Genomic DNA, 115,343 nt, shown 5'->3' with positions numbered 1-115,343 from the left:
AGCGCCTCAGTTTTCTCGCCTACGCCGAGGAATTTGATTGGCTTACCGGTGATGTGACGAATGGAGAGCGCCGCACCGCCGCGGGCATCACCGTCCACTTTGGTCAGCACCACGCCGGTTAACGGCAGGGCTTCGTTAAACGCTTTCGCGGTATTCGCCGCATCCTGACCGGTCATGGCGTCAACAACGAACAGGGTCTCTACCGGGTTGATAGAGGCATGCACCTGCTTGATCTCGTCCATCATCGCTTCGTCAACGTGCAGACGACCGGCGGTATCCACCAGCAGCACGTCGTAGAACTTCAGCTTCGCCTCTTTCAGCGCCGCGTTAACGATGTCGACAGGCTTCTGGGCCACGTCTGACGGGAAGAAATCCACGCCGACCTGCTCGGCCAGGGTTTCCAGCTGCTTGATCGCCGCCGGGCGATAGACGTCCGCAGACACCACCAGCACTTTCTTCTTGTGCTTTTCACGCAGGAATTTACCCAGCTTACCGACGCTGGTTGTTTTACCCGCACCCTGCAGGCCAGCCATCAGCACTACGGCCGGAGGCTGAGCCGCCAGGTTAAGCACCTGGTTCTCTTCGCCCATCGCCGAAACCAGTTCGTTACGAACGATTTTGACGAACTCCTGACCCGGGGTCAGGCTCTTGTTAACTTCATGACCAACCGCCTTCTCTTTTACGCGGTTGATAAAATCACGAACAACCGGCAACGCCACGTCTGCTTCCAGCAGCGCCATGCGCACTTCGCGCAGCGTTTCCTTGATGTTCTCTTCAGTAAGGCGTCCGCGGCCGCTGATGTTGCGCAGCGTGCGCGACAAACGATCGGTTAAATTATCAAACATTGTCTCTCGCCTGGGTAGAAACGTTGGGCCGCCATGAGCGACACATACACAGAATTTTGCCGGAGTATAACATGAAGGCGCCTTTGTTGTTATGCAACGGTTGGAGCAGGCGTCACGTAACGTTATACTGCTTCTCTTTCTTATTAAGACAACTGTCGATGCCTATATGCCTGTTTTCGCACTGATCGCCCTTGTTGCCTACTCTGTCAGCCTCGCGCTGATCGTTCCCGGACTGCTGCAAAAAAACAGCGGCTGGCGGCGCATGGCTATTCTTTCCGCGGTGATCGCACTGATTAGCCACGCGTTTGCGCTGGAATCACGCATCATCCCCGGCGACGGCAGCGTGCAAAACCTGAGCGTCCTCAACGTCGGCTCGCTGGTCAGCCTGATGATCTGCACGGTGATGACCATCGTGGCCTCAAAAAATCGCGGCTGGCTGCTGCTGCCGATTGTGTACGCCTTCGCGCTGATCAATCTGGCCTTAGCCACCTTTATGCCCAATGAATTCATTACGCATCTGGAGGCCACCCCGGGGATGCTGGTGCATATCGGCCTGTCGCTCTTTGCCTACGCGACGCTGATCATCGCCGCGCTTTACGCCATGCAGCTCGCCTGGATTGACTACCAGTTGAAAAACAAAAAGCTGGCGTTTAACCATGAGATGCCGCCGCTGATGGTCATTGAGCGTAAGATGTTCCACATCACCCAGGTGGGCGTGGTGCTGCTGACGCTCACGCTCTGCACCGGCCTGTTTTACATGAAGAACCTGTTCAGCGTGGAGAATATCGATAAAGCGGTGCTCTCTATCATCGCGTGGTTTGTCTATATTGTCCTGTTGTGGGGCCACTATCATGAAGGCTGGCGCGGTCGCCGCGTGGTCTGGTTCAACGTCGCGGGTGCGGGCATTCTCACCCTTGCCTATTTTGGCAGCCGCTTCATACAGCAATTTGCTGGCTAAGAAACAAAGGAGTTCCCCCTGGAACACATCTCTACCACCACGCTGATCGTTACGCTGATCGTCATGGTGGTCATCTCCGCCTATTTCTCCGGCTCGGAAACCGGCATGATGACCTTAAACCGCTACCGGTTACGTCATCGTGCTAAACAGGGTAACCGTGCCGCACGTCGCGTTGAAAAACTGCTCCGCAAACCGGATCGCCTGATAAGCCTGGTGCTCATCGGCAACAACCTCGTCAACATACTGGCCTCTGCCCTTGGTACCATCGTCGGGATGCGCCTGTACGGCAATGCCGGGGTCGCGATTGCCACCGGCGTGCTGACGTTCGTGGTGCTGGTGTTTGCCGAAGTGCTGCCGAAAACCATCGCTGCGCTTTACCCTGAGAAGGTCGCCTACCCGAGCAGCTTCCTGCTGGCGCCGCTGCAGATCCTGATGATGCCGCTGGTCTGGTTGCTGAACATGGTGACGCGCCTGCTGATGCGGATGGTGGGAATCAAAGCCGACGTCACCATCAGCAGCGCGCTCAGCAAAGACGAGCTTCGTACCATCGTGAACGAATCCCGCTCCCAGATCTCCCGACGTAATCAGGACATGCTCCTGTCGGTGCTGGATCTGGAAAAGGTAAGCGTGAACGACATCATGGTGCCGCGTAACGAAATCGTGGGTATCGACATCAATGACGACTGGAAAGCCATCGTCCGCCAGCTGACGCACTCCCCGCACGGGCGCATTGTGCTGTACCGCGACTCGCTGGATGACGCCATCAGCATGCTGCGCGTGCGCGAAGCGTACCGTCTGATGACCGAGAAAAAAGAGTTCACCAAAGAGGTGATGCTGCGCGCCGCTGACGAGATTTACTACGTGCCGGAAGGCACCCCGCTCAGCACGCAGCTGGTGAAATTCCAGCGCAACAAGAAGAAAGTCGGCCTGGTGGTTAACGAGTACGGCGATATTCAGGGGCTGGTGACGGTCGAAGATATTCTGGAAGAGATTGTCGGGGACTTTACTACCTCAATGTCTCCTTCCCTCGCGGAAGAGGTCACCCCGCAAAACGACGGTTCGGTGCTGATTGACGGTAGCGCGAACATTCGCGAACTCAACAAAGCGTTTAACTGGCATTTGCCGGAAGATGAGGCTCGCACGATTAACGGGATGATTCTGGAAGCGCTGGAAGAGATCCCGGCGGCGGGCACGCGGGTGCGCATTGAGCAGTACGATATTGATATCCTGGACGTGCAGGACAATATGATTAAGCAGGTTAAAGTCCTGCCCGTGAAACCGCTGCGCGAAAGTATCGCGGAGTAAGGCTGTAGACCGGGTGAGGCGAACGCCGCCACCCGGTACTACGAATGTGGCAAATTACGCTTTCGCTTTCGCCACGGTCACCATCGCAGCGCGAATGGTACGGCCGTTCAGGGTGTAACCTTTCTGCATCACGCCCAGCACTTTACCGGCTTCCACCTCTTCAGACTCCACCATCGCAATCGCCTGATGAACGTTTGGATCCAGCGGAACGTTGGTATCGGCAATCACTTCCACGCCAAACTTGCGCACCACGTCGAGCATAGACTTCAGCGTCAGTTCGATACCTTCGATCATCGCCGCGTTGTCAGGATTTGCTTTGTCAGCCACTTCCAGCGCGCGATCGAGGCTATCAATCACCGGCAGAAGTTCGTTGACGAACTTCTCCAGCGCAAATTTATGCGCCTTCTCAACGTCCTGCTCGGTACGACGACGCAGGTTTTCCATTTCCGCCTTGATGCGCAGAACACCGTCGCGTTCGCGATTCTGTGCTTCTACCAGTTGAGCTTCCAGATTCGCAATTTTTTCATCGCGCGGGTCCACCTGCTCAGCAGATGCGTCTGGCTCTACAGCCTCAACTTCATCATGCTGTTCCGTGATAATTTCTTCAGGGGCTTGCCCCTCAGGCGTTTTCTGTTCTTTACTACTCATGAATTTCTCCGCGTTTTTCTGCATTCATCTCGCTAACTTCGCTTATTATGGGGATCAGTTTCCGGGATTCAAGGGAACAAGACAGATTGTCATCATTCATCAGGCACAAGGACCTCCAGAAAATGAATAATCATTTCAGGTGTATTGGGATCGTCGGGCATCCGCGTCATCCTACCGCATTGACGACACATGAAATGTTGTATCGCTGGTTGTGTAGCAAAGGCTATGAAGTGATGGTTGAGCAGCAGATTGCGCAGGAGCTGCAGCTGAAGAGCGTCAAAACCGGCACGCTGGCGGAAATAGGCCAACAGGCCGACCTCGCCGTGGTGGTGGGCGGCGACGGCAACATGCTCGGCGCGGCCCGCACGCTGGCGCGCTATGACATCAAGGTCATCGGCATCAACCGTGGCAACCTCGGCTTTTTAACCGACCTCGACCCGGACAATGCGCAGCAGCAGCTGGCCGACGTGCTGGAAGGTCACTATATCAGTGAAAAACGCTTTTTACTGGAAGCGCAGGTGTGCCAGCAGGACTGCCAGAAACGCATCAGCACCGCGATCAACGAGGTGGTGCTTCACCCCGGTAAAGTGGCGCACATGATCGAGTTCGAAGTCTATATCGACGAAATCTTTGCCTTCTCCCAGCGTTCTGACGGGCTGATTATCTCCACTCCAACCGGCTCAACCGCCTACTCGCTTTCGGCCGGCGGCCCGATCCTGACGCCTTCTCTGGACGCCATTACCCTGGTGCCGATGTTCCCGCACACGCTCTCTGCCCGCCCGCTGGTCATCAACGGCGACAGTACGATACGCCTGCGGTTCTCGCACCGCCGTAACGACCTGGAGATCAGCTGCGACAGCCAGATAGCGCTGCCGATCCAGGAAGGTGAAGATGTCCTGATTCGCCGGTGTGATTACCATCTGAACCTTATTCACCCGAAAGATTACAGCTATTTCAACACATTAAGCTCGAAGCTTGGCTGGTCAAAAAAATTGTTCTGATTTTGCATCCAGGACTTTACTGTATATAAAACCAGTTTATACTGCATGAAAACACAGTTATGGTTTTTCATACAGGAAAACAATTATGCTGGCACAACTGACCATCAGCAACTTTGCCATTGTTCGTGAGCTTGAGATCGATTTCCACAGCGGCATGACGGCGATCACCGGGGAAACCGGTGCAGGTAAATCCATTGCCATTGATGCCCTCGGCTTGTGCCTTGGCGGCCGTGCAGAGGGCGATATGGTGCGCATGGGCGCAAACCGTGCCGACCTGTGCGCCCGCTTCTCCCTGAAAGACACCCCTGCAGCCCAGCGCTGGCTGGAACAGAACCAGCTCGAAGATGGACGTGAGTGTTTACTTCGCCGCGTGATCAGCAGCGACGGTCGTTCACGTGGCTTCATCAACGGCACGGCGGTCCCGCTCTCCCAGCTGCGCGAACTCGGCCAGCTGCTTATTCAGATCCACGGTCAGCATGCTCATCAGCAACTCGTCAAACCAGAACAGCAGAAAGCGCTGCTTGATGGTTATGCGGGTGAGTATGCGCTTACTCAGCTTATGGCGGAGCACTATCGCCAGTGGCATCAAAGCTGCCGCGAGCTCGCCCAGCACCAGCAGCAGAGCCAGGAGCGCGCCGCACGCGCGGAGCTGCTGGAATACCAGCTTAAAGAGCTGAACGAATTTAACCCGCAGGCGGGTGAGTTTGAGCAAATCGACGAAGAGTACAAACGCCTGGCGAACAGCGGCCACCTGCTCTCAACCAGCCAGAATGCGCTCAACCTGCTGGCGGATGGCGAAGACGTGAACCTCCAGAGCCAGCTGTATAACGTTCGTCAGCTGATTACCGAGCTGGTCGGCATGGACAGCAAACTCTCTGGCGTTCTGGATATGCTGGAAGAAGCGGCCATTCAGATCTCCGAAGCCGGCGACGAGCTGCGCCACTACTGCGAACGTCTCGATCTCGACCCAAACCGTCTGTTTGAGCTGGAACAGCGCATCTCCCGTCAGATTTCGCTGGCGCGCAAGCACCACGTTACGCCGGAAGAGCTGCCGGGCTACTATCAGTCTCTGCTGGAAGAACAGCAGCAGCTTGACGATCAGGCTGACTCGCTGGAAACCCTCTCTCTGGCGGTGAACCTGCACCATGAACAGGCGCTGGCGACAGCGCAAAAGCTGCATGAAATCCGTCAGCATTACGCCCTGGAGTTAAGCCAGCACATCACCGACAGCATGCATACGCTGGCGATGCCGCACGGCGTATTCACTATTGATGTTCGCTTTGAAGAAAACCACCTCACGGCAGAAGGTGCAGACCGCATAGAATTCCGCGTCACCACCAACCCGGGTCAGCCACTTCAGGCGATTTCTAAAGTGGCATCCGGCGGTGAGCTGTCGCGCATTGCGCTGGCGATTCAGGTGATTACCGCGCGTAAAATGGAAACCCCGGCGCTGATTTTCGATGAAGTGGATGTGGGGATCAGCGGACCAACGGCGGCGGTGGTAGGTAAACTGCTGCGCCAGCTAGGCGAATCAACGCAGGTAATGTGTGTAACCCACCTGCCGCAGGTCGCGGGCTGTGGCCATCATCACTTTATCGTCAGCAAAGAAACCGACGGTGAAATGACCGAAACGCACATGAAGCCGCTGGATAAACGCGCGCGTCTACAGGAGCTGGCACGCCTGCTCGGCGGCAGCGAAGTCACGCGTAATACACTCGCGAACGCGAAAGAACTGCTGGCGGCATAAACTTTTTCGGGATCTCAGGGTCATACAGAACAACAAAAACGCCGCCAGACCGGTTTCAAAGTGGGGCAAGGTCTATTATCATCGGCATATTACATATGAGCCGCGTTCTGCTCGGGCCCGAAAAGGAATCAAATCACTATGCGTTGTAAAATGCTGACCGCTGCCGCAGCGGTTCTTCTGATGTTGACCGCAGGCTGTTCCACTCTGGAGAAAGTGGTTTACCGTCCTGACATCAACCAGGGGAACTACCTTACCCCTAACGATGTGTCCAAAATCCGTGTGGGGATGACACAACAGCAGGTCGCTTATGCACTGGGAACCCCGATGATGTCCGATCCGTTCGGCACTAACACCTGGTTCTATGTATTCCGTCAGAAGCCGGGCCATGAAGATGCGACCCAGCAGACCCTGACGCTGACCTTCAGCAGCGCCGGTGTGTTGACCAACATCGACAACAAGCCTGCCCTGACCAAATAATCAGGCGCCAGGAATGCAAAAAGGTGCTCATTGAGCACCTTTTTTGTTTTGTGTTGATCCCCTCGCCCCTTTGGGGAGAGGGTCAGGGTGAGGGGAAAGAAACCGCTACTTACCAGATTTCTCTGCACGCTGGCGACGCAGCTCTTTCGGGTCAGCAATCAGCGGACGATAAATCTCCACCCGGTCGCCCTCTTTCAGCACATCACCCAGCTTCACCGGACGGCTGTAAATCCCGACCTTATTTTTCGCCAGGTCAATATCGCTTCGGAGCTCAAGGATACCGGAAGCACGGATAGCCGCCTCAACGGTCGCGCCCTCTTCCAGCGTTACACGCTGCAGGTACTGCTTCTCCGGCAACGCATACACCACTTCTACAGCTATCTTATGCGACACTGTAAACCTCTTTGGCGCGGGTGGTGAACGCCTGAACCATGTTCGAGGCCAGCTCTTTAAAGATGCGCCCAAACGCCAGCTCAATCAGCTTATTGGTGAATTCAAAGTCCAGCTGGAACTCAATGCGACAGGCGTCTGCGCTCAGCGGCGTAAACTTCCAGCCCCCCATCAGGGTTTTAAACGGACCATCCACCAGATGCATCAAAATACTCTGATTGCTGGTCAGCGTATTGCGGGTGGTGAACGTCTTGCTGATCCCCGCTTTGGAGACATCCACCGCCGCGGTCATCTGCGTCGGGCCGGACTCCAGAACGCGGCTCCCGGTGCATCCCGGAATAAATTCTGGATAAGACTGAACATCGTTCACTAACTGATACATTTGTTCCGCGCTGTAAGGCACAAGCGCAGTACGGCTAATCTGAGGCATAGCATTTCCCATGGTCACACAACGGACAAATAATAACATTTATCACCTGTTAAAAAAACGCTAAGCCTCATCTCGTGCTAAGATAGCGCGTTAGACCTCACAGGACGCAATGAGGTGACTTTTTGAAATCAGATTACCGACGGCTTTACGACACTTATGACGAAGAAAAAAGCACATAAACCAGGCTCGGCGACCATTGCGCTCAACAAGCGTGCTCGCCACGAGTATTTCATTGAAGAAGAATTCGAAGCTGGCCTTGCGTTGCAGGGCTGGGAAGTAAAATCGCTGCGCGCCGGGAAAGCCAACATCGGCGATAGTTACGTGATCCTGAAAGATGGCGAAGCCTTTCTGTTCGGCGCGAACTTTACGCCGCTGACCGTCGCCTCTTCACACTACGTGTGTGACCCAACGCGCACCCGCAAGCTGCTGCTGAACAAGCGTGAGCTGGAATCCCTCTACGGACGCATTAACCGTGAAGGTTTCACCGTGGTCGCCCTGTCGCTGTACTGGAAAAACGCCTGGTGCAAAGTGAAAGTTGGCGTCGCGAAGGGTAAAAAACAGCACGACAAACGTACTGACCTGAAAGAGCGCGAGTGGCAGCTGGACAAAGCGCGCATTATGAAAAACGCAGGACGTTGATTCTGCACACTTATTGTACTATTCAATAAGTTAGGTTCCGGGCTGGTATCCAGGAAGTGAAATCTGGTATACTCAGTTCAACACTATTGGGGCTGATTCTGGATTCGACGGGATTTGCGAAACCCAAGGTGCATGCCGAGGGGCGGTTTGCCTCGTTAAAAGCCGCAAAAAAATAGTCGCAAACGACGAAAACTACGCTTTAGCAGCTTAATAACCTGCTCTGAGCCCTCTCTCCCTAGCTTCCGCTCTTAAGACGGGGATCAAAGAGAGGTCAAACCCAAAAGAGATCGCGTGGAAGCCCTGCCTGGGGTTGAAGCGTTAAAACTAATCAGGCTAGTTCGTTAGTGGCGTGTCTGTCCGCAGCTGGCGTGCGAATGTAAAGACAAACTAAGCATGTAGTACCGAGGATGTAGAAATTTCGGACGCGGGTTCAACTCCCGCCAGCTCCACCAAATAAAACAAGGGGTTACGTGAAAGCGTAACCCCTTTTTAATGTCTATTGTCCACTTTGCGTCCACTCATATTCACTAATGTTGCGAGGGATAGGGAATGCTTCCGGCCGATTTCTTGATCAAGCTTGCCAACCTACTGACATCATCAAAGATGGCAGTAAGAGTCAGCTTTATGATTATGGGTGCTATCATCTCTATGATGATTTTCTTCCCATATTTGCAGGGTCGCCTACCTCAGCCAACGAAAGCTGCTAGCGATTTCACATCTGAGTTATGCCTTTTACTAGCTATGGTGCTCGGAGCATGCATGGGCGTAGTGATTTTAGCCATGATTAGTTGGTGCTTAAATTTAGCTCATAAATGCTTCACAGCAGCGGTAACTTGGAAAAATAAAAAAAGCATGGTTAAGCGCCAAGAACTGGCACGACAATTTGAAGATCAAGCGTTTATGAATGAGTTCAAAACTGTTTATCCTCAACTTGATCAGGCTAGTCGGTTGGTTTTGCACTCATTAAATCGAAAACAAGAGAGTTATTATGTGAGAGCTGATGGAATTCATTATTTAACATCTAAACGTTGGATAATCCCCAAAAGTGACCTTCCAAACAATTACTTTATCTACGAAATCGATAGCAGGATATCCGTGGCACTTAAAGAGATTGAAATGGAAAAAACTCACAATAATTCAATGCATTTTATCGAGTCAGAAAAGAAGGGCTGCAAAGCTGTATTGGCCTACTTTCTTTCCAGCCCCAACCCCCAACAACCATACCCAATTAACAAGCGTGATTTCCTTCAAGCTCGCTTAGATTACAATTGCTGCTTCAATGTTCAGTCAGCCAACGGGCAGCCTACCCTTTCTTTTTTACCTGGGTATCACAGTTTTTTTGAAGCACATTTTCAAATGCAGATGCCGTCAAAGATAATTCTCACTCTGACTGATGAAGGTGAGCCGATTCATTAATTTTTCGGCTCAATCATTTAGCTAAATAAATTTTAGACTTCCGGCAGAGCGTATTGCCCGAACTGTTGGAGTGTTCGATCGCGTCAACCAGTACAAGCTGTACCGTCTTGTATGTCTTGTATGCTTCGCCGCACTGCTTGTAGCATGGCTCGTAGAATTTGATAGCGGCGTGCCAATCTTCGGCAGATACTTATATGGTTTTTTTGTTGCCTGCTATTTTACCCTCTCAATATCAATGAGTTACCCTGTACATTACTTGCCAGTGGCGGCAAAGTGGCGACAGAGAAAGCTCATCTACTATGGAAGGCTACAACAATGGCATTGCATCGAAAATCCTAGTTCGATTCTTTCGACCTCTACGTTCCTCAGGATTAAAGCGGGCATTAATAGATGGTTTTGTAGACGTTGAAATTTCGGATGCTAACTCATCAACCGTCGCCAGCCATATTAAATAAAAGAAGGGGTTACGTTTTAACGTAACCCCTTCTTTTATTTAAAGCCCACTTCGTACCCACATAGCTCAATAGTAAAGAATTGCTGCAACAAAACTTGAAACAGTGCCGCCAAGACAAGTTTTGTTGAGTATTCTTCGCATACTGAGTCTCTATTTAAATTTTATGGTCACAACTACTTTCGTACTTTTAGCCTCAGTGGGCGTAGGCGTAGCTATGGCCAAAGTAGGAGTAAAGGGCATATTGTACGGTAATGGCATGGCACCATTTCCCTGTTCACGCTCTCGCCTTATCATCCAATTTTCAGCTAACCAACAGAAATTACTATAAAATTTTATATTAACACTGCGTCGTGCAGCTAGATATGGCTCAAATTCCTTAGCCAGAAAGATCACTGTAGATCCAAAAACTTTGTACAAAAACAGCTCATCGTACAATCCGTTCCGGATTGCATTCGCGCATCTTTCCCATTCGTTAAAAACTGTCATCAAAGCACGGGCTTCTTTTGTTTGCCGAACCTCATCACGCCCCCACATTTCTAGCGGGATTATTTTTCTGAGCTTAAGAATATTCAGCATTGTCTGCCAAGCACTCTCAACCTTATCACTACGCTTGTATGATGATTCGAAATCCAGAGAGTTTTTCTCGCGGGATGTCTGCCGCTGCGTTCTTATGCTAATGATGGCAATCGCTGCTGCTATTAGTGCGGCAATGATAGTGCTGTAGAAGGTTGGATTGTCCTTCCATAGTCTCTTCAGAGTTCTAAGGACAACATCCAGAATCTCGTGATCCATTTCGCTTAGTCCATACGCAAAAGAGGTGGGCATAAGCCCACCTCCGAGAATCTATAAAATGAGTAACTATTTATTTAGAGCTGAAAACACCCCAATCTTCTTCACGATAGATTTTTTTCATAGTTCATACCTCTTAAGTTGGCTCATCTTCTGGTTTACAACCTTGGACGTACTTTATACACATCGAATCAAAAAACCACAAGCATGTTCATTGGATTTCAGTTCTAACATGGTAAGCACAGTAACAATTAAGTAACGTGTTCAACCTCTTATGTGGTACCTACATAATAGCAAAGCAAGGTCAGATAGTATAACTTACTCATGTAAAATCACGTAAACCATTAACTTTCAATGATATACAAGCATCTTCAGTATACAGTGAGATCAATAAAACTGAAAAACACTGAAATTCTTTTCAATCTTTTCAGTTCTGGTTTTCCGCAAGGCCGCCAGCACTGGCGCGTTCTGGCGGCGCGGTTTGAAGAAAACTAAAACTGAAAAATTTTTATGATCCAAAAACCGCAGGCGGGTGCGGTGTAGTGCGATTTTGGTCTGCGAAAGATTTTTTTGGCCGTGCTGTGACGCGCCAGCGCCCCGCTGTGGACACGATCTGTTTTAAGGGTGGCTCTGAGTGTGCGAAAAGGCTGAACGCGCCAGAGCGCAGCTGACAGCGCGTAGCGATAGCCGCTTAAGAGGTAAGAAAAGAGATATCCCCGCCTGGGGATGAAGGGCATAAAAAAACCCGCTTTCGCGGGTTATGTTCTGGACAGGTTTACTTGCCAATCACCGGGGAGTATTTGCCGTTCAGCGTGTCCGCTTTCGTTCCGGTGTTCCGGATGGCTCCCGCGTTGGTCGGTGTCCCTGTATTGCTGTGCGTGTGGCTTGCCGTTTGCTCTGCCAGCTCCTTAACCACGTCGAGCGTGTCCAGCATCAGCTGTGCCACGTTGATAGTTCCAGAGCCAATCCACACCACCGGGGCAATAATCTGCTGTTGCACGGCCGCCACGCTTTTACGTATCTTGCCAATTTTCTCGATCAGGTCTTTACCCGTTGTGACTGTCTGGTTCCCGGCTATGTCTGTTTCATCATTTCCGCCGATACTCGCCACGCGGTTATTGACCGCCTGGCTGTAATCCCCCGTACACACCTGCTGAATGGCTCCGGCCAGCAATGTGGATGTGCCCAGCACGGTAATTTTATCCGTGGCCTTAACTGTCGTTTCTCTGCTAACCAGCTCGCGCTGTTCTGTATCGGCCTTAACCACCCGCGCCATTGAGGTTTCACTGATCGTCTGGTCTGTCTGCCTCACCCAGTCCCCCGCCTGGGTGACGCGCTGCGACACTTCCGCGCGCTGCTGTTGCAGCTGTTCGCCAGGCTGGATATCCGGGAGGCTGGTTCCGTCCGGCACGGTCTGCCGCACAAAAGGCTTATCCGGCCGTCCGCCAGTAAAAGCGATTTCGACCAGCGTTCCTTCAGGCGGAAACTGGAACATCCCCGAATCATTACCCGCCATAGGAACCGGTAGCGGAACGGCCGAATAAACAGGCGTGTCTTTTTCCGGGTTGCCGTCCGCGTCCAGCAGCTGCACGTCAACCGCATAGCGGGGACGGAACGGATCGGAGAAATTGCCGCTTTTCACTGCCTCAACGGGATTCATCACACGGCCAAACTTTGGCAAATGCATCCCGGATGCCAGCTCCGGATAATGGCTTTCAATCTGGCGCTGAACGGGTGTTTTTTGCAGTGGCTTACCCGTCGCACGGTTGCGGGGTGTCCAGGTGACAGCCATCGTGTCATTTTGCAGGTGGACTTTTGTCACCCGTTCCCCGTTCAGCTCCACGCCGGGCCGCAGACTCTGCACCAGGGGAAGCGTCATTGAATTCCCCCCGGCCGCCCCCTGATTAAATTCATGCGGGATCTCAATCGAGCGACCAGCAAACAGGGCTTTTTCCGCACCGCCAACATATACCGCGCCGTCCGGCAGCTGATACCAGACGTAATCCGTAATGCCGAAAGCCTTTCCGAGATTATCCAGCAGCTGATACCCCGTCCCGCTGTGGGTGAAATGTGGGATCGGACGGTCTGAATAATCTGCATCCGGCACGCTGAAGGTCAGGCCGCTATGCTCTGTAAGCCAGCTGGCCACATCACGCAGTGTGGGGTGCTGAAACGAACATGGCCAGAGGCGTTCAAATACGCCGACCAGCTCACGAACAAAGAGTCGCTGAAAGCCGTTTTCAGCAGGTTGCGAGCGTTCCACGTACCCGGTAAACCAGCGCAACACCAGATCGGTGTAACCCACATCGAGACGCACCAGCTTCCCCGTATAGTCCTGCGTTGTTCCGGCCGTAATAAACCCCCGGCCGCAGCTGTTCAGCTCCAGCACCAGGCTGGCATCAGCCAGGTGAATTTCATCCGTTGAAAGATATAAACGTTTAATCGGTTTCATGTTTATGCCAGTGCGTCATTTACGGGCTTGAGTACGTTGCTTTCAAACCACGTCAGTTTTTCTTCATCCTCGCCAGCGGCCTGGCCACCGTTCTGGCCTCCGCTGCTTCCCGCCGTTTGCTTCACGGCTTTGGTTTTGCCGCTTGCCCTGGCCTCGCGTTTTTCCTGCACGCTGACATGTTCGGTCAGGGTGAACGTAACCAGCCAGGACATGCGCCCGTCCTGCGGCGGCGCGTCCAGTGTTCCGGTAAAAATCGCCTCACGGAAATTCACCGCCCGCGCCGCCTCATGTGCAACGCGGTATTTCTGGCGCTGGCCGCTGGCCTCCGTCGCGCTGGCCAGCTCAAAGATACGGCGCAGGATCTCCGGATTTTTATACGGAATTTCGCCGGACACGCGCAGCTCCTTGCCTTTGATGCCCTGCTCGGATTTCGTGGTTGCACTCGTCTGGCCGGACTGGTCTTTGTCCTGGAATTGCTGCGATACGGTCACGCGCATGTTCTTCAGCAGAATGGCTTCACCGTTAAGCGCCAGTGTCGGGTTCGAGGTCATGTATCATTCCTTTTATGCCGTCGAGATTGTCGCCAACCAGCATCATGGCGGCGGTGTACACAGAGGACTGAAGTGGAATCCCTTTTACCAGCTCCAGAAGCGTGGACGGCAGATCGCCGCTGGCAGTAAACACCCATGCCCTGGCGCTTTTTCCCTGCAAATCCGCTAATCCGCTGGCAATGCCAGAAATCAGGCTTTCGCGCTGCTGTTTAAAATCCCCCATCAGCTTTTTTACGCCCGTCAAATCCGCGACGGCTGCGGCCTCCTGCTGGGCTTTCTTCACCGCTGCGGCCGCCAGAGCAGTGCGGCTTGTAGGCACAGAAAGCGGGATCGCCGCGGGCAAACTCTGACTGTATTTCGCCGGAATTTGCATCTTTTCCGCAGCCAGCTGCGCGGCTGACTGCGCCAGCCTCCGCACCTGGGTAAATGCCGGGCTGGGGAATACATCCACAAGTTTGTTCAGGCTGGCCATAAAGCTGTCATGCGTCTGGCCAGAAACCATCATGATCACGATATCCGCCGCCCCGCCCGTTCCGGCCAGCTTGTCAGCCAGGTAGTTGATCGCGTTTACCGGGCTGAGATACGCGCCGTTTTCTGTCTGCTGACCAACTCCGTACACCCAGGGATGCACCGGGATAACGGAACAATTCAGCGCCCCTACTGAATCACTGAAAGCAATTCGCGCTTCACGCCACATTGTCAGGCACCTCTGGCCACTCAATTTCCGGCGCTTTGCTGGTATCTACACGGTTAAGCAGCACCCTATACTTTTGCCACTTTGTTAAAAAAATGGATTCCTCTTCAGTGGCAATCCCCAGAACGGAAGCATCTTCCAGCGGGGCAATAATGGCCGTTGCGGCACTCATTAAATTCTGTTTTCTAAATTCAGCCTGGGCGACATAATCAACGGGGACAGGAATGATTTTTTTCCCGTCGAACATCCATTCACCATTCTCATTAAGCCCTTCCGGCACATATTTCTTTCCGATTTCGGCTACAGATTTATCTACTGGCCACAGCATAGAAACATCGTAAGAAAACCGTGTAATCACCCCGTTTTCATCAAACTCAAACTTTAATTTATCCGCATTAAATAAAGCCTGTGACTCATACCAGTCTTTACCATCTTCAGAAACCAAATTCGCAATACTGAAACCTTCAATGACTTCAGTACCAGCCAGACGAAATTTTTTGATAATCATAAATTCCCTTTATGCCGTGATTGTTTTCCAGGTGCCGTTTACGTTTATTTGTAAGGCGCGGGTGTACCACACCGAATAACGCACGTCCCCATTACTGCCCGTTCGGCCAGTGATAAAACTGCCAACCGGGGAATCAACATCGCTAGCTCCGCCAGTTGATCCAATGCTCCCTCTGGCGCTCACCCTGACCCCGATCACCGTAGCGGTTTTTAGCGGGTAGCGTCCGTCTGACTCCGCTTTGGTATATGCCTGACCTGCGGGGGTGTAACTGCCTTTAGGCTGGAAACGTCCGTCAGACTCTGCTTTGGTGTAAGCCTGTCCTGCCGGGGTATAACTCCCTTTTGGCTGGAAACGCCCGTCACTTTCGGCTTTTGTGTATGCGCCCGTTTTCGGCATGTACCCGGCATCGGACTGGGTTTTGGTGTAATAGCGTCCATCGAAGTTTGAATAATTTCCCGGAGTAATTTGCCCTGGAGCGCTAAAGTTGCCGTTAACATCCCATTTATAGTTAACATCACCGTTGGCGCTCCCCTTCATATGTAAGTGCCACGAAAGCACATTGTCAGCCACGAGGGAACCCATCGAAAAAGCCCATGCGTTTTTCCCGGTAATGGTCGCCTGCTGTTTAATCACCGGATGGTATTCACTCGCTCCGGTTGTCGAATATGAATTAAAAAATGGGGCTTTCGTAGAATACTGATTAGCCCAGCCAAATATACCGCTGTAACCCGCCGTAATTTCTTTTGAGGCATAAATCGTGTTACCTACAGTCAACGGCGTTTCTGATTGCAGCGCACCAGTTTCAAGACTTACACGTAATGGCCGCAAGGCGTTATAGGCTCCGTAAGCATCCCCTTTATTAGTCAGCATCAAATAAAGGTTACTGCCGTCATTACGCCAGAACGTACCGTAATCACCATATGCAATGCGGAACCCATTTGCGGACGCCGCCTGGACTTCGGCATTAACTTTTAATGTCCCGGTCATGGTGTCACCGCTTTTATTCACGGCATTAATATCAGCCGGAGACGGTTTGTTTAACGTGTCATACTGTTTAGCCCACCCTGACCACGCCCCGCTGTACATCGTGCGAATATATGACCGCGAATTGTTGTAAACACGGTAAACCTGCGTAATTCCCGCGTGTTTATAAACCTCTAAAGACCCGGCAACAGCCTCCGGATAATTTTTGCCAGTTTGTGCCTGGGCATTCGCGGGCTGATAATACAAACCGGGTGTCGTATAGGTATTCAGATCAGCAGCGTCGCCAATCCCGACAGCCTGACCGTTAAAAATATCCTGCGCCGTGATGTTGATATCTGTACTCAGTGCCCGTCCATTTATCTTACGGCCTGACGGTACGCGCCCGTTTGCATTATCATTTGCAGCCTTTACCGCTTTTGGTGTGGCTGCTAATGATTCTGAAACGCTGTCCAGGGCGCTGCTGAGCTGCGTGAACCCTTTGGCCGCCGTTGTTGCATCCGGGTGATTGCGTGACTGTTCATGTTTTTTCAGCGCATCACTGGCGGACTGATCGTTTAGTGAGCCTTTCGGGCGCAAATCGGTGATATTGCCGCTGGCATCAATACTGGCCACTGCAAACACATAGTGCTGCACACCATTTTGAACGTAATCTGCCAGTGTAGCCGCCACGGTGATTTTGCTGGCCACGCCCCAGGCACTCGTCAGCGTTCCCGTCCATGCAACATCCAGCCAGACTTTTACGGGTGTGGTTGCCACCGTAATGTTCTGGTTAGCAGCCAGCTGCGCGCGCAAGCCGCGCACATATCCCGCCCCGGCCGTCACAAAATATTGCGAACCACTTTTTGCGACAAGGTAGCCATTACCCAGGAAAGCCGCTGCGCCGTACAGGTCTATATTTTCCAGGCGCTGACGTTCATCCATTGCGGCCATACGGGCGGTGAAGTCAATCTGCCAGGTTTCCGCTGGCGTGTTGATTCCGGTTTCAGCCTGTGCCCCGTTGTACTCCATCAAAAACGAACGGGTGAGCACGTTACCCTGCTGGCCATCTTTCGTTTTCAGCTTCTGCTGTATCACGTGCGCCGAACTGCTGCGCCATTCCAGCCGTATATTTATCCAGTAAATCCCGCCCACGGTTATTAAGGTGCATAAAACTCCCTCGCATTTACGCGATTATTTAACTTGTTTTTACTTTTTTGCTTTTATGTAAATTACAGGAAATTGAATTTCCCGGATTTGGACGGAACCTGACGCTGCTTGCGCTGACCGCCTTTACTACCCAGATCGTTAAAGCGGTTAACGATTTCTTTTGCGTTGGAACGCAATTCTGCAAACTCTTCCGTGTCTACAACTTCTGCAATGGTATCAACATCACCCTGCATTTCCTGTAGCGTATTTTCAATCGTGGCCAGGCGGCCTTCAATTTCATTCACCGCATTTGCAAGAGCCTGTAATTTATCGTCTCCCTGCGGCGCTTCCTCTGACGGGGACTCTTCTTCAAACTTCGGCTTAATACCAAAATACGACTGCCATTTTTTCTTTGACATTTTTTCTCCCTGCTTAATTTTGCCTTCTGTGGTCAATACACAACGGTAATAACCTTGTTTAGATAATCTGCGCTCACTGAAACGCATTCGTGTAGTGCCAACACTGGCCGGACGGTTCGTTACTGCCAGCCCTTTAAGGTAAAAACGACCAGTCCCCCGCCAGTCCTCTTCTGGCTCAATAGAAAAGAACAGTAACTGCCCCTCTTCATTTGCATACAGCAGACGTATGTTCGGGCATAGGCTGACATATAAACGGGCAAGACCATCATCACCATCGCGCCAGGTAGCTTCAAGCACCTCCCCGAAACTGGCTCCAGAATGATCGTGTTCAGGCCAGAGCAATGCTACGTAATGATTAAAGTCATAGGTTTCCCCCATATCGATAATCCATTGCCGTTCAATGACTCTTCCGTCTACCGTATCCCCTTCGGTGGCAACACACAGCCAGTCAGTTTTTAAATGCGACACATATTTCCCCCTCAGTCGATTTACTGTTTACCGTGCTGTGGATTTGATTATTGCTAATTAAACACATCCCCGCATTACGCTTTATTCTGAACAGTTCGGTTATAAGTCATTACCGAACAGCCCCGAATTAACCCCGCCGTTTTTTCATCAGCACCACGGCATAATTAAATCTATGGCTAAATACTCAGACGAATTAAGAGGCGTTGTCCGCGCACTTTACCTGCGCCGATACACGCCTAAAGAAATTGCATCAGAATTAAATCTGCCGAATGCGCGGATCGTTTACTACTGGGCGGAGAAATATAAATGGGCTGACCTGCTCAGTTTCGAAAGCACAGAGGAGGCAATTGAGCGCCGTTACCAGTTGTTAGCATCCCGCGACAATAAAACGGACCTGGATTTAAAAGAAATGGATTTGCTTATTGCTCACGCCACAAAGCTGCGCGCCCAGAGCAACAAGCATAAAGAAAAACTGGCCTCCAGCCAGGGGGAACGGCAGACAGCTGCGCGAGGGGATAGCGAGGATGAACCGCGCGGCAAACGCAAGTACAAGAAAAACGATATTTCGTCTCTGACCCAGGAGGATTTTGACACCTGGGCGGACGAACATCTTTTCGAATATCAGAAACACCTGCGCCACAACATTGGCCAGCTGGTCAGGAACATCCTGAAAAGTCGCCAGATCGGTGCAACCTGGTACTTTGCGTTTGAGGCGTTCGAAAACGCGGTAATGACGGGCGATCCGCAAATCTTCCTGTCCGCGTCCAAAGCCCAGGCGGAGGTGTTCAGGTCTTACATCGTCAACATTGCCGAACAGTATTTCGGTATCACGCTGACCGGGAACCCGATCCGCCTAAGCAACGGTGCAGAGCTGCGTTTTCTGTCTACCAACAAAAACACCGCCCAGTCATACAGTGGCCATCTTTACTGTGATGAATATTTTTGGGTGTCCCACCATTCGGCGGCGTCGCTTTTCTCACTCCAGTACTTACGGCGGATGTTGCCCAGCCATTTGAGGCCAATTTCCTGCTGCTTTTCGCTAATGGCCATGACGCCCCCTGATAATCCTGAACAAACCAAACCACCATGGACGACGAGACGAACGGGCATTGAATTTGTACTGGTGACCAGGGTTCCAGCGTTGGCCGTTTGGCAGTTCAAGCCAACCAGTTGATCCGCTGGCCAGCTGCATGGCCGGAGATTCTTTTTTCAGGTAGGTAACGAAAGCTTTCATGGTTATCCCTCACATCATGCCGCTGGCGCTGGTAGTCACGATATCAACGGCAGCAGCAAGAACCGGCGCAGACTGGAGGCGGCTTTCAACGGTGTAAGCCAGAACGGAAAGGGAACGGATGGCATCACGGGCACGATCAAGAATTTGTGTGCGGCGTGCTGCTGTCATGTGTTCAGTTGATACAGCTTCCCCAGCGATCGCGCCCACATTTGCAGTGGCGCTCAACGCGCAAAATTGCATGTTGGCTTCAATGGCGTTATTGACCGGAACTGACGGAAGGCAGTTAATCTGCCCCAGCATCCCATCCAGCAAACGGGCATCTTCCGTGTAATCGGTGATAGCCAGCAGCTCGTCACAGGTCAGGCGATGTGGTTGAACCGGGTTCAACTTATTGCGCAGGATCTGCGGACGCATACCAACGGCAGCGGCTACGTCTTCCAGATTGTGGGACAGCGCAAACGCTCGGCAAGCTGCATCAAAATGTGCATGTTTGGAAGTTTGGTAATCAAACATTGTTCCTACCCCATTCCATATACAGAATGATCATGATGAATGGACAATACGAACTACTAACGGTCTGCATTCCATGCGTACCAATCTACATATACGTGTTCTTTTGGTTTTTCCTTCGGCTTGATTTTTACTTTTCCCGAATGAACCCAGTAACGCGCAGTACGTAATTTGATACCAACACGTTCACTGAAAGTTTTAATAGGTATCCAGCGGTTCTCTGTATAGGTTGCGGAGGTAGTTTTCATAAGGCAAAATCTCACTTTGAAGTAACCACCATTTGCAGATGGTGGCAGTGGTTAACAACGAACTACTATCATTCACAGACATGAACTACAAACGAACACCTTGAATCCTATGTAGCCGTTTGTAGTTTGTCAACCATTAAGAACTACAAAGATGCAAAAATATAATATCAAAACAGGCGCTAGAGAGGCTGTTGCAAGGATCTGCGAGGTGTACGGTTTCACTTCCAGGCTTCAATTGGCTCAATACTTGGAAATGTCCCCAAGTGCTTTGGGTACAAGAATCATGCGGGACAACTTCCCAGCAGACCTTGTGTTGAGATGTGCTTTAGAAACCGGAGCATCAATCTATTGGTTAACTACTGGGGAGGGAGCTACATTTGACCATCTCGCCAGCGATACCCTGAGAATCCCTGCCTACAAAATTTCGAACAATGAGTTAATGCGACAGGCATCCTTCATCTACGACAAAGCCCTGCTGCCGAACTACTCCGGAGAACTACAAATAATCAAAGATGATAATGTAACCTACTTTGTAGATATCTATTCTCACCAAGCAACTGATGGTAAGTATTTGATTGAGTATTCAGGTACGAAAAGTATTAAAGAATTAACCCTGCTTCCAGGTAACAAGCTTCGAATTGATTGGGGAAAATATCCTGTAGATTGCAATATTTCTGATGTAACGCTAGTCGGTAAAGTGGTTGCAACATATTTGGTTAATGAATAATGACAGTAAGAAAAACTAAGGAAGGAGAATGGATCTGCGATTTGCGCCCGAACGGTGCAAAAGGGAAACGCATACGGAAAAAATTTGCAACCAAAGGAGAAGCTTTAGCCTATGAGAAATTCATAACAAATGAACTTGCAGATAAACCATGGCTAGGAGAAAAGGAAGATACAAGGAGGCTGTCAGACCTTATAGAGCAATGGTTTGCGTTATATGGACGAACTCTATCTGATTCCGATCGAATGATGTCTAAATTAAAGGGAATTTGTGCTGGTATGGGTAATCCAATAGCATCACACATAACTGCTAGTGATTTCAGCGCCTACCGTGAAGGCAGGCTCAAAGGAGAGATACCAGATATTAATGGGCGTTGCATGCCAATCCAGCCGCAAACTGTAAATCATGAACAGCGAAACTTATCAGCCGTTTTTGGCACTTTGAAAAAACTTGGGCACTGGTCTCTACCAAACCCAGTAGCCGGAATCCCGACATTCAAAGTTGATGAAAAAATGGTTTCGTTTCTCTACCCTCATGAGATCAAAGTCCTTTTGGATCATTTAGCTGAGTCTAATAGCCTTAGTGTTCTAATCATCACGAAAATCTGTCTAGCAACAGGGGCAAGATGGAGTGAGGCCGAAAATCTTGAAGGGGTACAGGTTACGCCTTACCGCATAACTTATAAAAATACAAAAAGCGGAAAAGTTCGCTCAGTTCCAATCTCAAAAGAACTCTATGATGAAATACCTAAAAAACGTGGACGTCTATTTACACCATGTAGAAAAACGTTTGAAAGGATTATAGAAAAAGCAAGTATAGAACTTCCTGAAGGGCAGTGCACGCATGTTCTGCGCCATACCTTTGCAAGCCATTTCATGATGAATGGTGGGAACATACTTGTTTTAAAAGAAATATTGGGTCATTCGGATATAAAAATGACGATGATATATGCGCATTTTGCCCCAACACATCTTGAAGATGCCGTAACCAAAAACCCATTAAACTTTTTAAAACAAGCCACTGAGGTTTGAAATGGAAATAAGTAACTTACTAATCATTGCATTGTATTTGATAGTTATTTTTATTTACTTAATATATTTAGTAAAAATTAATGCATTCAAAATGAATGCTGAACCTATAACACACCAACCCCTTTTTACGGCGGCAATAGCATTACCGCTTATATCATTCTTTTCGTTTGGTATAATATCTTGGTCATCGCATTCATTACAATTAGATTCCGATGGATTTAATAATTTTTTAAATATAAGTAAGCTACCACTAGCTTTGCTTTCTCTTTCTTTACCATTTGGCGTTGTTGTTAATAACATACACAGAACCATACAAACAGACAAACAGATAAAAGAGGCTGAAAAGAAAAACAAAATAGATTCCTTTTACGCGCATAGAAAAAACACAATTGAAGTATTCCAAAACATGGATTTTCTTACACTCTACTTACCAAATACAGAGCTTAAATTAGAATTTGATAATCACTATTCTTTATATAGAAAATGTTTCCCTTACGCTTCCACTTCAAATAACGAATTTTCATATTGCAAGTCGTTTGTAGCAAAATCAGAGGAGTTATGGCTTGATTTAGCCATGAAATTAAAAATTAAAGAGCCCAACAATTATACTGATTTATACTATCATATTTTTCAAATAGAAAATTTATTCAAAGAATTACATAAACACTACCAATTTAAAGAATATAACCATAGTCAATTGTATCAAGCATCTTACAAATCAGACGAGGGAAATTGGTTTTATATGAGTTCAAAAATAGCGAATGAGAATACTTTAAAAGGATTCTTGACTGCGTATTGGCATGCGCATCTTTTGATTATGGAGACGTTAGAGCATCGTGAAAGTAGACATTTTACGTACCAAACTATACGTATGCTCATGTACTCGGTAAGTGAAGACATGCAATACTCTTCTTATCGCTGCAACTCGCTTGTAGGAGCCAAACAGCCACGTTTTGAGCTGAACAAGAAGAATTAAGATCCATAAAATGTCCATTTAGCTCATTTACCATTGAACACAACTGTCAATCGATGTTAATTATCAAATTGATTTATATGGTAATTTATTGTTTTTCTTAGCTTAACGAAAGAATGTAGAAATTTCGGACGCGGGTTCAACTCCCGCCAGCCCACCAAAATCCTCCATCGGTGATTACCAGAGTCATCCGATGAAGTTCTGAGAGCCCGCACGGCGCAAGCCCTGCGGGCTTTTTTGTGCCCTCAACATGTTCCGAGAAGCCCATAAAATTTCCCGGCGGCACTGGAGCGTCACGCCATTAAACATTCTTCCTCTCATGCTCAATAAGCCATTCTTTTCGAGAAATCCCCCCTCCGTAACCCGTCATCGCGCCATCTTTTCCAATTATCCTGTGACAGGGGATCACAATCGCAATTCGGTTTGAACCATTAGCAGCAGCCACGGCGCGCACGGCATTTGGCTTATTAAGCCGTAGCGAAATGGCCTGGTAGTGGGAAGTCTGTCCATAGGGAACGGCGCGCAGCGCGTGCCAGACGGATTGTTGAAAATCACTGCCCGGAACATCTACAGAGAGATCAAACTGTCGGCGGGTTCCGGCAAAATACTCGCTGATTTCTTTTACCGTCTGCCGGGTATGGCTGTTTTCTCCGGTAACAATTCTGGCGTTAAATAAACGCTGAATATCGCGAAATTCTGTTTCTAACATCCGGCGATCGGTAAACTCCAGCAGGCAGACTCCCCGCTCTGTTGCGCAGACAAACATCGGCCCAAGCGTGGTGGTAAACCGGTGAATAACAATCACCTGGGTTGTCTGAGTCGGCGCTGCGCCAGTAAGCCGCTTGTAGGTATAACCAAACCCGCTCAGGGATTCATAGCCATTGTCCAGCGCAACGTCAGTCGCCGCTCGTCCGCTTTTCAGCTCCTGCAGGGCAACGTTCACCCGCTGCATTCGCTGGAAGGCCTGAAAAGTGATGCCGTGATGTTGCAGAAACCAGCGTCTTACCCGCTCCGGACCGATCCCATGCTGACGAAGCTCCGCGTCCGTTACGCGGGATTTAATATCGCGCCTGACAAGCGCAAGCGCCTGTTCAACAAATAATGGTGCGCTGTGCGCATTTTCAGCGGGCCTGCAAACCTTACAGGGACGAAAGCCGGCCGCAAGGGCAGATTTGGCATCTTTATAAAATTCGACATTTTCACGTTTGGGCTTTCGCGCCCTACATACCGAAATGCAGAACACGCCAGTGGTTTTGACGCCGACAAAAAACACGCCAGTATATTCGGAAGCACGTTCAAGTAATGCCTGATACCAGATATCACACAAATTCTTATCGGTTATTTTCATCACCCAAAAGTCCTTCAAACGTCTGACGAGCTCGGATCGCATGCATGACATCAGTAAACGTTGACTGCATGGCTGAATGAACAAAATTGCCCATTGAAATGCGGCTTACCCCGGCCCGTTTCAGCCTGTCGAACGACGGAAGATCGGGCATACACATGACATTCAGAGGCAGACCCGTTGCCTCTGCAATGACGCTGATGTCTTTCTCTGACGTCAGGCAGGGAACAAAAAGGCCGTCAGCACCAGCAGCTTTATAGCGCTGTCCCCGTAATATTGTCTCCTGCAACGCGTCTTCATGCCCGAGCAGGTAAGTATCAGTCCGAATGTTCAGAAACAGGCTGTAATTTTCGCTTCTCAGCACATCGCATACTGTTTTCAGGGTACAGGAAAAATCAAGGGCATCGTCAAGCTGACGTATCCCGTTAATGACTCTGCTGTCTTCAAGGTTAACGCCTGCTACGCCTGTCTGAGCAAGGCGCCTGAGATTGGCTGTTATCGCTTCGGCTGAATCACCATACCCAGCTTCCATGTCAACGCTCAATGGCAGGTTGCTGACAGCCCGGATGCGGGTGAGCATATAAAATAATTCATCAAACGGCATTCCCTGCCCGTCTTCATATCCCAGCCTGGACGCCATTGCTGCGCTAGACGTTCCCAGTGCCTGATAACCAGCCTCTTGCGCTGCGACAGCACTGGCGGCATCCCAGACGTTGGCGATAAGAAGAGGGTCATGCTGGTTGTGGAGGTCTGCAAAGTTCATATCCATATCCTCTCGATAGATTGAAAATGAATCTAAGCATTCCGTAAAACCGCCACAACCGAAATTCAGACGACCATTTTTTAGTAAACGTCGTCTGAACTTGGGAGCGAACCAGACCGAAACCCTTCAGGTGTCACGCTCTGGCTTTCAGCATGGCAAGAATCGCCCAGCGTGCCGCATCGTCTGCGATATTTTCCGGCAGCTCATCAGCCCGCAGATTGATATACGCGTCAACGGCCTTTTCGATGGCCCTGCTGACGGAGTAACGATCGTGCGCTGCCAGCGTGGAAGTCAGCAGGCCATCAGGATCGATGCCATGGAATTCAATGCGGCGAACCCCACGTTGCGGAAGATTTGCACGACGGAACAGCATAGGTCCCAGCACTTGCTCCCGGAAGAATGACAGCATACCAATCGCTTCAAAAAGTTCGCCCCTTCCCAGCTTCACCACCGCATAATGAAGCCAAATCCAGGCTCGGGACTCAAACCACTCTGGCGTCATATCAGGCCAGTGAGGTTTAAATTTAGCCAGTTGACGCTTCAGAGCCTGGTTATCTCGGGTAAACAGCACTGCTGGCTCTTCAACGCGTTGAGTGAGCATGTCCAGGGTGACAAATTTCAGATCGACGTGAAGGAGTTTAGGGGCATACAGGCAGATAAGCAGACGCGGCTCTCCGACATGTTCTCCGGTGAAAGCATGGAGCAGATGGCCCAGCGTTCCGGCGAGCACAATACGCTGCGCCATGATGTCGTCATAGTAGAGAGGATCTACCACAACGACAAAATCGAGATCGGAGTATTTATCGAACCCGCCATGAACAAGCGAGCCGCCAGCGAGAAGAGAGTGAATCCGCGAGTCAGACTGAAACTTAAGCTTGAGTTGCTCTGCAAAACTTCTGTGTAAATCGGGTAACGTACTTAGCATACTTTTTCCTGTTCACAAAAAAGACAAAGCATTACAGAGTATCGAGCAATTTATATTAGGGCCAGGTATTTTTGATGGGCAGTAATATCCCTGGGGGGGTTCTCCCGAAGCGATGAATTTCCCTTTAACCTACTGAATATTATATCTATGCAGGAAATCACCTCAACACATTCCAGGGTACGAAAGGTCGCGGAGCACTCAATATCCACGCGGTGTGGAATAATGTATTTCACGTTCTTTGACAGATAATCACTGATAATAAAGACGTTTAAACTTGTTATGCCGAACTGCAGTAAAACATGAGTTTACCTACACTTTGGACAAGCCTCTTTAGCTAATTTTTGGATACGAGTTGTTCACTGACTGGCTACCAAAGAACGCTGAACCACTAAAGTAATTCCCTTTGACAACTGTTCATTCTTTTTTCTCCACCGATCGTTCATATTGAAAGCCGCTAAGCATCGTTCGTACCATATTGAAAACACACATAAAAATATTAAATTACAAGCTTAACTAATAAATATTAAAAAGACCTTTTGCCGATAATGTGCTAGAAATTTGTTCAACGCATCTCAGAGCCAATGACAGGAACAATGAGAATATGGATACGACGTTGCTGAGCGCATTAGATACCGATGGACGCAATAAATTCGAAAGCGCTATGAATGCCTTGCAGGGCGATGTTTCCGCTGCGGCCGCGAGGTTGTCAGTTGATCCACGCTTACGCCTTGAGTACTCAAAAAGAATCAAAGAAATGTCCGCAGACTTACGCGCAAAGGCCAATGCTGGTGTGATCTCCTGGGACAAGGCTGCACGAGAGGCTCAGGAAACGAGAAATTTAATCATGGAAATGGTGCGATCACGCAGCACTCCACTCGGACGGGCGATGGCCGAACGGATAAAAAGCGAGGGTAAGACGCTTAATGAGTTGGTAGCGAAAAAAGCAAAAGCTTTATTCGGCCCGCAGGCAAATTTTAACAGCCTTTCGGAAGTACAAAAAAATCATATATATGCAGGTATCGTTGAATCCGCAGGCAAGTCTAACCCACAAGTAAACATGAAAATGATGCAGCTCTCGCGCATTGGACGGGGGTTAATAGTCCTTTCGATTGCGATTTCTGTTTACGAAATTTATACCGCTGATGATAAGGTTTCTGAATCAGGCAGGCAGATAGCGATTAATGGTGCAGGTATTGCCGGTGCTGCCGCAGGTGGCGCAATGGCGGGATTAATGTGTGGGCCAGGTGCACCTGTTTGCGTGCTCATCGGTGGCTTCGTCGGCGGCGCTCTTGCCGCATGGGAAATGGGACGTTTGTGGAATTGATTATGCAGCAGGTTAATTCAATAGCATTGGTTAAGGTTCGCGAAGCTACCGATGTATCCCAGGCTCAATCTGATGTTTTGCTCAATGGTAAAAGCACAGGCATTATTGTACCGGGACAAGTGCTTGAAGCCGCGGTCCAGGTTAATGAGCAGCGTTACATCCTGTTTCTGACTGATGACATTATTTTCGAGGAATCCCTGACGATTGCCCTTATTGACGTTCATGAAGGGCTAAAAGAAATTGTTCGTTTAGGAAATGAGTACTCGACCGGGGGTTTTGCGGATCTCAAGGTCACTGACAATAGCGTGGATTTCAGGTTTATTGGGGATTATATCTGGACATTGAAAGTGTCCGATTCACCTCGCCTGCGGCTTCCTTTTGCTTCCGATCCAAAAGGGGTTAAACGGGAGTCTGGTCTGAAAAAGTACATAACGATATCTGCCACACCGGCGTCGGAAAACGTAAGCTGAAGGCATTATTAACAGAATAAAAAGGCTTTCCCCGGAGCTGGATAAATGCTCCTGAGAATTATGCAGACCCAGATAGCCAACCAGAATCTTCATCGGCAATATCCCTGTTCATCTGATGAAATCCTGAAAGCCCATACGGTACAACCCCTGCGGGCTTTTCAGTACCATCACCCCATCGTTCCCCCATCCCTTTGACAAACATCAACACCCTTCCCTCTCTCCTGTGGAAAATAATCCACACCACCCAGCGCTACGGATTAGCCGCCCAACCCGGAAGGAACCCCAATATGTACAAACCCATAACCGTCATAATCTTCATTCTCCTGACCCTTGCCGCCCTCGCTGAAACAGGCTTTTTATCCTTTGGATAATCCTCAGGCGAAATTCTCCTCATCAGGGCACATTGATCTCATTACAGTTTTTTCCTAAAGCCACCCCGCTTCGTCTGTGCCATGCTGAATCACGCTCATAACCGATAACGTTAAATGAGGACATTATGAAAAAAACAATTATCGCATTATCTGCCGTTCTGCTGGCTTCCCCAGTATTTGCTGCGACCACACATGCAACTGACGATACCGTCGCTGCGGCGAACGCAAACGCCAACGAGGCGAAGCAAAAACTGCATGAAGAGCAGAATAAAGGTGAAGAGCTGAAGCTGAAACAGAAGCACGCTGCGGAAGGTAAAAGCGAAAGCTTTGGCAGCAAGGTCAGCGAAGATTCCCAGAAAGCCTGGCATAAAACCAAGCAAGGCACCGAGAAAGGGTGGGATGCCACCAAAGAAGGCGCTGAGAAAGGCTGGAACAAAACCAAAGAAGGTGCCAGCGAGCTGGAAAAGAAAGTCACTGAGTAATCCCTTCGAAAGGCCGCCCGCGCGGCCTTTTTTATTCCCCACCGCTTTGCTTTATGCCGTCTACACTTCTCACCAGGCTCACCCGATGCGGCTCCGACGTCGCGATTGAAAAGATGTCAAATCCTGTCGCAGAAAAGCCGAATAGATCCCGGGGATGACGCGTTTACTCCCTGCCCCCCTAAAAGAGATCCTGAGATGCTACGACGCCTGGTGATATTGCTGATTTTGGTTTGTCCGTGGGCGCTGGCCGCCCCGAAAAGCTACCTTATCGACACCGATAACACCGCCATTCGGCTATCGTGGCATGCCTTCGGCGGCATCCTTTCCTGGGCGACGTTCAGCGGCGTGACGGGGGCCGTGACGCTCAACCCGAATAACGACGTTGACGACCACATCCACGTCACCATTCCTGTGGCAACCCTGGTGGCCTCAAACAAGCTGCTCACCTGGCAGCTGAAAAGCGACATGTTTTTTGAATCTGAGCGCTACCCGACTATCGAGTTCATCAGCTCGCGCGTGGTCGACGTGGGCGCCGGGCGGTTCAGGGTGTTCGGCACGCTGACCGTGCGCAACATTTCCCGCCCGGTGATCCTGGAGGCCGTCGTGAAAGACCCGCAGGCGCAGGCCCTCACGCTTGATGCCAACACGGCGATATCACGCGCGGCCTACGGGATGGATAAGTTTGCGCTGGTTGTTGACGATCGTATTGCCATCGCCATTGCGATTCAGGCTCACGGCGTACCCTCATCCTGATATCAGGCGCTGCAGCTGCTCCGCGTTTCCCCGCAGGTGGGGCTGCGGGTTGCGGCCAATCAGCACAAACTGATAGCCCGCATCCTGCCACCACGCCAGGTTCATGCCGTGCCGCTGCTCCTGGCGCAGAGAGGCCGTCGTCTTCTCATCAACGGGAGAGATACAGAGCGCCATCGGGCCGTAGTCGGCACCGATCCACGCGATTTGCGCGATCGAGGTGGTTTCATAGCGCAGCATGCGCACCATTTTTAGCTCCGCCCCCTGCAGGACCAACTGCGATATGTTCAGCTTCACGCCGATGTCCTGCGCAGCCCGTTCCAGCCCGCGCTGCAGGACAGGTGCCGCGCTGTCCATATCCAGCAGCGTCTCGACGCTGTAAAGGGACATGTATTGCGCTTCAAGGTCGCGAATATGGGCGTTCTCATCGTCAGGTGCGGAGGCGGGCCGCAGCAGATACCCCAGCCCGGAACCGACCAGTAAAAAACTGACCGAGGCTGCAATCAGCGACCGTCTGCTCACGCCAGCCGGCGCGGAGGCCTGCGGATCGGGAAGCGCCGCCAGACGCGCCTGCATCGCCCCGAGGGGAGCGTCATCCAGCAGGGAGGCAAACGCCCCGGCGTAATCCTGGCTGCTTTTCATCAGCTCGTCGGTTCGCCCGGCGAGGCGTTCATCGCGTTTCAACTGTTCTTCAAACTGCTGCGCGTCGGCGCGGCACATCTCGCCATCTATCCATGCCACGATAGCATCGTCGTTATAGGGCGGTGTAAAACGGTGCGAGTTCAAGAGCGTTTCTCCTTTACCGGAGGCAGTGCGTCGACGGACCGGGCAAGCGTTGCTCGCGCCGTTGCCAGTCGGCTCATCACGGTACCAATGGGCACCGCCAGGGTCTCCGCCGCCTCCTGGTAGGTAAAGCCTTCGACGTAAACCAAAAATACCGCGTTGCGCTGGGCTTCAGGAAGCGCGCTGACGCGCTGCATCACCCTCAGGTAATGCAGGCGCGTCTCATCCTGTTCACGGGTGTCCGGCGCCAGTAGCTCGTCGCTTGCCACAAACCCCTGCCCCTGACGCACGTGCCGTGCCCGAAGCTCAGAGATCCAGATGGAGTGCAGGATCGCGAACAGCCACCTGTCGATGCGCGTGCCCGGCGCATACTGGCCGCTTCTTTCAAGCGCACGCACGCAGGTGGACTGAACCAGCTCTTCGGCGATATCCCTGTTTCGCGACAGCACCAGCCCATAGCGCCAGAGACGCGGCAGGTGTTCGGCTAGCTGCTGACGAACCTCACGGGTAGCGATGTGTTTTCCCTCCACGAGAAAATCAGGATTCCGGATGTCCGTTGATGGCGGCCTGAAGGTCACGGTACTCCTCGCAGGACTGGCCACAAATACCGGCAATCACCTTCAGCTGTTCTTTCGCGAGATCGGGCCGTCCTTTCACCATCCACGCTTCACCGAGATATTCCCGGGCTTTGGCATAATCCGGGGCGATAGCCAGCGCGCGCTGGTAGTAACCAATGCCTTCGTCCGTGCGGCCAAGCTTGCGGGTGGCGAACCCGCGATAGTTCCACGCTTCAGCCGTATTGCCATTTTTCAGCGAATCAAGCAGGTTCAGCGCCGCCTGGTACTCTCCTTTTTTCGCGAGATGGTACGCATAGTTGGTTTTGTCCTGATCGCTGAGGCTGCTGCTCTTGTCCGGCACGCATTTCTGGGTTGCGCTGTCATATACCTGTCCGGAAGGACAGTCGGGCGTTTTGCTCTCGGTACTATTATCGCCCATGGCCAGCGCCAGCGGAGACAGCAGGAAAAAAATCAGCATCGCGATCAAACGAAGCGAGGTCGTGCTCATATAAAGCTCCAGGGTAAAAGGAAGTGACGTCAGTAAACGCCCGACTGATGATTTTTATTCGTTCTTCGGTGAAGTTTTTGCGGGGCCAAAATCATGCTTATGTCGTAACCGCATTGAAAATAAAACAGGTTATTTTATCCTTGCCCTCCGGCGTTATTATTTCCCGCACATTAGCAGAGTTTGAATCCTGCATAAGAATATATTTTCATTTAACAAATGACATAATATATCTTACATCAAAAATGTTACCCTAACTTAAATGCGCATTAAGCAGACATAAACAATAGCCTTTTAACTTATATTCAAAGAGGCGCCTACCAATTATCACACCACATCAACAGTATTAATTAATAGCGCCAGCACATAAAATAAATTCAATACAAAACAACAAGATAAGAAAATAAAATTATAAACACCATCAACACATTAATGCCAACATCATTGTTTACCTCTCTATTTACGAAAGCTTAAGTTGCACAACCAGCATTTTCTGTCTATATCATTTTTATATCCTCAAAAACAAATCCTCTATTAATTACAGGGTTTTATAAGGCAAAAAAAACGAATAACAACTGTTCTCTTTGATACGTAATTAGATTCGCTCTGATGTTGCCACTCTAAATCCTGGCGGGCATCGTGCGCGCTAAAAATAACGGTCAGTGCTGCGTTATAACAGCAACTGCGCCGGGGGCGCCCTTTACCTTCAGCAGAGATGGCTCGTCTTGCTCGCCGTTCACGACACTTCTGCTGGAGTAATATTTAAATGAGCCAAATCTCTGTTATATCGAAACTTACTGGCGTGGAAACGACCACGGAAGGCACCCAGGTTACGCTGAGCCATTCCTCTATCGTTGAGCTTCATATCGAGCGGGCCAGTATCGCCGATTTCGCCCGCAGCGGTAACGATCTGGTGATCACACTCCACTCCGGCGAGGTGATTACCCTTAAAAACTTCTACGTCACTGATGCTCAGGGGGCGAGCCAGCTGGTTCTGCAGGACAGCGAAGGCGCATTATGGTGGATTGAAGATCCTACCGGGGCCGCCACGTATGAATCTATCGCCTCAACGGACGTGCTGCTTGCCTCGTCCGGGAGTGATGCCGGTGGCGCAGCCATCTGGCCCTGGGCACTGGGCGGCATTGTCGCTGCGGGCGGCATCGCGGCGGCGGCAAGTGGTGGCGGCGGCGGCGGTGGTGATGACGATAATGACAACGGCACGAACCCCGGCACGCCGACAAACCCTTCCGATCCGGATACGACACCGCCGAATGCCCCAACCGGTCTTCAGTTCTCTGCGGATGGTAAAACCGTCTCCGGTACCGCGGAACCGGGCAGTACCATCACGCTGAAAGACGCCGACGGTAATGTGATTGGCACGGGTAAAACCGGCAGCGACGGTAAATTCACCATCGACCTGGGAACGCCGCTGACCAACGGCGAGCATATTACCGCCACCGCGACCGATCCATCAGGGAATACCAGCCCGGGCACGACGGTGACCGCCCCGGACACCACCGCGCCGGATGCTCCGGATATCCTGATAGTCAATGACGATGTCGGCGACAAGGCTGGCCCGCTGGAAAACGGCCAGCGTACTGATGACGCCCGCCCGACCTTAAGCGGTATCGGCGAGCCCGGCAGCACCATCACCCTTTACGATAACGGCCAGAAGATTGGCACCGCGCAGGTGGATGAGAAAGGTAGCTGGAGCTTTACCCCGACTACCGATCTCGCTAACGGCAGCCACACGATTACCACGACCGCCACCGATGCGGCCGGCAATACCAGCCCGGCATCGGGTGCCTTTAACTTTATTGTCGATACAGCCGCGCCAGTTGCTCCCGTCATCACCAGCGCAGCGGACGATGTCGGCCCGGTGACCGGAACAATCAGTAACGGCGGCAGCACCAACGATCAGCGGCCGCAAATCAGCGGCACCGCAGAGGCGGGTTCCACCATTACCATTTATGACGGTTCTATCGCTATTGGCACCGCAGTGGCCGGCAGCAACGGCACCTGGACCTTCACCCCGTCGGTAAATCTCAGTGGAGGTAATCACTCGATTACCGTCACGGCCACCGATGCGGCCGGCAATACCAGCCCGGCATCGGGTGCCTTTAACTTTATTGTCGATACAGCCGCGCCAGGCGCTCCCGTCATCACCAACGCAGCGGACGATGTCGACCCGGTGACCGGAACAATCAGTAACGGCGGCAGCACCAACGATCAGCGGCCGCAAATCAGCGGCACCGCAGAGGCGGGCTCCACCATTACCATTTATGACGGTTCTGTCGCTATTGGCACCGCAGTGGCCGGCAGCAACGGCACCTGGACCTTCACCCCGTCGGTAAATCTCAGTGAAGGTAACCACTCGATAACCGTCACGGCAACGGATGTGGCAGGTAATACCAGCCCCCCATCGCCCGCATTCACCCTTAACGTGGATCTCACTCCCCCGGTCACACCCAGCGCCATCGTGATTAACGATGATACCGGCTCGCTGAAAGGCGCCCTCGCCGTGGGCCAGATTACCGACTCCACTCAGCCGCGCCTGACGGGCCGGGGAGAACCCGGAAGCACTATTTCCATCTATGATAATGGCAAGCTCGTCGGGGAGGCGATCGTTAAGCCAGACGGCACCTGGACCATTACGCCAGCCAGCCCGCTTGCGGAAGGTTCTCACTCCATTACCGTCCAGAGCACCGATGGCGCCGGAAACCAGAGCGCCATGTCGCAGCCGATCGCCTTCATCGTGGATACCACACCGCCGGACGCCCCCGTCATTACCCTTAACCCGGCAGGTACGCAGATTACCGGTACCGCCGAGCCTAACAGCAGCATCGTGATTACCAACAATAACGGGGAGATCGTTGGCCGCACAACAACCGACGGCAATGGTAATTTTGTCGCCACGCTCTCCCCTGCGCAAACCAACGGTCAGATCATTTCGGTCGTGGCCTCTGACGCCGCAGGCAACCAGAGCCCGGCAGCGACCGTCACCGCCGCAGACATCACGCCACCTCAGGCACCCGGCAACCTTCAGGTCGCTGATGATGGACAAAGCATCAGCGGCACGGCGGAACCAGGCAGCACGGTCACCATTAAAGGAGCCGATGGCACGGTTATCGGTGAAACCACAGCCAACGGCGACGGCACCTTCAGTACGCCGATAAGCCCCGCCCAGACCAACGGCGAAGTACTGACCGTCATCGCCACCGATGGCTCCGGTAACGTCAGCCTGCCGGGTACGGCCACGTCACCGGACAGCACTGCGCCGCTTGCGCCGGACAATGTGGTCGTTTCCGGGGATGGCACCACCGTCACCGGCACCGCAGAAGCGGGAAGCACCGTAACCATCCGCGAAGGCGGCGTCACCGTAGGTCAGGCAGTCACCGATGACCAGGGCAACTTTAGCGTGACGCTGAATCCGCCAAAAGCCAACGGCGAAGCCCTGACGGCAGATGCGACCGACCCCGCAGGGAATACCGGGCCAACCACGCCGGCGCTCGCGCCGGACATTACTCCGGCGCAAACGCCGGTGATTCTCTCGGTGGTCGATGACTTCCCGGCCACCACGGGTCCTGTCGGCCAGGGCGGGCTCACCAACGATGCAACGCCGACCATCAGCGGTACCGGTGAAGCAGGCACAACGCTCTATATCTACAGCGGCAGCGATCAAATCGGCACGCTGGTTATCCCCTCTTCCGGTCAGTGGAGCTTTACCCCAAGCGTAAATCTGCATGAAGGCGGACATGTGCTGAGCGCGAAAGCCATCGACGCCGCAGGCAACGCCAGTGCAACCTCTAACACCTGGAGCATTACGGTCGACAGCGTCGCCCCCGGCACGCCGGTCATTACGCAGGTAGTGGATAATGTTGAAGGCCGCACCGGCGCGCTCGACGTCGGTGAAACCACCAACGACCCGACCCCGACGCTTAACGGCACCGCAGAGCCGGGCGCGACGGTCACCATTCGTCTGGACGGTACCGGCATTGGCACGGCGGTGGCAGACAGCAACGGCGCGTGGACCTTCACCCCCACCACGCCGATTGGCAATGGGCAACATACCGTGACCGTCGTCGCGACCGATGCAGCAGGTAACAGCAGTTCCCCTTCAGGCGGCTTTACCTTTACGGTCGATATCACGCCGCCGCCTGCCGCGACCATCGCCACCGTGACCGATGACGCTGGCGACGTGCAGGGCCCGCTCAACAGTGGCGATACCACGGACGACACCCAGCCTCTGCTGCAAGGCAGCGCGCCGGCGGACACCGTAATCACCCTCTATGACGGCGATACCCTGCTCGGCACCGCAACCCTCGACGGCAGCGGAGGCTGGAGCTTTACGCCAACCACTCCGCTCACCAACGGCCCGCATTCGATCACCGTTCATGCCACGGATGACGCCGGGAACACCACCGTCTCCGATCCGTTCAACCTGGTGGTGGATACCGTCGCGCCTGCCACGCCGGACACCCCGGCCGTCACCGTCAATCCGGATGGCGGTACAACCGAGGTCGCGCTGAACCCGGGAGAAGTCACCCGCGATACCACCCCAACGCTGAGCGGCACCGGGGAGGCGGGCGATACCGTCACGATTTATATCGGCGGCGTTAAAGTTGACGAGGTCCCGGTAGGCAGCGACGGCAACTGGAGCTGGACGCCAGCGACGCCGCTGAACAATGGCACCTATGACATCACCCTCACCGTCACCAACAAGGATGGCGCGGGCAACGAAAGCGCCCCGTCCCAGCCGGTGACCATCACCATTGATACCGACCCACCGGCCACGCCTGCGGCCCCAACCGTGACCGACAGCGTGAGCCAGATAACCGGTCCGGTTGCCGATGGCGGAACCACTAACGATCCGCGCCCGGTACTCAGCGGCACCGGTACGGCGAACGACGTGATTATTATTTATGACAGCGTGAACAATCAGCCTGCCACCGAAGTGGGTCGCGTCACCGTTGACAGCAACGGCAACTGGAGCTGGCGTCCTGACAGCAGCATTGATGAGGGAAGCCACGAATTTACTGCCACTGCGACAGATGAGGCGGGCAACGTTTCAGATCCTTCGGCTGGAATTACCATTACTGTTGATACCGAGGCACCGGATATCCCCGTCATTAGTGCCGTCGGCGGCGAGCCGAATGGAGGTATTATCACGGATACCACGCCGACCGTCGGCGGAACCGGCGTCAACGGCGAGACGGTAATCGTCTATAACAACGGCGTCGAGGTTGGACGCGTCGTCGTGGCGAATGGTGAGTGGTCTATTGATCTGCCGTCCCAGAGTGACGGCCAGCTGAATATCACCGTTGCGGGAGTAGACGCCGCGGGTAACGTCAGCGATCTCAGCCAGGTCTTTACCGTCACGCTCGATAGCGTTGCACCTGAAATACCGCAGATTAACGCGGTCTCTGACAGCCAGGTCACGAATAGCATACTTTACACCCGCGACGGTACGCCAACCCTCACCGGCACTGGCGAACCGGGCAGTACGGTGATCGTTTCCGTGGACGGCGTCCCGTCACCCATAACGGTGACGGTGCAGCCGAACGGTACATGGAGCTGGACCGCAGGCAGTACGCTGTCGGATACCTCCCATACCTTTACCGTTTCTGCGTTTGATACGGCGGGTAATACCTCCCTCAGTTCTGCCCCGCTTAGCGTGACGGTGGATACCGACGATCCGGATGCACCTGTCGTTTCCGGTATAGCGATTGAAGGTACACCGTTGACCGGCACTGCCGAAGCGGGCGCAACCGTCACCGTAACCGACAGCAATGGCAACGTTCTCGGAACGGGGGTGGCTACCGGCGGCAACTTCTCCATTGCGCTGAGCCCGGCTCAGCAGGATGGCGCTGTCCTGACCGTGACCGCAACCGATGCCTCAGGGCGTACAAGCCCGGAGGCCGACTTTACCGTCAGCGGTACGGTATCCAATCTGCCAGAGGTTCCGATCATCACCGCCATCACTGACGATGTCGGGACCGTAACGGGCAACGTGCTGGGTAAAACCTCGGACGATACCGCCCCGGTCATCAGCGGAACGGCCCCCGCGGGCAGTACCGTCACGCTCTACCAGGACGGCAGCCTGATTCCGCTGGCGATTATCCCGGTAGGGTCAGGTGGCACATGGAGCTATACGATTTCGACACTGTTACCGTTAACCGCCGGAGATCACTTCTTTGAAGCCACCACCACGGTCGGCCTCTTTACCAGCGGCCGTTCCCCGGCCGCCACGGTGACCATCGACCTCACCGCTCCCGGTACCCCAACCATTGGCGCGGTGGTTGATGACGTCGGTCCTGGCACCGGCCCATTGACCAACGGCCAGGCCACCAACGACAACCAGCCGACGCTTACCGGCACCGGTGCGGTGGGCGATACCATCTCCGTTTACAGCAACGGCGTGCTGCTTGGGACTACGCAGGTCGGCAGCACGGGCACCTGGAGTTACACGACGCCCGTGCTGGCGGAGGGTAATAACGTTCTGACCATCCGCGAAACCGATCCGGCCGGAAACCAGAGTGGACCTTCAGCGGGCTTTACCGTCGTGGTGGATACGATCTCCACCACGCCGGCGATTACCAACGTCACCGATAACGTCGGCAACGCGGCCACCACCGTGGTCAGCGGCGATCCGACTAACGACGCGACGCCAACGATTACCGGTACGGCAGATGCGAACAGCGTCGTAACGATCTTCGACGGCGGCACGCAGATTGCCGTGGTCACTGCGGATGGCACCGGCGCATGGACGTTTACCCCTGACACCGCCCTTGGTGAAGGGCTGCACAGCTTTACCGTCATCGCCACCGATCCGCAGGGTAACGTCAGCCAGGTCTCCAACACCTGGGGCGTGGTAGTCGACCTGACGCCCCCCGCGGTCCCTATGCTGGATACCGTCAGCGACAACGCGGCGGGCGGGATTGTCGGGAATCTCACGACCGGCCAGGTCACCAATGACGACACGCCAACCCTCACCGGGAGAGGTACCGCGGGCAGTACCATCCACATTCTGAACAACGGCGTGGAAATTGGCATCGCCCCGGTAGACGTTAACGGCAACTGGAGCTTTACCCCTAACCCAGCGCTGGGGGATGGCAGCTATAACATTCGCATCAACGCCAGCGATGCCGCCGGTAACGTCTCCGCCAACTCGCCGGTCTTCGTCTTCACGGTCGATACCACGGGCCCTTCCGCGCCGGGGATCGTTAGCGTAATTGACGATGTCGGCCCGGTGACCGGTACGCTCAGCACGGGCAACAGCACCAACGACGCGCGTCCAACCTTCAACGGCACGGGCGAAATCGGTGCCACGGTGCACATCATTGTTGATGGCAGCGAGATTGGCACCGCGGTGGTCAACGCTCAGGGGAACTGGACCTTCACCCCGGACACCGCACTCGCAGAGGGGGCGCACGCCATCACCTTTAACGCCACCGACGCGGCAGGCAACACGGGCGCCACCACGGCACCGTTTAACCTGACGGTGGACACTATCGCGCCGTCAGCGCCGGTTATCTCGACCGCGGCGGACAATGCCGGCAGCGTACAGGCCCCGCTCACCTCCGGGCAGAGTACCGACGACACCACGCCAACGCTGACGGGCACGGCTGCGGCCAATGCCACCATTACGATTTACGAGAATGGTCAGCAGGTCGGCACCGCCACGGCGAACGGCAGCGGCGCATGGAGCTTTACGCCGTCCACGCCGCTGGCGAACGGCAGCCACACCTGGACCGCCACGGCCACCGATGCGGCGGGCAACGTCAGCCCGGCCTCGCCTGGCTTTACGCTGGTGGTGGATACCACCCCTCCCAACGCGCCGGTTATCAGCCAGGCGATTGACGATGTGGGCACCATTACCGGAGCGCTCAGCTCCGGGCAGACCACCGACGACACAATTCCACGTCTCGTCGGGACCAGCGAGCCGTTTGCCACCGTCAATATTTTTGAAGGCACAACGCTTGTGGGAACAGGCACTGCGGATGCCAGCGGAAGCTGGAGCATTCTGCTTAACACCACGCTGACGACGGGCACGCACAGCTTCACGGCCTATGCGACGGATGCGGCTGGCAACGCCAGCGATCCGTCAGCAACCTTCAGCCTGACTATCGACACCACACCGCCTGCGCAGCCGGTGCTGAGCAGCATTGTGGATGACGTCGGTAATGCCGCCACGCCGATCGCCAACGGCGGGTTAACCAACGACGCGCAGCCAACCCTGACCGGTTCGGCGGAAGCGGGCGCGACGGTGAAAATCTTCGATAACGGCGTACAGATTGGCAGCGTGACCGCCACCGGCGGAGCGTGGAGCTTTACGCCGACCACGCCGCTCGCTAACGGGCAGCACACTCTGACCTTCACCGCGACGGATGCGGCCGGCAACGCCAGCGCGCCTACCACCGGGTATGTGATTAACGTGGATGCCACCGCGCCAGCGGCCCCGACCATCAGCTCGGTAGTGGATGATGTGGGCAGCATCACCGGACCGATAACCGGCGGCAACCCGACCAACGACGCGCGCCCAACGCTGAACGGTACCGCCGAAGCCAACGCCACCGTGCGCATCTACGACGGTGGCACACTGGTTGGCACGGTCACTGCCGACGCCAACGGCAACTGGACGCTGCCGCAAACCACCACCGCGCTGGCGGAAGGCTCGCATACCTTCACCGCCACCGCCACGGATGCGGCGGGCAACACCAGCGCGGCATCGGCCCCAACCACCATTACCGTGGATCTGACCGCGCCCGGCGCACCGGGCAGCCTCGCGGTAATCACCAACGGGACGCACGTCACCGGTACCGCCGAAGCGGGCAGTACCGTCACCATCACCACCAGCACCGGAACGGTGCTCGGTACCGCAACGGCGGACGGTAGCGGGAACTTTAACGCGACCATCACTCCGGCACAGACCGACGGTGGTTCCCTGCTGGTCTACGCCACCGACAAGGCCGGTAACGCCGGCGTCAGCGCCTCGGTGATTGCGCCCGTCACGCCGATCCCGAACGCGCCGGTTATCGCCACCATCAACGATAACGTGGGCACCGTGACCGGCAATCTGACCAACGGCAAAACCACCGACGATACCACCCCAACCCTGAGCGGGACGGCCCTGGCGGGTTCCACCGTCACGCTGTATAACAACGGCGTGTCGATGGGCACCGTGGTCGCGGACGGTTCAGGCAACTGGAGCTTCACCACTCCGGCGTTAGGCGAAGGCGCTCACGCCTTTACCGCCACCGCGAGCAACGGTTCGGGTACCAGCCCGGTATCCGGTGCGACCACCGTGATCGTCGATCTCACCGCGCCAACGGCACCGACCGGCACCATTAACGCCGACGGCAGCGTGTTGACCGGGAATGCAGAGGCCGGCAGCACCGTCTCCATCCGTCTTGCCGACGGCACCACGGTGACGACCACCGCGGGAAGCAACGGGACCTACAGCTACACCTTCCTCAACAAGCAGACCGAAGGCCAGACGCTGCAGATCACCGCCACCGACGCCGCGGGCAATACCTCTCTGCCTGGTTCAGCCCTTGCGCCGGTGGTGCCGCTCTCCGCCAGCAACAACGTCGAAGAGCTGGATCTCAGCACCACCGCCACCGTCACCAACAGCCAGTACAGCGATTATGGCTTCCTGCTGGTGGGGGCGGTGGGCAATGTTCTGACGCTGCTGGGGAATGACACCGCGCAGGTGGACTTCACGGTAGGCAGCGGCGGCAGTGCCGATATCGTGGTGAATGCCAACGCCACCGGCGCCGTGCTCTCCCTGCTCAACACCCTTGAGCTGGTGGTGCAGCGTTTCGACAGCGTCAACGGCACCTGGACCACGGTTATCGATACCGGACAACCGCAGTTTGCCGACCTGCTGACGCTGGGGGCCACCGGCGTATCGCTCAACCTGACCGGGCTGGCGAACGGCGACTATCGCGTGCTCAGCTATAACACCAACCTGCTGGCCACCGGCTCCTACACCAGCCTCGACGTGGCGGTGAAAGAGACAAGCGCGGGCACCGTCACGGGCGACACCAGCCTGAACGGCAACGTGATCCTCGATACCGACCCGACCGCGGGCAGCGACAACGCGCCGGCCGGGACCACCGTTTCAGCCGTCACTAACGGGCTGGGGGTGACCACCAGCGTGAACGCCGACGGCACGGTCGTACAGGGGCAGTACGGTACGCTGACCATTAACCGCGACGGCAGCTACACCTACAACCTCACCGACACCAGCGCCGCGGTGATTGGCCGCACGGAGAGCTTCACCTACACCATCACCCATAACGGCGTGAGCGCGTCGGCGAACCTCGTGCTGTCGCTCGGAGCGGGCAGCGTAACGAACGGCATTGTCGCCGTTGACGACACGGCCTCGCTGACCTTTGATACCACCGTCAGCGAGATTAATAACGGCACCTCGTCTCAGGGCGGCTTTACCCTGGTGGGCATTAATCTCGGCAACACGCTGGGGCTGAACCTGCTGGACGACATGACCAACCCTATTATCTATAACGTGGAGGAAGGCACGACGCGCACCATGACCATCCAGGCCTCCGTTGGCGGCGTGGCGCTGGCGTCGGTGTTCGATCTGTACGTCTATAAGTTCAACAACGCGACCCAGACCTTCGAGCAGGTTCGCGTCGAGTCGGGCTGGCTGCGCGCCCCGCTGCTGGGGGGCACCTCGCCTCAGCTGACGCTGAACCTGCCTGCCGGGGAGTACCTGTTCCTGCTGAACACCGCGGCGGGGATCACCGCTCTGACGGCCTACACGCTGAGCGTCCTGCAGGATCACGTCTACAGCGTGGCGAGCATCAGCGAGACAACCACGGGCGACGTGCTGACAAATGACCCTGTTCCGGCGGGTACGGTGGTCTCGGATGTGAACGGCGTGACGGTCAACGGCAGTGGAACAACCACCATTCAGGGTGAATACGGCACGCTGTCCATCGATTCGTCCGGCCAGTATACCTATACCCTGAAGAGCGGCATGGGTGCGGACCATATCAGCACCCCGGATACGTTTGTCTACACCATTACCGCGCCAGACGGGGCGAAAGACACGGCGACGCTCAACATCACCCCAACCGCGCGGGCGATGGATGCGGTTAACGATGTCAGTGCCGTGATGAATGTCACCTCGGTACACCACACGTCGACCTACTCCGATACCACCGTCGGCAGCGCCAGCTGGACGACCGCGCTGCTTTCATCAACCCAGGGCAGCGGAAGCGGAACCTTTGTGGTGGATCCGAACACCGCCCTGCATAACGCGTCGCTGCACTTTAACGTTGCCTCGCTGCTGGCGCTGGGCGGGCTGACGGTGAACTGGACGATTAGCGATGCCAACGGCGCGATCCGCACCGGTTCCTTCAGCGGCGGTTCGCTGCTCGGCGGCAGCATCGACATTCCGCTGACCGGGCTGGACCTCAACGCCGGGACCTATACGCTGAGCTATACCGGCAGCGTACCGGGGCTGAGCGTGGGTAACATTACCATTACCCCAAGCGTGAACGGCACCACCTACTCGCTCAGCCAGTTTGACGCCACCAGCGGGCACTTCGTTAACGGCAATATCTTCGACGGCACGGATTCCGCCGGGGCAATGGATCAGCTGCACTCGGTAGATACCCGCCTGAGCGTTACCGGCTACAACGGCGTGACCACCACGCTGGATCCGTATAACGGCAGCGCAACGGTGAACGTTACCGGCCATTACGGCACGCTGGCGATTGGCGCGGACGGCCACTACACCTACACCCTCAATACCGGGGTGTCGCTCTCAACCATCACCTCGAAGGAGACCTTCAACTACACCCTGACCGATGCCAACGGGAAAACGGACAGCGCCACGCTGACCATCAATATGGCGCCGCAGTTCATCAGTTCCGAGCATAACGACGCCATTACCGGCACGGCCTACGGCGATACGCTGATTTATCAGGTGCTGAACAGCACCGCAGGCAACGCCACGGGGGGTAACGTCAGCAGCGCGACGGGCGATCACTGGACCGGTTTCTCGCTGGCGCAGGGGGACAAGATCGACATCGGCGATCTGCTGGTGGGCTGGAACGGTAGCGCCTCGACGCTCGGAAATTATCTCCATGTCACTAATAGTAATGGCAATACCGTGATCTCCATCGACCGTGACGGTGCAGGAGCCACCTACACTAATACTGCACTCGTTACGCTTGATGGGGTTCAAACCACCTACGACGAGCTTGTAAACCAGCAACACATCATTACCTGATAGCACCTGCAACAGATGACCCGGGCGCACAGCGCCCGGGCATAACAAAAAAGCTGTACTTATTTTATTAGGGACATGACATGGGAATGAAGATGCCTTACTGGTGGCTCTCGTGCTGCCTGATATCTATGCCCGCTCTCTGCGCGAACCCGGCGGCAACGATCAATACCGGACAGCTTCGCGAAACGCAGGAACTCCCCTCGCTCAACGGCCGCGTGGCCCCGGTGGCCGGCAAAGCCGCTCCCGGCTCGTTACAGCTTGGCGACGCCGTCAACCGCGCCGTTACCTGGCACCCGGCCATCAGTGAAGCGGTGGGAAAACTGTACCAGCAGAGCGAAGAGGTTGACGTCGCTAAATCAAAATACTATCCGCAGATTAATGCCGGCGTGGACAACGGTTACTCCCACGACGGCGACCAGAACGGCTTTACGCCGTCGCTGGTGCTTTCTCTCTCGCAAATGCTCTACGACTTCGGCAAGGTGGCAAGCCAGGTGCGCGCCGAGAGCGCCGGCGTGGCCCAGCAGCAGGCCAACGTGCTGGTGAGCATTGACACCATCGCCCACGATACCGCCATCGCCATGGTGCAGGTGCAAACGTGGCAGCAGATGGTCGATACCGCCAAAGAGCAGCTTGAGGCCCTCTCCTCCATCGGCACGCTGACCCGCCAGCGTAATGACGAAGGGGCCACCTCGCTCTCTGACGTGGTGCAGACCGATGCCCGTATCGAAGGCGCGCGCGCCCAGCTGATGCAGTACCAGGCCAGCCTGGACAGCGCCCGCGCCACGCTGATGAGCTTTCTCGGCTGGAACAGCCTGAACGCGATCAGCAATGATTTCCCACAGAAGCTGGGCCGGAGCTGCGACATCGCCGAGCCGGATGACCGTCTGGTTCCCGCGGTACTCGCCGCCTGGGCGCAGGCTAACGTCGCCCAGGCTAACCTCGACTACGCCGACGCGCAGATGACGCCAACCGTCTCGCTGGAGCCGGAGGTGCGCCACTACATGAACGATCGCTATGCGGGCAGCGACACGCGGGATCGCACCCAGTATTCCGCATGGGTAAAAGTGCAGATGCCGCTCTATCAGGGCGGCGGCCTCACCGCCCGGCGTAACGCCGCCGGACACGCGGTGGAAGCGGCGCAGTCCACCATTCAGCGCACGCGTCTTGACGTCCGCCAGAAACTGCTTGAAGCCCGCAGCCAGGTGATGAGCCTGCAAAGCACGCTGCAAATTCAGGGCCGCCAGGAGGCGCTCAGCGCCCGCACCCGCGAACTCTACCAGCAGCAGTATCTCGATCTCGGCTCGCGTCCGCTGCTCGACGTACTCAACGCCGAGCAGGAGGTCTACCAGGCGCGCTTCACCCAGCAGCAGACCCTCGGTCAGCTGCACCAGCTGCAGCTCAACTGCCTTTATAACACCGGGCAACTGCGTCACGCGTTCGACCTTGATAACCGCACCATTCAGACCGTGGAGATCCAGCCATGAAGCAGCGTGATATCCCGCAAGGTGAAAACATGACGGATGAGGCCCTGGTCCAGTGGGCGCAGGCCTTTGGCTTTGTCGCCACGCGTTACCGCGTCTCTTGCTCTCCCGGCGCGCTGCTGGCGGGTGCACCGTGGCTGAAGGGTAAACCGATGGTACCCGCCCTCACCCAGCTGGCACGCGAGGCGGGGCTGTCGTTTCAGCTGCTTACTGCCGGCCAGGAGGCGATCAACAGCTGGCGTCTGCCGGTGGTAGTGGCGATGGACGACGGCAGGATCGGCGTGATCGCACACTTTGACGGCGACGATACCCTTGAGGTCAGCTTCTTTGACGACCAGACCTACACCAACCGCCTGTCGATGACGGCGATGCTGCCCGCCATCCGCCACGTTATTGCCCTGCGTCCACTCGCCGCGCTGAAGGACAGCCGCGTCGACGCCTACATCTCTAAATACCGCCCGGACTGGCTCTACCGGCTGGTGATGCGCGACCTGCGTCCCTACAGCTGGGTGATGCTCGCCGCGCTGTTTATCAACGTGTTGTCGCTCTCCGGGATCGTCTTTTCCATGCAGGTGTACGACCGGGTGATCCCCGCCCAGTCCTACCCGACGCTTTACGTCCTGACCATCGGGGTGCTCATCGCCACCCTGTTTGGCTTCGTGCTGCGCGTGGCGCGCGGGCACATTATGGATCTGCTGGGCAAGCGCTCGGACATGCGCGTTTCGGATCGCGTATTCGGCCACGCGCTGCGGCTGCGCAACAGCGCTATTCCCCGCTCCACCGGCAGCTTTATCTCCCAGCTTCGCGAGCTGGAGCAGATCCGCGAGATGGTGACCTCGTCCACCATCTCGACGATTGTCGACCTGCCCTTCTTTTTACTGTTCGTGGTGGTGCTGGCGATCATCGCTCCGCAGCTGGCGTGGATCGCGCCGGTGGCGGCGGTGATCATGGTTCTGCCCGGCCTGCTGCTGCAGAAAAAGCTGGCGGAACTGGCGAAGCAGTCAGCCCATGAATCAACCCTGCGCAACGCGGTGCTGGTGGAGAGCGTTCAGGGGCTGGAGGACATCAAGCTGATGCAGGCGGAAAACCGCTTTTTGCAGCAGTGGAACAGCTATATCCAGATCACCGCGGAATCCGGCCTGCGCACCCGCGAGCTGACGCAGAACCTGATCAGCTGGGGGATGACCATCCAGAGCCTGGTCTACGCCGCCGTGATCGTGGTCGGCGCGCCGATGGTGATTGACGGCACCCTGACCACCGGTTCGGTGGTTGCCGCGTCGATGCTGGCCTCCCGCATGATCGCCCCGATGGCGACGCTCTGCGGCGTGCTGGCCCGCTGGCAGCAGGTCAAAGCGGCAAAAGAGGGGCTGGACAGCATCATGCAGCTTCCCACCGAGAACCAGCGCGAGGAGACGCCAATTCGCCAGGACGTGCTGCGCGGGCACTATCTCTTTGAACAGGCGCAGTTCCGCTATCACCCGGAGGATCCGCGCATGGCGCTGCGTATTAACCGTCTGGAGATCCGGCCCGGCGAAAAAGTGGCGATCCTCGGGCGCAACGGCGCCGGGAAATCGACCCTGCTGCAGGCCTTGGCGGGCGGAATGGATCTGGCGGCCGGCGAGCTGCGGCTCGACGGCTTCAGCCTGCCGCATCTCGACGTCGCCGACGTCCGGCGCAACGTCGGCTTTATGACCCAGAACGCGCGGCTGTTTTACGGCACCCTGCGCGAAAACATTACCCTCGGCATGCCGCGCGCCACCGACGAAGAGATTTTCGAGACGCTGGAGATGACCGGCGCGGCGGGCTTCGTGCAGAAGCTGCCCAAGGGGCTTGACTACCCGATCATGGAAAACGGCGTGGGGCTTTCCGGCGGGCAGCGCCAGTCGATTCTGCTGGCGCGCATGCTCCTGCGCGATCCGAATATCGTGCTGATGGATGAACCCACCGCCTCGCTGGACGAGCACACCGAGCGGGAGTTCATCCAGCGGCTGGGCGACTGGCTCGGCCATCGCACCCTGATCGTCGCCACCCACCGCGTACCGGTGCTGGAGCTGGTGGAGCGGGTGGTGGTGCTCAAGGAGGGCATGCTGGTGATGGACGCGCCAAAAGCGCAGGCGCTGAACAACAGCCGCATGCAGCAACAGCAGCAGCAGGCAGCAACCGGACGGGAGTGGAAAAATGAAAATCAGTCAGCGTGACGTTGCCGCAATGGACGATCTGGATAACGCCCTCGACTCCGAAAGCGGCTATACCGGCGCGAGACGGATCGTGATCTTCTCGCTGCTGATGTTCGTGGTGCTGGGCGTCTGGGCGTGGTTTGGCGTGCTGGATGAGGTTTCAACCGGCTCAGGTAAGGTGATCCCCAGCTCGCGCGAGCAGGTGTTACAGTCGCTGGACGGCGGGATCCTCACCGAGCTGAACGTCCACGAGGGCGATCAGGTGCAGGCCGGACAGGTGCTGGCGCGGCTCGATCCGACGCGTTCCGAATCGAACGTCGGCGAAAGCGCGGCGCGCTACCGCGCTTCACTGGCCTCCAGCGCCCGCCTGTACGCCGAGGTGAACGATCTGCCGCTGAAGTTCCCCCCTTCGCTGGCAAAATGGCCGGATCTGATTGCCGACGAAACGCGGCTCTACAACTCGCGGCGCGCGCAGCTGGAGGATACCCAGCGGGAGCTGCGCGCCGCGCTCGATCTCGCCAATAAGGAGCTGGCCATCACCCAGCGGCTGGTAAAAACCGGGGCCGCCAGCCACGTGGAGGTCCTGCGCCTGCAGCGGCAGAAAAGCGATCTGGAGCTGAAGCTCACCGACGTGCGCTCGCAGTATTACGTCCAGGCGCGCGAGGCGCTCTCCAAGGCCAACGCGGAAGTCGATATGGTCTCCGCCATCCTCAAAGGCCGCCAGGACTCCGTCACCCGCCTGACGGTGAAATCCCCGGTGCGCGGGATCGTGAAAAACATCAAGGTCACCACCATCGGCGGCGTGATCCCGCCCAACGGCGAACTGATGGAGATTGTGCCGGTGGACGATCATCTGCTGATTGAAACCCGCCTGTCCCCGCGCGACATCGCCTTTATCCACCCGAACCAAGAGGCGCTGGTCAAAATCACCGCCTACGATTACGCCATTTACGGCGGGCTGCACGGGGTGGTCGAGACGATATCTCCGGACACCATCCAGGACGAAGCCAAGCCGGAGGTGTTCTATTATCGGGTGTTTATCCGCACCAGCCAGGACTACCTGGTGAATAAGGCCGGCAGGCACTTCTCAATTGTGCCAGGGATGATTGCGACGGTGGACATTAAGACCGGAGAAAAAACGGTGCTGGATTATATGATTAAGCCGTTTAACCGGGCGAAGGAGGCGCTGAGGGAGCGTTGAGCCTGGAGTGCCGGGTGGCGGCTTCGCCTTACCCGGCCTACGTTCCCGTAGGTACGCGCAAGCGCAGCGCCGCCGGGCATTAAACCGCACGCCAGAAGCGGAATCCACCTCGAAGAATTTACCTTTAGTCATGCATCCCACTTCCCTTCAGCCATCATCAGGGTAATATTACCCGCAGACAAGAATGCACTTGCGCACAGTGCAAGAGTGCACTACTATTCACTCAGCTTCATGGACTGGAGCTCACCAGCATTATGATTAATCATTTTCGGGATCAATGGCTTGAGGATTTTTTTCTTTACGGTAGAACGAGCAATGTTATCCCTTCAAATCTGGAGACAGCGCTTGCGAGAAAGCTCGATATCATCAACGCAGCGACCTCGCACCGGGATTTGCGATCGCCACCGGGCAATAGGTATGAAGCATTGAATCCTCCGCTGAAGGGATATTCCTCAATCCGGGTAAACAGGCAATACAGGCTCGTGTTTCTCTGGACAGAGGGTAAAGCAGACGATCTCTACCTCTCTCCACACAGGTACACGCAACACAAGTGAGGCATCACCTATGGCACTTCAACAGGCACTCCGCAAACCCACCACGCCGGGCGACGTGTTGCAGTACGAGTATCTTGAACCGCTCAATCTGAAAATCAGCGATCTGGCGGAGATGCTTAATGTACACCGCAATACCATCAGCGCGCTGGTCAATAACAATCGCAAACTTACTGCCGATATGGCGATAAAACTGGCAAAAGCCTTTGATACCACTATTGAATTTTGGCTGAACCTACAGCTGAACGTCGATATCTGGGAAGCGCAATCTAACTCCCGGACACAGGAAGAGTTAAGCCGTATAAAGACCGTTGCGGAAGTCATGGCTAAGCGAAAATCTGGCCAGCCGGATGTTGCCTGATTCGGCACAAAATTTACCTACTCAATACTTTTTCAGGAAGAAATCATGCGCCAACGAACCATTGTCTGCCCCATCATCCAGAACGACGGTGCCTACCTGCTGTGTAAAATGGCCGACGATCGCGGCGTGTTCCCCGGCCAGTGGGCTCTCTCCGGCGGCGGAATGGAGCCGGGCGAAACCATGGAACAGGCATTGCGCCGTGAGATCCGCGAAGAGCTTGGCGAAGCGCTGGAGATCGCCTCGGTCACGCCGTGGGCTTTTCGCGATGACATCAGGGTCAAAACCTACGCCGATGGCACCACAGAGGAGATTTACATGATCTATCTGATCTTCGACTGCATCAGCGCCAACCGGGAAGTCACGTTTAATGAAGAGTTTCAGGAGATCGCCTGGGTTAATCCGGAATCGTTAAAAGCGCTGGATCTCAACGAAGCCACGCGCATTACCTTCACGCAAAAAGGGCTGCTGTAAATTCAGGCCTGAACCCGGGCGTTATACACCCCAACATAGCGCGCAAATTTCCCGATAAAGACGCCAGCAAATACGCCGCCGGAGACGATCGCCACCGCGCTCATGGCGGGCTGCTGCATCGTCTGGGGAGAGACCGCGCTCATCACGCCCAGCACATACTTCACCCCGAATGCCAGCATCATAAACGGCAGCGCGGTGTAGTCGGCCTGGCGGTAAAGGCTGCGCGGCGCCTCCGCGCGGGTGATAACCGCCTGCTTGATCAGGAAATACCCCAGCGCTGCGCCGGCGAAGATCCCCGCCGTCCACAATGCGACCATCCCGGGAGTCAGCGTGCGATAGACTACCAGATCGTAGATATCCCAGATAAGAAAGATGCCCGGAATAATGGCAAGCCGCTCCAGCGTAACGGTGGCGGGCCGACGGGCTTTGATGCCGCGGGAGATAAGGAAAATAAACAGCACCCACACCCAGGCGGGCGTGTGCGTAACGACACCGAACAGAAATTCAAACATGGAGATCACCATGAACGATTGCGGCCCGTGCCGCCCTGAACGCGTATTGCGCATAACGGCCGGAACGCCATTATGCGCAGGTCTTTTACAGCGATTTTTTCAGGCGACGAACCGCTTCTTTGAGCTCTTCATCCGTTGGCGTGACAAACGACATGCGCAGCGTCGAATGGTCTGGCTCGTTGCAGTAGAAAAATTCGCCCGGCACAAATACTACGCCGTTACTTAACGTCTTTTCCAGCCAGCGCGTGGTATTACTGCCATTTTTCATCTTCGCCCACAGGAACATGCCGCCCTTCGGCTTGTGGAACGACATCACATCGCCCAGCTCGGCTTCCAGTTCCGTGGCGAACGTCTGGTACTTCTGGCGATAGGCTGCGCGGATCGTTTTGATCTGATCGGCCAGGCGGCCGGTCTTCAGGTATTCGTACGTCATCAGCTGCGACAGCGTGCTGGTGTGCAGATCGGTAGTTTGCTTAAGGTTCACCACCGCGCGCTTCAGCCATTCCGGCACCAGCACCCAGCCTACGCGCGTGCCCGGCGCAAGAATTTTAGAGAAGGTTGAGGTATACACCACGTTCTCTTCGTTGCCGATATCTTTGGCATGGGCAATTAACGGGCGGAAGACTTCATCGGTATAGTTAATTTCACTGTACGGATCGTCTTCGACGATCACGAAGTCATGGCGCTTCGAGAGTTCCACCAGCTGTTTACGACGCGCCTCAGAAAGCGTCACGCCGCCAGGGTTACCAAAGGTTGGAACGATATACACCGCTTTAATGGCTTTTTTGGCCACCAGCGCGTCGAGCTCGTCGACGTTCATTCCGTCGCCATCGGTGCCAACGGATTCAAAATTCGCCTGCGCCAGGCCAAATACCTGCAGCGCGGCAAGATAAGTTGGACGCTCAACGACAACGGTATCGCCCGGGTTAATCAATGCGCGCGCCAGCACGTCGAGCGATTGCTGCGAACCGGAGGTCACGACCACGTCATCCGCCTTGCAGCGGATCCCGCGCCCTTCACAGATGCGCTGAATCTCTTCACGCAGCCCCGGCACACCTTCGGTCAGACCGTACTGAAAGGCCTCTCCAAAATGCTGTGATAATACGGCATCAGCGGCAATTTTCAGGCCTTCGCGATCGAACAAGGCCGGGTTAGGAATGCCCCCACCCAGCGAAATGACGCCGGCCATTTTGCTGTGTTTTAATAATTCACGGATGGCAGATGATTGCAGGCCCTGCGCGCTGCTGGCGAGTTTATTCACAGACATTCTTTGCTTACCTTCTTTTTTTATATTGTGCCCAATCTTAGCAGAAGATGGGCGATAAATTCCGTAAGCTTAGGGAGCTGTCGTAAATCCTGACGCCACAGCAGGTGCACGGGTCTCGGCGCCGGAATGTACTCCTCCAGCACCCGCACCAGCCTGCCGCTTTCCAGATCTTCCGCCACCAGCACTTCCGGCTGCAGCAGCAGCCCCGCCCCGGCTCTTGCGGCCATCCGCAGCCCATAGCCGTCGTTGCATCTTAAGACCGCATCCCGCTTCCAGCGCACCTCGCCTTCGACGCCCGGCAGCCGCCACTCGTTGCGTGCGGTCCACACGCTGTGGGACAGGCAGAGATGATCCACCAGATCGGCAGGGGTTCGCGGCGTACCGTAGCGCGCCAGGTAGTCCGGTGCGGCGCAGATCACCATCCGGTAAGGGCAGAGGTATTTCGCCACCAGATCGTCGTTGTGAATGTCGCCAATGCGAATGGCCAGATCGATGCCCTCCTCCACCAGATCCACCATCCGGTTGGTCAGATCCAGCTCAACGCGCACGTCCGGGTAGCGTTGTAAAAACGTGGCGGTGAGCGGCGCGATGGCGCTGCCGCCAAACGAGGTGGGCGCCGTCACCCGCAGGGTACCGGACGGCGCGGCGCGCAGGCGTTCAACTGCGCTTTCGGCAATCGCCACCTGCTCCAGCACCCGCTTCGCCTCGTCGTAATAGACTCGCCCGGCGTCGGTCAGGCTCTGACGACGCGTGTTGCGCTCCAGCAGGCGGGTGCCTAGCTGAGACTCCAGCAGCGCAACGTACTTCCCCACCATCACCGCCGACATCTCCAGCCGCGACGCCGCGCCGGTAAAGCTGCCGCTTTCCACCACGGCAATAAAGGTCTCCATACTGCGAAGCTTATCCATATTCCAAACCTCTGGTTAGCAATCTTCTAACTTTAGCTCAGTTTATCTGCATTTTAATTTACTAAAGAATGAAGGCTCACAACATGAGGAGTCGGCTATGAAAATCGTCATTATTGGTGCCAGCGGTACGGTTGGTCGTGCAGTAGCGGAAGAGTTGGGTCGTCGTCACGAGGTCATCCGCGTCGGCCGCACGCAGGGGGACTATCAGGTGGATATCACCTCGCAGGCGAGCGTCCAGGCGCTGTTTGAGAAAATCGGCCCGGTAGATGCCATTGTCTCCGCCAGCGGCGGCCTTTACTTTGGCCCGCTCGCGACCATGAAGGACAGCGACTTCAATCAGGGCCTGCAGGATAAGCTGCTGGGGCAGGTGCGCCTGGCGCTGACCGGCCAGCATTACCTGAACGAGGGCGGCTCAATCACCCTGATTAGCGGCATCGTGGCGCACGAGCCGATTGCCCAGGGCGTGAATGCCACCACGGTGAATGCCGCGCTGGAAGGGTTTGTTCGCGCCGCGGCCTGTGAACTGCCGCGCGGGATCCGCATCAACCTGATTAGCCCGACGGTGCTCACCGAATCCGTTGAAACCTACGACGGATTCTTCCCGGGGTTTGAAAGCGTTCCTGCGGCAACCGTGGCGAACGCCTATCGCCGCAGCGTGGAGGGCGTGCAGAGCGGGCGGGTGTATAAGGTCGGGTATTAGGCCTTACGGGCGGCGATCAACGCCAGCATCGGGCGTTCCGCCTCTTCGGCCAGCGCGGGCCAGGCGTCAATCTGCGCCTGCGTTGGTCCCCACTCGTTGACTTCACTTATGGTTAACCCGGCCCTGATGAGCGCGTTAAGCGTGGTGCCCAGCGTGCGGTGATACTTGATCACCCCGTCTGCCAGCCAGTTGCTGACGCGCTTGCCTTCGTCCTGATAGTGATTCACCCCCCAAAACCGCTCGCCGTTATCGTCGGTCAGCCAGCCCTGACGCGTGGCGCTGGTGTAAATGGGGTGCTCCATCGAAAAGACCAGGCTGCCGCCGGGCTTGAGCGCGCGCTGAATCCTGGCAAAGAGCGTGTCCAGCTCCGGCAGGTAGTGCAGCGCCAGGGAGCTATAGACCAGATCGAGGCTGTTCTCGTTAAGCGCCAGCGATTCGAGATCGCTACGCTGGTAATGGATCCGGGCGTCATGCGTCAGCTCCGCCGCGCGGGCGAGCATCTTTTCCGAGATGTCCACGCCGGTTACCTCAGACGCGCCCATTTTACGCGCGGCGCGGCAGAACCAGCCGTAGCCGCAGCCGAGATCGACAACCGACTTACCGGTGAGATCGGGCAGCATGTTTTTCAGCGCGGGCCACTCCGGCGCGCCGTCCAGCCCCTGTACCGAGCGCGGAAGCTGGGCGTAGCCTTCGAAAAACGCCGGGTTGTCGTAGATGTTTTGTGCCATGGCAGATCCCTCTTTAAGAATGTGACTCCCAGTATAAAGCATTCCCTGCGGCCTGATGCCCTCACCCCCCCTCTCCCACAGGGAGAGGGAGAAATGCACGTCAACCCACAACGCCCCAGACGAGATTGCCCTTATGGAACGTCGCGGTACGCGGGGAGATGCGCGCCACGGCTTCGGCGGAACAGGAGGCGTCCACCAGCACAAAGCTCGCGTCGTCCTGCGCTTTGGGCCACACGCGTTCGCCCTTGTCGTTCAGCGGCAGCACGTCGCCGGTGGCAATGCCTAATGCGCGGGAAAGGGTCTGCTCGTTCGGGCGGATGTAGAGCTGGGCATAAAGATTGGCTTTTTCCAGCATGTCCCCCAGGCCGTACGGCGACCAGTGGTCGATCACGCTGTCGGTGCCGGTCATCACAAACACGCCCTTATCGCGCAGCTGCTTCAGCGGCATATGCAGCGTGCCAATCGGCACGGTGGAGGCGATGGTCACCTGCTGCGCCGCCATGCGGGTGGCGATCTCATCCACCTGCTGTTCGTTGAGCGTTGCCAGCGCGAAGGCGTGGCTGATGGTCAGCTTGCCCTTCAGCGCCGGCGTTTTCTCCACGGTTTCCACCATGTAGTTCACCGCCGCCACGCCCGCCGGGCTGGTTTCGTGCAGGTGAATGTCCACCCCTTTACCGTAGTCCAGCGCAATCTGGAACATCAGATCGAGGGATTTCTCCATCGCGCCATCGACGTTCGTCGGATCGAGTCCGCCCACGTAGTGCGCCCCGGCCTGCATCGCCTCGCGCATCAGTTTTTCTGAGTTTGAGAGCAGCAGCCCGTGCTGCGGGAAAGCGACGATTTCACAGTCAAAGCCGGGCTTGCGGCGCGATAAAACCGCCTGCAGATTTTCCAGATTCTTCAGGCCGGAGGTCGGCTCGATATTGCAGTGGCTGCGGGCGATGGTGGAACCTTTCGACTGGATCAGGTCGATCAGCTTTTCCGCCCGCTCCTGGGTATACGGCTGCAGCTCCGGCAGCATTTTTTGCTCGAGGCGGATCATGTCCTGAATGGTGGTGCCCGCCGGACGGTTCAGGGAACGCCACGGACCACCGTAAAAGGTTTTATCCAGGTGGATGTGCATATCGCGCATCGCCGGAAGCATCAGCTTGCCGCCCGCGTCATAGTGCGGCAGCGTGGCGTCCGCGTGGTTTTTATTGTCGCGCAGGGCGACGATCTTCCCGTCTTTGATTTCGAGCGTTTTCAGCTCGGTGCGGGTGCTTGTCGCCACGCTGCCCTCAACGTTAAACCCGGCTTCGAGCAGCACGTTGTCCAGATAGTAATGCTTAGCGGTGATGTTCATCGGTTTGCCAGTCTCGCAGGTTGGCTTTGCGGAGCCAGCAGCATACGCGACGGATCCGGTCGCGCCAAACAGCGCGCAGGCGGTGACCATTTTGCCGCTCTGGCTGATGAATTCGCGGCGGCTTTTATTTTCACTCATCTTATCTTCCTTCATTAACGATATGGGTACCGGTTTCCCCGCGCAGCGCCGCGGGCAGGCAGTCCGGCGAGGTGATAATCACGCGCTTGCCGCCGTGGTGTAAAAACGCCAGCGAGGCGACGATTTTGGGCAGCATGCTGCCCGCCGGGAAATGGCCCTCTTCCATGTAGCGCGCCATCTGCGCCACGGTTACGGTGTCAAGCGCCTGCTGGTTCGGCTTGCCGAAGTTGACGCACACCTTCTCCACCCCGGTGGTGATCACCAGCACGTCGGCACGGATCTCGCGCGCCAGCAGCGCGGTGGAGAGATCTTTATCAATCACCGCATCAACGCTCTGGTAATCGCCCTGCGCCGAGCGCACAACGGGGATCCCGCCGCCACCCGCGCCGATCACCACAAAGCCTTTTTGCGTCAGCGTCTTGATGGCGTCGGCCTCAACGATGCGCAGCGGTTGGGGTGAAGCCACCACGCGGCGATAGCCCCGACCGGAGTCTTCTACGAAATGCCAGTCCGGATGGGCGATTTGTAGTTCATCCCGCTGCGCCTCGCTGAAGAACGCGCCGATCGGTTTCGTCGGATGCGTAAAGCCGGGATCGTTTTTATCCACCTCAACCTGCGTGACGACCGTGACCGCTTTTTTCCCGCCGCGCGCGGCCAGGCGGTTGTTCAGCGCCTGCTGGATCAGGTAGCCGATCCCGCCCTGGGTGTCCGCGACGCAGTTTGCCAGCGGCGTCAGCGGGAGCCCTTCCCGTTCGTGGGCGATTTCGGCGCGGCGCAGATCCAGCCCCACCTGGGGGCCGTTGCCGTGGGTGAGCACGATGTCATAGTCAGAGGCCAGCATTTCCAGCACCGACTCTGCCACCGCTTTAACCGCCTGCGCCTGATGCTCTACCGACTGGCTGGCGTTGTCTTTGATAATGCTGTTGCCGCCAATGGCGACGACCATAAGCTCTTTCATACGTTTTCCTTCGCAACAGTACCCGGCTCAGCGCTCGCCACTTCCCGGCTGTCGAGAACATGCTTCACCACAAACATGCTGCCCATCATCAGATACGCGGTCACGAACATCAGCGAGCTGCCTTCGGCAAAGCCCACCACCGGGGCGTGGATCACGCCAAACAGCGCCAGCAGCGCCCCAACGGCGGCGGCAATCGCGCCCCGCAGCGGCTTGTTGATGATGGCAAAGATGGCGATGCAGCCCCACAGCATGCTGGCGAGCGGCGCGCCGTTGCCGAGATGCATCAGCCCTTCGTAGTAGATCCCTTTGCTGTGCAGCACGTCGGTGCCGATTTTCCCCGCGCTGGTGCCTGCGGCGCTCATTACACTGTTCATCATGGTCAGCGCCCAGTTGGCGATCCACGGGAACAGGCAGATGAAGATAACGGGCACCTCCACTTTGGGCGTTTCCCTCACCACCTGGTTGGCCGTCACGACGCCGATAAACACCAGAATCGGCACGATGGCGGTCATCGGTATGATGGCGAGCATAAACGCCCCCAGCCCGAACAGCGGCACGATGAACATGGTGACGCCGGAGGCCAGCGTGTAGCCGATGCTCGCGCCCATCGCTTTCCAGCCTGGGTGGCCGACGTAGACCGTCACCGGGAACGGGTTGCCCATCAGGCAGCCGAGCATGGAGGCCAGACCGTTCGCCAGCATCACCTTGCGCGTCGGGTATTCATCCCCCGCCGCGTGGGCGCTTTCGATGTTCTCCAGGTCAAAGATGTAGTTTGCCAGGCCCAGTGGAACCGCCGAGGCAAGATACGGCAGCGCGTGCGGCAGCCCCTGCAGGAAGCCCTCTACGTGCACCTGCGGCGGGTTAAAGCCGAAGGATGACATGGACGCTTTAATCGCTTCCGGGCTTTGCAGACCAGAGATCCACGCCAGGGCCGTGCCGGCAATCAGCAGCAGCAGACCGGTGGGAATTCTGGCGAAAATCGGCTTTTTGCCGAACCAGTTGATGAAGATCAGCAGCAGGACGATGAACGACACGGTGGGCGCTTCGAACGCCTGCAGCATCGGGTTCATCGCCAGCAGCAGCAGGCCCAGGCCGGAGAGGCACGACAGCAGCACGGTGCGCGGGATCATTTTGCGGATGGTCTCACCCAGGAACGAACCGCCCGCCAGGATCATCGCCTCAACAAAGCACCACACCAGGCCAATCTGAATGGCGAACTCCGCATCGCCCGTTTGCTGATACACCGGCATCAGCACCAGGAAGGTCACGGTAAAAATTGACGGCGCGCTGGGGCCGGACGGCAGCGCGGTGACATCCGTGCGCCCGGTCTGGCGCGCCATCTGCATGCCGAACCAGGCGTAGCAAATACTTGCGGCCAGCACCGCCAGCCCGAAGGCCGGCGCGATGCGTCCATAAACAATCTCCTTCGGGATGCCGACGACAAAAATGAGCAGCCCCATCATGGTCAGCAAATTGGTCAGGTTGTTGGTCATCAACCCGAAATAGGCCGCCCAGTCACCTCTTTTCCACTCCAGTTTCATGTTTTTCATGGATGCTTGCCTTATAAAAAGTAGCGATCGCGGAAGGTCAACAGCGCCTTTTCAAAACAGCCAAACGGCGGGTGAACAATGCCCGCCCCAATCATGCCGATGCCCGCATCTTTATGGGCAATGGCTGTGTTAATCACTGGCAGAATGCCGGTGCCGGCGACTTTAGTAATGTCGATGGCGGTCGGGATCCCCATAAACGAGAGCAGCGGAATGGTGACGTTCGGGTTTTCGCCGAGGGTGATTTCGCGCATCTGGCGGGAGAAGTCGATGGCTTCCTCGACCGTGCCGCCCACCAGGGCGACAATTGCCGGGGCCGTTGCCATCGCAAAGCCGCCGATGCCGTAGGTTTCGGTAATCGCGCTGTCGCCAATGTCCAGCCCGGAATCTTCCGGCTTATAACCCGCGAACATCGGGCCAATCACCTGCTGCGCCGGGCCGGTAAACCACTGCCCCGGCAGGCCGGAGATGCGCAGGCCAAACTCGTAGCCGTTGCGCGCCATGGTGGTGACGACGGTGCTGTACTCAATGCCGTGAGCGGCATCCAGCGCGGCCTTACACATCGCCATCCACGTCGGGCCGGAGAAGTAGTCGCTGCTGGCGACAAACTCAAACACCTCGCGTTGCTGCTCAACCGGATAGCCCGCCTGAATCAGCCCCGGCGTCAGCGCCTGGATCAGCAGCGTGGTGCCCGCGTTGTTGCGGTTGTGGCACTCGTCGCCCATGTGCAGCGCCTGGGCCAGCATCAGGCGCAGGTCGATTTCGCCGATAATCTTCATGGCGTCGCGCAGCATCGGGCCGAGCACGTCGCGCATCCAGTTCAGACGGTCGATAACGCTCTGGTCGTTGGCGCCCATGCGCAGGATCTTCGCCATCTGCTCGCTGAGGTTGGTGAACGCGCGGTTGCCGTAGGTTTTGTTCTCAACGATATGCATGAACATCGACGCGGAGGTGACGCCCGCCATCGAGCCCACGCAGTCATGCTCGTGGCACGGCGAGAACGTAATATCTCCTGAGGCGGCGAGCCTTGTCGCATCGTCCAGATCTTTCGCCAGCCCTTCAAACACCAGCGCCCCGGTGACCGCACCCTTCATTGCCCCGCACATGTTCTCCCAGGAGACGGGCGGACCGGCGTGCAGAATGGTGGTGCGGGTCATCCCCGGCACAACGTTAATCGCCTGGTCATAGCCCACCAGCACCGGATGAGACTGAATAATGCGCTCAAGCGCAAGCTTGTTGGCGGCGGCGATCTTCTCCACCAGCGGTTTTTCGGCCAGCTGGTCGAGCGCCCCGACGACCTGCATATTGCCCTGCCCCGGCGGCGTCCAGTCGAGCTGGGTGACGGGAACGTGCTGTTTTTTGAGATCGTCGCTGAACATCGCAATGCCGACGTTAATCACGTTCAGCGGCTGGTTAAATAAGGTCGTCATTATGCTTTCTCCCCTTTGCAGACAAATTCACGAGCCAGTAATCCGGTGTTGGTGCTGCTGCTGGCCCAAATCACGCCGGCATCGGTGAGCAGCTGGCACTGCTGCGCCAGCGACTGCGGATCCTGGTCGGTGCCGAGCACGTAGCCGAGAATTTCCAGTGGACGGTTATCCGCCTTCGCAATCGCCTGCGCCTCTTTGATGGCGTCGAGCATCACCCCTACAGGGTCCTCGTGCGCGCCGAAGCCCAGCACGAAGTCCATCACAATCACCCCAACTTCCGGGTCGTGCGCCTCCTGCAGCAGGCGGCTGATGCGGTTGGTCGGGTCGATCATCGGGTGCGGCTTGCCGTTGGTGAAATCGTCATCGCCAAAGTCGAGGAAGGTATGGGCCTGGCTGACGCTGATGTCTTTCAGCCGTTTAGTCGGATCCGGCTGGATGTTGCTATAAACGTCGTCGAACTTCGCAAGCGCCGCGAACATCGCCTCGTCGCACAGCGTGCCGCCGCAGAACAGGCCGCGAATGTACTTCTGCTGCGGGGTCAGGCGGGCGCGCACCTCTTCAATCAACGGCCAGTTGAGTGGGTGCAGGTCCAGGGACTCTTTTTTGATGCCGGTAAGCAGGACGGCTTTCAGCGCAGCCTCTTTGGTGCCGCGGGCAAACTGCAGGCCGTCTTCATCCGCCGGCGGTTCGCTGCGGCCGAGGAAGCAGACAACCACGGGCTTGCGACAGGCGCGCGCGCGGGCCAGCACTTTTTCGGCAACGGCGGGCGCAGGCGGCTTGGAGATAAGTGCAATGACCTGGGTCTCCTCGTCGGCTTCGAGCATGTCGATGGCGTCGAGCATCATCAGGCCGCCAATTTTCTCGCTGAGATCGCGCCCGCCGGAGCCAATCAGCTGCGACACGCCGCCGCCGAACTCATGGATGCGCACGCTCAGCTCCTGACTGCCGGTGCCCGATGCGCCGACGATGCCAATCGGCCCGCGGCGCACCGCGTTGGCGAAGCACAGCCCCGCGCCGTTGATAATGGCGGTGCCGCAGTCCGGCCCCATCATCAGCAGCCCTTTCTGGTGCGCGAGCTGCTTCAGCGCCAGCTCGTCGTCGAGCGACACGTTATCGGAAAAGAGCATCACGTTAAGATCGTTTTCCAGCGCCTGACGCGCTTCACGCGCGGCGAAGGTACCGTTCACCGAAATGACCGCGAGGTTGGCGTCAGGACGATGATTTTTGGCGCTGGCAATCGTGGCGTAGCGCGCTTCATGGGATCCGGTGCTCTCTTTACGGGTGAACAGCGCTTCGATGGCCGCCAGCGTTTCATCATTCGCCGCGTCGCCTTTAATCACGATCATCAGGTCGCCGTTTTTGGCTTCGGCTAATTCCGGCGTTAATAGCCCGAGGTTTTTTAAAACGCCTTTATTCATTTCCGTCGCCATCGCCACAAACGCCTGCTCGACGCCCGGTAATTTATTGGCTTTGGTGGAAACGGACATTAATGATACAGAGTCGAAATAGGTATTCTTTTTAATCACAATTTTCGTTGGCATTATTTTCTCCTGAAAGCGGATAAAAGGGGGCCGCCGTCGTGCAAAATGCACGTCGGTAAAAATGCTTTTTAAATTAGCGGCCAGCCGGACGCGGCTGGCCGATTACTTTACGCGCCCGCCGCCAGCAGCAGGTCGGCTATCGCATCGAAGCCTTTTTCCCGCGCCAGCTCGAGCGGGGTTTTGCCGTATTTATCGGTCATGTGCGGGTTCGCACCGTGATCCAGCAGCAGCTTCACGATCGCCTGCTGCTTCGCGCCGCCGTCGTTTAACACGATGGCTTCCAGCAGCGGCGTCCAGCCGACAAAGTTGGTGTGGTTAACGTTAATGTCGGTTTTTTCCAGCAGCTCGCGCACAATCTCCACGTGCCCTTTTTCACTGGCAGGGGTAATGCCCACGCCGCCAAAGCGCGTCAAGCGGTCAAGATCCGGGTTTGCCGGAAGCACGAGGCGCAGCAGGGTAATATCGTTGGTCAGGCAGCTAATCAGGAAGGGGTTAAAGCAGGTCTGGTCCTGTTTATCAATATCCGCACCGGCGGCAATTAATAGCTCCACGCAGGCATAATGCTTTTTCAGGCTGGCAATAATAACCGCCGTTCTTTTCTGGCGGTTGGTGGCGTTAATATCCACGCCTTTCTCCAGACAGGCTTTTAGCGCATCGCTATTGCCCTTTTCTGCCGCCAGCAGAAATTCAGTAACGAGTTCAGTTTCAGACATATTCAGACTCCGATTTTTTTATTTCTGTTGACCTGAGAATAGCAACAGCCTGGTCATAAAAGAATCCGCTTAAAAATGATTCATCGACAGTCAATTCATTGTTGAGTTAAATTCAATAAACCGGTTAAAACGTGCGTCCGTGCAACCTTTTTCTTATGTTTAACCGCGTTTTAGCGCGCGAAGCTGCATTATGCTTATGCCTGACGAAGCCTTACCGAGTGCGGCCTGCAGCAAATAGTCAGAACTGTGACCGGCTTCAAATGCGTTGTAACATCGTTGTTAAAATATGTTCAAAACTGATGGCTCAAGGGAGCAGCGATATGAATTCCATCTTTACCGAAGAGAACCTGCTGGCCTTTACCACCGCCGCACGCTTCGGCAGCTTCAGCAAGGCGGCGACCGAGCTTGGGGTCACTACCTCGGCCATCAGTTACACCATCAAGCGGATGGAAACCGGGCTGGACGTGGTGCTGTTTGTGCGCAACACGCGCAGCATCGAGCTGACCGAGTCCGGCTTTTACTTTTACCGCAAAGCGACCGACCTGCTAAACGACTTCCATGCCATCAAGCGCGGGATTGATACCATTTCGCAGGGCATTGAGGCGCGGGTGCGCATCTGTATCAATCAGCTTTTATACACCCCACGCCATACCGCGCGGCTGCTGCAGGTGTTGAAAAAACAGTTTCCGACCTGCCAGATCACCGTCACTACCGAGGTGTATAACGGCGTCTGGGACTCCATCATTAACAACCAGGCCAATATCGCGATTGGCGCGCCGGACACGCTGCTCGACGGCGGCGGGATTGATTACACCGAGATCGGCGCCATCCGCTGGGTGTTCGCCATCGCGCCGGAACACCCGCTCGCCTTCGTCCCGGAACCGATAGCGGAGAGCCAGCTGCGCCTGTACCCCAACATCATGGTGGAAGATACCGCACACACGATTAATAAGAAGGTCGGCTGGCTGCTGCACGGACAGGAGGCCATTCTGGTGCCGGACTTTAACACCAAATGCCAGTGCCAGATCCTGGGGGAAGGGATAGGTTTTTTACCGGAATATATGACGCGCGAGGCAGTGGAAGACGGGCTACTGGTAACGCGGCGGATTAATAACCCGCGTCAGGATTCGCGCATGCTGCTCGCCACGCAGCATGCCGCGACCGGTCAGGTCACGCGGTGGATCAAACAGCAGTTTGGCCCAGCGGGCGTGCTGACCGATATCTATAGCGATTTACTGTGGCGCGCTTAGCTTTTGCTCTGTACCCAAAACGCGTGAATGAGGCCGGGGAAGTAGCCCAGCAGCGTCAGAAGAATGTTGATAATAAACGCCCAGCCAAGCCCTTTGCCCAACAGCACGCCCAGCGGCGGTATGAGGATCGTAAAAACAATGCGCCAAAATCCCATATAAAAACTCCGTGCAAGCTAATCCATTGAAAATCATCAAGAGAACTCTCTAAGCATAGCCCGTTTACCCGTCTGTACCAGTCCCGAACCTCGCGTTTACCCTCTTTTACGCTTTTGACGCTGGTTTAAAGCGATAGATTAGTTTAGAATTTGCTTAATTAAGGAAACACTAAACTACCATGACTGAACTTGAACAACTCCAGGCCAGCGCCGAGCAGGCCGCCGCACTCTTAAAAGCAATGAGCAACCCGCGTCGGCTGCTGATCCTCTGCACGCTGTGCGGTGCCCCCGGCACCAGCGCGGGGGACCTGGCGCGTGCGACGGGGCTTAGCGCGTCCGCTACGTCGCAGCACCTGGCGCGCATGCGTGAGGAAGGCCTTATCGACAGCACCCGCGACGCGCAGCGCATTCTTTATTTCATTAAAAACGATGCGGTGCATCAGCTTATCAGCACCCTGAAAACCCTTTATTGTCCGTAAGGAGCCGCCATGTCACTTCCTCTTCTTTCCCCGCGCCAGGCCAGCGCCCGCGTCGCTGAAGGCGCCAGACTGATTGATATCCGCGATGCCGACGAGTACGCCCGCGAGCATATTCCCGTCGCGCAGTCCGTGCCGCTGGATACTCTGCCCGGGGGGCTTAAAACGCACGCAGGTGAAACGGTGATTTTTCACTGCCAGTCCGGCGCCCGGACCTCGGGGAATGCCGATCGCCTTGCACAGGCTGCCGCGCCCGCTCAGGCTTTTGTGGTCGAGGGTGGCATTCAGGGCTGGAAGCAAGCCGGGCTACAGATCGTCGAAGATAAATCCCAGCCGCTGCCGCTGATGCGTCAGGTGCAAATTGCCGCCGGGATGCTCATTCTCTGCGGCGTGGTACTGGGCTATAGCGTCTCCAGCGGCTTTTTCCTGCTCAGCGGTTTCGTGGGGGCCGGACTGCTGCTCGCGGGTGTGACGGGTTTTTGCGGTATGGCGCGGCTGCTCAAGGTGATGCCCTGGAACCGGCGTACCTCATAAGCAGTAAACGGTGAATTACGCTGTACCCGCCGTCGTACGTGGGCTAAGGTGAAGATCGCTAAAACGAAGAGGAGGTAATATGTTTTCTGTCGGTGATTATGTACAACCGCGCAAAGGCGGCCCAAAGCTGAAGGTGCTCGAAGTGAATGGTGACAGCATTGTGGCGGTACAGGCCAGCAATGAGCAAGGCGAGAAATATACTCTGAAAGCTGCCGATCTGGCACCGTATACCGAAGACGGTGATTTCGGCGTCTGCTGAACAGACAGCCGGGCGGAATATTCCGCCCGGTTCACGCATTAGATCAGAAAATCATCCAGTGATTTACCGTTTGCCAGCGCGCTGGCAATAGGCTTCGGCGTGCGGCCCTGGCCGGTCCACGTTTTCTCTTCACCGTTCTGGTCAATAAAGCGATATTTGGCTTCACGCGGCTTGCGTTTTTTCGCTGGCTTGCCCGCCTGCGCCAGTTCAGTGCCCAGCAGGTCATTCGGTGAAATACCGTCGGCTTTCATCAGCTCCAGCAGGGCGTTAATTTTCTCCTGCTGCTCAGCGCGCTGCTGCTCTAATTCCGCCAGTTCACTACGTTTCTCTTCGGCAACGACCCTGACCTTTTCCAGCATTTCCTCAAGAACGTCCAGGGATAATTCGCGCGCCATGGCCCGCAGAGTTCGGATATTATTAAGATTCTGTAACGTCAAAGACATATTATTTGAAAACCTTTTCTTTAGGGTAAATAGATAAATCGCCGACAGAATAATTCATTTCTGTTTAAATATCTACCCGCGTTGCCGTACGCCCCTACTGTTAATAAGATTAAATATCGCCGGTAATATTATCTTATGACGCCTGCGGGATACGCCCGATTTCAATGCTCACAACAATATAAAGGGTTAACTTTAATCCAAATTTCAGCGTCCTGCTCTACCCGCAAGTGAACCGAGTCCCACCGCAGCACCACCAAAAAACAATCGATTGATTTTTATATGAAAATTATTGAGCGAGACAGATTATAACGAACCGAACAAAAAACAACCAAGTTTAGAGAATTTTGTCGACAAAACGCGATTAAATAAAAATTAATCACTAGTTGTTAGTTCAAACATAGAGATATACGCTATACACGTCAAACAAACCAACCTAAAGCACTAACCGCTTCGGGAAAATCGTTTCTTTTGTGTTCTTCTCAAGGAGTTCAGACATGTTCTCACCGCAATCTCGCCTGCGCCATGCGGTAGCGGATACTTTCGCGATGGTTGTCTACTGTTCCGTCGTGAACATGCTGATTGAAATATTCCTCTCCGGAATGACCTTCGAGCAGTCACTTTCATCTCGTCTGGTGGCGATCCCGGTCAATATTATTATTGCCTGGCCTTACGGTTTATACCGCGATGCGGTCATGCGCTTCGCGCGGCGTATCAGCCCCGCCGGCTGGGTGAAAAACCTGGCGGACGTGCTGGCGTATGTGACGTTCCAGTCTCCGGTTTACGTGGCCATTCTGCTGACGGTGGGCGCGGACTGGCACCAGATTGCGGCGGCGGTCAGTTCAAATATTGTGATTTCAATGCTGATGGGTGCGGTTTACGGGTATTTCCTCGACTACTGTCGCCGCCTGTTTAAGGTCAGCCAGTACAGCCAGGCAAAAGCGTGATGTGAAGCGACTGGCGAAGGCCAGTCGCAAATTTACTGTACGTCGCCAAACAGTCCCTTCAAAAACCGCTCCAGCGCCATGCGCGAGCTGAAGCCATGCGGAATACCATAATGCTCATGCGTCTCTCCGCCTAAATAGAGCGGAAATTGCTGATAATGATCGCAGGTTTTAATATCCGAGGCAGGCTCAGCGAATGACAGACTTCTGTCTTTCAGCGTCGGGTGAATAATGAGAGCGGTACGTCCCATTCTGGCTTCACGATTAACGTAAACATAATTCTCGCCGCGGCGATATCCATACGCTTTTGATGTCACCTCATCCATGGTGAATCCCTCTTTTTCAAGAACGCGCGCCACCTCATCAGGTCGTAAATACATATCTTTTCCTCGTTATCTTTTCCTGCCCGGCAACCTTACAGTATTCAGCATTAGCAGGGCTTTCAGAATAGTCCATAAACTGCCGGATAACGCGTGATGCGCTTCAGATATTAAATTTCTGAACTAAACTGAACGGGAACACAAAATTACGGAGGATCGTATGTTTAACAGACCGAACCGAAACGATATTAATGACGACGCTCAGGATATTCGTAATGATGTCAGCCAATTAGCGGATACGCTGGAAGAGGTGCTGAAGTCCTGGGGAAGTGACGCGAAGGACGAAGCGGATGCCGCAAAGCGTAAGGCTCAGTCTCTGCTCCGTGAAACCCGCGCGCGTCTGAACGGACGTACGCGGACGACGCAGGCGGCCTGCGATGCGGTCAGCTGCGCAACAACCTTCGTGCGCGAAAAACCGCTCTGCACGCTGGGTACGGTCGCGGCAGTCGGTATCTTCGTGGGTGCCCTGCTCAGCCTGCGTAAATAACGCAGCCTCACGCGTTTCTCTGCCCCGACAGCCAGCGGCTGCCGGGGCTTTTCTTTGCCTGATGGCCTGAAAAACCCGTATAGCCTGCCCTGCCCCGCTGTGCTCATCATCAGGACGACATCAATCTGAATTTCCCATATCTTGTATGGTTGAAACTTAAGACAACTACATCTAGTATTCCCTTTAGCAAGATACACACAACCTGACGCGATGATTCGCGCCGCTCCCTCATTTTAAATGGAAATACGAATCATGAGCATTATTATTTACACTCGTAACGATTGTGTTCAGTGCCACGCCACAAAACGCGCGATGGAAAGCCGCGGCGTGGCGTTTGAGATGGTGAATATCGACCAGCAGCCCGAGGCCGCCGATACCCTGCGCGCGCAGGGGTTCCGTCAGCTGCCGGTCGTCGTCGCCGGGGAGATCAGCTGGTCTGGCTTTCGCCCGGACATGATCAACCGCCTGAGCGCTCAGGCCACGCGTGCATGAGTGGGCTGGTCTACTTCTCCAGCAGCTCGGAAAACACGCTCCGCTTTATTGAGCGCGTCGGGCTGCCTGCGGTGCGCATTCCGCTGAACGAGCGGGAGCGGATCCGGGTAGAGGAGCCGTACATTCTGGTGGTGCCCAGCTATGGCGGCGGCGGTACGGCGGGCGCTGTCCCCCGCCAGGTGATCCGCTTTCTCAACGATCCCCATAACCGCGGGCTGATTCGCGGCGTGATCGCGGCGGGGAATCGCAATTTCGGCGACGCCTTTGGCCGCGCCGGAGATGTCATCTCTCAAAAATGCGGCGTGCCGTATCTCTATCGCTTTGAGCTGATGGGGACGCAGCAGGACGTCGAAAACGTGCGTAAAGGAGTGAACGAATTTTGGCAACGACAACCGCAGAACGGGTAATTCAGGCGACGCCGGATTACCACGCGTTAAACGCGATGCTTAACCTCTACGATCGTCAGGGGCGCATTCAGTTTGATAAAGACAGTGAGGCGGTGGACGCCTTTTTCACCGCGCACGTGCGGCCCAACAGCGTAACCTTCGCGAGCCAGAATGAGCGTCTCGACTATCTGGTTAACGAGGGCTACTACGAGGAGCGCGTCCTGGCCCGCTACGATCGCCCCTTCGTGGTAAGACTGTTTGAACGCGCCCACGCCAGCGGTTTTCGTTTCCAGACCTTCCTCGGCGCGTGGAAGTACTACACCAGCTACACCCTCAAGACGTTCGACGGCAAACGCTACTTAGAAAGCTTTGAGGATCGTACCGTGATGGTGGCGCTGACGCTGGCCCAGGGCGATGAAGCGCTGGCGGAACAGCTCACCGATGAAATCCTCTCCGGGCGCTTCCAGCCCGCCACGCCTACCTTCCTCAACTGCGGCAAGGCCCAGCGCGGCGAGCTGGTCTCCTGCTTCCTGCTGCGCATTGAAGACAATATGGAGTCGATTGGCCGCGCGGTGAACTCTGCGCTGCAGCTTTCGAAACGCGGCGGCGGCGTGGCGTTTTTGCTCTCTAACCTGCGTGAAGCGGGCGCGCCGATCAAGCGCATCGAAAACCAGTCCTCCGGCGTGATCCCGGTGATGAAGATGCTGGAAGATGCGTTCTCCTATGCCAACCAGCTTGGCGCGCGTCAGGGTGCGGGCGCGGTTTACCTGCATGCGCATCACCCTGATATTCTGCGGTTTCTGGATACCAAACGCGAAAATGCCGACGAAAAAATCCGTATCAAAACTCTGTCGCTGGGGGTGGTGATCCCGGATATCACCTTTAAGCTTGCCAAAGAGAATGCCGAGATGGCGCTCTTCTCGCCGTATGACATCGAGCGAATTTACGGCAAAGCCTTTGGCGACGTAGCCATCAGCGAGCTCTACGACGAACTGGTGGCCGACGATCGCATTCGCAAAAAGACCATCAACGCCCGCGATTTCTTCCAGACGCTTGCCGAAATTCAGTTTGAGTCCGGCTATCCGTACATCATGTACGAGGACACGGTGAACCGCGCCAACCCGATTGCCGGGCGCATCAACATGAGCAACCTGTGCTCGGAGATTCTGCAGGTTAACAGCGCGTCAACCTACGACGAGAACCTGGACTACGCGGAAATCGGCAAAGATATCTCCTGCAACCTCGGGTCGCTGAATATCGCCCATACCATGGATTCCCCCGATTTTGGCCGCACGGTGGAGACGGCCATTCGCGGCCTGACGGCGGTGTCGGACATGAGCCACATCCGTAGCGTGCCGTCTATTGAGGCGGGTAACGCCGCGTCGCACGCCATCGGCCTTGGGCAGATGAACCTGCACGGCTATCTGGCGCGGGAAGGCATTGCTTACGGCAGCCTGGAAGGGCTGGATTTCACCAACCTCTATTTTTACACCATTACCTGGCACGCGCTGCACACCTCGATGATGCTGGCGCGCGAGCGCAACCAGCGTTTCGCGGGCTTTGAGCACTCCCGCTATGCCAGCGGAGAGTATTTCAGCCAATACCTTGCAGGCGACTGGCAGCCGAAAACGGCGCGAGTGCGTGAGCTGTTTGCCCGCGCCGGGATCGTTCTGCCCACGCGCGAGATGTGGCAGCAGTTGCGTGATGACGTGATGCGTTACGGCATCTATAACCAGAACCTGCAGGCCGTGCCGCCGACCGGGTCCATCTCCTACATCAACCACGCTACATCGAGCATTCACCCGATTGTGTCAAAAATTGAAATTCGTAAGGAAGGCAAAACCGGACGCGTTTACTACCCGGCGCCATTTATGACCAATGAGAACCTGGCGCTGTATCAGGACGCGTATGAGATCGGCCCGGAAAAAATTATCGATACCTACGCCGAGGCGACAAAACATGTGGATCAGGGGCTGTCGCTGACGCTGTTCTTCCCGGATACCGCCACTACGCGGGATATCAACAGGGCGCAGATTTACGCCTGGAAGAAAGGCATTAAAACGCTCTACTACATTCGCCTGCGCCAGCTCGCGCTGGAAGGCACCGAAATTGAAGGCTGCGTGTCCTGCGCGCTGTAAGGAGAAAGGATGAAACTGTCACGCGTGAGCGCCGTTAACTGGAACAAGATCCAGGACGACAAAGATCTCGAAGTGTGGAACCGGCTGACCAGCAACTTCTGGCTGCCGGAAAAGGTCCCGCTCTCTAACGATATCCCGGCCTGGCAAACGCTCAGCCACGCCGAACAGCAGCTGACGATCCGCGTTTTTACCGGCCTGACGCTGCTGGACACCGTTCAAAATACCGTGGGGGCGCCCGCGCTCATGCGTGACGCGCTGACGCCCCACGAAGAGGCGGTAATGTCCAACATCAGCTTTATGGAGGCGGTGCACGCCCGCTCCTACAGCTCGATTTTTTCGACACTGTGCCAGACCAAAGACGTGGACGCCGCCTATGCCTGGAGTGAAGAGAGCGAGTCATTACAGCGCAAGGCGGACCTGGTGCTGGAATATTACCGTGCCGACGAGCCGCTGAAGAAGAAGATCGCCAGCGTGTTTCTGGAATCCTTCCTCTTCTATTCCGGCTTCTGGCTGCCTATGTACTGGTCGAGCCGGGGCAAGCTGACCAACACCGCCGATTTGATCCGCCTTATTATTCGGGATGAAGCGGTACACGGGTATTACATCGGCTATAAGTATCAGAAAGGACTGGAGAAAATCAGCGATGAGAAGCGTGAAGAGCTCAAAGGGTTTGCGCTCGATTTGCTGATGGATCTCTACGACAACGAGCTGAGCTATACCGAGGAGCTGTACGCAGGCACCGGCTGGGAGGAAGACGTGAAAGCCTTCCTCTGCTATAACGCCAACAAGGCGCTGATGAATCTCGGCTACGACGCGCTGTTCCCGCCGGAGATGGCGGAGGTGAACCCGGCGATTCTGTCCGCGCTGTCACCCAACGCCGACGAAAACCACGATTTCTTCTCCGGGTCAGGTTCATCGTATGTAATGGGCAAAGCGGTCGAAACGGAGGATGAAGACTGGGATTTTTAATGAACGCTAACGTTCGTTAATTTAATATAAACCCAACTATTTTCTCTCTAATATTTACAAAGCGACTACACTGTCATTTCCGCGTCATATTCGCCTGAATCGTCCGATTCAGGCGAAATTCCCCGATGCAGCAGCAAAAAATTGAGAAAAATTCAAACCACGCTCAGCCCTTTACTCATGGGAAATTCAGCCGTTTCGCTTCCCTGAAAATTCATACCATAAGCAAACACAGGGTTGTCTCAGATTCTGAGTATGTTAGGGTTATGCCCGTTAACAATTTACCATGGTAATCATATCGGCATAAACAAATAACAGGACACTCTCTATTGCATGGCAATTAAATTAGAAGTGAAAAATCTTTATAAAGTATTTGGCGAGCATCCGCAGCGCGCATTCAAATATATTGAAAAAGGCCTTACGAAAGAGCAAATTCTGGAAAAAACCGGGCTATCGCTTGGCGTTAAAAACGCCAGTCTGGCCATTGAAGAAGGCGAGATTTTTGTCATCATGGGATTATCCGGCTCGGGTAAATCCACTATGGTTCGCCTTCTCAATCGCCTGATTGAACCCACCCGCGGGCAGGTGCTGATTGACGGCGTGGATATCGCCAGAATATCCGACGCCGAGCTTCGCGAGGTGCGCAGAAAGAAGATTGCGATGGTGTTCCAGTCATTCGCGCTAATGCCGCACATGACGGTGCTGGATAATACCGCTTTTGGCATGGAATTAGCCGGTACGCCCGCTCAGGAACGTCAGGAAAAAGCCCTTGATGCACTGCGTCAGGTTGGGCTGGAGAATTATGCGCATGCGTACCCGGATGAACTTTCCGGCGGTATGCGCCAGCGCGTAGGATTAGCCCGTGCATTAGCCATTAATCCGGACATATTATTAATGGATGAAGCCTTCTCGGCTCTCGATCCATTAATTCGCACCGAGATGCAGGATGAGCTGGTAAAATTACAGGCGAAACATCAGCGAACCATTGTATTTATTTCCCACGATCTGGATGAAGCCATGCGTATTGGCGACCGTATTGCCATTATGCAAAATGGTGAAGTGGTGCAGGTCGGCACGCCGGATGAAATACTCAATAATCCGGCCAATGATTATGTCCGCACCTTCTTCCGCGGCGTAGATATTAGCCAGGTCTTTAGCGCCAGGGATATTGCCCGCCGAGCGCCAAACGGCATTATTCGAAAAACGCCAGGTTTCGGCCCGCGCTCCGCGCTGAAGCTGCTGCAGGACGAAGACCGTGAATACGGCTATCTGGTTGAACGCGGCAATAAATTTGTTGGCGTTGTCTCCATCGACTCTCTGAAAACCGCCCTCGGCGAAAACCAGGGAATCGATGCGGCGTTAATCGACGCTCCGCTTGCCGTGGACGCCGAAACGCCGCTCAGCGAGTTGCTCTCACACGTGGGTCAGGCGCCGTGCGCCGTGCCGGTCGTGGGTGAGGAACAACAGTACGTCGGCATCATCTCAAAACGCATGTTGCTGCAGGCTTTAGATCGCGAGGGGGCAAACAATGACCGATCAATCTAACCCGTGGGGTACACCTGAAGCAGCGGACAGCGCTGCGCAATCTGCCGATGCGTGGGGTTCCACGCCGGCCCCTGCCGACGGCGGCGGTGCGGCAGACTGGCTGAACAGCGCGCCCGCGCCTGCGCCAGAACACTTCAATATTATGGATCCGTTCCACAAGACGCTGATCCCGCTGGACAGCTGGGTTACGGAGGGGATCGACTGGGTGGTTACGCACTTTCGTCCGGTCTTCCAGGGGATCCGCGTTCCGGTGGATTACATCCTCAACGGCTTCCAGCAGCTGATGCTGGGCATGCCGGCCCCGGTGGCCATCGTGCTGTTTTCCCTGATCGCCTGGCAGTTTGGCAGCGCGGGGATGGGGATCGCCACGCTGGTCTCGCTGATTGCCATCGGTGCGATTGGCGCCTGGTCGCAGGCGATGATCACCCTGGCACTGGTGCTGACCGCCCTGCTCTTCTGCGTTGTCATCGGCTTACCGATGGGGATCTGGCTGGCGCGCAGCCCGCGGGCCGCGAAGATTATTCGTCCGTTACTGGATGCGATGCAGACCACGCCGGCGTTCGTCTATCTGGTGCCTATCGTGATGCTGTTCGGCATCGGTAACGTGCCGGGGGTGGTGGTGACCATTATCTTCGCCCTGCCGCCGATTATTCGCCTGACCATTCTGGGGATAAACCAGGTGCCTGCGGACCTGATCGAAGCGTCACGCTCGTTCGGCGCCAGCCCGCGCCAGCTGCTGTTTAAGGTTCAGCTCCCGCTGGCGATGCCGACCATTATGGCAGGGGTTAACCAGACGCTGATGCTGGCGCTGTCGATGGTCGTCATTGCCTCGATGATCGCCGTAGGCGGTCTGGGCCAGATGGTGCTGCGCGGCATTGGCCGTCTTGACATGGGGCTTGCCACCGTCGGCGGCGTGGGCATCGTGATCCTCGCCATAATTCTTGACCGCCTGACCCAGGCCGTCGGTCGTGATTCACGCAGTCGCGGCAACCGTCGCTGGTTTACTACCGGCCCCGTCGGGTTACTCACCCGCCCATTTATTAAATAAGGAACAACGATGCGACAGAGCGTATTTTTTGCCACAGCGTTTGCCACCCTTGTCTCCACCAGCACGTTTGCGGCGGACCTGCCGGGCAAAGGCATTACCGTACAGCCGGTGCAGAGCACCATTTCGGAAGAGTCCTTCCAGACCCTGCTGGTTAGCCGCGCGCTGGAGAAGCTGGGCTATACGGTTAATACCCCGAGCGAAGTGGATTACAACGTGGGCTACACCTCGATTGCCTCCGGTGACGCCACCTTTACCGCGGTGAACTGGCAGCCGCTGCACGACGATATGTATGCCGCCGCCGGTGGCGACAAGAAATTCTACCGGGAAGGCACCTTCGTGACCGGCGCGGCACAGGGGTATCTTATCGACAAGAAAACCGCCGACCAGTACCACATCACCAATATTGCGCAGCTGAAAGATCCGAAGATCGCCAAACTGTTCGACACCAACGGCGACGGCAAAGCCGACATGATGGGCTGCTCGCCGGGCTGGGGCTGTGAAGCGGTGATTAACCACCAGAACAAAGCGTTCGATCTGGCGAAAACGGTCGACGTGAGTCACGGCAACTATTCAGCGATGATGGCCGACACCATTGCCCGCTTCAAAGAGGGCAAGCCGGTTATCTATTACACCTGGACGCCGTACTGGGTGAGCGACGTGCTGAAGCCGGGTAAAGACGTGGTGTGGCTGCAGGTTCCGTTCTCCTCCCTGCCGGGCGAGCAGAAAGATATCGACACCAAACTGCCGAACGGCATGAACTACGGCTTCCCGGTGAATACGATGCACATCGTCGCCAACAAAGCCTGGGCGGAGAAAAACCCGGCGGCGGCGAAGCTGTTCTCGGTGATGAAGCTGCCGCTGGCTGACATCAACGCCCAGAACGCGATGATGCATGCGGGTAAATCGTCTGAGGCCGATGTAAAAGGTCACGTGGACGGCTGGATCAAGGCCCACCAGCAGCAGTTTGACGGCTGGGTGAAAGAGGCGCTTGAGGCACAGAAGTAAAACATTTTCCCTCACCCTAACCCTCTCCCAGGGGGAGAGGGAACCTTGACCTCCCTCTCCCTTTGGGAGAGGGTCGGGGTGAGGGGATCAAACCGCACCCAACCTAAACCGCACAATACATCACCCATCACTCCCCCAACATTCACAATCATTCGGTATGATGGTTTCCGGAAAAATAATCACTCAACTAACGATTCCTGAAACTAATGACAAAAACAACTCAAGGGCTTAGCCCCGCACTCATCCTTTTAATGTCCGTGGCAACGGGTCTGGCGGTCGCCAGCAACTATTACGCACAACCACTTCTCGACACCATCGCCCGCGCGTTCAACCTCTCTGCCAGCTCCGCAGGCTTCATCGTTACGGCCGCGCAGCTTGGCTATGCCGCCGGGCTGCTGTTCCTGGTGCCGCTCGGCGATATGTTTGAACGCCGGATGCTTATCGTCTCCATGACCCTGCTGGCCGCCGGCGGGATGCTGATCACCGCCAGCAGCCAGTCGCTGACGATGATGATCGTCGGTACCGCGCTCACGGGGCTGTTCTCCGTGGTGGCGCAAATCCTGGTGCCGCTCGCTGCGACCCTCGCCTCCCCGGAAAAACGCGGCAAGGTGGTGGGCACTATCATGAGCGGCCTGCTGCTGGGGATTTTGCTGGCGCGTACCGTTGCCGGGCTGCTGGCAAGCCTCGGGGGCTGGCGCACCGTTTACTGGGTGGCGAGCGTACTGATGGTCATCATGGCCCTGGCGCTGTGGCGCGGCCTGCCGAAGGTGAAGCAGGAGAACCACCTGAACTATCCGCAGCTGCTCGCCTCCGTGTTCAGCCTGTTCACGCAGGATAAACTCCTGCGCACCCGCGCCCTGCTGGGCTGTTTCACCTTCGCTAACTTCAGCATTCTGTGGACGTCGATGGCGTTTCTGCTTGCCGCCCCGCCGTTCAATTATTCCGAAGGGGTGATTGGCCTGTTCGGCCTGGCCGGTGCCGCAGGCGCGCTCGGCGCGCGTCCCGCAGGCGGGCTGGCCGACAAGGGCAAATCTCACCTGACCACCTCCGCAGGGCTGGTTTTACTCCTGCTCTCGTGGGCGGCGATCTGGTACGGGCACGTCTCGGTGCTGGCGCTGATCGTCGGTATTCTGGTGCTCGATCTCACCGTGCAGGGCGTTCACATCACCAACCAGACCGTGATTTATCGTGTGAAGCCAGAGGCGCGTAACCGCCTCACGGCCGGATACATGACCAGCTACTTTATTGGCGGCGCTGCGGGCTCGCTCATCTCCGCCTCGGCGTGGCAGCATGCCGGATGGTCCGGCGTGTGCGGGATTGGGGCCATCGTCGCCGCGCTCAACCTGCTTGTCTGGTGGCGCGGCTATCATCGTCAGGATGCAATTCACTAAGTTTTACATTGCGTTGGGCCTCTTAGGGTGTAAAGAGGCCCCTCAGTCTGTTAATGTAAACGTAATCATTTATCCCAGAAATTTTAATGTGGGTGACATATTTACAATCGGCATGAATAGTTCAGACCCCCGTCCTCACATCCTCTCTCCAGCGGGTTCACACCCTTCGCTTTCTGTGCTCACCGGGTCACGGACTTACCCGGCGCTTTCTGATGGTGACATTAATTTGGCGGATATAACCGCACAAATAATTCATTTACATTATTTGTCACTATCGTTACTATATCGGCTGTAATTAATGAGGTTATGCCCAAATGGATAGTTCGTTTACGCCCATTGAACAAATGCTTAAATTCCGCGCCAGTCGCCATGAGGACTTCCCGTATCAGGAAATCCTGCTGACTCGCCTGTGCATGCACATGCAGGGTAAGCTACTGGAAAACCGTAATAAAATGCTGAAAGCTCAAGGGATTAACGAGACGTTGTTTATGGCGTTGATTACGCTGGAGTCTCAGGAAAATCACAGCATTCAGCCTTCCGAGCTGAGCTGCGCGCTGGGCTCTTCCCGTACCAACGCGACCCGTATTGCCGATGAGCTTGAAAAGCGTGGCTGGATTGAGCGCCGTGAAAGCGACAACGATCGTCGCTGCCTGCATCTGCAACTGACCGATAAAGGTCACCAGTTCCTGCGCGAGGTGCTGCCACCTCAGCACAATTGCCTGCACAAACTCTGGTCTGCCCTCAGCCCCGCCGAGCGCGACCAGCTTGAGCACATCACTCGCAAGCTGCTCACCCGTCTGGACCAGATGGATGAAGACGGCGCCGTTCTTGAGGCGCTGCGCTAACGCGACGACACGCTCACCATTCCAGATTTATAAGAAAACCGACAGGCCAGCACGTCACACTGCTGGCCTTTCTGACAACAGGTCGGCTCAGCCGATGTGAAAATAAGAAGATCGTGGAGAATAACAATGAGCGCAAATGCGGAGAGCACTACCCCGCAGCAACCGGCCAACAAGAAGGGCAAACGTAAGAGCGCCCTTCTTCTGTTGACCTTGCTCTTTATCATTATTGCCGTGGCATATGGGATCTATTGGTTTTTAGTCTTGCGTCATGCTGAAGAGACTGACGACGCCTACGTGGCAGGGAACCAGGTACAAATTATGGCGCAGGTGTCGGGCAGCGTGACGAAAGTCTGGGCTGACAATACCGACTTTGTGCAAAAAGGCGATGTGTTGGTGACCCTCGATCCAACCGACGCCCAGCAGGCGTTTGAGAAAGCACAGACCGCGCTGGCTTCCAGCGTCCGTCAAACCCGCCAGCTGATGATCAACAGTAAACAGCTGCAGGCCAACATCGACGTGCAGAAGACTGCACTCGCGCAGGCGCAGAGCGACCTGAACCGCCGCGTGCCGCTCGGCACGGCCAACCTGATTGGCCGTGAAGAGCTGCAGCACGCGCGCGACGCCGTTGCCAGCGCGCAGGCACAGCTGGACGTGGCTATTCAACAGTACAACGCCAACCAGGCGATGGTGCTGGGCACCAGCCTGGAAAACCAGCCAGCCGTACAGCAGGCGGCGACCGAAGTCCGCAACGCATGGCTTGCCCTGCAGCGTACTAAAATCGTCAGCCCGATGACCGGCTACGTCTCGCGCCGTTCCGTCCAGCCCGGGGCACAGATTAGCCCAACCACGCCGCTGATGGCGGTCGTGCCGGCAGACAATCTGTGGGTTGATGCCAACTTCAAAGAGACGCAGCTTGCCCATATGCGTATCGGCCAGACCGCAACGGTCGTCAGCGACATCTACGGCGATGACGTTAAGTACACCGGGAAAGTGGTCGGTCTGGATATGGGGACCGGCAGCGCCTTCTCCCTGCTGCCGGCGCAGAACGCCACCGGTAACTGGATCAAAGTGGTTCAGCGTCTGCCTGTACGTATCGAACTGGATGCCAAACAGCTGGCGGATCACCCGCTGCGTATCGGCCTCTCTACGCTGGTGACGGTCGATACCGCCAACCGCGACGGCCAGATCCTGGCAAGCCAGGTGCGTAGCAGCCCGGCTTATGAAAGTAACGCCCGTGAAATTAGCCTCGATCCGGTCAACAAGCTGATCGATGACATCGTGAAGGCAAACGCCGGTTAATCCGAAGGTGAGCGTTATGCAACAGCAAAAGCCGCAAAAACCGCTGGAAGGCGCGCAGCTGGTCATTATGACCATTGCGCTGTCGCTGGCGACATTCATGCAGGTGCTGGACTCCACCATCGCAAACGTGGCGATCCCGACCATCGCCGGTAACCTTGGCTCGTCGCTGAGCCAGGGGACCTGGGTCATTACCTCGTTTGGGGTGGCAAACGCCATCTCCATTCCGATTACCGGCTGGCTGGCGAAGCGCGTCGGTGAAGTGAAGCTCTTCCTCTGGTCGACGGTATTGTTCGTTCTGGCCTCCTGGGCGTGCGGCATGTCCAGCAGCCTGACGATGCTGATATTCTTCCGCGTCATTCAGGGGATTGTCGCCGGGCCGTTGATTCCGCTGTCGCAGAGTTTACTGCTGAACAACTACCCGCCGGCAAAACGCTCTATCGCGCTGGCGCTGTGGTCGATGACCGTGATTGTTGCGCCAATCTGCGGGCCGATTTTGGGCGGGTACATCAGCGATAACTACCACTGGGGCTGGATCTTCTTTATCAACGTGCCCATCGGTGCGCTGGTGGTACTGATGACGCTGCAGTCACTGCGCGGGCGCGAAACGCGTACCGAACAGCGGCGCATTGACGGTATCGGGCTGGCGCTGCTGGTTGTCGGCATTGGTAGCCTGCAGATCATGCTCGACCGAGGTAAAGAGCTCGACTGGTTTGCCTCTTCGGAAATCATCGTTCTGACGGTGGTCGCCGTCGTCGCCATTAGTTTCCTGATCGTCTGGGAGCTGACGGACGACAACCCGATAGTCGACCTGTCGCTGTTTAAGTCGCGAAACTTTACCATCGGCTGTCTGTGTATCAGCCTCGCCTACATGCTCTACTTCGGCGCGATCGTTCTGCTGCCGCAGCTGTTGCAGGAGGTATACGGCTATACCGCAACCTGGGCAGGTTTAGCCTCGGCGCCGGTTGGATTGATTCCGGTTCTGCTGTCGCCGATTATTGGCCGCTTCGCTCACAAGCTCGACATGCGCCGGCTGGTGACGTTCAGCTTCATCATGTACGCCGTGTGCTTCTACTGGCGCGCGTACACGTTCGAACCGGGAATGGACTTTGGCGCCTCCGCGTGGCCGCAGTTTATTCAGGGCTTTGCCGTGGCGTGCTTCTTTATGCCACTGACCACCATCACGCTTTCCGGCTTACCGCCTGAGCGCATGGCGGCGGCATCGAGCCTGTCGAACTTTACCCGAACGCTGGCGGGCTCCATCGGGACGTCGATCACCACGACGCTGTGGACCAACCGGGAATCGATGCACCATGCTCAACTCACCGAAGCGGTGAACCCGTTCAACCCCAACGCGCAGCAGATGTATAGCCAGCTGGAGGGAATGGGCATGACGGAGCAGCAGGCATCCGGCTGGATCGCCCAGCAGATCACCAACCAGGGCCTGATTATCTCGGCCAACGAGATTTTCTGGATATCGGCAGGGATCTTTATCGTCCTGCTGGGGCTGGTGTGGTTTGCTAAACCCCCGTTTGGCGCCGGTAGCGGCGGCGGCGGTGCGCACTAGTTCTTGTGCGCAGGATGCCGGGTGGCGCTACGCTTACCCGGCCTACGCTTACCGGGCCATCATTCGTAGGCCCGGTAAGCGTAGCGCCACCGGGCAACCGCCCCGGCTGTCCAGAACGCGACAGCGATTGTCAGTTTCGATAAAGCAGCGCGCCTGAAATCGATTCACGATAGTGAAAAGACAAAGGAGCGCACCATGCTGAACACACCCGCCGACAAGTACCAGCCTTATCCCATGCTTTCCCTGCCCGACCGCCGCTGGCCGGAGCAACGCATCACCCGCGCGCCGCGCTGGCTCTCCACCGACTTACGCGACGGCAACCAGGCCCTTGCCGAGCCGATGGACAGCGCGCGCAAGCTGCAGTTCTGGAACCTGCTGCTGGACTGCGGATTCAAAGAGATTGAGGTGGCCTTCCCGTCCGCCTCCCAGACCGACTTCAATTTTGTGCGCCAGCTGATTGAAGAAAACCGCATTCCGGATGACGTCACGATTCAGGTGTTAACCCAGGCGCGGGAAGATCTGATCGTCCGGACCTTTGAATCGTTACGCGGCGCGAAGCAGGCCACCGTCCATCTGTATAACGCCACCGCCCCGCTGTTCCGCCGCCTGGTGTTCGGCATGGAGAAAGCGCAAGTCGTCGAGCTGGCAACGCGCGCCACGCGCCTTATTCGTCAGCTGTGTGAAGAGAACCCGGATACCCGCTGGCAGTACGAGTACTCTCCGGAGACCTTCTGCTTTACCGAGCCGGAGTTTGCGCTGGAGATTTGTGAAGCCGTGGCGGAAATCTGGCAGCCGTGCGACGAACGCCCGATGGTGATCAACTTACCCGCGACCGTCGAAGTCAGCACGCCGAACGTGTATGCCGATCAGATCGAATATTTCTGCCGCCACTTCAGCCGCCGCCGCGACGTCTGCATCAGCGTGCATCCGCATAACGACCGCGGTACCGGCGTTGCCAGCGCCGAGCTTGCCGTGATGGCGGGCGCTGACCGCGTGGAGGGCTGTCTGTTCGGTAACGGAGAGCGCACGGGCAACGTCTGCCTGGTGACGCTGGCGATGAACCTCTATAGTCAGGGCGTTAGCCCGAATCTGGACTTTAGCGACATGAACCGCGTAGTGGAAGTGGTGGAAGCCTGTAACCAGCTGCCGGTGCATCCGCGCCATCCGTGGGCCGGTCGGCTGGCCTATACCGCCTTCTCCGGCTCGCACCAGGACGCGATCAAAAAAGGCTTTGATGCCCGCAGGCCTGGCGATCGCTGGGAGATGCCTTACCTGCCCGTGGACCCGCAGGATATCGGCTGCACCTACGAAGCGGTGATCCGCGTGAACAGCCAGTCAGGGAAAAGCGGCAGCGCGTGGCTTATTGAGCAAAATCACGGCCTGAAGCTGCCGCGCGCCCTGCAGCAGGACTTCAGCCAGCACGTGCAGCAGGAAACGGACCGCCACGGAAAAGAGATGACGCAAAACGCGCTGTGGCAGCTTTTCCGCACCCGCTACGGCCTGGTGGCAACGCCGCCGTTTGCGCTGCAATCCTATCGCAGCGATGGCCAGCAGGACGGTACGCTGCGTTTGACGGCAAGCGTCGTCACGCAGGGGGGAACGCGCCAGCTGGAAGGTCAGGGTAACGGCCTGCTGTCCGCCGCCGCTCACGGCCTGAGCCGCTGGGTTAACGCGTCGTTTGTGATTAAGGACTATCATGAACATACGTTAGGCGAGCGCAGCGACAGCCGCTCGGTGGCGTACATTCGCTGCCTGTTCCAGGACGGCAGCAGCCGCTGGGGCGTAGGCATTGACGGCGACGTCTCGCGCGCCTCGCTTCAGGCGCTTTTTAATGCGGTTAGCTGTCTTTGAAGTATTCGCTGGGTGAAATGCCCATCACCCGGCGGAACATGGCCGTAAAGGCGCTGTGGCTACCGTAACCCAGTTCCAGCGCCACGCGCAGCACCGGCTGGCCCTGCGCCAGCCGCACTAAGGCTTCCAGCAGGCGCGCCCTTCTCACCCACTCACCGTAGCTTAATCCCGTCTGCTGCTGAAAATGGCGGTTCAGGGTACGCTCGCTCATCCCTACCATGCTCGCGGCCTGCGCGCTGCTCCAGCTTTCTCCTGCGTTTTGCCCGATTTGCAGACACAGATGACGTAATGCCTCACTTTCTGGCTCCGGCAGATGAAACGGCAGTACCGGCATCATGCGAATTTCATCGAGGATCAGCTCATAGACACGTTCATCCCGGCTGCCGGGTGAGTACGATTCAGGCAAAGCAAGGGCGGCAAGGATCAGCTCGCGCAGCAGCGGGGAGATCTGCACGATCTGGCAGGTAGCAGGGAGATCGGCCCGCGCCAGCGGATCGATAAACAGCGTTCGCGCCGCCACGTTGCCGGTGATACGCAGCGAGTGGCGTGTCCCCGCCGGCAGCCAGACGCCGCGGCCGGGAGGAACCACCCAGTAGCCCGATGCGGTATCCACCCGCACCACGCCGCTCAGGGTGTGCAACAGCTGCGCGCAGTCATGCTCATGCCACGGTTCGCTGTCACCGTGAACGTAGTCATGGGCAAACGGAACAAGGGGACGATGGGCAAAGGAGAAGGTTGCGGTTGTGGTCATGGGGTTAAACCACCCTCACCCTACCCTCTCCCTGAGGGAGAGGGAAAAGGTGCACTAGATGTGCAGTTCCTGCAGTTTTTCTTTTGGCAGGGCCAGCTCTTCGTTGCTGTTCACGCGAACATCACGCTCGATGATGTGACGCGCGATTTCCTGCGCTTCTTCCAGAGAGTGCATCTGGTAGGTTCCGCACTGGTAAACGTTCAGCTCAGGGATCTGGTTCTGCTCTTTCACCTTCAGCACGTCTTCCATCGCCGCCTTCCACGCGTCCGCGACGCGCTTCTCATCAGGCACGCCAATCAGGCTCATGTAGAAACCGGTACGGCAGCCCATTGGAGAGATATCGATGATCTCAACGCCGTTGCCGTTCAGGTGGTCACGCATGAAGCCAGCAAACAGGTGCTCCAGCGTGTGAATGCCTTTCTCTGGCATCACTTCTTTGTTTGGCACGCAGAAGCGCAGATCGAATACGGTGATCGTGTCGCCGTGCGGAGTGTGCATGGTCTTCGCCACGCGGACTGCAGGTGCTTCCATACGGGTATGGTCGACAGTAAAGCTATCTAATAACGGCATACGTCACCTCCGATAGTGATTTTTTTTAAAATAAACTGAACTCTTCTACAGAATGCGCGTCTGAGTATATGAAAGACGCGCATTTGTTATCATCATCCCTGAATTCAGAGATGTATATTTTGGCCACAGCGATGTGGCCTTTTTCTTTTCTGCTTAAGCCTGCTTCGCCAGAAACGCCTCAAACGACTCGGTATCCGCCGCTTCAACCTCTTTCTGACGCACAACGGACGCATCGCGTTCCGCTACAAAATCCGCTTCGCTCAAGACTTCTAATGGCTCATGCATCAGCATCTCACGGTATTCCGCCGCAAGCGATCGCCCGGTACCGCCAATGCCCTGATCGATCATGGAACGCAGAATGCGTGCTGAGAACGTCAGTTCCGGGTTATCAAAGCATTCAACCAGCTGGTCGCAAATCTGTTGATACGCATCGCCGCCGTCGATGCTGTCCATCGTCCGGGCAACACGCTTCAGGTCACGGAACAGATCTTTACCGACTTTCGTCAGCGGGAACTGCGCGGTTTCGCAGCCGATACCCAGCGTCAGACCCGGTTTACGCCCTTCCAGAATCACGCGGTTCCAGTTTGTACGTGTACAGAGCAGCTCGTCTGAACTCATTTCAGGCGCATCCGCCAGCACGCACCAGACCATAAACAGATCCAGGAAGCGAATCTGCTGTTCATCAACGCCAATCGGTGAGAACGGGTTGATATCCAGCGAGCGCACTTCAATGTATTCAATCCCGCCGCGCTGCAGCGCGTCCGACGGGGTTTCACCGCTGCGCGTCACGCGCTTAGGACGAATAGGCGCATACAGCTCGTTTTCAATCTGCAGGACGTTGCTGTTGATCTGCAGGCGCTTGCCGTCTTTTTCGAGGCCGATTTTTTCGTACTCTTCCGACGGAGTTTTGATCGCCCGCTTCAATCCTGCCACATATTCGTGCAGTTCGTTAAACGTAATTCCGAGATTGCTTTGCGATTTATTGGTATAACCCAAATCGCTCAGGCGCAGAGAGGTGGCGTACGGGAGGTAGTACATCCCACACTCGGTCTTCTCGAACGGCAGCGTGGTCGGTTTCCCCTGCAGGAATGATGAGCAAATGGCCGGCGACGCGCCGAACAGATACGGGATCACCCAGCCAAAACGGTAATAGTTGCGGATCAGGCGGAAGTAGCCTTCAGAGATGGCGTCTTTATCGGTTTCACCGCATTTCGCCTGCCAGAAGGCCATCGGCAACGAGAAATTGTAATGCACGCCAGAGATGGTCTGCATCAACGCACCGTAGCGGTTTTTCAGCCCCTCACGATAGAGCGTTTTCAGCCGACCAATATTTGACGTGCCGTACTGCGCCAGCTCAATTTCCTGGCCCTGCTCGATATAGCACGGCATGCTGAGGGGCCACATACGTTCGTCGCCCAGATTACGCGCGGTATAGCGATGAATATCGCGCATGATCGTCAGCATACGATCAATATCACCCTCTACCGGGGTAATGAACTCCAGCAGCGCTTCAGCGAAATCGGTTGTGATCCATTTATGTGTCAGCGCCGAGCCTAACGCCTTCGGGTGACCCGTTGTCGCTAAGCTACCGTCCGCGTTAACGCGCAGCGTTTCACGCTCAAGACCACGCTGAATACCCTTCAATGCCTGAGGGTGGTTTTCCAGCCAGGCCAGCGCCTGAGATACGTCCGGGATCAAATTGACCTCCCGCCTGTCAAAGTAATGTTACTCAGCATAATTGTAATGGTTGACGATTGAAGGTCGCGTATTCATTCCACCAATTAGTGCCACCACGTCATACCCTGCAGCGTTGCCCATGCCACGAGAACATAGCGCAACGCCTTGCCAAGGCACAAAAAAAAGAGCACTGGCCCCCAGGAGATGCGCATCCATCCCGCCAGCAGACACAGTAAATCGCCTATTACAGGCATCCAGCTTAATAACAGCGTGGCAGCGCCATAGCGTTTTAGCCAGCCGACTGCCTTTTCCTGCCAGCGCGATTTTTCACGCAGCGGAAAGAAACGCCCAAGAATAACGTTAGTCAGCCCTCCAAGGCTATTACCCATTGTTGCTATTAATACCAGCAACCAGGGCTGACTCACGCCGGACAACAGCATCGCCACCAGCACCACTTCCGAATTTCCCGGTAACAGCGTGGCGCTTAAAAAACTGCTGGCGAATAATGAAGCAAGTGACAGCGCGTCACTCACAGTAAGCGCACATCCACCGCGGCCATGCCGGCATCACGCGCGGCCTGAATACCGAAATCGGCATCTTCAAACACAACGCATTTTGCCGCCGGGACGCCCATTAACTCTGCGCAAAGCAGGAAGGTGTCCGGTGCGGGCTTGTGATTTTTAACATGATCGGCGGCAACCACGGCAGAAAAATAGTGGCGCAGGCCAAGATGATTGAGCAAAGTTTCTGCAATCGCGCTTTCGCTGCCCGTTCCCACCGACATCGGACGACGTCCGTGCCACTCTTTCACGACATCAATCAGCGGAAGCGGGCGTACGGTATCTAAAAGCATGGCTTTTACCGCATCGGTTTTTTCACGCGCGAGCAGGTGCGGGTCGAGATCGGCCTGATTCATTTCAATCACGGCCTGCGCAATACGCCAGGTGGGGGATCCGTTGAGGGCAATCATCGCCTGAAGGTCGAAACGCATACCGTAGCGGCCCAGAACGTCAGTCCAGGCTTGACGATGCGTAGGTTCGGTATCCAGGAGAGTGCCATCCATATCGAAGATCAAACCGTCATACTGTGCGTACATCGTGCTCTCGCTAACCGATTAACAAAGCATTACTTTATCGCAAAAGGGGGTTTTTGTCGCTGACTGAGAGTGTGATTACTGACGGAACGTCGAAGGAATAAACAAAGAAGGAGAAGATGGTGCATCCGGGAGGATTACTCGGCTGCGCCTCGCCCTGCGGGCCGTTGCTGAAGCAACGTTATCCTCCCTGGTGCTTGCGATTAACTCGCAGACCTTGAAACAACAGCGTGGCTATTATCTCGGAGAATATGGTGCATCCGGGAGGATTCGAACCTCCGACCGCTCGGTTCGTAGCCGAGTACTCTATCCAGCTGAGCTACGGATGCATCGGGAAATGCTTTTAGAAACAGTAAATGGTGCATCCGGGAGGATTCGAACCTCCGACCGCTCGGTTCGTAGCCGAGTACTCTATCCAGCTGAGCTACGGATGCATCAGGGTACTGCTTTCAGAAATAGTAAATGGTGCATCCGGGAGGATTCGAACCTCCGACCGCTCGGTTCGTAGCCGAGTACTCTATCCAGCTGAGCTACGGATGCATCGGGATTTACTACTGTACTACTCGATATTCATATCACTTCTAAAGCAATATGAAGTAATAGATGGTGCATCCGGGAGGATTCGAACCTCCGACCGCTCGGTTCGTAGCCGAGTACTCTATCCAGCTGAGCTACGGATGCAAAATGGCGGTGAGGCGGGGATTCGAACCCCGGATGCAGCTTTTGACCGCATACTCCCTTAGCAGGGGAGCGCCTTCAGCCTCTCGGCCACCTCACCACACAACGCCTCTTTCGAGTGCTTCGAGTAACTCGTTAAGAGCTTCTCGTCGCTGCGTGGCGCATATATTACTTTCTGGGACTTATAAGTCAAACAATTTTCCAAAAGCTTTTATCGTTTGCACAAATCACACGCAATTCGCATGTAAAAGCCGCAAAGAGGGTGTTTTATAAGCGGATTTTGCAGTCATCTTCACAGAAAACCTGGGCAGAAATGGCGGTGTTGAGACGAGTAAAGGGCAAAGGAGTGGTTAAAAAGAGAGCGATTGAAATTAAACGGTAACTTTAAGCAGGGAAAATGACGGGAGAGGTTGCGTCTCGCCCGACAGCGAGACGCGACAATATCAGTAACTGGACTGCTGGGATTTTTCAGCCTGGATACGCTGGTAGATCTCTTCACGGTGGACAGATACTTCTTTAGGAGCGTTAACACCAATACGTACCTGGTTACCCTTTACCCCTAAAACTGTCACGGTGACCTCATCCCCAATCATGAGGGTCTCACCAACTCGACGAGTCAGAATCAGCATTCTTTGCTCCTTGAAAGATTAAAAGAGTCGGGTCTCTTGTATCCCGGCATTATCCATCATATAACGCCAAAAAGTAAGCGATGACAAACACGTAAAGTGTAAGCAGTCACGGCATCACATTCTGTTAAACGTAAGTTTAGCCGATATACACAAACTCAACCTGACTTTATCGTTATCGATAGCACAGTGAACAAGACGCCATAACGTTACCGCTATGGCGTCTGCTTGTGCTTTGTAGTTATTACAGTTTCGCGCTTACCCAGCTTTCAACGCTGGCCAATGCTGCAGGGAGTGCCGCCGCATCCGTACCACCGGCTTGCGCCATGTCCGGACGACCGCCACCCTTGCCGCCCACCTGCTGAGCGACCATACCAATCAGTTCCCCTGCTTTTACGCGGTCGGTCACATCCTTAGAGACGCCCGCAATCAGAGAAACCTTACCTTCTGCCACTGTCGCCAGCACGATAACGGTAGAACCAAGCTGGTTCTTGAGATCGTCGACCATAGTACGCAGCATCTTAGGCTCAACGCCCGCCAGATCGCTGACCAGCAGTTTGACGCCCTTAATGTCTACAGCTTTGCTGGAGAGGTTTGCACTCTCCTGCGCCGCAGCCTGCTCTTTCAGCTGCTGCAGCTCTTTTTCCAGCTGACGCGTGCGATCCAGCGCAACGCGCACTTTCTCGCCCAAGTTCTGGCTATCGCCTTTCAGAAGCTGCGCGATGTCGTGCAGCTGATCGCTCTGCGCATGCAGGCTGGCGATTGCGCCTTCACCGGTCACCGCTTCAATACGACGCACACCTGCCGCCGTACCTGATTCAGAAACAATGCGGAACAGGCCGATGTCACCGGTGCGCGATGCGTGCGTACCGCCACACAGCTCGGTAGAGAAGTCGCCCATGCTCAGCACGCGAACGCGGTCGTCATATTTCTCGCCAAACAGCGCCATCGCACCTTTTTTCTTCGCGTCTTCGAGCTCCATGATGTGGGTCTCGATTGGCAGGTTACGACGGATCTGCGCGTTCACCAGATCTTCCACCGCACGGATTTCAGACGGTTTCATCGCTTCAAAATGCGAGAAGTCGAAACGCAGCACTTTGTCGTTAACCAGAGAACCTTTCTGTGCAACGTGGGTACCCAGCACGTCGCGCAGGGCAGCGTGCATCAGGTGGGTTGCAGAGTGGTTCAGACGAATGCGCGCACGGCGAGCTTCATCAACGTTAGCCTGAACGCCCTCGCCCACTTTCAGAGAACCGGAAATCAGTTTGCCCTGATGACCAATCGCCTGACCGTATTTCTGGGTGTCGCTTACGCTGAAGCTGAAGCCATTGCCTTTCAGTTCACCTTTATCGCCCACCTGGCCGCCGGATTCCGCATAGAACGGCGTTTTGTCCAGAATGACGACTGCATCCTGACCTGCGCTGATGCTGTCTACGGCTTTACCGTCAACAAACAGGGCAGTCACTTTGCCGGTCAGCTCCAGCGCTTCATAACCTTTGAATTCAGACGCGCTATCAACGCGGATCATCGCGTTGTAGTCTGCACCGAAACCGCTGGACTCGCGCGCGCGACGACGCTGCTCTTCCATCGCGGCTTCGAAGCCCGCTTCGTCAACTTTGATGTTGCGCTCGCGGCAGACGTCTGCCGTCAGGTCAACCGGGAAGCCGTAGGTGTCGTACAGGCGGAAAGCGGTTTCGCCATCCAGCGTGTCGCCTTTAAGCTTCGCCAGCTCTTCGTCCAGCAGCGCCAGACCGCGCTCCAGCGTACGTGCAAACTGCTCTTCTTCGGTTTTCAGTACCTGTTCGACCTGCGCCTGCTGGCGTTTCAGCTCATCACCGGCAGCACCCATCACGCCAATCAGTGGCCCAACGAGTTTATAGAAGAAGGTGTCCTTCGCGCCCAGCATGTTGCCGTGACGGATAGCACGACGAATGATGCGACGCAGCACGTAGCCACGGTTCTCATTCGACGGGATAACGCCGTCGGCAATCAGGAACGCACAGGAACGAATATGGTCCGCGATAACGCGAAGAGATTTGTTGTTCAGATCGGTCGCGCCGGTCACTTCCGCCACCGCTTTGATCAGGGTGCTGAACAGGTCAATCTCGTAGTTGGAGTTAACGTGCTGCAGAACCGCGGCAATACGCTCCAGACCCATACCGGTATCAACGGAAGGTTTCGGCAGCGGCTCCATCGTACCGTCGGCCTGACGGTTGAACTGCATGAAAACGATGTTCCAGATCTCAATGTAGCGATCGCCGTCTTCTTCCGGGCTGCCAGGAGGGCCGCCCCAGATATGGTCGCCGTGATCGTAGAAGATCTCGGTGCACGGACCGCAAGGACCGGTATCACCCATCTGCCAGAAGTTGTCAGACGCGTATGGCGCGCCTTTGTTATCACCAATGCGAATAATACGCTCGCGCGGGATACCGACTTCTTTTTCCCAGATTTCGTAGGCTTCGTCATCGGTTTCATAGACGGTAACCCACAGACGCTCTTTCGGCAGGTTGAACCAGTTTTCACCGGTCAGCAGTTCCCATGCGTACTGGATAGCATCGTGTTTGAAGTAGTCGCCGAAGCTGAAGTTACCCAGCATTTCGAAGAAAGTATGGTGACGCGCGGTGTAACCGACGTTTTCCAGGTCGTTGTGTTTACCGCCCGCACGCACGCAACGCTGTGAGGTTGTGGCGCGGGAATAATTACGCTTGTCGAGACCAAGGAACACGTCCTTGAACTGGTTCATCCCGGCGTTGGTAAACAGCAGAGTCGGATCGTTGTTCGGTACCAGGGAGCTGCTGGCAACAACCTGGTGTCCCTTACTATGGAAAAAATCGAGAAACGCCTGACGGATCTCAGCGGTGCTCTTGCTCATAATTATCCTGAAATCAAGCTAACGAAATGTCGTAGCCAGCCTGTATCGGTAAACCGTTGGACAGACCAGCTACTGGAAAAAGTGGGAATAAGATAAGTTTTCTTGGGTGGGAAGTAAAATCCCGCATGCGTTCAATCGGCAAAATTACGCCAGATATCCTGAATATCTTCCATCAGAAAGCCGCGGTAGAGCAAAAAGCGTTGGATTTTGACTTTTTCTGAAAATTCACGCGGCAGCGGTTCGCCGTATTTCCGAATCGCCTGTTCTTTTGCCAATTCGCACCAGTCGGTATCGCATTCGCGCATCGCTTTTTCAATCGATTCACGGGCAACCCCTTTCTGGTTCAGCTCCTGCCGAATGCGCGCGGGCCCGTATCCTTTGCGGCCACGGCTGGCGAGAAAGCGGGAAGCAAAGCGCTCGTCGTCAAGATAGTGATGCTCATAGCACCAGGCGATCACGCGGTCGTAATCTTCCGCCGTGGCATCAATCTCTTCCGGTCCGTTTTTGCTCATCACGGGTGCAGACAGTTTTCGCCGTAGCTCTTGTTCGCTGTGGTCACGCACGGCAAGGATGCGCACCGCACGGTCCAGTAAGCGCGCGTAGGCGGGTCGACGTGATGTGGATTCACTCATAAAAAAACCTGCAGATTCAGAAATGCAAAAAGGGCCGCATCAGCAGCCCTTCATCTTTACACGAGAGACTTAAAAGTCTTCGTTGGTTTCTTCAGCATCCGCGGCGTCCACCACGAAATCAGGTTTGGAGTCCTGGTTATTCAGCAGAAGCTCACGCACCTTCTTCTCAATCTCTTTCGCTGCAGCCGGGTTCTCTTTCAGCCAGGAGATAGCATTCGCTTTACCCTGACCAATCTTGTCTCCGTTGTAGCTGTACCAGGCGCCCGCTTTTTCAATCAGCTTTTCTTTCACGCCCAGGTCAACCAGCTCGCCGAGGAAGTTGATGCCTTCGCCGTAGAGGATCTGGAACTCAGCCTGTTTAAACGGCGCGGCGATTTTGTTCTTCACAACCTTCACGCGGGTTTCGCTACCGACCACGTTCTCGCCCTCTTTCACCGCGCCGATACGGCGGATATCCAGACGGACAGAGGCGTAGAATTTCAGGGCGTTACCACCGGTAGTGGTTTCCGGGTTACCGAACATCACACCAATTTTCATACGGATCTGGTTGATGAAGATCAGCAGCGTGTTGGACTGCTTCAGGTTACCGGCCAGCTTACGCATCGCCTGGCTCATCATACGTGCCGCGAGGCCCATGTGAGAGTCACCGATTTCACCTTCGATTTCCGCTTTTGGCGTCAGTGCCGCAACGGAGTCGACGATGATCACGTCAACCGCACCAGAACGCGCCAGCGCGTCACAAATTTCCAGTGCCTGCTCGCCGGTATCCGGCTGGGAACACAGCAGGTTGTCGATATCAACACCCAGCTTACGGGCATAGACAGGGTCCAGCGCGTGCTCAGCATCGATAAACGCACAGGTTTTACCTTCGCGCTGCGCCGCTGCAACAACCTGCAGGGTCAGGGTGGTTTTACCCGAGGATTCCGGTCCGTAGATTTCTACGATACGGCCCATCGGCAAACCGCCAGCGCCCAGTGCGATATCCAGAGAAAGCGAACCGGTGGAGATAGTTTCCACGTCCATGGAACGGTCTTCACCCAGGCGCATGATGGAGCCTTTACCGAATTGCTTTTCGATCTGGCCCAGTGCTGCCGCCAACGCTTTCTGTTTGTTTTCGTCGATAGCCATTATTACTCCTGTCATGCCGGGAGAAGCGACTGTGCTTCACCGTGGATTTCTGTTCTGTTGGTGCAATTATACTGTATGGTCATACAGTATCAAGTGTTTTGTAGAAATTGTTGCCAGAGCGTTTTTAACGCATAAACGGTAGCCTGACGGCGCACGCTTTCGCGATCGCCGCTAAAGCACTCCCGGCGGGTGATTCCCTCTCCTCTGGAGGTGGCAAACCCAAACCATACGGTGCCGACAGGCTTCACGTCGCTGCCGCCGTCCGGACCTGCGATGCCGCTAATGGAAATCGCGTAATCTGCCCGCGCCTCTTTGAGCGCACCAATGGCCATCTCGATCACCACCGGTTCGCTGACCGCACCATGCTGTTCAAGCGTGGATTCGCGTACGCCAATCATCTGTGCTTTAGCTTCGTTACTGTAGGTCACAAAGCCACGTTCAAACCAGGCGGAACTGCCGGCAATATCGGTAATCGCTTTCGCTACCCAGCCGCCGGTACAGGACTCTGCGGTGGTTATCGTCGCACCACGTTGCTTAAGCGCCAGGCCAACTATCTCGCTCAGCTGCATCAATTCATGGTCAGTCATTCTCGCTCCAGGCATCAGAAAAACGTGCTGCACAAGATAGCACTTTCTCATCAGATATGGGGATACGCTTCAGGTTTTACGAGGGGGCTTCAGAAAAAAGCCGGTGCGGGCGCACCGGCCTGGAAGAACGCTATTTCATGCTGTCAGCGAGGGTATTCACGTTGTGGCGAAACGCCTTAACGTAGGTGTCTGCCACCCCGCCTTTTGCCGACAGCGCTTCCGGGTAAAGTTCTCCCCCTGGCTGAGCGCCCGTCGCCGCCGCAATTTGTTTCACCAGCCGCGGATCGAGCTGATTTTCCATAAACCAGGTTTTCACGCCGTCAGCTTTAATCTGATTGATGATCTCAGCCACCTGCGCCGCGCTGGCCTCGCTCTCAGACGACAGTCCCTGCGGCGCCATAAATCTTACGCCGTAGGCGCGGCTGAAATAGCCGAACGCGTCATGGCTGGTCAGCACGTTACGCTTCGCCTGCGGGATCTGGCTAAAGCGCGTTTTGGCCCAGCCATCCAGCTGCGTCAGCTGCGCGATATACGGCTTACCGGTAGCCTCGAGCGCCGCTTTATCTTGCGGATCGGCTTTCACCAGCCCGTTCAGAATATTTTGTGCATACAGCGCCCCGTTCGCCGCGCTGTTCCACGCGTGCGGATCGGTCACGGTTTTGCCCTCTTCCTCCAGGGTGTGGGTTTTCACCCCGGTCGACGCCACCACTAGCTGTCCTTTAAACCCGGAGGCCTTCACCAGGCGGTCGAGCCAGCCCTCCAGACCCAGACCGTTCACTACCACCACATCAGCCTTGCTCAGCGCCGCGCTGTCTTTCGGTGACGGCTCGAAGGTATGAGGATCGCCGTCCGGCCCCACCAGCGTCGTCACGTTCACGCGATCGCCGCCCACCTCCTGCGTGATATCCCCCAATATCGAAAAGCTGGTGACCACATTCAGCGTTTTCGCCATCACGCCGTGTGACATCATCCCCAGCGCGAGCGTCACTGCTAATCCTGTACGTTTCATCGTTTCCCCTTGCGTTAAAAAAGCGCGCGCAGGCTGCCTGCGAGCCTGCTTCGCGTCCCCAGTAAAATGGAAATAAAAAACAGCGCGCTGGCGGTGAGCACGATGGATGGCCCGGCAGGCAAACTCATTGCCCAGGAGAGGCTCAGCCCCAGCCACGCGCAGAAAATACCGCTGATGCCCGCCATCAGGAGCAACCCCGGCAGCGTGCGCACCCAGCAGCGGGCCGCCACGGCCGGCAGCATCATCAGCCCGACGGCCATTAGCGTACCGAGGACCTGAAAACCGGCCACCAGGTTAAGCACCAGCAGCGCCAGAAACAGTCCGTGCAGCAGGCCAGGCAGCCAGCGAGCGTTCACCTGGAGCCAGGCGGTATCAAACGCTTCCGTGACCAGCCCGCGATAGAAAATCGCCAGCGTGATAAGGGTGAACATGCAAACGCCCGTGACGAACAGCGCGGCGTCGTTGTCCACGGCGAGGATGGATCCAAACAGCAGATGCAGCAGATCGACATTCGACCCGCGAAGCGACACCAGCGTGACGCCCAGCGCCAGTGAGCCAAGGTAAAACCCGGCAAAGCTGGCATCCTCTTTAAGCGGCGTGCGTCGGCTGACCAGACCGGCCATCAGCGCTACGGTAATTCCCGCGATAAAACCGCCAGTACTCATTGCCAGCAGCGACATGCCGCTGAGCAGGTATCCCGCGGCGACACCCGGCAAAATGGCGTGAGAAAGCGCGTCGCCCATCAGGCTCATGCGACGCAGCTGCAGAAACACGCCGAGCGCGGTGATGCTGACGGAAAGCGCCAGGCAAACCACCAGCGCGCGGCGCATAAAGCCGTACTCAATAAACGGCTGAAAAAAAAGATGCCAGATCATGCCACCCTCACCCGTTCGGTTTTCCACTGGGGAACGTCAGCATCCAGCCGTAAGGTTTGCGGGAAGTGGCGCGACACGCGCTCGCTGTCGTGCAGTACCGCGAGCAGCGTTTGCCCCTGCATATACATCTCCAGCATCAAATCCATTAACACGTTGCAGGTGGCTTCATCGACGCCGGTAAAGGGCTCATCGAGCATTACCAGCGGCGCCTGCTGCACCAGGACGCGGGCAAACAGCATGCGCTGAAACTGGCCGCCGGAGAGTTCATCGAGGGTGGATAACGCCAAGGATTCCAGCCCGACGCGCTCCAGCGCGCTCCTGATGCGCAACCGCGTTTCGCGGCGAAACCCGGAAAAAAGCGATATGCGCGGCCAGCAGCCCATGCTGACGACGTCCTGTACGGTCAGCGGAAACTGTGCCTCCAGCGCGTGACGCTGTGCCAGCCAGCCGATTACCGGGCGCTTTCCCTGCCAGCGGAAGCCGCCGCTCACGGGAGGAATAAACCCCGCCAGCGTTTTCAGCAGCGTGGATTTCCCGCAGCCGTTAGCGCCGATAATGGCGGTCATGCTTCCCCGTTCGATCACGCCCGAAAGAGGACGCGTAACCGGCTGGCGGTCATAGCCCGCCGTGAGCGCATTCATCACTATCATGGCAATGCCACCGCCCAGCGCACGGCCAGCCCGATGAAAACAACAAGTACCAGCGCCAGCAAAAGCCGAACCGGCGCAGAGAGAGAGAAAAGGGACATTGACATCTCGATACCACATTAAATGTTATAACATAACAATAATGAAAGGCGATTGAGTTGTAAATGGCGCGTTTGAAAAGGGAGTGTGGCGAAATGTTTCTGAAAAACCTGGATGGGCGCGGGTTGCCCTCACCCCAGCCCTCTCCCAAAGGGAGAGGGAGGAATAAGACAACTTACTGACTAAACGGCGACGCTGCCGGCACGCGGGCCTGAGACACCGCCAGCCCCAGCTGCCACACGGCCATTGCGTAGTGGGTGCTGTGGTTATAACGGGTAATGGTGTAGAAGTTCGGCATGCCGTACCAGTACTGATAGCCGGTTCCCACGTCCAGGCGCAGCAGGCTCACCTGGTCAACATTGCCCAGCGGCTGGGTTGGCGTTAAGCCCGCCGCCGTCAGCTGTGCGACGCTATATTTGGTTTTGAAGCCGTTTTCCAGGCCAAACGCCTCGCCATTTGCCTGAACGGCAACCTGACCACCCGGCGTCCAGCCGTGCGCTTTGAAGTAGTTCGCCACGCTGCCGATGGCATCCACCGGATCCCACAGGTTGATATGACCATCCCCGTTAAAGTCGACGGCGTACTGCTTATAGGAGGACGGCATAAACTGGCCGTAGCCCATCGCGCCGGCAAACGACCCTTTCAGATCCAGCGGGTCGTCCTTTTCGTTGCGCGCCATCAGCAGGAAGGTTTCCAGCTCGGAAGAGAAATATTCCGCGCGGCGCGGGTAGTTAAAGGAGAGCGTCGCCAGCGCGTCGAGGATGCGGGTTTTCCCCATCACGCGGCCCCAGCGGGTTTCAACGCCGATAATCCCGACGATGATTTCAGGCGGTACGCCGTACACCTGCCACGCGCGGTTGAGCGCATCTTCATACTGATTCCAGAACGCCACGCCGTTTTGCACGTTGTCCGGGGTAATAAACTGTTTGCGATAGCGCAGCCACGCTCCGTTCGGCCCGCTCGGCACCTGAGCCGTCGGCGCCTGCCTGTCCATCAGGCGCAGCACGTAGTCCAGACGCTTGGCCTGCGACAAAATTTCGTGCAGCTGCTGTCTGTCAAAGCCGTGTTTGCTCACCATTTTATCGATGAACTGCTCGGCCGCCGGGTTATTCGCGAAGTCGCCGCCCATCTGCATCATATTGTGCTGCGGCTCCAGCAGGAATCCCCCGGAAGGCGCGCCCGCCGTTTGCTGAACGGCTTCGGTCTTAGGTTTGCTGCTACAGGCAGACAGCAGAATAAGCGCAGGCAACAGCGCTGCATAACGACGCTTGAACATGAGACATCCATTTAACGGGTTCGATAAGAACCCAGTATGGTAAAGCATCCGCAACACCTCAAGGAAGCGGTACGCACCTCCCCAACGCAAATCCGCCCTTTTTTCCACCGAAAACCATTCACTCCATCAATTAACTTTCAAAATAATCCATTTTTCTTTCATTGTGAGATCTAACTAACACTTTAAAACCTTTCAAAGTGATTATTATTAACCGCAGTCAGACAAAAACAAAAAAGCCCCACAGGAGAGAAGAATGATAGAAACCATCACCCATGGCGCCGAGTGGTTCATCGGGCTGTTTCAGAAAGGCGGAGAAGTGTTCACCGGCATGGTGACCGGGATCCTGCCCCTGCTGATCAGCCTGCTGGTGATCATGAACGCGCTGATTAACTTTATCGGCCAGCAGCGCATTGAACGCTTCGCCCAGCGCTGCGCCGGGAACCCGCTGTCCCGCTACCTGGTTTTACCCTTCATCGGCACCTTCGTGTTCTGCAACCCGATGACCTTAAGCCTCGGTCGCTTCATGCCGGAAAAGTACAAGCCGAGCTATTACGCCGCCGCCTCCTACAGCTGCCATTCCATGAACGGCCTGTTCCCGCACATCAACCCCGGCGAGCTGTTTGTCTATCTCGGGATCGCCAGCGGACTCACCACCCTTGGCCTGCCGCTCGGCCCGCTGGCGGTGAGCTATCTGCTGGTTGGTCTGGTGACCAACTTCTTCCGCGGCTGGGTGACGGACCTCACCACCGCCATTTTCGAGAAGAAAATGGGCATTCAGCTTGAACAAAAAGTCCATCTTTCAGGAGCCACAGCATGAACCGGATCCGCATTGAGAAAGGCACGGGCGGCTGGGGCGGCCCGCTGGAGTTCGACGCCACCGAAGGCAAAAAGATCGTTTACATCACCGCGGGCACGCGCCCGGCGATCGTTGACAGGCTGCGCGAGCTGACCGGCTGGGAAGCGGTCGACGGCTTCAAGGAAGGCGAACCGCCGGAGGCGGAAATCGGCGTGGCGGTCATCGACTGCGGCGGCACGCTGCGCTGCGGCATCTATCCGAAGCGTCGTATTCCGACGGTGAATATTCACTCCACCGGAAAATCTGGCCCGCTGGCGCAGTACATCCTTGAAGACATTTATGTCTCGGGCGTGAAGGAGGACAACATCACTCTAGTGAATGGCACTGCCGCGCCGCAAAAAGCGGCACCGCGCGAGTACGACACCAGCAAGAAGATCACCGAACAGAGCGACGGGCTGCTGGCGAAGGTCGGGATGGGCATGGGGTCCGCCGTGGCGGTGCTCTTCCAGTCCGGGCGCGACACCATCGACACGGTGCTGAAAACCATCCTGCCGTTTATGGCGTTCGTCTCGGCGCTCATCGGCATCATCATGGCGTCCGGCCTGGGCGACTGGATTGCCCACGGCCTCGCCCCGCTCGCCAGCCACCCGCTCGGGCTGGTGACGCTGGCGCTGATCTGCTCCTTCCCGCTGCTGTCGCCGTTCCTCGGCCCGGGCGCGGTGATTGCCCAGGTCATCGGCGTGCTGATTGGCGTGCAGATCGGCCTGGGCAACATTCCCCCGCACCTCGCCCTGCCCGCCCTGTTTGCCATTAACGCGCAGGCGGCGTGCGACTTCATCCCGGTTGGTTTGTCGCTGGCCGAAGCGCGGCAGGACACCGTGCGCGTGGGCGTACCGTCCGTCCTGGTCAGCCGCTTCCTGACGGGCGCACCGACGGTGCTGATTGCCTGGTTTGTCTCCGGCTTTATCTATCAATAAGAGGTTCCTGCCATGACCGTGATTTACCAGACCACCATTACCCGCATCGGCCAGAGCGCCGCCGACGCGCTGAGCGACCAGATGCTGATCACTTTCCGGGAAGGCGCCCCGGCGGATATCGAAGAGTTTTGTTTTATCCACTGCCACGGCGAGCTTAACGGTGAGCTGAAGGCAGGAAGCCTGCTTGAGCTGGGAGAGGCGCGCTATGCCGTGACCGCCGTCGGCGACGTGGCCGAGCAAAACCTGCGCGAGCTGGGCCACATCACCCTGCGTTTTGACGGCCAGCCGCAGGCGGAGTATCCCGGTACGGTTCACGTGGCGGGCCCGGTTCCGCAGGCTGTGATCCCAGGCTGCACGTTAAAATTTGTTGCGTAATTAAGGAGATACACATGAGTCAGGTTGCCGTTGTCATTGGTGGGGGACAAACCTTAGGCGAGTTCCTCTGCCGTGGGCTTGCCGCAGAGGGTTACCGCGTGGCGGTAGTGGACATTCAGAGTGAAAAAGCCGCCCGCGTGGCGGATACCATCAACACCGAGTTTGGTGAGGGGATGGCGTACGGCTTTGGTGCCGACGCCACCAGCGAGCAGAGCGTGATGGCGCTGGCCCGCGGCGTGGACGAGATTTTTGGGCGTACCGATCTGCTGGTCTACAGCGCGGGGATTGCGAAAGCGGCCTTTATCAGCGATTTCGCGCTGGGGGATTTTGACCGCTCGCTGCAGGTGAACCTGGTGGGCTATTTCCTCTGCGCCCGCGAGTTTTCCCGTCTGATGATCCGCGACGGCATTCAGGGGCGCATCATTCAGATCAACTCAAAATCAGGGAAGGTGGGCAGCAAGCACAACTCCGGCTACAGCGCGGCGAAGTTTGGCGGCGTGGGGCTGACGCAGTCTCTGGCGCTGGATCTGGCCGAATACGGTATTACCGTTCACTCGCTGATGCTGGGCAACCTGCTGAAATCGCCGATGTTCCAGTCCCTGCTGCCGCAGTACGCCACCAAGCTTGGCATCAAAGCGGACGAGGTGGAGCAGTACTATATCGATAAAGTGCCGCTCAAGCGCGGGTGCGACTATCAGGACGTGCTGAACATGCTGCTGTTTTACGCCAGCCCGAAAGCGTCTTACTGCACCGGACAGTCGATTAACGTCACCGGCGGGCAGGTGATGTTCTGATCGAGCGGCCTGATGCCCTCACCCTAACCCTCTCCCACCGGGAGAGGGAACATAATAAGGAGCCGATATGGTCACCGCACTCATCACCGTCGCCGCCCTCGCCTGGATCTGCCAGATGGCGTTTGGCGGCTGGCAGATCCACCAGTTTAACCGCGCGTTTGACGCCCTGTGTCAGAAAGGCCGCGTGGGCGTCGGGCGTTCCGGCGGACGCTTCAAACCGCGGGTCGTCGTCGCCGTGGCGCTGGATGAAAATAATAACGTCTGCGATTCGCTCATCATGCGCGGCATGACGGTCTTCGCGCGACCGGTGAAAATCCAGGCAATTAACGGCATTTCGCTGCAGGAATTGCGGCCTGATGTGATCTTTCCCCATGATCCACTCTGTCAGAATGCACTATCATTAGCGCTTAATCTGAAACATGGATAATTTCGTTGTGAAAGCTATAGACTTGCGAAATTATCATTTCGCAACCTAAGGAACGAAGCGCCTATGAAACCTCGTCAGCGGCAGGCGGCCATTCTTGAGCATCTGCAAAAGCAGGGAAAATGCTCGGTAGACGATCTGGCCCACTACTTTGACACCACCGGCACAACAATACGCAAGGATCTGGTATTGCTCGAAAACTCTGGCGCCGTCATTCGAACCTACGGCGGCGTGGTGCTCAATAAGGACGAAGCGGACCCGCCTATCGATCACAAAACGCTGATCAACACCCACCAGAAGGCGCTGATCGCCGAAGCGGCGGTGAAATTTATCCACGATGGCGACTCCATTATCCTTGACGCCGGCAGCACCGTCCTGCAGATGATCCCCCTGCTCAGCCGCTTTAATAACATCACGGTGATGACCAACAGCCTGCACATCGTCAACGCCCTGTCGGAGTTTGACAGCGAACAGACCATCCTGATGCCCGGCGGTACCTTCCGTAAAAAATCCGCATCGTTTCACGGCCAGCTGGCGGAGAACGCCTTCGACCACTTCAGCTTCGATAAACTGTTTATGGGCACTGACGGCATCGACCTGAACGCGGGCGTTACCACCTTCAACGAGGTGTTCAGCGTCAGCAAAGCGATGTGCAACGCCGCGCGGGAAGTGATTCTGATGGCGGACTCGTCGAAGTTTGGCCGCAAAAGTCCCAACATTGTCTGTAGCCTGGAGAGCGTCGACAAGCTGATTACCGACGCGGGTATCGACCCGGCGTTCAAAAAAGCGCTGGAAGAAAAAGGCATCGACGTGATCGTAACCGGAGAGAAAGATGAGTGATTTTCTGTTAAACGCGGGCCGCCAGACCCTGATGCTGGAGCTGCAGGAAGCCAGCCGCCTGCCGGAGCGCCTGGGCGAGGAGTTTGTTCGCGCGGCCAACACCATTATTCACTGCGAAGGAAAGGTGATTGTCTCCGGGATCGGGAAATCCGGCCATATTGGCAAAAAGATCGCCGCGACGCTGGCCAGCACCGGAACGCCTGCTTTCTTCGTGCATCCGGCGGAAGCGCTGCACGGCGATCTGGGAATGATTGAAAGCCGCGACGTGATGCTGTTTATCTCCTACTCCGGCTCGGCGAAAGAGCTGGATCTCATTATTCCGCGCCTGCAGGAAAAGTCGGTCGCTCTGCTGGCGATGACCGGGAAGTCCCGCTCGCCGCTGGCGCTGGCCGCCAAAGCGACGCTGGACATTTCCGTCGAGCGCGAAGCCTGCCCGATGCACCTCGCCCCGACCTCCAGCACCGTTAACACCCTGATGATGGGCGACGCACTGGCGATGGCGGTGATGCAGGCGCGCGGCTTTAACGAAGAAGATTTTGCCCGTTCGCATCCGGCGGGGGCACTCGGCGCGAGGCTGCTCAATAAAGTGCATCACCTGATGCGCACCGACGATGCCATTCCGCAGGTTAAACTCGACACCAGCGTCATGGACGCGATGCTGGAGCTCAGCCGCACCGGCCTGGGCCTGGTGGCGGTTTGCGACAGCGACGGCTTCGTGAAGGGCGTCTTTACCGACGGCGACCTGCGCCGCTGGCTGGTGGGCGGCGGCAGGCTGGAAGCGCGGGTTTCGGAAGCGATGACCCAGGGCGGGCTGACGCTGAACGCCGAGAGCCGCGCCATTGAGGCCAAAGAGAGTCTGATGAAGCGTAAAATCACCGCCGCGCCGGTGGTGGATGACGCCGGCAGGCTGTGCGGCGCCATTAACCTGCAGGATTTCTACCAGGCCGGGATTATTTAAGCCCCAGACGCTTCGCCAGCCGGTGCAGGTTGGCGACGTCCATCTCCAGCGCCCGCGCGCACGCCGCCCAGCTGCGGTTGTTCTGCTCCAGCGCGCGGGTAATCATCTGGCGCTGGAACGCTTCCGTCGCCTCGCGCAGGTTCTCATTGGCACTCTCTGGCTCACGCTGGGCCACCGCCTGTACGGCGTCATCATGCAACGCAAAATGACGCGCGTGGATCACCACCTCATCACCCGAACGCGTTGCCCGCGCCAGCACCACCGCGCGGTAAATCGCATGCTCCAGCTCGCGCACGTTGCCCGGCCAGCCGTAGCTCAGCAGATGCGCTCTCGCCCCCGGGCTTAACACCACGCGGGAAAGCCCCATCCTGAGACGGCACTGCTCACAGAAAAAGCCCGCCAGCAGCAGCACGTCGTCCCCGCGCTCGCGGAGCGGCGGCACGGTAAGCGGGAACACGCTCAGGCGGTGGAACAGGTCAGCGCGGAAGTTCCCGGCCAGTACCTCTTCACGCAGGTCGCGGTTCGTCGCCGCCAGCACGCGCACGTCCACTCTGTGGCTGCGGTCATCCCCCACGCGCTGGATATCGCCGTACTGCAACACGCGCAGGAGCTTGGCCTGTAACGACAGGGAAAGCTCACCAATCTCATCCAGAAACAGCGTGCCGTTATCGGCCATTTCAAACTTGCCGCTGCGGTTGCTGATGGCCCCGGTAAACGCCCCTTTGACGTGGCCAAACAGCTCGCTTTCCGCCACGCTCTCCGGCAGCGCGGCGCAGTTGAGGTACACCAGCGGGTTCACCGCGCGCGGCGAGGCTTCGTGAATGGACTTTGCCACCAGCTCTTTACCTGTGCCGGTTTCCCCGAAGATCAGCACGTTCAAATCGGAGGCGGCGACGATCTCAATCTCTTTTTTGAGCTGCGCCATGCCCGGCGAAAGGCCAATCATCTCCGTATGCGCCACCTGCTCAAACGCCGCCGGGCTGCCGGGAAGAATGTTCTGGCTCTCCAGCTGTTCAATCAGCAGGGCGTTGTTCAGCGCCCCGGCGGCCAGCGCGGCAATCAGGCGCAGCTCTTCGTCGCTGAAGGTGTCGAACTGGTCCGGCGACATGCCGTCGAGCGTCAGCGCCCCAATCAGGTTTTGCCCGGCAAACAGCGGCAGGCCGATACAGGCGTGCACCTTCAGGCTCTCCTGGCCCGGAATAAGCCCGTCGTACGGGTCGGGCAAATCGCTGTCCGCCGGGAAACGCACCACGTCCCCGGCCCGGGCGATGGTCTCCAGCCGCGGATGACCTTCAAGGGTAAAACGCCGCCCGAGAACGTCTCTGGACAGCCCGTCGATAGCCAGCGGAATAAACTGTCGCCCCTCGTAGCGCAGCAGCGCCGAGGCATCGCATGCCAGCACGTGGCGCAGCGTGGAGATCAGCCGCTGAAAGCGGTCCTGATGGCCGATGCCGGTTTGCAGTTCAATGGCGATCTTCGCCAGCACGTCTACGGAAAAGCTCATGTCTGCCTCGCTGTCATTTTGACAATGCATGTTGTCATATTGACTGCAATATGAATAGTCATAATGACTACCCATTAAGAGTCATAAAAATAATAATCCAGTAAAATCAATAGAATAAAAGTTGGCACGCAACTTGATATAAGCAAACCATCTTATTTGAAAAACGCGATATTACGCTGAGGTTGCTATGTCTATTCTGGTTAAAAATAACATTCATTGGGTTGGTCAACGTGACTGGGAAGTACGCGACTTCCACGGGACGGAGTACAAAACGCTGCGCGGCAGCAGCTACAACAGCTATCTCATCCGGGAAGGTAAAAACGTGCTGATCGATACCGTCGATCACAAATTCAGCCGCGAGTTCGTGCAGAACCTGCGCAGCGAAATCGATCTCGACGCCATCGACTACATCATCATCAACCATGCGGAAGAGGACCACGCCGGCGCGCTGACCGAGCTGATGTCTTACATTCCGAACACGCCGATCTACTGCACCACCAACGCCATCGACTCGATCAACGGTCACCACCACCATCCGGAGTGGAATTTCCACACCGTGAAAACCGGTGACGCCCTGGATATCGGCAACGGCAAACAGCTGATCTTCGTGGAAACCCCGATGCTGCACTGGCCGGACAGCATGATGACCTACATGACCGGCGACGCGGTGCTGTTCAGCAATGACGCCTTCGGCCAGCACTACTGCGACGAGCGCCTGTTCAACGACGAAGTGGATCAGACCGAACTGTTCGAACAGTGCCAGCGCTACTACGCCAACATCCTGACCCCGTTCAGCCGCCTGGTGACGCCAAAAATCACCGAGATCCTCGGCTTTAACCTGCCGGTGGATATGATTGCCACCTCCCACGGCGTGGTGTGGCGAGAGAACCCGACCCAGATCGTCGAGCTGTACCTGAAGTGGGCGGCGGACTATCAGGAAGACCGCATCACGATCTTCTACGACACCATGTCCAACAACACCCGCATGATGGCGGACGCCATTGCCCAGGGCATCAACGAAGTGGATCCGAACGTGGCGGTGAAAATCTTCAACGTGGCGCGCAGCGATAAAAACGAAATCCTCACCAACGTTTTCCGCTCTAAAGGCGTGCTGGTGGGTACCTCCACCATGAACAACGTGATGATGCCGAAAATTGCCGGTCTGGTAGAAGAGATGACCGGCCTGCGCTTCCGTAACAAACGCGCCAGCGCCTTTGGCTCTCACGGCTGGAGCGGCGGCGCGGTAGACCGTCTCTCCACCCGCTTACAGGATGCGGGCTTTGAGATGTCCATGAGCCTGAAGGCCAAGTGGCGCCCGGATATCGACGCCCTGGAGATCTGCCGCCAGCACGGCCGCGATATTGCCCGTCAGTGGGCGCTTGCACCGCTTCCGGAAGCCGCACCCGCCGCGGCCCCAGCGCCTGAAGCGACCGCCTGTGAATCTGCCGCCGCCGATCTCGGCCCACGCATGCAGTGCAGCGTCTGCCAGTGGATCTACGACCCAGAGCTGGGCGAGCCGCTGCAGGACGTTGCGCCAGGCACGCCGTGGAGTGACGTGCCGGACAACTTCCTCTGCCCGGAATGTTCCCTCGGTAAAGACGTCTTTGATGAACTGGGTACGGAGGCAAAATGAATAACGGCATCGTCATCATCGGCTCGGGCTTTGCCGCCCGCCAGCTGGTGAAAAACATCCGCAAGCAGGATGCTAACGTGCCGCTGACGGTGATTGCTGCCGACAGCATGGACGAGTACAACAAGCCTGATTTGAGCCACGTCATCAGCCAGAATCAGCGCGCCGAAGATCTCACCCGCCAGACGGCGGGGGAGTTCGCGGAACAGTTTAACCTGCGTCTGTTTCCGTACACCTGGGTTACCGATATCGACGCCGCCGCGCACGTGGTGAAAGCGAAGGAGAAAACCTGGCAGTACGACAAGCTGGTGCTGGCCACGGGAGCCTCTGCTTTCGTGCCGCCGGTTGAAGGCCGCGAGCTGATGATAACGCTCAACAGCCAGCAGGAGTATCAAGCCAGCGAAACCCTGTTACGCGATGCTAAGCGCGTAATGATTGTCGGCGGCGGCCTGATTGGCACCGAGCTGGCGATGGATTTCTGCCGGGCAGGCAAGGCCGTTACCCTGGTTGACCATGCGGCGAGCATTCTGTCGGCGCTGATGCCCGCAGAGGTTAGCAGCCGCCTGCAGCATCGTTTGACCGACATGGGCGTCCATCTGCTGCTCAAATCGCAGCTGCAGAGCCTCGCTAAAACCGAAGGCGGCATTCGCGCATCGCTTGACGGCGGCCGCAGCGTTGAGGTGGATGTCGTGGTTGCCGCGACGGGGCTGCGTCCGGAAACCGCGCTGGCTCACCGTGCCGGCGCGGAAACACACCGCGGCGTAAAGGTAGATAGCTACCTGCAAACCACGCAGCCCGATATTTACGCGCTGGGGGACTGCGCCGAAATTAACGTTCAGGTGCTGCCCTTTTTACAGCCGATTCAATTAAGTGCGATGTATCTGGCGAAAAACCTGCTCGGCGGCAGCGCGCCGCTGAAATTACCCGCCATGCTGGTTAAAGTCAAAACGCCGGAATTACCGCTGCATCTTGCCGGTGAAACCCAGCGTAAGGATCTGAACTGGCAAATCACCCTCGAGCCGGAAGGCATGGTCGCGCGAGGCGCGGATAACGAGGGCCAGATGCGCGCTTTTGTCGTCAGTGAAGACCGGATGAAGGAGGCTTTCGCCCTGCTGAAATCGCTGCCCGCTTAACCCGCAGCCTCCTGCCCCCCTTACTTAACCTTTGGATTTTATTGTCCGCGGCCCCGCTGTCCCGGGGCTTTTTTTTGCGCATTCTATTCATCAAATAAATGCAAAACAGATAAATCATCGTTATTCATCCCTAATTTATTATTTCCATTAATATTTAAATGCGGAACAGCTGAAAAACATCACCCTGTTTTATTATTCGCATCCGGCTTACGCTGAAAAGGCATTAATCAGCCGGAGGCGAATCATGGCGACTTTTAATAAAGAACTCAATTATCTTTCTCGTTATTTTGAGCAGACGAAAAATGCGGAACACATTTTATTCCGCTGGCTTTATTTGAGCCCGGAGGCGCGCATTGAGCGTCTGCGTGAATTGATAGAACCGGTAAGTAAACCTGAGCAGTAATTGCCGAGTGGCGCGACGCTTACCCAGCCTAAAAAGCCCGTAGGCCCGCGCAAGCGTCGCGCCGTCGGGCAAAAAACCGGAACACTTTATTCATCCCGGCCTTATTTATTCCGCAAAAAGCCCTACACTCTCAGCATCCTTCTTTTCCGGCATGCCGCTATGCGCCAGCTTCAGAAAATCCGTCAGTATCAACGGCTTTATCAGCACTATGGCGCAGCGCCAGCGCCCACGACTATCGCGGAAGTCGCGGAGGTTGCGCTGTGCAGCGAACGCCATGCGCGCACCCTGCTGCGCCAGCTCGCGCAAAGCGGCTGGCTAAGCTGGAGCGCCCAGCCGGGACGCGGGCATCGCGCCATCCTGCACTGCCTGACGACCACCAGCGAGCTGAGCGCGCCGCTGATGCACGCCTGCCTGGAGAAAGGTGATTACCAGAGCGCGCTGCAGCTGGCCGACGGCGACCCCGCCAGCCTGCACCACATCATCACCCCGTTTTTAGGCGGTAAATGGCTTAAGCACCAGCCGACGCTGCGCATTCCGTGGCACCGCCCGCTCTCGTCGCTGCACCCGGCCCTTCAGCGCCGCCGCGCCGAACAGCATATTATCTGCGCGGTTCACGCGGGGCTAACGCGCTACGCGCCCGGCCACCCGCAGCCGGTCGCGGATTTAGCCCATCACTGGGATACCCGCGACGACATGCGCTGCTGGCATTTTTATCTGCGCAGCGGCGCGCACTGGCACAACGGGCAAGCCATCAGCGATGAGGATATTCTCGCCGCGCTGCACCAGCTGCTGGCCGATCCGGCGCGCAGCGCGGGGCTCGCGCACGTTCATCAGGTGTCGCTTGTCGCCCCCTGGTGTCTGGAGATCGTCCTCAGCGCGCCCGATGCCATGCTGGCGCATCGTCTCGCGCATCACGCCTGTCGTCTGCCGCATCCGCAGCAGCCTGATATCGGCGCGGGCCCTTTTGCTATTGCCCATCACCACTCGCATTACCTGCGCCTTGAGCGTCAGCCTTGGTACTTTGCGGCGCACCCGCTGCTGCATGCGATAGAGTTCTGGCGCACCCGCAGCGAGGCGGAAAAACCCGCGTGGATCACCGTGGGTAAAGGAGAAAACGCCCTGGAGTCCGTCACCTCCACCAGCGGAGGATTCGCCTGGCTGATGCTGAACGTCGGGCTGCCGCAGCCGCTGGCCGCCTGGCTGCGTCAGGAGATTCAGCACATTAATCAGCAGTACGTCCGCCGGGACGATATCGACACCCGCACCGAAGTTCTGCCAGGCATCGCGACGCCCGCGTTTCCGAAGGTCCCCGACGTCACCCTTCCCGCCACCCTGTCGCTGGTCTGCTACCACGCGCCGGGACTGTGCGATCTGGCCAGCATGCTGCAAGCGCGCCTGAAAAAGCGCGGCTGTGAGGTCATCATCCGCTGGAAAGACCGTGAGGCGTGGCATGCCCCCGACGCGCTGGCGCAGGCGGATATCTTACTCGGGGATTATCTGGCGGGCGAGGTGCCGGAGTTTGCGCTGGCAGAGTGGTTTACGGAAGAGCCCGCATGGGCCACCGCGCTGGGGCAGGCCCCGTGGCAAAAAGCGAAGCAGACGCTGATGGCCTATTGCGAAAGCGAAGAGAGCCTGCGAACGCATCTGCCCGCCTTCTTTCAGCGCCTGCTCGAAAGCGGCGCCTTCACGCCGCTGTTCCACTACCGCTATCGTCTTAACACCCTGGAAAACGTGCAGGGCATTGTGCTGACCGCCAGCGGCTGGCTTGATTTTACCCGCGCCTGGCTGCCGCCGGCTCAGGAGCGCACCACCAGCGCGTCATAGCCGCGCCAGCGGTAGTTGACCATGGAGATCAGCCAGCAGGCGACAAACAGCCCGACCACCACAAACCCGGCGTTGCCCAGGTTGTCGTTCACCGCGCCAATCACATCCCAGACGCCGCCGCTGAGGTCGAATTTATCCATCAGCAGACCCAGCGCTTCCAGCCCGCCGATAAACAGCGCCACCACCACGGAGGTGCCGGTAATGGTCATGTTGTAGTAGAGCTTGCGCTGCGGCTTGTTAAACGCCCAGCCGTACGCCCCCACCATCAGCAAATTGTCGAGGGTATCGACCAGCGCCATGCCGCTCGCGAAGAGCGCCGGGAAGATCATGATTGCCCAGACCGACATCCCGTGAGAGGCGCTGGCGGCAGAAATGCCCAACACGCCAATCTCGGTCGCGGTATCAAACCCCAGGCCAAACAGAAAACCGACCAGGTACATCTGCCAGCTTTTATTCACCAGGCGGAACGTCGCGCCGAACAGCCAGTTCATCACTCCGCCCTGCGCCGGGAGCGTGACGTCTCCCTGCACCGGCCTGCCGTTTTTCAGCGCCTGGAAACTACGCCAGACGCCGCGCAGGATCACCATGTTCACCAGCGCCATTGCCAGCAGAAAGGTCGCCGACACCGCCGTGCCAATCAGGCTGCCGGTCTCGTGAAACCACGCCATATTCTTCTGAAACGCCGTGGCGGTCGCGGCAATGGCAATGGAGGCCAGCACCACGATAGTGGAATGTCCCAGCGAGAACCACGCCCCCACGCCAGACGGGCGTTTCCCCTGCTGCATCATCTTACGCGTCACGGTATCAATGGCTGCAATGTGGTCGGCATCCACCGCATGACGCAGCCCGTAGCACCAGGCCAGCAGGCTTGCCGCCATCAGCGCCGTGCTGTCGCTGAAGGTGCGCCATGCCCATCCCCAGGCCAGCAGGTTTGCCATTACCAGAGCCAGCAGCAGAAGCGCGGCGCGAGGTTCATTGCGTAAAAGTCGTAACATTTTAAATCCTTTTTGAACATGACCGGGCAGCGGCGATCGCCGCCTGCCCAAAGGAGATCGCTCCGTCGCCTGCAGGCAGGCGCGAAGGAAAAAGAAGCGTAAAGTCAGAAAGATAATGGCGCAGGCGCGCGCGCAGCAGACGGTTGTGTAACACGCCGCCGCTGAGGCAGATTGTCGAAAGCGATAAGCGCCGGGCATGGAACGCGGCGAGTTCCGCCAGCCCTTTTGCCAGCGCATCGTGAAACGCCCAGGCGCGCGCGCTGGGTTCCGCCCGCCAGTTCAGCCACTGCTGCCAGAATTGCGCGAGGTTATCCGCGTCCAGCGTCACGGGATGGTCGACACCCGCGCACTGGGATGCCAGCGCTTCCAGACGGCAGGCCGCTTCGCCTTCCCAGGTTTGCGTGTCGATACCCAGCGCGCAGGCAACCGCATCAAACAGGCGACCGCACGACGAGGCCCGCGGCGCGTTGACGCCGCGCTGGATAGCCGTCGCCAGCAGCGGCCAGTTCTGGCACTGTACCGCGCGCGTTTCCGGGTATTGCTGCCAGTCAGGGACAAACGCCAGACAGTGGGCGAGCAGGTTGCGCCACGGCTGCCGCGCCGCGAGATCGCCGCCCGGCAGCGCAACGGCAGGCAGCCCGCCCAGATGCTCGCACGCGAGATAGTTCACCCGCAGGCACTCACCACCCCACAGCGCGCCGTTCTCGCCCATGCCGATCCCGTCCAGCGTGAGGGCGATAGCGTCTCCACCCTCACGCGGCCAGCCGTTTTCGGCCAGGCACGCCGCCGCGTGGGCGTGATGGTGCAGCACGGTTTCAACCGGCAGCCCCTGCTCCTGCGCCCATTGCCGGGTGTGGTAGCCGGGGTGGGCGTCGCACACCACGCGCTGCGGCTGAAAGGCGTAGATCTGCTGCATTACCGCCAGCGCCGAACGCCACTGCGCCTCGACGCCGTCGTCAGCGAGATCGCCAAAGTGCTGGCTCAGTACCGCCTGGTTCCCGCGCACCAGGCAGAAGGTATTCTTCATCTCCGCGCCGGTAGCCAACATGGCGGGGATATCGTCAAACCCTGCCGGCAGCGTGACGGCATCCGGCACAAAGCCGCGCGCGCGGCGCAGCACTGCCCCGTCCCGATCCAGCACCGAATCATCCATTCTCTGCACGATGTCGCGGTTGTGCAGCAGGAAGCCGTCCGCAATCTCGCCGAGCTCTTCCAGCGCCTGCTCGTTGGTTATGGCAGGCGGACGACCGCTGAGGTTGCCCGACGTCATCACCAGCGGATGCCGGCAGTCCTGCATCAGTAAATGATGCAGCGGGTTAGCGGGCAGCATGATGCCTAACGCATCCAGACCCGGCGCGATGCCGTCGGGAAATGCGGGCAGCCAGGCTTTCGGCGTGAGTACGATGGGCGCAGCGGGTGAGCCGAGCAGCGTCTGAATCGACGCGGGTAACGCGTCGGCATTCGGGATCATCACCGCCAGCGGTTTACCCGGACGCTGCTTGCGCGAGCGAAGCGTCGCGACCGCCTGGGGATCCCGTGCGTCACAGGCGAGGTGAAAGCCCCCCAGCCCTTTAATGGCGACAATACCGCCGTTTTTCAGCGTCTTCACCGCCGCGCTCAGCGCAGCCTCACCGGCAGCAGTGACGTCGCCCGCCCGCCACGCAAGCGCCGGCCCGCAGTCCGGGCAGGCGACCGGCTGGGCGTGAAAACGTCGGTCGGCAGGGTTGCGGTACTCCGCTTCACACGGCGCGCAGAGCGGGAATGCCGCCATCGACGTCGCCGGGCGGTCATAGGGCATGGCGCGAATAATGGTGAAACGCGGCCCGCAGTGGGTGCAGTTGATAAACGGGTAGCGATAGCGGCGCTCGCGCGGATCGCGCATTTCAGCCAGGCACGCCGGACAGGTGGCGGCATCCGGCACAATCTGGGTGTCCATCGCCCCGCCCGCGCTGTGGCGGATGGTAAAGTCCTTCGGCACGTGCGCCCAGGTGAACGGCTGCGCTTCAACGCGATCAATGCGTGCCAGCGGCGGGCAGTCCTGATGCAGCCTCGCGGTAAAGGCCCCCCCATTACCCGCGAGGCGCACCAGCACGCCCTCTCCGTCATTGCAGACATCGCCTGCAAGCTGAAGCGCCTGCGCCAGCTGCCAGACGAAGGGCCGAAACCCCACGCCCTGCACCTTGCCGCGCACCCGCAGCTGTACGCCGTTACTGCACATGACGGCTCAGAACAGCAGCGATGAGGAGGTGTCGAACGCCGCGCGACGGCGCTTTTCGGCGCTCATCTGCTCAAGCTTGTCGCGATCCACGCAGACCAGCGCGTGCGTCGGGCAGGCTTCCATGCAGGCCGGGCCTGAATCGCGGTGGTAACAGAGGTCACATTTGTTGGCTTCGGCTTTCTCCGCGCGCACGCTCAGCCCCATGCCGCTGTTGCGGACCACCGGACGGACCACCACCTCCATCGCGCCGTACGGACAGGCGACCACGCAGGTTTTGCAGCCAATGCAGCGCTCCTGCATCACGTGCAGAAAGCCTTTCTCGCGTTTAATCGCCCCGTTCGGGCAGACGTTCGCGCACGGGGCGTCTTCGCACTGTCGACAGATGGCGGCGGTGGAAATATTCACGCCTTTGATGACGTGGATGCGCGGCAGGAAGGTGTCAGGGGTAAGCGACGCGCAATCCTGCTCTGCCTGATGGGAAACCACGCACGCCACTTCACAGGTACGGCAGCCAATACACTTACTGGCATCGGCCATAATAAAACGGTTCATCTGCTTCTCCAGCATTACAGTTATGCGCGGAGATATTCATAAACCGTGCCAATTATTAACCTATTGATTTAAAGCGATTTTAAAAATCACAGCGGCGCTGTCATCGTCACTTATGACGATGACAGCTGTCGACATCAGCGGTGCGGGCCGTCAATAACCGAGTCGCGCAGGACAAGCTCGCCGGAGAAGGTTTGCTGATATTTGAACTCACCGCCGTCGAGCATGAAGATCAGGCGGCTAATGGTTTCCTGGATCATCTCCGTCACCGGGATGCGAACGCTGGAGAGCGACGGCACGATGTAAGGCGCGATGGCCACGTCGTCAAAACCGATCACCGATACCGCGTCCGGGGTGGCAACGCCGCTGTCGTGCAGCTGCTTCATCGCGCCAATCGCCATATCGTCATTGCTCGCCACCAGCGCCGTAAAGCGCTCGCCGCGCGCAAGCAGTTCGGTCACCGCCGTCGCGCCGCTGGCGGGGTTCCACTTCCCCTGCGCGATCAGCCCCTCGCGCAGCGGAATACCGTGCTGCGCCAGCGCGTCTTTGTAGCCGGAAAGACGCTCAACCCCGGTCGGCGAATCCAGCGAGCCGGTAATAAACGCGATGTCCCGGTGGCCTTTCGCAATCAGCTGCGCCACCGCGTCCTGGCTGGAGGCTTTATGATCGGACCAGACGCTGTGGCTGCTGTTTTTCCGCAGGCGGCGGTTGAGCACCATGATGGGCTGCTCGCACTTCTCGACGATCTCATCCATCTCTTCCACGCTCAGGAAACGCGGGTAGATAATCACCGCGTCGCAGCGCATATCAAGCAGGTACTGGATCGCCTCGCGCTCTTCGTCCGCGCTGTGCTTGCCGTCCGCGAGGATCAGCTGCCGCCCTTTCTCTTCCGTCATGCGCGCGGCGTGAAACAGCAGTTCGCTAAAGTAAACGCCGTGATAAAGGGTGTTCGTCACCACCAGCCCCAGCGTCTGGGTACGCTTGGTCGCCAGGTTGCGCGCCAGTAAATTCGGGCGATAGCCGCTCTCTTCAATGGCCTGAAACACCCGGTCTTTGGTCTCCTGGCTGACGTAGCCATTTCCCGACAGCACCCGGGAGACCGTCGCTTTCGAAACGCCTGCCCGCTTCGCCACTTCAAGCATCGTGGTCATGTTGTTAATCCGTCTGCCTCTGATGATGCGCAGTGTACTGCACCGCGGGGAAATTGTCGCAGCGGCGAAATCACGCTTTTAGCACCCCATTGCGATCCGCATCACGAAACGAAAAAATGGTCAAAAAGCGATCTTGTTTCATTCATAAAAACTCATGATGATTATGTGGAACCGGTTTCCTACATTTCTCACAACGATAACAGGATCACATCCGATGGCCAAAAATTACGCCGCGCTGGCGAACGACGTTGTCAGCGCGCTGGGCGGCAAAGAGAACATTGTCGCCGTCACCCACTGCATGACGCGTCTACGCTTCGTCCTGAAAGACGAAAGCCTTACCGATGCCGCGCGCCTGAAAAGCATCAGCGGCGTGCTCGGCGTGGTACGCAATGACAACCAGTGTCAGGTCATTATTGGCAACACCGTTTCTCAGGCGTACCGCGAGGTGGTGAGCCTGCTGCCAGGCAGCCTGCAGCCTGCTGTACCGGAAGGCCCGCAGAAACTGACATTACGCCGCATCGGCGCCGGGATCCTCGACGCGCTGATCGGTACCATGTCCCCGCTGATCCCGGCGATCATTGGCGGCTCGATGGTCAAGCTGCTGGCGATGATCCTTGAGATGACCGGCGTGCTGCCAAAAGGCGCGCCGACGCTCACCATTTTGACCGTCATCGGCGACGGCGCGTTCTTCTTCCTGCCGCTGATGGTGGCGGCCTCGGCGGCGGTGAAGTTCAAAACCAACATGTCGCTGGCGATAGCCATTGCGGGCGTGCTGGTCCACCCGAGCTTTATCGAGCTGATGGCGAAAGCCGCGCAGGGCGAGCACGTTGAGTTCGCCTTTATCCCGGTGACGGCGGTGAAATACACCTACACCGTCATCCCCGCGCTGGTGATGACCTGGTGCCTCTCTTATATCGAACGCTGGGTGGATCGCATTACGCCGGCGGTAACGAAAAACTTCCTCAAGCCGATGCTGATCGTGCTGATTGCCGCCCCGCTCGCTATCGTGCTGATTGGGCCGCTGGGCATCTGGATCGGTAGCGCCATCTCCGCGCTGGTTTACACCATTCACGGCTATCTGGGCTGGCTCTCCGTCGCCATTATGGGCGCGCTGTGGCCGCTGCTGGTGATGACCGGGATGCACCGCGTCTTTACGCCAACTATCATTCAGACCATTGCCGAAACGGGCAAAGAGGGGATGGTGATGCCGTCAGAAATCGGCGCCAACCTGTCGCTCGGCGGTTCGTCGCTGGCGGTGGCGTGGAAAACGAAAAACCCGGAGCTGCGCCAGACGGCGCTGGCGGCGGCAGCTTCCGCCATTATGGCGGGGATCTCTGAACCGGCGCTGTACGGTGTGGCAATACGCCTGAAGCGTCCGCTGATTGCGAGCCTGATCAGCGGCTTTATCTGCGGCGCGGTAGCCGGCATCGCGGGTCTTGCCAGCCACTCGATGGCGGCGCCTGGACTGTTTACCAGCGTGCAGTTCTTTGACCCGGCGAACCCGATGACCATCGTCTGGGTGTTTGGCGTGATGGGGCTGGCAGTGGTGCTGTCGTTTGTTCTGACCCTGATACTCGGTTTTGAAGATATCCCGGTTGAAGACCACGCCGAAAAAGCGCGCGCCCTGCAGACCGCACCGGCCCAGAGCAAAGCGGCACAAGCATAAATTGAAAGCGAGGTAAGAATGTCTGTTTTTCCACAAGGATTTTTATGGGGCGGCGCGCTTGCCGCTAACCAGAGTGAAGGGGCTTACCGTGAAGGCGGCAAAGGGCTGACGACGGTCGATATGATCCCCCACGGCGCGAATCGCCTGGCGGTGAAGCTCGGTAAGGAAAAGCGTTTTTCGCTGCGTGACGACGAGTTCTACCCGAGCCACGAGGCGATTGATTTTTACCATCGCTATAAAGAAGACATCGCCCTGATGGCGGAGATGGGCTTTACGGTGTTCCGCACCTCGATTGCCTGGAGCCGCCTCTACCCGAACGGCGACGAACCGCTGCCGAATAAGGAGGGCATTGCCTTCTACCGCGCGGTGTTCGAAGAGTGCAGAAAGTACAACATCGAGCCGCTGGTGACGCTCTGCCACTTCGACGTCCCCATGCACCTGGTGACGGAGTACGGCTCCTGGCGCAACCGCAAGATGGTCGATTTCTTCGCCCGCTACGCCCGCACCTGCTTTGAGGAGTTTAACGGGCTGGTGAAATACTGGCTGACCTTTAACGAAATCAACATCATGCTGCACAGCCCGTTCTCCGGCGCGGGGCTGGTTTTCGAGGAAGGTGAAAACGAAGATCAGGTGAAATACCAGGCCGCGCACCACGAACTGGTGGCAAGCGCGTTGGCGACCAAAATCGCCCACGAGGTGAACCCGGAAAACCAGGTGGGCTGCATGCTGGCGGGCGGCAATTTCTACCCGTACTCCTGCAAGCCGGAAGACGTGTGGATGGCGCTGGAGAAAGACCGCGAGAACCTGTTCTTTATCGACGTGCAGGCGCGCGGCCGCTATCCGGCCTACTCCACCCGCGTGTTCCGCGAGAAAGGCGTGGTGATTGTCAAAGACCCGGGCGACGATGAACTGCTGAAAAACACCGTCGATTTTGTCTCATTCAGCTATTACGCCTCGCGCTGCGCGTCGGCAGACATGAACGCGGGCAACACCAGCGCGGCGAACATCGTGAAGTCCCTGCGCAACCCGCACATTCAGGTGAGCGAGTGGGGCTGGGGCATCGACCCGCTAGGCCTGCGCATCACCATGAACATGATGTACGATCGCTACCAGAAGCCGCTGTTCCTGGTGGAAAACGGGCTCGGGGCGAAGGACGAGATCGACGCGCATGGCGAGATTAACGACGACTACCGCATCAGCTACCTGCGCGAGCATATCCGCGCGATGGGCGACGCGATTGAGGACGGCGTGCCGCTGATGGGCTACACCACCTGGGGCTGTATCGACCTGGTGTCGGCCTCAACGGGCGAAATGAGCAAGCGCTACGGGTTTGTGTACGTTGACCGGGACGACGCCGGAAACGGCACGCTGGACCGCAAGCGCAAGAAGTCGTTCGGGTGGTATAAGAAGGTGATAGCGAGTAACGGGGCGGATCTGGAGTAACCTGTGCTTACCCCTCACCCTAACCCTCTCCCCATGTACGGTCCGGGGACATGGTAGACAGGTGTTCGGGGACATGGTGAACACTTTTTAACATCCTTTACCCAT

General features: G+C 56.6%; 104 protein-coding genes, 5 tRNA genes, 1 other RNA gene and 1 pseudogene (1 of these 111 running past the window's edge). 55 read left to right on the top strand and 56 right to left on the bottom strand.

Annotated features, from left to right (window positions below; all coding sequences use genetic code 11):
• Positions 1–845: the 5' portion of a signal recognition particle protein gene (gene ffh / locus M2433_RS22260; RefSeq protein ID WP_014884878.1), read on the bottom strand. Its footprint begins 517 nt before the window's first position; the window shows 845 of its 1,362 coding nt (coding positions 1–845); the start codon lies at positions 843–845; its stop codon lies beyond the left edge, outside the window.
• A 166-nt stretch (positions 846–1,011) separates the two neighbouring features.
• On the opposite strand from ffh, the gene M2433_RS22255 reads away from it, so the two are divergent.
• Both M2433_RS22255 and M2433_RS22250 read left to right on the top strand, forming a co-directional pair.
• Entirely contained in the window at positions 1,012–1,803 is a 792-nt protein-coding gene (locus tag M2433_RS22255) for a cytochrome C assembly family protein (protein WP_047348200.1), read from the top strand.
• 18 nt (positions 1,804–1,821) lie between these two features.
• Complete coding sequence (locus M2433_RS22250; RefSeq protein ID WP_047348141.1) at positions 1,822–3,108, top strand: HlyC/CorC family transporter; 1,287 nt, start codon at positions 1,822–1,824, stop codon at positions 3,106–3,108.
• A gap of 54 nt (positions 3,109–3,162) precedes the next feature.
• Here M2433_RS22250 and grpE read toward each other — a convergent pair whose 3' ends face one another.
• On the bottom strand, positions 3,163–3,756 hold the full coding sequence (gene grpE / locus M2433_RS22245) for a nucleotide exchange factor GrpE (RefSeq protein WP_023333122.1): 594 nt from the start codon (positions 3,754–3,756) through the stop codon (positions 3,163–3,165).
• A gap of 122 nt (positions 3,757–3,878) precedes the next feature.
• On the opposite strand from grpE, the gene nadK reads away from it, so the two are divergent.
• From nadK to bamE, 3 genes are all read left to right on the top strand, one after another.
• Positions 3,879–4,757, top strand: coding sequence for an NAD(+) kinase (gene nadK, locus M2433_RS22240; RefSeq protein ID WP_008502500.1), 879 nt, complete (start codon positions 3,879–3,881; stop codon positions 4,755–4,757).
• A gap of 85 nt (positions 4,758–4,842) precedes the next feature.
• Positions 4,843–6,504 (top strand): DNA repair protein RecN, encoded by a 1,662-nt coding sequence (recN, locus tag M2433_RS22235; protein ID WP_047348138.1) that lies wholly within the window; start codon positions 4,843–4,845, stop codon positions 6,502–6,504.
• Between the two features lie 138 nt (positions 6,505–6,642).
• Positions 6,643–6,981 carry an outer membrane protein assembly factor BamE gene (gene bamE, locus M2433_RS22230; protein ID WP_008502502.1) on the top strand — a complete coding sequence of 113 codons (339 nt, stop codon included), beginning with the start codon at positions 6,643–6,645 and terminating at the stop codon, positions 6,979–6,981.
• A gap of 105 nt (positions 6,982–7,086) precedes the next feature.
• On the opposite strand, the gene M2433_RS22225 is transcribed toward bamE, so the two are convergent.
• Both M2433_RS22225 and M2433_RS22220 read right to left on the bottom strand, forming a co-directional pair.
• Positions 7,087–7,374 (bottom strand): RnfH family protein, encoded by a 288-nt coding sequence (locus M2433_RS22225; protein ID WP_025759268.1) that lies wholly within the window; start codon positions 7,372–7,374, stop codon positions 7,087–7,089.
• Positions 7,364–7,801: a type II toxin-antitoxin system RatA family toxin gene (locus tag M2433_RS22220; RefSeq protein WP_024908332.1), complete on the bottom strand. Its 438-nt coding sequence runs from the start codon at positions 7,799–7,801 to the stop codon at positions 7,364–7,366. Before M2433_RS22220 ends, M2433_RS22225 begins: the two co-directional genes overlap by 11 nt.
• Positions 7,802–7,957: 156 nt before the next feature.
• On the opposite strand from M2433_RS22220, the gene smpB reads away from it, so the two are divergent.
• The 3 genes from smpB (at position 7,958) to M2433_RS22205 (ending at position 9,856) form a co-directional block, all read left to right on the top strand.
• The gene (gene smpB, locus M2433_RS22215) at positions 7,958–8,440 is read left to right on the top strand and encodes an SsrA-binding protein SmpB (protein ID WP_008502505.1); all 483 of its coding nucleotides are present in this window, start codon (positions 7,958–7,960) and stop codon (positions 8,438–8,440) included.
• Positions 8,441–8,528: 88 nt separating this feature from the next.
• Positions 8,529–8,892, top strand: a transfer-messenger RNA (tmRNA) gene (ssrA, locus tag M2433_RS22210).
• Positions 8,893–8,989: 97 nt separating this feature from the next.
• Positions 8,990–9,856 (top strand): hypothetical protein, encoded by an 867-nt coding sequence (locus M2433_RS22205; RefSeq protein WP_429057612.1) that lies wholly within the window; start codon positions 8,990–8,992, stop codon positions 9,854–9,856.
• Between the two features lie 604 nt (positions 9,857–10,460).
• On the opposite strand, the gene M2433_RS22200 is transcribed toward M2433_RS22205, so the two are convergent.
• The 7 genes from M2433_RS22200 to M2433_RS22170 all read right to left on the bottom strand — a co-directional run bounded on the left by M2433_RS22200 (position 10,461) and on the right by M2433_RS22170 (position 18,300).
• The gene (locus M2433_RS22200) at positions 10,461–11,135 is read right to left on the bottom strand and encodes a DUF4760 domain-containing protein (protein WP_429057614.1); all 675 of its coding nucleotides are present in this window, start codon (positions 11,133–11,135) and stop codon (positions 10,461–10,463) included.
• Between the two features lie 739 nt (positions 11,136–11,874).
• A complete protein-coding gene (locus M2433_RS22195; protein WP_429057616.1) occupies positions 11,875–13,551 on the bottom strand; it encodes a hypothetical protein in 1,677 nt (558 codons plus the stop codon).
• 2 nt (positions 13,552–13,553) lie between these two features.
• Positions 13,554–14,102 (bottom strand): protein phage, encoded by a 549-nt coding sequence (locus M2433_RS22190; RefSeq protein WP_039268780.1) that lies wholly within the window; start codon positions 14,100–14,102, stop codon positions 13,554–13,556.
• Entirely contained in the window at positions 14,074–14,799 is a 726-nt protein-coding gene (locus tag M2433_RS22185) for a hypothetical protein (RefSeq protein WP_429057617.1), read from the bottom strand. The genes M2433_RS22190 and M2433_RS22185 overlap by 29 nt, the downstream gene beginning before the upstream one ends.
• Positions 14,789–15,304: a tail fiber assembly protein gene (locus M2433_RS22180; protein ID WP_429057619.1), complete on the bottom strand. Its 516-nt coding sequence runs from the start codon at positions 15,302–15,304 to the stop codon at positions 14,789–14,791. The genes M2433_RS22185 and M2433_RS22180 overlap by 11 nt, the downstream gene beginning before the upstream one ends.
• A gap of 9 nt (positions 15,305–15,313) precedes the next feature.
• Positions 15,314–17,362 (bottom strand): tail fiber protein, encoded by a 2,049-nt coding sequence (locus M2433_RS22175; protein WP_429057620.1) that lies wholly within the window; start codon positions 17,360–17,362, stop codon positions 15,314–15,316.
• A 134-nt stretch (positions 17,363–17,496) separates the two neighbouring features.
• A complete protein-coding gene (locus M2433_RS22170) occupies positions 17,497–18,300 on the bottom strand; it encodes a GPO family capsid scaffolding protein (RefSeq protein WP_044857488.1) in 804 nt (267 codons plus the stop codon).
• A 172-nt stretch (positions 18,301–18,472) separates the two neighbouring features.
• On the opposite strand from M2433_RS22170, the pseudogene M2433_RS22165 reads away from it, so the two are divergent.
• Positions 18,473–19,253, top strand: a pseudogene (locus tag M2433_RS22165) (terminase large subunit domain-containing protein); the annotation flags it as partial.
• 86 nt (positions 19,254–19,339) lie between these two features.
• Here the strand turns inward: M2433_RS22165 and M2433_RS22160 are convergent.
• On the bottom strand, positions 19,340–19,534 hold the full coding sequence (locus M2433_RS22160) for a phage filamentation protein Fil family protein (RefSeq protein ID WP_429057622.1): 195 nt from the start codon (positions 19,532–19,534) through the stop codon (positions 19,340–19,342).
• A 9-nt stretch (positions 19,535–19,543) separates the two neighbouring features.
• The gene (locus M2433_RS22155; RefSeq protein ID WP_429057624.1) at positions 19,544–20,047 is read right to left on the bottom strand and encodes a phage regulatory CII family protein; all 504 of its coding nucleotides are present in this window, start codon (positions 20,045–20,047) and stop codon (positions 19,544–19,546) included.
• 396 nt (positions 20,048–20,443) lie between these two features.
• On the opposite strand from M2433_RS22155, the gene M2433_RS22150 reads away from it, so the two are divergent.
• Genes M2433_RS22150 through M2433_RS22140 form a run of 3 tightly spaced genes read left to right on the top strand, consistent with a single transcriptional unit; the run spans position 20,444 to position 23,023 of the window.
• Positions 20,444–21,019, top strand: a complete 576-nt coding sequence (locus M2433_RS22150) for a phage repressor protein CI (protein ID WP_221694078.1) — start codon at positions 20,444–20,446, stop codon at positions 21,017–21,019.
• The gene (locus M2433_RS22145; protein WP_429057626.1) at positions 21,019–22,047 is read left to right on the top strand and encodes a phage integrase; all 1,029 of its coding nucleotides are present in this window, start codon (positions 21,019–21,021) and stop codon (positions 22,045–22,047) included. Before M2433_RS22150 ends, M2433_RS22145 begins: the two co-directional genes overlap by 1 nt.
• A 1-nt stretch (position 22,048) precedes the next feature.
• The gene (locus M2433_RS22140; protein WP_429057628.1) at positions 22,049–23,023 is read left to right on the top strand and encodes a hypothetical protein; all 975 of its coding nucleotides are present in this window, start codon (positions 22,049–22,051) and stop codon (positions 23,021–23,023) included.
• A gap of 298 nt (positions 23,024–23,321) precedes the next feature.
• Here the strand turns inward: M2433_RS22140 and M2433_RS22135 are convergent, their stop codons facing one another.
• From M2433_RS22135 to M2433_RS22125, 3 genes are all read right to left on the bottom strand, one after another.
• Entirely contained in the window at positions 23,322–24,368 is a 1,047-nt protein-coding gene (locus tag M2433_RS22135) for a bifunctional transcriptional activator/DNA repair enzyme AdaA (RefSeq protein WP_429057630.1), read from the bottom strand.
• Entirely contained in the window at positions 24,352–25,128 is a 777-nt protein-coding gene (locus tag M2433_RS22130; protein WP_429057632.1) for an isocitrate lyase/PEP mutase family protein, read from the bottom strand. The genes M2433_RS22135 and M2433_RS22130 overlap by 17 nt, the downstream gene beginning before the upstream one ends.
• Positions 25,129–25,261: 133 nt before the next feature.
• Positions 25,262–26,053, bottom strand: a complete 792-nt coding sequence (locus M2433_RS22125) for a nucleotidyltransferase domain-containing protein (RefSeq protein ID WP_429057634.1) — start codon at positions 26,051–26,053, stop codon at positions 25,262–25,264.
• Between the two features lie 601 nt (positions 26,054–26,654).
• Between M2433_RS22125 and M2433_RS22120 the strand changes: the two genes are divergently transcribed.
• From M2433_RS22120 to M2433_RS22105, 4 genes are all read left to right on the top strand, one after another.
• Positions 26,655–27,377 (top strand): hypothetical protein, encoded by a 723-nt coding sequence (locus M2433_RS22120; protein ID WP_429057636.1) that lies wholly within the window; start codon positions 26,655–26,657, stop codon positions 27,375–27,377.
• A gap of 2 nt (positions 27,378–27,379) precedes the next feature.
• Positions 27,380–27,847 (top strand): hypothetical protein, encoded by a 468-nt coding sequence (locus M2433_RS22115; RefSeq protein WP_429057638.1) that lies wholly within the window; start codon positions 27,380–27,382, stop codon positions 27,845–27,847.
• 496 nt (positions 27,848–28,343) lie between these two features.
• Positions 28,344–28,700 carry a hypothetical protein gene (locus M2433_RS22110; protein WP_047348115.1) on the top strand — a complete coding sequence of 119 codons (357 nt, stop codon included), beginning with the start codon at positions 28,344–28,346 and terminating at the stop codon, positions 28,698–28,700.
• A 195-nt stretch (positions 28,701–28,895) separates the two neighbouring features.
• Positions 28,896–29,453 carry a YceI family protein gene (locus M2433_RS22105; protein WP_429057640.1) on the top strand — a complete coding sequence of 186 codons (558 nt, stop codon included), beginning with the start codon at positions 28,896–28,898 and terminating at the stop codon, positions 29,451–29,453.
• Here the strand turns inward: M2433_RS22105 and M2433_RS22100 are convergent.
• The 3 genes from M2433_RS22100 to M2433_RS22090 are packed head-to-tail and all read right to left on the bottom strand — an operon-like array spanning position 29,445 to position 31,298.
• Positions 29,445–30,236 carry an anti-sigma factor family protein gene (locus M2433_RS22100; protein WP_429057642.1) on the bottom strand — a complete coding sequence of 264 codons (792 nt, stop codon included), beginning with the start codon at positions 30,234–30,236 and terminating at the stop codon, positions 29,445–29,447. The genes M2433_RS22105 and M2433_RS22100 overlap by 9 nt on opposite strands.
• Positions 30,233–30,763, bottom strand: coding sequence for a sigma-70 family RNA polymerase sigma factor (locus M2433_RS22095; protein WP_429057644.1), 531 nt, complete (start codon positions 30,761–30,763; stop codon positions 30,233–30,235). The genes M2433_RS22100 and M2433_RS22095 overlap by 4 nt, the downstream gene beginning before the upstream one ends.
• Before the next feature lie 7 nt (positions 30,764–30,770).
• Positions 30,771–31,298 carry a tetratricopeptide repeat protein gene (locus M2433_RS22090; RefSeq protein WP_429057646.1) on the bottom strand — a complete coding sequence of 176 codons (528 nt, stop codon included), beginning with the start codon at positions 31,296–31,298 and terminating at the stop codon, positions 30,771–30,773.
• Between the two features lie 763 nt (positions 31,299–32,061).
• Here M2433_RS22090 and M2433_RS22085 point away from each other — a divergent pair.
• From M2433_RS22085 to nudI, 7 genes are all read left to right on the top strand, one after another.
• Positions 32,062–43,557, top strand: a complete 11,496-nt coding sequence (locus M2433_RS22085; RefSeq protein ID WP_429057647.1) for a BapA/Bap/LapF family large adhesin — start codon at positions 32,062–32,064, stop codon at positions 43,555–43,557.
• Between the two features lie 80 nt (positions 43,558–43,637).
• The gene (locus M2433_RS22080; RefSeq protein WP_429057648.1) at positions 43,638–45,041 is read left to right on the top strand and encodes a TolC family outer membrane protein; all 1,404 of its coding nucleotides are present in this window, start codon (positions 43,638–43,640) and stop codon (positions 45,039–45,041) included.
• Positions 45,038–47,236, top strand: a complete 2,199-nt coding sequence (locus M2433_RS22075) for a type I secretion system permease/ATPase (RefSeq protein WP_429057650.1) — start codon at positions 45,038–45,040, stop codon at positions 47,234–47,236. Before M2433_RS22080 ends, M2433_RS22075 begins: the two co-directional genes overlap by 4 nt.
• 10 nt (positions 47,237–47,246) lie before the next feature.
• Complete coding sequence (locus tag M2433_RS22070; protein ID WP_085930317.1) at positions 47,247–48,416, top strand: HlyD family efflux transporter periplasmic adaptor subunit; 1,170 nt, start codon at positions 47,247–47,249, stop codon at positions 48,414–48,416.
• Between the two features lie 254 nt (positions 48,417–48,670).
• Positions 48,671–48,970: a type II toxin-antitoxin system RelE/ParE family toxin gene (locus tag M2433_RS22065; RefSeq protein WP_429057652.1), complete on the top strand. Its 300-nt coding sequence runs from the start codon at positions 48,671–48,673 to the stop codon at positions 48,968–48,970.
• 10 nt (positions 48,971–48,980) lie between these two features.
• A complete protein-coding gene (locus M2433_RS22060) occupies positions 48,981–49,328 on the top strand; it encodes a HigA family addiction module antitoxin (RefSeq protein ID WP_429057653.1) in 348 nt (115 codons plus the stop codon).
• Between the two features lie 45 nt (positions 49,329–49,373).
• Positions 49,374–49,799, top strand: a complete 426-nt coding sequence (gene nudI, locus M2433_RS22055) for a nucleoside triphosphatase NudI (protein ID WP_429057655.1) — start codon at positions 49,374–49,376, stop codon at positions 49,797–49,799.
• Between the two features lie 2 nt (positions 49,800–49,801).
• Here the strand turns inward: nudI and M2433_RS22050 are convergent, their stop codons facing one another.
• From M2433_RS22050 to M2433_RS22040, 3 genes are all read right to left on the bottom strand, one after another.
• Positions 49,802–50,311: a DUF6622 family protein gene (locus M2433_RS22050; protein WP_429057656.1), complete on the bottom strand. Its 510-nt coding sequence runs from the start codon at positions 50,309–50,311 to the stop codon at positions 49,802–49,804.
• A gap of 85 nt (positions 50,312–50,396) precedes the next feature.
• The gene (locus M2433_RS22045; RefSeq protein WP_429057658.1) at positions 50,397–51,578 is read right to left on the bottom strand and encodes a PLP-dependent aminotransferase family protein; all 1,182 of its coding nucleotides are present in this window, start codon (positions 51,576–51,578) and stop codon (positions 50,397–50,399) included.
• A 20-nt stretch (positions 51,579–51,598) separates the two neighbouring features.
• The gene (locus M2433_RS22040; protein ID WP_429057660.1) at positions 51,599–52,486 is read right to left on the bottom strand and encodes a LysR family transcriptional regulator; all 888 of its coding nucleotides are present in this window, start codon (positions 52,484–52,486) and stop codon (positions 51,599–51,601) included.
• Between the two features lie 97 nt (positions 52,487–52,583).
• Between M2433_RS22040 and M2433_RS22035 the strand changes: the two genes are divergently transcribed.
• A complete protein-coding gene (locus M2433_RS22035; RefSeq protein ID WP_429057662.1) occupies positions 52,584–53,186 on the top strand; it encodes a short chain dehydrogenase in 603 nt (200 codons plus the stop codon).
• On the opposite strand, the gene M2433_RS22030 is transcribed toward M2433_RS22035, so the two are convergent.
• From M2433_RS22030 to M2433_RS22000, 7 genes are all read right to left on the bottom strand, one after another.
• Positions 53,183–53,914, bottom strand: coding sequence for a class I SAM-dependent methyltransferase (locus M2433_RS22030; protein WP_429057664.1), 732 nt, complete (start codon positions 53,912–53,914; stop codon positions 53,183–53,185). The genes M2433_RS22035 and M2433_RS22030 overlap by 4 nt on opposite strands.
• A gap of 100 nt (positions 53,915–54,014) precedes the next feature.
• Positions 54,015–55,394: an amidohydrolase family protein gene (locus M2433_RS22025; protein WP_429057665.1), complete on the bottom strand. Its 1,380-nt coding sequence runs from the start codon at positions 55,392–55,394 to the stop codon at positions 54,015–54,017.
• 1 nt (position 55,395) lies between these two features.
• Positions 55,396–56,352 (bottom strand): carbamate kinase family protein, encoded by a 957-nt coding sequence (locus M2433_RS22020; RefSeq protein ID WP_429057667.1) that lies wholly within the window; start codon positions 56,350–56,352, stop codon positions 55,396–55,398.
• Entirely contained in the window at positions 56,349–57,902 is a 1,554-nt protein-coding gene (locus M2433_RS22015; RefSeq protein WP_429057668.1) for a xanthine permease, read from the bottom strand. Before M2433_RS22015 ends, M2433_RS22020 begins: the two co-directional genes overlap by 4 nt.
• 11 nt (positions 57,903–57,913) lie before the next feature.
• The gene (locus M2433_RS22010; protein WP_429057670.1) at positions 57,914–59,329 is read right to left on the bottom strand and encodes a DUF1116 domain-containing protein; all 1,416 of its coding nucleotides are present in this window, start codon (positions 59,327–59,329) and stop codon (positions 57,914–57,916) included.
• Entirely contained in the window at positions 59,329–60,870 is a 1,542-nt protein-coding gene (fdrA, locus tag M2433_RS22005; protein ID WP_429057672.1) for an acyl-CoA synthetase FdrA, read from the bottom strand. The genes M2433_RS22010 and fdrA overlap by 1 nt, the downstream gene beginning before the upstream one ends.
• 107 nt (positions 60,871–60,977) lie before the next feature.
• Positions 60,978–61,583, bottom strand: a complete 606-nt coding sequence (locus M2433_RS22000; protein WP_429057674.1) for an ankyrin repeat domain-containing protein — start codon at positions 61,581–61,583, stop codon at positions 60,978–60,980.
• A 320-nt stretch (positions 61,584–61,903) separates the two neighbouring features.
• On the opposite strand from M2433_RS22000, the gene M2433_RS21995 reads away from it, so the two are divergent.
• Positions 61,904–62,833 carry a LysR substrate-binding domain-containing protein gene (locus tag M2433_RS21995; protein ID WP_429057676.1) on the top strand — a complete coding sequence of 310 codons (930 nt, stop codon included), beginning with the start codon at positions 61,904–61,906 and terminating at the stop codon, positions 62,831–62,833.
• Here M2433_RS21995 and M2433_RS21990 read toward each other — a convergent pair.
• Positions 62,830–62,988, bottom strand: a complete 159-nt coding sequence (locus M2433_RS21990) for a YqaE/Pmp3 family membrane protein (protein ID WP_059312464.1) — start codon at positions 62,986–62,988, stop codon at positions 62,830–62,832. The two genes, M2433_RS21995 and M2433_RS21990, sit on opposite strands and share 4 nt — an antisense overlap.
• A 179-nt stretch (positions 62,989–63,167) precedes the next feature.
• On the opposite strand from M2433_RS21990, the gene M2433_RS21985 reads away from it, so the two are divergent.
• The 3 genes from M2433_RS21985 (at position 63,168) to M2433_RS21975 (ending at position 64,257) form a co-directional block, all read left to right on the top strand.
• Positions 63,168–63,467 (top strand): ArsR/SmtB family transcription factor, encoded by a 300-nt coding sequence (locus M2433_RS21985; RefSeq protein WP_429057677.1) that lies wholly within the window; start codon positions 63,168–63,170, stop codon positions 63,465–63,467.
• Positions 63,468–63,476: 9 nt separating this feature from the next.
• A complete protein-coding gene (locus tag M2433_RS21980) occupies positions 63,477–63,998 on the top strand; it encodes a rhodanese family protein (protein ID WP_429057678.1) in 522 nt (173 codons plus the stop codon).
• Between the two features lie 79 nt (positions 63,999–64,077).
• The gene (locus M2433_RS21975; RefSeq protein ID WP_047348092.1) at positions 64,078–64,257 is read left to right on the top strand and encodes a hypothetical protein; all 180 of its coding nucleotides are present in this window, start codon (positions 64,078–64,080) and stop codon (positions 64,255–64,257) included.
• Between the two features lie 38 nt (positions 64,258–64,295).
• Here M2433_RS21975 and stpA read toward each other — a convergent pair whose 3' ends face one another.
• Positions 64,296–64,700: a DNA-binding protein StpA gene (stpA, locus tag M2433_RS21970; protein ID WP_047348091.1), complete on the bottom strand. Its 405-nt coding sequence runs from the start codon at positions 64,698–64,700 to the stop codon at positions 64,296–64,298.
• 494 nt (positions 64,701–65,194) lie between these two features.
• Here stpA and alaE point away from each other — a divergent pair, with 494 nt between their 5' ends.
• Positions 65,195–65,644, top strand: coding sequence for an L-alanine exporter AlaE (gene alaE, locus M2433_RS21965; protein WP_023617655.1), 450 nt, complete (start codon positions 65,195–65,197; stop codon positions 65,642–65,644).
• Between the two features lie 32 nt (positions 65,645–65,676).
• Here alaE and M2433_RS21960 read toward each other — a convergent pair whose 3' ends face one another.
• Positions 65,677–66,021, bottom strand: coding sequence for a DUF2002 family protein (locus M2433_RS21960; RefSeq protein ID WP_006811693.1), 345 nt, complete (start codon positions 66,019–66,021; stop codon positions 65,677–65,679).
• A 160-nt stretch (positions 66,022–66,181) separates the two neighbouring features.
• Between M2433_RS21960 and M2433_RS21955 the strand changes: the two genes are divergently transcribed.
• From M2433_RS21955 to leuA, 13 genes are all read left to right on the top strand, one after another.
• Positions 66,182–66,508, top strand: coding sequence for a DUF883 domain-containing protein (locus M2433_RS21955; RefSeq protein WP_008502569.1), 327 nt, complete (start codon positions 66,182–66,184; stop codon positions 66,506–66,508).
• 252 nt (positions 66,509–66,760) lie between these two features.
• On the top strand, positions 66,761–67,000 hold the full coding sequence (gene nrdH / locus M2433_RS21950; RefSeq protein WP_429057682.1) for a glutaredoxin-like protein NrdH: 240 nt from the start codon (positions 66,761–66,763) through the stop codon (positions 66,998–67,000).
• Positions 66,997–67,407, top strand: coding sequence for a class Ib ribonucleoside-diphosphate reductase assembly flavoprotein NrdI (gene nrdI / locus M2433_RS21945; RefSeq protein WP_029742052.1), 411 nt, complete (start codon positions 66,997–66,999; stop codon positions 67,405–67,407). Before nrdH ends, nrdI begins: the two co-directional genes overlap by 4 nt.
• Positions 67,380–69,524, top strand: a complete 2,145-nt coding sequence (nrdE, locus tag M2433_RS21940; RefSeq protein ID WP_429057684.1) for a class 1b ribonucleoside-diphosphate reductase subunit alpha — start codon at positions 67,380–67,382, stop codon at positions 69,522–69,524. Before nrdI ends, nrdE begins: the two co-directional genes overlap by 28 nt.
• 9 nt (positions 69,525–69,533) lie before the next feature.
• Positions 69,534–70,493: a class 1b ribonucleoside-diphosphate reductase subunit beta gene (gene nrdF, locus M2433_RS21935; RefSeq protein WP_429057686.1), complete on the top strand. Its 960-nt coding sequence runs from the start codon at positions 69,534–69,536 to the stop codon at positions 70,491–70,493.
• A gap of 330 nt (positions 70,494–70,823) precedes the next feature.
• On the top strand, positions 70,824–72,035 hold the full coding sequence (proV, locus tag M2433_RS21930) for a glycine betaine/L-proline ABC transporter ATP-binding protein ProV (RefSeq protein ID WP_429057687.1): 1,212 nt from the start codon (positions 70,824–70,826) through the stop codon (positions 72,033–72,035).
• Positions 72,019–73,083, top strand: a complete 1,065-nt coding sequence (gene proW / locus M2433_RS21925) for a glycine betaine/L-proline ABC transporter permease ProW (RefSeq protein ID WP_429057689.1) — start codon at positions 72,019–72,021, stop codon at positions 73,081–73,083. The genes proV and proW overlap by 17 nt, the downstream gene beginning before the upstream one ends.
• Before the next feature lie 9 nt (positions 73,084–73,092).
• On the top strand, positions 73,093–74,088 hold the full coding sequence (gene proX, locus M2433_RS21920) for a glycine betaine/L-proline ABC transporter substrate-binding protein ProX (RefSeq protein ID WP_429057690.1): 996 nt from the start codon (positions 73,093–73,095) through the stop codon (positions 74,086–74,088).
• A gap of 206 nt (positions 74,089–74,294) precedes the next feature.
• Positions 74,295–75,479 carry an MFS transporter gene (locus M2433_RS21915; protein WP_047348082.1) on the top strand — a complete coding sequence of 395 codons (1,185 nt, stop codon included), beginning with the start codon at positions 74,295–74,297 and terminating at the stop codon, positions 75,477–75,479.
• 314 nt (positions 75,480–75,793) lie between these two features.
• Positions 75,794–76,324, top strand: coding sequence for a transcriptional repressor MprA (gene mprA / locus M2433_RS21910; protein ID WP_429057692.1), 531 nt, complete (start codon positions 75,794–75,796; stop codon positions 76,322–76,324).
• A 126-nt stretch (positions 76,325–76,450) separates the two neighbouring features.
• Positions 76,451–77,623: a multidrug efflux MFS transporter periplasmic adaptor subunit EmrA gene (gene emrA / locus M2433_RS21905; RefSeq protein WP_045909303.1), complete on the top strand. Its 1,173-nt coding sequence runs from the start codon at positions 76,451–76,453 to the stop codon at positions 77,621–77,623.
• A gap of 16 nt (positions 77,624–77,639) precedes the next feature.
• Positions 77,640–79,187, top strand: coding sequence for a multidrug efflux MFS transporter permease subunit EmrB (emrB, locus tag M2433_RS21900; protein WP_047348081.1), 1,548 nt, complete (start codon positions 77,640–77,642; stop codon positions 79,185–79,187).
• Positions 79,188–79,382: 195 nt separating this feature from the next.
• A complete protein-coding gene (gene leuA / locus M2433_RS21895; RefSeq protein ID WP_429057695.1) occupies positions 79,383–81,038 on the top strand; it encodes a 2-isopropylmalate synthase in 1,656 nt (551 codons plus the stop codon).
• Here leuA and M2433_RS21890 read toward each other — a convergent pair.
• From M2433_RS21890 to mltB, 19 genes are all read right to left on the bottom strand, one after another.
• Entirely contained in the window at positions 81,025–81,789 is a 765-nt protein-coding gene (locus tag M2433_RS21890) for an AraC family transcriptional regulator (protein ID WP_429057696.1), read from the bottom strand. The genes leuA and M2433_RS21890 overlap by 14 nt on opposite strands.
• 54 nt (positions 81,790–81,843) lie before the next feature.
• Positions 81,844–82,359 (bottom strand): S-ribosylhomocysteine lyase, encoded by a 516-nt coding sequence (gene luxS / locus M2433_RS21885; RefSeq protein ID WP_047646219.1) that lies wholly within the window; start codon positions 82,357–82,359, stop codon positions 81,844–81,846.
• A 153-nt stretch (positions 82,360–82,512) separates the two neighbouring features.
• Entirely contained in the window at positions 82,513–84,057 is a 1,545-nt protein-coding gene (gene gshA, locus M2433_RS21880; RefSeq protein ID WP_429057698.1) for a glutamate--cysteine ligase, read from the bottom strand.
• Positions 84,058–84,140: 83 nt separating this feature from the next.
• On the bottom strand, positions 84,141–84,569 hold the full coding sequence (locus M2433_RS21875) for a YqaA family protein (RefSeq protein WP_008499541.1): 429 nt from the start codon (positions 84,567–84,569) through the stop codon (positions 84,141–84,143).
• Positions 84,566–85,132, bottom strand: a complete 567-nt coding sequence (yqaB, locus tag M2433_RS21870) for a fructose-1-phosphate/6-phosphogluconate phosphatase (RefSeq protein ID WP_429057700.1) — start codon at positions 85,130–85,132, stop codon at positions 84,566–84,568. The genes M2433_RS21875 and yqaB overlap by 4 nt, the downstream gene beginning before the upstream one ends.
• A gap of 249 nt (positions 85,133–85,381) precedes the next feature.
• Positions 85,382–85,458, bottom strand: a tRNA-Arg gene (locus M2433_RS21865).
• Positions 85,459–85,486: 28 nt separating this feature from the next.
• A tRNA-Arg gene (locus M2433_RS21860) sits at positions 85,487–85,563 on the bottom strand.
• A 29-nt stretch (positions 85,564–85,592) separates the two neighbouring features.
• Positions 85,593–85,669: transfer RNA gene (locus tag M2433_RS21855), tRNA-Arg, on the bottom strand.
• Between the two features lie 64 nt (positions 85,670–85,733).
• Positions 85,734–85,810, bottom strand: a tRNA-Arg gene (locus M2433_RS21850).
• Between the two features lie 4 nt (positions 85,811–85,814).
• A tRNA-Ser gene (locus tag M2433_RS21845) sits at positions 85,815–85,907 on the bottom strand.
• A gap of 343 nt (positions 85,908–86,250) precedes the next feature.
• Positions 86,251–86,436, bottom strand: coding sequence for a carbon storage regulator CsrA (gene csrA / locus M2433_RS21840; protein ID WP_000906486.1), 186 nt, complete (start codon positions 86,434–86,436; stop codon positions 86,251–86,253).
• Positions 86,437–86,677: 241 nt separating this feature from the next.
• Positions 86,678–89,305, bottom strand: a complete 2,628-nt coding sequence (gene alaS / locus M2433_RS21835; RefSeq protein ID WP_429057715.1) for an alanine--tRNA ligase — start codon at positions 89,303–89,305, stop codon at positions 86,678–86,680.
• A gap of 131 nt (positions 89,306–89,436) precedes the next feature.
• Complete coding sequence (gene recX, locus M2433_RS21830; RefSeq protein ID WP_174340990.1) at positions 89,437–89,937, bottom strand: recombination regulator RecX; 501 nt, start codon at positions 89,935–89,937, stop codon at positions 89,437–89,439.
• 69 nt (positions 89,938–90,006) lie between these two features.
• Entirely contained in the window at positions 90,007–91,065 is a 1,059-nt protein-coding gene (recA, locus tag M2433_RS21825; RefSeq protein WP_028014189.1) for a recombinase RecA, read from the bottom strand.
• 89 nt (positions 91,066–91,154) lie between these two features.
• The gene (gene pncC, locus M2433_RS21820; protein ID WP_047348073.1) at positions 91,155–91,652 is read right to left on the bottom strand and encodes a nicotinamide-nucleotide amidase; all 498 of its coding nucleotides are present in this window, start codon (positions 91,650–91,652) and stop codon (positions 91,155–91,157) included.
• A gap of 130 nt (positions 91,653–91,782) precedes the next feature.
• Positions 91,783–92,661: a metal ABC transporter substrate-binding protein gene (locus M2433_RS21815; RefSeq protein ID WP_429057718.1), complete on the bottom strand. Its 879-nt coding sequence runs from the start codon at positions 92,659–92,661 to the stop codon at positions 91,783–91,785.
• Positions 92,662–92,675: 14 nt separating this feature from the next.
• Complete coding sequence (locus M2433_RS21810; protein ID WP_429057720.1) at positions 92,676–93,536, bottom strand: metal ABC transporter permease; 861 nt, start codon at positions 93,534–93,536, stop codon at positions 92,676–92,678.
• Positions 93,533–94,186: a metal ABC transporter ATP-binding protein gene (locus tag M2433_RS21805; protein ID WP_429057722.1), complete on the bottom strand. Its 654-nt coding sequence runs from the start codon at positions 94,184–94,186 to the stop codon at positions 93,533–93,535. The genes M2433_RS21810 and M2433_RS21805 overlap by 4 nt, the downstream gene beginning before the upstream one ends.
• A gap of 271 nt (positions 94,187–94,457) precedes the next feature.
• Positions 94,458–95,558 carry a lytic murein transglycosylase B gene (mltB, locus tag M2433_RS21800; RefSeq protein ID WP_429057724.1) on the bottom strand — a complete coding sequence of 367 codons (1,101 nt, stop codon included), beginning with the start codon at positions 95,556–95,558 and terminating at the stop codon, positions 94,458–94,460.
• A gap of 253 nt (positions 95,559–95,811) precedes the next feature.
• Between mltB and srlA the strand changes: the two genes are divergently transcribed.
• The 7 genes from srlA (at position 95,812) to gutQ (ending at position 100,722) form a co-directional block, all read left to right on the top strand.
• A complete protein-coding gene (srlA, locus tag M2433_RS21795; protein WP_023333189.1) occupies positions 95,812–96,375 on the top strand; it encodes a PTS glucitol/sorbitol transporter subunit IIC in 564 nt (187 codons plus the stop codon).
• Positions 96,372–97,331: a PTS glucitol/sorbitol transporter subunit IIB gene (gene srlE / locus M2433_RS21790; RefSeq protein ID WP_023308950.1), complete on the top strand. Its 960-nt coding sequence runs from the start codon at positions 96,372–96,374 to the stop codon at positions 97,329–97,331. The genes srlA and srlE overlap by 4 nt, the downstream gene beginning before the upstream one ends.
• 12 nt (positions 97,332–97,343) lie before the next feature.
• Positions 97,344–97,706, top strand: coding sequence for a PTS glucitol/sorbitol transporter subunit IIA (gene srlB, locus M2433_RS21785; protein ID WP_429057726.1), 363 nt, complete (start codon positions 97,344–97,346; stop codon positions 97,704–97,706).
• Between the two features lie 14 nt (positions 97,707–97,720).
• Complete coding sequence (gene srlD, locus M2433_RS21780) at positions 97,721–98,500, top strand: sorbitol-6-phosphate dehydrogenase (protein WP_248191443.1); 780 nt, start codon at positions 97,721–97,723, stop codon at positions 98,498–98,500.
• A gap of 67 nt (positions 98,501–98,567) precedes the next feature.
• Positions 98,568–98,927, top strand: a complete 360-nt coding sequence (gene gutM / locus M2433_RS21775; protein WP_045286053.1) for a transcriptional regulator GutM — start codon at positions 98,568–98,570, stop codon at positions 98,925–98,927.
• Between the two features lie 63 nt (positions 98,928–98,990).
• Complete coding sequence (gene srlR / locus M2433_RS21770; RefSeq protein ID WP_028016820.1) at positions 98,991–99,764, top strand: glucitol operon DNA-binding transcriptional repressor SrlR; 774 nt, start codon at positions 98,991–98,993, stop codon at positions 99,762–99,764.
• Positions 99,757–100,722 carry an arabinose-5-phosphate isomerase GutQ gene (gene gutQ / locus M2433_RS21765; protein WP_047348066.1) on the top strand — a complete coding sequence of 322 codons (966 nt, stop codon included), beginning with the start codon at positions 99,757–99,759 and terminating at the stop codon, positions 100,720–100,722. Before srlR ends, gutQ begins: the two co-directional genes overlap by 8 nt.
• Here the strand turns inward: gutQ and norR are convergent.
• Positions 100,715–102,226 (bottom strand): nitric oxide reductase transcriptional regulator NorR, encoded by a 1,512-nt coding sequence (norR, locus tag M2433_RS21760; protein ID WP_429057728.1) that lies wholly within the window; start codon positions 102,224–102,226, stop codon positions 100,715–100,717. The genes gutQ and norR overlap by 8 nt on opposite strands.
• A 187-nt stretch (positions 102,227–102,413) precedes the next feature.
• Between norR and norV the strand changes: the two genes are divergently transcribed.
• From norV to M2433_RS21740, 4 genes are all read left to right on the top strand, one after another.
• Positions 102,414–103,859, top strand: coding sequence for an anaerobic nitric oxide reductase flavorubredoxin (gene norV, locus M2433_RS21755; protein WP_429057729.1), 1,446 nt, complete (start codon positions 102,414–102,416; stop codon positions 103,857–103,859).
• Positions 103,856–104,989 (top strand): NADH:flavorubredoxin reductase NorW, encoded by a 1,134-nt coding sequence (gene norW / locus M2433_RS21750; RefSeq protein WP_429057730.1) that lies wholly within the window; start codon positions 103,856–103,858, stop codon positions 104,987–104,989. The genes norV and norW overlap by 4 nt, the downstream gene beginning before the upstream one ends.
• A 244-nt stretch (positions 104,990–105,233) precedes the next feature.
• Positions 105,234–105,392, top strand: coding sequence for a hypothetical protein (locus tag M2433_RS21745; RefSeq protein ID WP_186437551.1), 159 nt, complete (start codon positions 105,234–105,236; stop codon positions 105,390–105,392).
• Positions 105,393–105,551: 159 nt separating this feature from the next.
• A complete protein-coding gene (locus M2433_RS21740) occupies positions 105,552–107,216 on the top strand; it encodes an SgrR family transcriptional regulator (RefSeq protein ID WP_429057732.1) in 1,665 nt (554 codons plus the stop codon).
• On the opposite strand, the gene M2433_RS21735 is transcribed toward M2433_RS21740, so the two are convergent.
• The 4 genes from M2433_RS21735 to M2433_RS21720 all read right to left on the bottom strand — a co-directional run bounded on the left by M2433_RS21735 (position 107,189) and on the right by M2433_RS21720 (position 112,129).
• Entirely contained in the window at positions 107,189–108,211 is a 1,023-nt protein-coding gene (locus M2433_RS21735) for a HoxN/HupN/NixA family nickel/cobalt transporter (protein ID WP_047348059.1), read from the bottom strand. The two genes, M2433_RS21740 and M2433_RS21735, sit on opposite strands and share 28 nt — an antisense overlap.
• Before the next feature lies 1 nt (position 108,212).
• Positions 108,213–110,429: a carbamoyltransferase HypF gene (hypF, locus tag M2433_RS21730; protein ID WP_429057735.1), complete on the bottom strand. Its 2,217-nt coding sequence runs from the start codon at positions 110,427–110,429 to the stop codon at positions 108,213–108,215.
• Between the two features lie 6 nt (positions 110,430–110,435).
• Complete coding sequence (gene hydN, locus M2433_RS21725; protein WP_429057737.1) at positions 110,436–110,981, bottom strand: electron transport protein HydN; 546 nt, start codon at positions 110,979–110,981, stop codon at positions 110,436–110,438.
• Positions 110,982–111,115: 134 nt separating this feature from the next.
• Entirely contained in the window at positions 111,116–112,129 is a 1,014-nt protein-coding gene (locus M2433_RS21720; RefSeq protein WP_234085020.1) for a LacI family DNA-binding transcriptional regulator, read from the bottom strand.
• A gap of 214 nt (positions 112,130–112,343) precedes the next feature.
• Here M2433_RS21720 and ascF point away from each other — a divergent pair, with 214 nt between their 5' ends.
• Positions 112,344–113,795: a PTS cellobiose/arbutin/salicin transporter subunit IIBC gene (gene ascF / locus M2433_RS21715; protein WP_429057739.1), complete on the top strand. Its 1,452-nt coding sequence runs from the start codon at positions 112,344–112,346 to the stop codon at positions 113,793–113,795.
• Positions 113,796–113,813: 18 nt separating this feature from the next.
• Positions 113,814–115,238 (top strand): 6-phospho-beta-glucosidase, encoded by a 1,425-nt coding sequence (locus tag M2433_RS21710; protein WP_429057741.1) that lies wholly within the window; start codon positions 113,814–113,816, stop codon positions 115,236–115,238.
• Positions 115,239–115,343 lie beyond the last annotated feature (105 nt).

It is taken from the genome of Enterobacter sp. AC1 (assembly GCF_050434705.1).
Taxonomy (GTDB): Bacteria; Pseudomonadota; Gammaproteobacteria; order Enterobacterales; family Enterobacteriaceae; genus Enterobacter; species Enterobacter cloacae_L.
The sequence above is the reverse complement of the archived record's forward strand: the minus strand, read 5'-3'. Positions and strand labels throughout refer to the sequence as shown.

What these genes read in the sequence shown, in the direction of transcription:
- alaS (WP_429057715.1), bottom strand. Translation starts at nt 89,305, where the DNA reads ATGAGCAAGAGCACCGCTGAGATCCGTCAGGCGTTTCTCGATTTTTTC.
- gutQ (WP_047348066.1), top strand. Translation starts at nt 99,757, where the DNA reads ATGAGTGATTTTCTGTTAAACGCGGGCCGCCAGACCCTGATGCTGGAG.
- bamE (WP_008502502.1), top strand. Translation starts at nt 6,643, where the DNA reads ATGCGTTGTAAAATGCTGACCGCTGCCGCAGCGGTTCTTCTGATGTTG.
- csrA (WP_000906486.1), bottom strand. Translation starts at nt 86,436, where the DNA reads ATGCTGATTCTGACTCGTCGAGTTGGTGAGACCCTCATGATTGGGGAT.
- M2433_RS22040 (WP_429057660.1), bottom strand. Translation starts at nt 52,486, where the DNA reads ATGGATAAGCTTCGCAGTATGGAGACCTTTATTGCCGTGGTGGAAAGC.
- fdrA (WP_429057672.1), bottom strand. Translation starts at nt 60,870, where the DNA reads ATGCCAACGAAAATTGTGATTAAAAAGAATACCTATTTCGACTCTGTA.
- M2433_RS22110 (WP_047348115.1), top strand. Translation starts at nt 28,344, where the DNA reads ATGAAAAAAACAATTATCGCATTATCTGCCGTTCTGCTGGCTTCCCCA.
- M2433_RS22205 (WP_429057612.1), top strand. Translation starts at nt 8,990, where the DNA reads ATGCTTCCGGCCGATTTCTTGATCAAGCTTGCCAACCTACTGACATCA.
- M2433_RS22195 (WP_429057616.1), bottom strand. Translation starts at nt 13,551, where the DNA reads ATGAAACCGATTAAACGTTTATATCTTTCAACGGATGAAATTCACCTG.
- M2433_RS22190 (WP_039268780.1), bottom strand. Translation starts at nt 14,102, where the DNA reads ATGACCTCGAACCCGACACTGGCGCTTAACGGTGAAGCCATTCTGCTG.
- M2433_RS22160 (WP_429057622.1), bottom strand. Translation starts at nt 19,534, where the DNA reads ATGAAAGCTTTCGTTACCTACCTGAAAAAAGAATCTCCGGCCATGCAG.
- recN (WP_047348138.1), top strand. Translation starts at nt 4,843, where the DNA reads ATGCTGGCACAACTGACCATCAGCAACTTTGCCATTGTTCGTGAGCTT.
- M2433_RS21995 (WP_429057676.1), top strand. Translation starts at nt 61,904, where the DNA reads ATGAATTCCATCTTTACCGAAGAGAACCTGCTGGCCTTTACCACCGCC.
- M2433_RS21745 (WP_186437551.1), top strand. Translation starts at nt 105,234, where the DNA reads ATGGCGACTTTTAATAAAGAACTCAATTATCTTTCTCGTTATTTTGAG.
- M2433_RS22090 (WP_429057646.1), bottom strand. Translation starts at nt 31,298, where the DNA reads ATGAGCACGACCTCGCTTCGTTTGATCGCGATGCTGATTTTTTTCCTG.
- norV (WP_429057729.1), top strand. Translation starts at nt 102,414, where the DNA reads ATGTCTATTCTGGTTAAAAATAACATTCATTGGGTTGGTCAACGTGAC.
- M2433_RS21735 (WP_047348059.1), bottom strand. Translation starts at nt 108,211, where the DNA reads ATGTTACGACTTTTACGCAATGAACCTCGCGCCGCGCTTCTGCTGCTG.
- M2433_RS21980 (WP_429057678.1), top strand. Translation starts at nt 63,477, where the DNA reads ATGTCACTTCCTCTTCTTTCCCCGCGCCAGGCCAGCGCCCGCGTCGCT.
- M2433_RS22030 (WP_429057664.1), bottom strand. Translation starts at nt 53,914, where the DNA reads ATGGCACAAAACATCTACGACAACCCGGCGTTTTTCGAAGGCTACGCC.
- emrB (WP_047348081.1), top strand. Translation starts at nt 77,640, where the DNA reads ATGCAACAGCAAAAGCCGCAAAAACCGCTGGAAGGCGCGCAGCTGGTC.
- M2433_RS22220 (WP_024908332.1), bottom strand. Translation starts at nt 7,801, where the DNA reads ATGCCTCAGATTAGCCGTACTGCGCTTGTGCCTTACAGCGCGGAACAA.
- M2433_RS22130 (WP_429057632.1), bottom strand. Translation starts at nt 25,128, where the DNA reads ATGAACTTTGCAGACCTCCACAACCAGCATGACCCTCTTCTTATCGCC.
- M2433_RS22060 (WP_429057653.1), top strand. Translation starts at nt 48,981, where the DNA reads ATGGCACTTCAACAGGCACTCCGCAAACCCACCACGCCGGGCGACGTG.
- M2433_RS22085 (WP_429057647.1), top strand. Translation starts at nt 32,062, where the DNA reads ATGAGCCAAATCTCTGTTATATCGAAACTTACTGGCGTGGAAACGACC.
- M2433_RS22070 (WP_085930317.1), top strand. Translation starts at nt 47,247, where the DNA reads ATGGACGATCTGGATAACGCCCTCGACTCCGAAAGCGGCTATACCGGC.
- srlB (WP_429057726.1), top strand. Translation starts at nt 97,344, where the DNA reads ATGACCGTGATTTACCAGACCACCATTACCCGCATCGGCCAGAGCGCC.
- srlE (WP_023308950.1), top strand. Translation starts at nt 96,372, where the DNA reads ATGAACCGGATCCGCATTGAGAAAGGCACGGGCGGCTGGGGCGGCCCG.
- M2433_RS21955 (WP_008502569.1), top strand. Translation starts at nt 66,182, where the DNA reads ATGTTTAACAGACCGAACCGAAACGATATTAATGACGACGCTCAGGAT.
- proV (WP_429057687.1), top strand. Translation starts at nt 70,824, where the DNA reads ATGGCAATTAAATTAGAAGTGAAAAATCTTTATAAAGTATTTGGCGAG.
- M2433_RS22045 (WP_429057658.1), bottom strand. Translation starts at nt 51,578, where the DNA reads ATGTCTGTGAATAAACTCGCCAGCAGCGCGCAGGGCCTGCAATCATCT.
- M2433_RS21740 (WP_429057732.1), top strand. Translation starts at nt 105,552, where the DNA reads ATGCGCCAGCTTCAGAAAATCCGTCAGTATCAACGGCTTTATCAGCAC.
- M2433_RS22145 (WP_429057626.1), top strand. Translation starts at nt 21,019, where the DNA reads ATGACAGTAAGAAAAACTAAGGAAGGAGAATGGATCTGCGATTTGCGC.
- M2433_RS21960 (WP_006811693.1), bottom strand. Translation starts at nt 66,021, where the DNA reads ATGTATTTACGACCTGATGAGGTGGCGCGCGTTCTTGAAAAAGAGGGA.
- stpA (WP_047348091.1), bottom strand. Translation starts at nt 64,700, where the DNA reads ATGTCTTTGACGTTACAGAATCTTAATAATATCCGAACTCTGCGGGCC.
- nudI (WP_429057655.1), top strand. Translation starts at nt 49,374, where the DNA reads ATGCGCCAACGAACCATTGTCTGCCCCATCATCCAGAACGACGGTGCC.
- M2433_RS22180 (WP_429057619.1), bottom strand. Translation starts at nt 15,304, where the DNA reads ATGATTATCAAAAAATTTCGTCTGGCTGGTACTGAAGTCATTGAAGGT.
- M2433_RS21975 (WP_047348092.1), top strand. Translation starts at nt 64,078, where the DNA reads ATGTTTTCTGTCGGTGATTATGTACAACCGCGCAAAGGCGGCCCAAAG.
- M2433_RS21915 (WP_047348082.1), top strand. Translation starts at nt 74,295, where the DNA reads ATGACAAAAACAACTCAAGGGCTTAGCCCCGCACTCATCCTTTTAATG.
- M2433_RS22000 (WP_429057674.1), bottom strand. Translation starts at nt 61,583, where the DNA reads ATGTCTGAAACTGAACTCGTTACTGAATTTCTGCTGGCGGCAGAAAAG.
- M2433_RS21985 (WP_429057677.1), top strand. Translation starts at nt 63,168, where the DNA reads ATGACTGAACTTGAACAACTCCAGGCCAGCGCCGAGCAGGCCGCCGCA.
- M2433_RS22200 (WP_429057614.1), bottom strand. Translation starts at nt 11,135, where the DNA reads ATGCCCACCTCTTTTGCGTATGGACTAAGCGAAATGGATCACGAGATT.
- proX (WP_429057690.1), top strand. Translation starts at nt 73,093, where the DNA reads ATGCGACAGAGCGTATTTTTTGCCACAGCGTTTGCCACCCTTGTCTCC.
- M2433_RS22065 (WP_429057652.1), top strand. Translation starts at nt 48,671, where the DNA reads ATGATTAATCATTTTCGGGATCAATGGCTTGAGGATTTTTTTCTTTAC.
- gutM (WP_045286053.1), top strand. Translation starts at nt 98,568, where the DNA reads ATGGTCACCGCACTCATCACCGTCGCCGCCCTCGCCTGGATCTGCCAG.
- nrdH (WP_429057682.1), top strand. Translation starts at nt 66,761, where the DNA reads ATGAGCATTATTATTTACACTCGTAACGATTGTGTTCAGTGCCACGCC.
- alaE (WP_023617655.1), top strand. Translation starts at nt 65,195, where the DNA reads ATGTTCTCACCGCAATCTCGCCTGCGCCATGCGGTAGCGGATACTTTC.
- grpE (WP_023333122.1), bottom strand. Translation starts at nt 3,756, where the DNA reads ATGAGTAGTAAAGAACAGAAAACGCCTGAGGGGCAAGCCCCTGAAGAA.
- M2433_RS22185 (WP_429057617.1), bottom strand. Translation starts at nt 14,799, where the DNA reads ATGTGGCGTGAAGCGCGAATTGCTTTCAGTGATTCAGTAGGGGCGCTG.
- M2433_RS21805 (WP_429057722.1), bottom strand. Translation starts at nt 94,186, where the DNA reads ATGATAGTGATGAATGCGCTCACGGCGGGCTATGACCGCCAGCCGGTT.
- M2433_RS21810 (WP_429057720.1), bottom strand. Translation starts at nt 93,536, where the DNA reads ATGATCTGGCATCTTTTTTTTCAGCCGTTTATTGAGTACGGCTTTATG.
- ascF (WP_429057739.1), top strand. Translation starts at nt 112,344, where the DNA reads ATGGCCAAAAATTACGCCGCGCTGGCGAACGACGTTGTCAGCGCGCTG.
- nadK (WP_008502500.1), top strand. Translation starts at nt 3,879, where the DNA reads ATGAATAATCATTTCAGGTGTATTGGGATCGTCGGGCATCCGCGTCAT.
- M2433_RS22115 (WP_429057638.1), top strand. Translation starts at nt 27,380, where the DNA reads ATGCAGCAGGTTAATTCAATAGCATTGGTTAAGGTTCGCGAAGCTACC.
- M2433_RS22155 (WP_429057624.1), bottom strand. Translation starts at nt 20,047, where the DNA reads ATGTTTGATTACCAAACTTCCAAACATGCACATTTTGATGCAGCTTGC.
- mltB (WP_429057724.1), bottom strand. Translation starts at nt 95,558, where the DNA reads ATGTTCAAGCGTCGTTATGCAGCGCTGTTGCCTGCGCTTATTCTGCTG.
- M2433_RS22080 (WP_429057648.1), top strand. Translation starts at nt 43,638, where the DNA reads ATGGGAATGAAGATGCCTTACTGGTGGCTCTCGTGCTGCCTGATATCT.
- norR (WP_429057728.1), bottom strand. Translation starts at nt 102,226, where the DNA reads ATGAGCTTTTCCGTAGACGTGCTGGCGAAGATCGCCATTGAACTGCAA.
- hypF (WP_429057735.1), bottom strand. Translation starts at nt 110,429, where the DNA reads ATGTGCAGTAACGGCGTACAGCTGCGGGTGCGCGGCAAGGTGCAGGGC.
- leuA (WP_429057695.1), top strand. Translation starts at nt 79,383, where the DNA reads ATGCTGAACACACCCGCCGACAAGTACCAGCCTTATCCCATGCTTTCC.
- nrdI (WP_029742052.1), top strand. Translation starts at nt 66,997, where the DNA reads ATGAGTGGGCTGGTCTACTTCTCCAGCAGCTCGGAAAACACGCTCCGC.
- M2433_RS22050 (WP_429057656.1), bottom strand. Translation starts at nt 50,311, where the DNA reads ATGTTTGAATTTCTGTTCGGTGTCGTTACGCACACGCCCGCCTGGGTG.
- M2433_RS22150 (WP_221694078.1), top strand. Translation starts at nt 20,444, where the DNA reads ATGCAAAAATATAATATCAAAACAGGCGCTAGAGAGGCTGTTGCAAGG.
- M2433_RS21720 (WP_234085020.1), bottom strand. Translation starts at nt 112,129, where the DNA reads ATGACCACGATGCTTGAAGTGGCGAAGCGGGCAGGCGTTTCGAAAGCG.
- recA (WP_028014189.1), bottom strand. Translation starts at nt 91,065, where the DNA reads ATGGCTATCGACGAAAACAAACAGAAAGCGTTGGCGGCAGCACTGGGC.
- mprA (WP_429057692.1), top strand. Translation starts at nt 75,794, where the DNA reads ATGGATAGTTCGTTTACGCCCATTGAACAAATGCTTAAATTCCGCGCC.
- srlR (WP_028016820.1), top strand. Translation starts at nt 98,991, where the DNA reads ATGAAACCTCGTCAGCGGCAGGCGGCCATTCTTGAGCATCTGCAAAAG.
- M2433_RS21890 (WP_429057696.1), bottom strand. Translation starts at nt 81,789, where the DNA reads ATGACCACAACCGCAACCTTCTCCTTTGCCCATCGTCCCCTTGTTCCG.
- M2433_RS22025 (WP_429057665.1), bottom strand. Translation starts at nt 55,394, where the DNA reads ATGAGTGAAAATAAAAGCCGCCGCGAATTCATCAGCCAGAGCGGCAAA.
- M2433_RS21710 (WP_429057741.1), top strand. Translation starts at nt 113,814, where the DNA reads ATGTCTGTTTTTCCACAAGGATTTTTATGGGGCGGCGCGCTTGCCGCT.
- M2433_RS22140 (WP_429057628.1), top strand. Translation starts at nt 22,049, where the DNA reads ATGGAAATAAGTAACTTACTAATCATTGCATTGTATTTGATAGTTATT.
- recX (WP_174340990.1), bottom strand. Translation starts at nt 89,937, where the DNA reads ATGAGTGAATCCACATCACGTCGACCCGCCTACGCGCGCTTACTGGAC.
- M2433_RS22015 (WP_429057668.1), bottom strand. Translation starts at nt 57,902, where the DNA reads ATGAAAAACATGAAACTGGAGTGGAAAAGAGGTGACTGGGCGGCCTAT.
- M2433_RS22010 (WP_429057670.1), bottom strand. Translation starts at nt 59,329, where the DNA reads ATGACGACCTTATTTAACCAGCCGCTGAACGTGATTAACGTCGGCATT.
- M2433_RS22020 (WP_429057667.1), bottom strand. Translation starts at nt 56,352, where the DNA reads ATGAAAGAGCTTATGGTCGTCGCCATTGGCGGCAACAGCATTATCAAA.
- pncC (WP_047348073.1), bottom strand. Translation starts at nt 91,652, where the DNA reads ATGACTGACCATGAATTGATGCAGCTGAGCGAGATAGTTGGCCTGGCG.
- M2433_RS21815 (WP_429057718.1), bottom strand. Translation starts at nt 92,661, where the DNA reads ATGAAACGTACAGGATTAGCAGTGACGCTCGCGCTGGGGATGATGTCA.
- srlD (WP_248191443.1), top strand. Translation starts at nt 97,721, where the DNA reads ATGAGTCAGGTTGCCGTTGTCATTGGTGGGGGACAAACCTTAGGCGAG.
- smpB (WP_008502505.1), top strand. Translation starts at nt 7,958, where the DNA reads ATGACGAAGAAAAAAGCACATAAACCAGGCTCGGCGACCATTGCGCTC.
- M2433_RS22120 (WP_429057636.1), top strand. Translation starts at nt 26,655, where the DNA reads ATGGATACGACGTTGCTGAGCGCATTAGATACCGATGGACGCAATAAA.
- M2433_RS22105 (WP_429057640.1), top strand. Translation starts at nt 28,896, where the DNA reads ATGCTACGACGCCTGGTGATATTGCTGATTTTGGTTTGTCCGTGGGCG.
- norW (WP_429057730.1), top strand. Translation starts at nt 103,856, where the DNA reads ATGAATAACGGCATCGTCATCATCGGCTCGGGCTTTGCCGCCCGCCAG.
- M2433_RS22075 (WP_429057650.1), top strand. Translation starts at nt 45,038, where the DNA reads ATGAAGCAGCGTGATATCCCGCAAGGTGAAAACATGACGGATGAGGCC.
- nrdF (WP_429057686.1), top strand. Translation starts at nt 69,534, where the DNA reads ATGAAACTGTCACGCGTGAGCGCCGTTAACTGGAACAAGATCCAGGAC.
- yqaB (WP_429057700.1), bottom strand. Translation starts at nt 85,132, where the DNA reads ATGTACGCACAGTATGACGGTTTGATCTTCGATATGGATGGCACTCTC.
- emrA (WP_045909303.1), top strand. Translation starts at nt 76,451, where the DNA reads ATGAGCGCAAATGCGGAGAGCACTACCCCGCAGCAACCGGCCAACAAG.
- proW (WP_429057689.1), top strand. Translation starts at nt 72,019, where the DNA reads ATGACCGATCAATCTAACCCGTGGGGTACACCTGAAGCAGCGGACAGC.
- hydN (WP_429057737.1), bottom strand. Translation starts at nt 110,981, where the DNA reads ATGAACCGTTTTATTATGGCCGATGCCAGTAAGTGTATTGGCTGCCGT.
- luxS (WP_047646219.1), bottom strand. Translation starts at nt 82,359, where the DNA reads ATGCCGTTATTAGATAGCTTTACTGTCGACCATACCCGTATGGAAGCA.
- M2433_RS22255 (WP_047348200.1), top strand. Translation starts at nt 1,012, where the DNA reads ATGCCTGTTTTCGCACTGATCGCCCTTGTTGCCTACTCTGTCAGCCTC.
- M2433_RS22135 (WP_429057630.1), bottom strand. Translation starts at nt 24,368, where the DNA reads ATGAAAATAACCGATAAGAATTTGTGTGATATCTGGTATCAGGCATTA.
- srlA (WP_023333189.1), top strand. Translation starts at nt 95,812, where the DNA reads ATGATAGAAACCATCACCCATGGCGCCGAGTGGTTCATCGGGCTGTTT.
- M2433_RS22125 (WP_429057634.1), bottom strand. Translation starts at nt 26,053, where the DNA reads ATGCTAAGTACGTTACCCGATTTACACAGAAGTTTTGCAGAGCAACTC.
- M2433_RS22035 (WP_429057662.1), top strand. Translation starts at nt 52,584, where the DNA reads ATGAAAATCGTCATTATTGGTGCCAGCGGTACGGTTGGTCGTGCAGTA.
- M2433_RS21990 (WP_059312464.1), bottom strand. Translation starts at nt 62,988, where the DNA reads ATGGGATTTTGGCGCATTGTTTTTACGATCCTCATACCGCCGCTGGGC.